We start from the raw sequence: 102,044 nt of genomic DNA, 5'->3' as shown, positions 1-102,044 counted from the left end.
CACCCATCGAGCGGGACTGCTAGCGAGGGTACTGAACTTAAATTTAGGCATGCAACTGTGACGTTCAATCCTGTCAGAGCACATGAGGTAGTTTCTTTGTTGATGAGAGAATGGCAGTGATAGCAGTCGACCGGCTTGTTCATCACGGATATATGCTCGAGCTAGCAGGATAAAGTTACCAGAACCATACAGTGAAGGCAGCGCCCAACGTGGTTTAAAGCAACTTAATCTGTATTAAAATCAGTAACCCTCAACCATTTGAAAAATTTGATTCATTCCTTTTTTGGAATAATTATATCTCAATATATTGTTTTTATTTATACTCTAAAATGTTTAAGCTTTTCATACTTGATAAAGTATTAAGTCAGGAATTTTTTATGCATGTGAAAAAATTGCAGGCAATGTATGCAATGAAGTATGTAAACCTAAATTGCATAATTTATTTTGTTGCTATGATGGACTATAAGACAATTTATAGTACTAGCCGCGCTCTTAACTGTTCAACAGCAACAGTAAGTTTAATGCTTAAACGGTTTTGCTCTTATTTCTCAGAGCCGTTATTCGTTCGTGAAGGAGGCCACCTTGAACCTACATCTTATGCATTTACCATCTATTTTCAATTGGATAGTTTTATAAAAAATATTTCCAGCCTGATGTCTAAGGGAGGGGACCATGGAGAAAATAATGATAACAATAACTAAAATAAGTAGCACAAGAACCTTCCAATAAAGCCCCCTATGATCATTGCACACAAGTTAGAGGAAAAATAAAGTCAGACTACTTATTGATTAATACATTACGAGAATCGGTAATGAAATATTTTCTCTGAATTTCACAGTGAACATAACTCAGAGAAACCTCTTGCTCTGTAAGCAAGAAACTGGGCAGATGCGAAAGTTCTTTCACAAGAAAAGAAAACAATTCGTCTGAAACAAGAAGTTGAATCTGTGGCTATGCAAGTAGAAAGTTGGTGTGACGTACACACTGTTCCTTTAGAAGCCCCTGTCAGCATCGCATGCAATGGGTGAGCATAATGAAAAAAGTGAAGTGAATTTTATCTACCGTCAGGAAGTTCACTGGTTAAGACAAATCAGCCCGGATGCAGTGGAACTGTTACAAAACCTTGGGTGCAACTGGTATGATTTTGTTGCCCGTAACTTGGAACTGTACCGCAAGTAGACGCTGATGCAAATTAGTCTTGCTATAAGAAAAGCGTACAAGCGCCGCAACGCTTGCTGTACACCTGAAGGCATTAAAGGTCAAGAGCGGTCAAAAAGTCATCAATTAAGTCAACTAAACTGTTTACCTGATGCTTCCGGTAAACAGTGATTGGTACAACGTGGTGTGTTCCACCCAGATTAAGGTGATGCACCCGCATTACATATTCAATAACAATAGCAGCACAGGAATACAAAATTAGTGCGATGTTGACAGACTCACACGGTAATGAATCGAACACGGCAGCGCTGAATACGCTCAACGCCGACAAAGAAGAAGAATCCATTGCCGTCAGGCGGACCAGGTACCTAAACAACCTTGTGAAACAAGTATTACGGTGAACAGAACCCAATGTTAGGATTCAAATCGATTTGTCGGGCACAGACGATATTAGCGAACATTGAGTCAGAGCACATAATACGCAAAAGGAAACTTCAGCATAGCCGGAGAGTGTTTATCAACGCCGGATAAACTTTATTCCGTGGCCACCTAAAATATCGGGAACGGCACGTCTGCTGACTTGCCTATGTTAATGCGACTGAGTCAATCTTAGCTATTATAGGAGTTAATATGTTAGTTGAGCAAGCTGTAAATATAGATGAATTACGTAAAATAGCAAAATCAAAGGTGCCTTCTGTCTTTTACGATTATTTGATTGGAGGGGCTAATAGCGAAAAAACGCTGACAAATAATAAAAAAAACTTCAATGCATGGGAACTGAAACAGAAAGTACTTATAGGTTCAACCAATGTAGATCTGTCAACGAATTTTCTCGGTAGCTCGCATAAACTTCCGATCATGCTAGGACCTATAGGCTTCGCTGGTATGTACTATAAGGATGGAGAGATAGAAGCAAGCTATGCCGCTGATGAAGCAGGGATCGCCCAATGTATCTCGACATTTAGTATCTGCTCAATTGAAAATGTATCTTTAGTCCGTAAGGGTCCACTTTATTTTCAGTTATACATCTTTAAAAATAGGGATATCACTCTGGATATGCTAGAGCGGTGTCGTAAAATAGGCATTGATACCATATTTTTGACCGTTGATACCCCTTGTACACCTATTCGTGAACGTGATGAACGCAATGGGTTTCGCACATGTTCTTCTTTATCGCTTAAACAGATAACCTCAATGCTTTGTCATCCGGTTTGGCTAATACACATCCTCGCTCATGGCATGCCGGCCGTGCATCAACTTGATCAATACCCGCAGCTGGGAAGTGGAATTATGGATCAGGTAGCCAAAATAGGCAAAGAAATTGATCATACGTTGACATGGGAAGACATGAGGTGGCTTCGCGAGCAATGGGAAGGCCGTCTGGTGGTGAAGGGTATTCTTTCGGCGGAAGATGCGGGCCAGGCGGTGGATGCTGGGGCAGATGCCATTGTTATTTCAAATCATGGTGGGAGGCAGCTTGATCCCGTGTCTTCCACTATCCGGCGCTTGCCGGAGATTTCTCGAGCCGTGAACGAACAGGTAGAAATCATTTTTGACGGCGGAATTCGGCGCGGTGCTGACATTATCAAAGCGTTAGCTCTTGGCGCGAATGCAGTGTCTTTAGGTAGAGCCTATATCTTTGGGTTGGCTGCAGGTGGGCGACATGGTGTATTCCATGCGCTGGAGTTGCTGCATCACGAAATGGAACCGACGATGAAAATGATGGGTATTTCAACCGTGAATGAATTACGCGCTGTAGGGATAGATGCCCTAAGATATGTACCAAATGATCACCCATGAAAAGGGTTTGTTGATCAATTTTTTAGGCAGCCACCAGATACAATTTTCAACCGTTGATAAGCTGAATACTGAAGTTCCCCTTACGTATCAAACCACACTAGCCACGAAATGGAAGTATATTCTTTAGGATGTTATACTTGTTGTCTTTTAAATGTATTTCATATGTAATTTTTTAAAAAAAAGGAAACTGTATGAACTATGCTTATGAAGCCTTTATTAAAATCGTTAGCAAATGTAGAAGTTTAAGTGATATTGAACTAGCACACAATCTTATTTGCAGAGATGTTCCCTCGAAAGAAAGGGAAATACTTATTGAGTTAATCAATAAACGACACATGGATTTAATAAAAGATTCAGATGACAATATGGAATATTTAGATAAACCCTAGGATTGAAATTATTATACTTTAACGGATTTCTCTATTAATTCACGAAATGATAGATTTCATTGGTAGTCATCCTGTGCACATTTTTATTGCATTTTTTTACCGATGTATGCTTAGATGCTTGAACTCAATTAGAACCGCATAAACGAGTAGAAATATGTTTGACATAAAAAACAATGATTTACATCTTCTGGTCTGTGTTATTCGTTTTGGCAGTTTTACGAAAGCAGCGTATGAGATGGGTATGTCTCAGGCAAAATTAAGCAAAAAAATAATTTCTCTTGAACATAAGATTGGTGGAACAATCATTGAGCGAGATAAACGTCCAGTTGCACTAACGAAGTTTGGCAACGAGGTTTTTCCTTATATTGAAAACTGCATTCGTGAAAACAAACAATTGATTGATTTTGTCGAAAAAACCCAGAAGTCAATAACTCATAACGTCAATATATATTCACCTTCAGGGATTCAGGCTATTTTGGCACGTTATGTCTTGCCATCATTAAAATTGAGTTGTAATGATATCAACATCACTATGACAACCTGGAATCAGGAAGCAGCGGATTATTTTTCTGGCATCGAATTTGAAGAAAATTGTGATATCCTGATAACATATGCCCCTCCGAGAAACGAGAATTTAATTTCTCGTTTCTTACGAACGGTGGAATTAAATGTTTATTGCACTGATAGTTTCTATGCTAAATACCCTTTTACCACTATATACGAACTATCACAAAAACCATTTATACTTCAAAAAACAAGAATGACAGGACAAAATGAAAATCAGTTTAAGCTCACCAACACTAAGAATAAGCAGACAGAGAACATTAAAGTATCTGGAAACTTTCTTTTCGATAACACACTGACCGCTATTGAAGCCTGTAGAGGCGGATTAGGATATTTATTAACGTCGGGATTTTTGCTAGATGCGTCTGACATTATTAAACCCAGGTTACCTTCACACTTTAGTGTGGTAATGCCCTGCTATATAATTTATCGTAAACGCGTTAACCAACCGTACAGGATCCAGTTTATGGTTGATTATCTTTTAAAAAACTTTACGCTCCCTTCATCGTTCCTTTAAATAAAGGGTTTTATCATCTAGCATCAAAAAAGCCTTGTAGTTTTTAAATAATTGGTATCCTAGCCCGATAATATTCTCATTACCTACCGAAAAATCTAAGTATCTTAAAGGTTTTAATACTGTTTTAGAATCCAATGAAACGTAATTGAGGTTAGCAACTAAATATTCTCCTGGCTCACCATACATATAAGGTGTGCTTGATATGTTTAACACACCTAACTTTACAAGTTTTGTTTTCATTTCTTCTTTTAAAACCAGAGTCCCGGGACATCCGGTATCAATGTAGGCTGCTATCCTTTCTCCACCGACATATATTTCAAACATTGGTTTGCTAATATCACCTTGCATTTTAATTTTAATGTACTCATCTAACCCTAAATCTATAGACTCCTGGTATATTGTTATTGTTTGGTAATCGAAATCCATAAGCACACCGAATTCTTGAATGAATTCGGCACCTATAAAGCCAATGAAATCAGGTGTTATCGATTCCCCTATAAACTGAAGGTCTGCATGTTTTATTCCTTTTAATTCATTACCTATGTTATTATTATAAATACGTAGATTGGATATTGAATCTGCAGAGTATATTGTGATTTTTTGACCTGAAGTGGTTAATCCAGATGAATAGAAATCATTTTTCGGTAGTTTTATGAAATTATTATTCAGAAGGAAATTAAACGGAGTTCCTGTGTCGAGAATAAATTTACCTTGAGTGCCATTCACCTCTCCATCAATAAAAATAAAACCATCGAAAAGATGAAAAGGAAATATCGTTATGACTTTTAATTTTTTTCTTCCTGCTTCAGACATATACGCCCCTGATTTAAATGTATTTTACATTAATAGACTAATACGAATACAATCAATTCATTGTACATGAATTGCTTGAAATAACAATGAAATATATTTGTCATTAAATATGTATTTAATATTTATTTCAGATAAGTATGCAATCAGATTAAGCTCCTGTTTAATAACATAATTGTAAAAATTTAAATGCAGCCGCAATTAATGAATGTAATACATATTGAAACAATTAAATACATCTATATGTGTTCTTCTAAATGACAGATGTCAACATTTAATGAACTACATTTCATATCGAAATGATTTTTAAACATACAATTTTACACTGACATCCAGATAAGAAATGTATTGATTTTCTTTTTTTCTTGATTCTATTTATTAAAATGTATCTTTGAAAAAGTAGACTTTCTGCGATACACTTTGGCGTATACTTACGCAGCGCGCCGGACGGTTTCCGGCCCGGATGGAGCCCGACATGATCCTGATGCCCGACGACGAACCGGAGATGAGTCTGCCCGAAGCCATAATGCCACCCGGTGAGGAATTCCTGCCGGCGCTGACCGGGGAGAATGCCCCGGTCAGCCCGGCCCGGGCCTACCTGCTTTCCCTCAATTCGCCCCGCAGCCGGCAGACCATGGCCTCATTCCTGAACATCGTCGCCGGCATGCTCGGCGCCGCATCCTTCGATGCCTGCAGCTGGGGCAGCCTGCGGCGCCATCACGTGATGGCCGTGACCGAGCTGCTTCGCGACTCCGGACGGGCCACGGCCACCGTCAACACCTATCTTTCGGCACTCAAGGGCGTGGCGAAGGAAGCGTGGATGCTGAATCTGATGGACGTGGAGAGCTTCCAGCACATCCGGGCGGTGCGTAACCTGAGGGGCAGCCGCCTGCCGCGCGGCCGGGCCCTGCCGCCGGAGGAGATACGGGCGCTGTTTGGTGCCTGCGAGGCCGATGATTCCAGCATCGGCATCCGCGATGCGGCGATGCTGGGCGTCATTCTTGGCTGCGGCCTGCGCAGGTCGGAGGCCGTAGGGCTGGATTTGAGTGACGTTGTCACAGATGAGCGGGCACTACGTGTGCTGGGCAAGGGCAACAAGGAGCGCCTGGCCTACATGCCGGCCGGCACCTGGCAGCGGCTGCAGAAGTGGGTTGATGAAGTTCGCGGGGAGAAGGAAGGACCGCTGTTCACCCGTATCCGCCGCTTTGACACCCTGACGAACGACCGCCTGACCGACCAGGCGGTGTACCATGTCCTGCAGGTGCGCCAGCGCCAGGCCGGGATTGCGAAATGCGCGCCTCACGATTTAAGGCGAACCTTTGCCACGGCCATGCTGGATAATGGTGAAGATCTCATCACGGTGAAGGATGCGATGGGCCATGCCAGCGTCACCACCACCCAGCAGTACGATCGCCGCGGTGAAGCGCGCCTGCGTACGGCGCGCGACCGTCTGGATCTGATATGAACTTAACAACATGTTAAGAGATTAAGTTTACAGGACCTAAGATGAGGATGTCCGCAGACTGCGTGATTTTCTGGAATGGTATCACTGTGGAACTTCCGTTAAAGTAGGTCTGCCGGCTATCCTGCTTCCCCTTCTGAACCGGGGTGGTTTGGATATGCGGGATGGCCGGTCTTTTTCGTTCTTTCGCCGGGTACCATATGTGATTTTGAGGGTTATGAAGCGTGAAAATCTTCTGCAACTTCAGAAAAGTAGCTGAGTAACCGGGTATCTCTCGCTGGCATACGTTCATGAGCCGGTGTTATCAGCCCCATCAGCAGAAACCGGCCGCTATCCCACATGTGTTCTGTGTAAATGAGATAGTGATCTGAGGTACGGTTGTAATTCTCTTGTCTGGCACTCCAGGTGAGCTGGAAATGCAGATTAACGTGAATATGCTGGACGTTAGCATCGACAGCGAATGGCGGGAAATCAAAAGGGGCGTCTCTTCCAAGAAGATTTGACGGTGCTCCAGTTGATTTATACGTAATGAACTCTGCTTGTAACTGGCTCTCCAGCTCAGGGTAAACGGCAAACGTGGGCTGGAAAAACGTATCCCACGTAAAATGACTGTACTCAGCCGTTAACGCCATTTAGCCGCAGCCCTGTTGCCTGAGCCCAGCAGGTGATTCATGGCCGAGAGGTTGATTCCAGATTCACGCACTTCTGTCGTTCGTGTGATTTGATCAATCAGACTAAGGTAGTTTTTGGTCGCAAGACTGACCATTTTAATGGCCTTAAAGAATGCAAACTCAACAGAATTCCTGTCATACGACTGAATGATGTTTTTTTCCGGCAGCATCAGAACAAAGGACTCTGCAATACCTGCGACATGGATAGTATGATTTCTGATGTCGCTGGCGACTTTGATAGCGCCGGAGAAATCGCTGTCTGCATACCGGGCCAGTTCGATGCGACTTGAGCGTAATTCTTCAGCTACGTCATTGAGAGCAACAGTGAGCTCGCTGATATCGGTTTTGTTGACTCTGGAGCCCATTTCGTAAACCCGTTCAACAATCGTAGGCTGACACGCAACCACTTTCGGTTGCGGCTGGAAACTGGCAAGAACCAGTGCCACTGCGGCCTGCAAGTGCTGGATTTTAAATTTCACGACGGGCTCCATAATCATCATCTCTCGACGAGGCGCTGCATTTTACTACTGAACTTAACTATATGCTAAAAAAAGTTGGTTGCATATGTGGCTGGCACAGCAAACAGGAAATTGAAATCCTCTATCTGGCCGTGGCTTTCTGGATTGCTGCCTGGAGTCTTTCAGCGGTAACGGCTTCCGGAAAGACCGTGATGGTGTCAGGAGTGGCTCCGCTAACGGGCATGACGATGATCCCCGGCGTTCCGGTGAGTCCCAGCGCCTCTGCCAGGTTACTGTTTTTCTCAAGGGTCGCGGTATGGTCGCCAGGAGCTGGAGTGGCCAGCCCCGCCTTTGACGCTGCCCCGTGAATATCCTCCGCCGTCAGTTTGCCTTCATTATGACCGGTGGCGTAGATGGCATTGTGATAGGTGACATAGGCCTGCGGCCCTTTTTTTTGCCAGACCGCCAGCCCTGCTGTGCAGCCTGAAGTGAAGCTTCCCTGCGACCACCAAAAATTGGCCACTCCTTAAAGAGGTAGCGGACGTCCGGCTGCGCTTTCATGACCTTCTCCAGCTCCGGCGCGAAGCGGCTGCAGAACACGCACTGGTAATCAAAGAATTCAATCACCGCGACCTTTGCATTATCAGGTCCGTAAGCCGGTGTGTCCGGATCATGCAGAAGGTTCGCCTGATTCTCCATCACGCTGAGTGCGAACATCTTCTGCTTGCGTGCCTCCTGTTGTTCCTGCAGCTTATGACTGACCGTCACCAGAATCTCCGGGTGGGACACCAGATAGTTGGCAGCAATTTCGACGATACGAGCCTCCTGCTCCGGGCTGAATACTGACTGAGGGGTCGAAGCGTGTGCTGTTGAAATAAAGCCAATGTATGTTGTAACTATTAATGCTGCTAATTTGTTTGCTTTCATAGCCTGATTCTCATGGTTAAAAGGGGGATTAACGTTCTTTCTGAATGGTTCGGGTGAGGGTCTGTTCTTCACGCTCCTGAGTGCGGCCGCGCTCAGTATTTTCTGCCGCCCTGAGCATGTCGCGTTCAGCGTTTGCCAGTTCTGCAATCACACGCGATGCCCGCGACTGTTCACCGGCGGTCTTGTCAGCACCTTCCAGCTCGCTTCTGACGCCTGCAGCGGCTTTTAATTCCCGTCCATCGGTGTTTGCCTCACCTCTCACCCTGGCGATCACATCCGCATCCGGGTTAAGTGGTTCCGGTTTACGCGGGTTAATGTCTTCCGGTTTCAGTCTGATCACCTCTTCCTGTGGAACTTCCGCCAGCAACGACTCCGGCTGCCTGCTCCGACCGGCTTCTTCATTGCGAACCTGGTCTGCCAGCATTTGCTCGCGCAGCTGCTGTACGTTCTGTTCGTCCGTCAGCGTGGAGACAATACCTGGTGACACATCCTGTTTTGTCCCACCGCTTACCTTAAGCAGCCATGCTGAAGGCGGTTCATCACCGGTCTGCCAGACCACACCGTCCTTTGGATGATTTCGTACTGCATCGAGTGCAGCCGTCAGGTCGCTGGCCACAATCGTGTTTCCGGACTGACTCCGCTGCAGCACGGCGCCACGGGCACGCTCTGTCATGACCATCCGGGTCTCACCCTGCGTCATCCGTCCTTCCGGACTGGCGACCAGGGAAACCAGGGCCAGGCCCGCACTCCTGCCATTGTTGTCATACACCGGCAGCGCCAGCGCCGGTTCAGGAAAGCGCCGGGTGGCAGGGATGATTTTTGCCGTCAGTGACGCATCCTGCATACCCTGATGGCGCACCCAGGCGCGACCGATGGCCGTTTTATTCACCGGCTGCCCCATTGCCCAGATGGCTTTCGCCTGTTTGCGCTGCGTTTCTGGCGCCAGCGCATCGTGCGCCGTTTTGATATCCCGCTCCGGCGTTTTTACCGCCTTAACCCAGTCCGCTTTCCCGTCGGTGTATATCTGGACGTGCTCTTTCACGCGTGAGGCTGAAATGTAGAAGGCACGACGGGAAGCCAGTGCCTTACGTCCGTCTTTCGTGCCCTCAAGCGCAATGACATAATCGCTGCTGGCCCCCTGTGCACCGTAGCCGGTGACGGCCCAGCCGTAGTCGAGATGCTGCTGCGCCCGGACCTTCTCCGGATTGATGGTGACGCGACCGTTCTCCCCCTTCAGACGGATATTCCCCTCCTCGCTGACCGACTCCACCGTATAGCGCTGGTTGGCCATCTGCCCCTGTTCGCGATCGGTCGCCGTGAACTTAAGCAGATCGCCGGAACGGACTTCCATCTCGCTGCGGCGAAACAGCTGCACGTCACCGGTGATCAGCTCCTTCGGTGAAACCAGAGCAATCTTCCCTTCCTCATCACGTACCGTCACCGTTCTGCCGTTACGGTCAACGGCCACCACATCCTGGTAGCGGTCACCGCGTTTAACCACCATCCCGGCTTCCCAGGCCTCTGTTTTGTTGAACTCATGGCGCGTATGGGTGATTTTATCGAGCACAGGCACCTTAATGGCCTTCTCCCCCAGTTCTCCCCGCGCGGCCAGCGCGGCATGAATGCCGGCATTTATCGCCTTACGGTCGGCGTTCAGCTGCGCAATGATGAGCGTACGGGACCGCGCCTCCGGTGTCCGGTCCTTCCAGTCAGCCACGATGTCGCTAACAGGCGTCTCCGTTTCCTGAATCGCACTTTCCGGGAGCTCGGCTGAAGCGCTACGCGCCACGCGGTCATTCGACTGGGTTTCAATGCGCTGCAGGGCCGCATCGATCCGGTTATCAATGATGTCGTGGACGGCGCCGCGCAGCTGCAGGTCTTTCTGACGGACGATTTGCTTCATGATGGCCACATCCATCGGGCTTCGCTCCTGCATCAGCTTAAACGGCGCGCCCACGTCAACCGCTTCAAACTGGTCGATATCCCCCATCGAGACCGCGCGACCGCCGCCGCTGGCAATGGCCTGGAACAGTGCTGCCGTATCCTGGTTGCCTGCCATTGATGACTCATCGATAAGAAACACCTGTCCTTTATAGTCAGGTTTCCCGCCTGCGGCCGTCACCTGATCATGCTCAACGATAAAGGATTTAATGGTCTGCGCCCGGACACCGACGTCGCTCATCTCTTTCACCGCCTGGTGAGTTGGAGCAAGCCCCGTCATCACCGGACGAACGTCCGCCGGTATAGTCTCCAGTGCAGATATCACCGCCTTCAACTGCGTGGTTTTCCCCACGCCGGCATAGCCCTGAATCCCGATAAACTGGTCCGTGGTACCCAGCACCAGGGTGGTCGACTTTTTCTGTCCATCGGTCAGGCCGTTCAGCACGGCCTCCGGTACCTGTTCCAGCAACGGCTGCTGCGTGCCCTTGCCTTCCTCCACCACGCGCAAGATGGCTTTCTCCATCTCCCAGGTGGCCCGGGAAACCAGTACCGGCTCGCCCCCTGCGGATACGGACAACAGCTCGCCATTTTTGATCATCGCGCCAATTTCATTCCCGATGGCCTCAAGGTCGGGATGATATTTCTGCGCTTCCGTCGCGAGCTTCAGCTCGCTGATTACCACGGTGCGCTGGTCGTTAATGGCACGCCAGACGGCCAGTCCGGCGTCCGTCCGGACGCTGTCATGCAGTGAACCCACTGCCTGACTGACGTCATCGTGGCCACTCAGGTTTCTGACCAGCTGCACGGGAGAGGCATTGGTCTTCATACGCTGCAGCCTGGCTTCAGCCCGGTCCTGCACTTCGGCAGTGAATACTTCCGCCCGGTGGCCACTCTGCGCCAGCGAGTTCATGGTCTGGGTCGAGATGTCGCGGCTGTTCAGCGCGGCCAGCACCACGCCGGTGTCGTTATCCCGGCCGCCCGGGGCGGTCACGTAAGCATGTGACAGATAGAGCGGCTGGTCTTTTGGCAGCGTCAGGGTGTCTTCCCCCCGTTTCACCTCAATCCCCTTTTCACTTATCCCGGTCACCTCAAGACGATCTTTGGCCTTCAGGCTGTGCTCGCGGTCGCCCGCCACGGACAGCAGTTTTTCGCCGGTGGCCACGCTGAGGGTTTCACGGCTGAAGAGACGCCAGTCAGCGCTGATATCCCCGATTTTCATCCGGGTCAGCACGCCGTCACCGTCGATGAGCGAGAGGACTCGCGTGTCGTCATGCACCCGGTCAATCACATACGACTTACGCTCTTTTGCGTCCGTGCGATCCTCAAGCACCATGCCGGAACGGTATGAACCGGGCATGCGCCGCGTTTTGCTGTCGAGCCAGACCGGCTGCCGGGCCTCTATCTCCACGCCGTCACGCCCCAGTTGTCCTGCGTTCTGCAGCGCCTCTCGTACCAGGCCTGTCAGCTGTGCCTGTTCACGCCTGCCGACCACGACGGCGGTGACGTTTTCACTGCCTCCGCTCAGCTCTGCAAACCGGTTGGCCAGCGCCTCGTAACGGTCGCGTTTGTTCGGAATACTGACCACTTCAGCCTCAAGCCCGGGCGCAGGCTCCGTGCGGCGGGAGCGGGCAACTCCCGCGGACTCCAGCACGGACATGGCGTTACCGTTCGCCTGCCGTCCGGCACTGTCGAGAAAGACCAGCTGTGCATCCTGCGCACGCGCTTCGCCCAGCAGAACCAGCGTCTCCTTGAGCCCCAGACGTTCTGCCCCTTCGATTATCAGCGTGCTCTGGGGTTTCATGTGGAAATCACCGCTCAGAATATGCTGCCGGCTGATAATCCGCTCCCGTAAATCGTCGGATTTCGCCAGCGAAATGGCGCGCTCGGCAGAGCTGGCCAGCACCTGCACATCACGACCGTTCGCCCCGGAAATACCGGCCAGCTGGGCGGTCAGGTCACGGATGCCCGCCACGCCTGACGGGGCATTCATCAGAACCAGGGCGTCTTTCTCCACAACTTCCAGCGCCGCCGGCGCGTACTGTGCCGGGCGGGTGAAACTGACGACTTTTGTGGATTTGAGATGCTCCTGACTCAGCGCCTGGATCGAGAGTTCATCCAGCAGGTGAATACGGGAGGTGAAAACCCCTTTCTCACTGTCCAGCGGCACAATCATGCCGTCCTTCAGCGCCGCATCGATGGCCACACGAATATCCTTAATCTCCGGCAGCCGTTCGCTCAGCTCAGCGGTGGTCATCATCAGCTCGCCAAAGGTGAAGCGCGTTTTACTGTCGCTAAGCTGCGAGATGGCCAGCCGGACAGCCTCAGTCAGTTCCGGGCGGGGTATTTCAGTGTCCAGCTGCGCTGCAGGAAAGCTCCTGGTCGCCGGCGTCTTTTCGGGAACAATCTGTGCCGGCTGACTCAGCGTGTCAGTCTGTTGTGGTACTGGCTGACGGGACAGGCTTTCCCGTTCTGCGGATTGAGCAGGTGTGTCGACGCTCTTTTCTGCCGTGGACGACGTCTGCGGAGAAGCCTGTTCAGGCCCGGCAGGAACCGGCTTAGTCTGGTGATCTCGCTCCGGCTGAGGCGCGGTCTCACGAAGACCTGCATCACGCGGCACCACGCTCTCCTGATACGCCTTCAGGTCAAATCCCTTCTCCTTCATCTGGCCCAGCCAGCGCTCCATCAGGCGCATCCGCGAAGGGTCAACTTTCGCCCTGCGGGTGTCTTTGGCGGCCACATCCCGGCTGCGCAGCGTGGCTTCAGCCCCCACGGCCCCCTGTATTTCCCTGCCCCGTGAGGAATATTCGTCCCTGACTTCTTCCGGAACGCCCTTGATCTCCCACATGCCATGCTTGCCTACTTCTTCCACTTCATGGCCGAGCGCTTCAACCCGCTCGCGCAGCGCGCTGCGATAGATTTTCCCGAGCGTGACCTGGTGCTTCATGACGGTCTCGATAAAACCGGCGTTATGGATATAGTCCGTGGCCAGGGCTTTCCATTTGCCCGCATACTCCGTCATGTTGGCAATCAGGAGATGGGTGTGCAGCTGCGGGTCGAGATTGCGCGAGGTATCATGCGTATAGGCGGCCGCCACCATCTTGCCGGTGTGTACAATGGACGTAACGCCGTCTTTCGTGTCGCGGGCCGAGATGAGCTTCTCCACATAGCCGGCCGCCACGCGGACGGCATGATTATGTGCTTCCACCATTTCTTTATCGTTGCCGATGAGTGCCAGAATGGACACGCTCTTGGGGGCGGAAAAGGTCAGGTCATGACCGGGGCGGTGGACGTGCTGTCCGTTAACCTCCTTGCCAAGCCGTGAGCCGTCCGGCAGACGTCCCTCGAGCACGGCCGTCAGGTCATCGCCACGGACATTGCCCTCAAGGCCCAGCTCTTTTGCACCTTCCCCCATCCAGAGGCTCTGCAGGCTGCCCAGAAAATAGTAGTTATCGGAATTGCTGTAGTAGCCTGCAGCCTCGCCGGCTGACGCTACTGGGGCGACTGACATCATAGTTCAGGCTCTCTGTCGTAATAGTGATGGTCGTTTTCGTCGTAACCCGGATCGTCCGCGTGACGGTGAATTAAAATGTTCTCTTCTTCCTTCGCCAGCTGCCGGCTCGTCCGGTGTGCTTCATCCGGGGTCTGCGGTGTCACTGACTTCCCAGCCGTCGTCAGACTCAGGCCGCCGTCTGGCAGTGCTGTCACCTTCATATCCAGGTTCATTGATTCGCCCGCATTCTCGCTGGCCTGACCTTCTTCTCCGCCTGATGTGGCTCCGGTATTGAGCCGCCGTTTCAGCATCCCCAGCGCGCCGGCCGCAGCAGGCTCGGAGGAAGTATCCAGCTGGGTTCTGCTGCGGATTTTTTGCAGTGCTGCAGGTATTTCCGGTTTAAGGGGCGCAGTCTCTTTTTGACGAGTTACTGAAGGAGGAGAAGACCGAAGAGAAACGACGTTGTCTTTTTTGTCTCCGGTGACAGGGTCTGTCACCGTGCTGTGATTTTCTGTTACTACTTCCGGGACCACTGGCTCTGTCCGCGATGTGACGTGCTCCCTGGCAGGTACCGGCTTCTGTTCAGGTGCAGCTCTGCGCGAAGGTTTCGGTTCTTCCATGCGAGTAGGAGCCACTTTTTCGACGGTCGACGTTACCGGCGAGCCGGAAGATCCTGAAGAAGAAACCGGTGCAGGAACGTCAGCTGCAGATGATGTCTCGCTACCCTTCTCCAGCACTTCGTCACCGGTCGGGAACGTCAGACCTGCTGCTGTCGCTGCGCGCTCATTCTCCTTAATAACTTTCTCCAGTTCCGGACTCAGTGCATCGCGGATATTGCGCTCGAGAAGGCCAGCGTGACGTTTTTTCAATGGACGGTATTTCAGCTTCAGGCGAACGACCGGATACTCGCCCGGAAGACGCACATAAAAGTTGAGGTTTGGCAGACGCATTATCTGCTCGTAGTCGACAATCGGGTTTCCGGTGACAGTTGCATGGTGTTCTCCTTTTGTTCTGTTTCCGGAGGCAACGCCTCCGGCTTCTTTGTCAGTCATCGAGCGCAGCGCGCAGGCTCAACATGACGTCATTTTCTTCTTTCAGGGTTTCTTCAGCTGATCCGCCGCCATCCTCCGCGCATACGGCGATACGTTGCATCTCCCGTCCTGCAAGCTGCATGACTAAGGCCAGCGATTTCGCGGGAATAGTCACGGTTCGCTTCTCGCGTCGCTCATCGAGCATGGTTTCGACTATCGCCCGTATCTGGCCGATATCCGCGCCGCTTTCAAGGCAGGAACTTAGCCGACGCAAGACTTCATCCAGTTCCTCATCGGTTAAATCCCAGTCAAGACAGACGCAACGAATGTCATTTCGATTCCAGCAGGCGAAAACGTATTTCTCGCCATCGAGGTCGGAATGTCTGAACATTTCAAGGGCAATTTCTCTTGCTGTACCAATCATGTTTTTCTCCTTTTATCGGGCGGCATCGCCGCCCGTGGTCAGTCAGTCAAGGGCACGCCAGATGGTGGCGCTTTCCGGATGGGTGTCAGCAAATGCCATAAGCTGCTCATAGCGACGGCAGAAGTGGCGGCACAGTTCTTCATGGTCATGGTTGCTGTGGTGCCAGCTACGGCGATTCAGTACCAGTGCCGTGAGGATGATCCCCGCCACTTCCCCGCTGACAGTCTGCTCAAACCAGTTATCCGGATTGCACAGGGTCAGGCTCTCCACGTCCGGAGCCATAAATCCGCCCCCGTCCGGCAGCCGGTAAAACTGCCAGAATCCTCCCTGATACTCGGGGCAGTAGCGCTGGGCGTAGGCATACACGGACGCCTCGGACGTCATAAAATCGCCGCCAAACAAATCAGGCAGGAAAGTCAGGCGCTGCGCACCCTCAAGACGAACAGCATCACAGGTCACGGTCTGGTTCATAGATCCTCCACGGTTAACATATTCTCGGTTCCGGCATCGCCGTGACGACACGACAGACCGGCGAAAAGCGGAGGACACAGGGGCGACGCCGCAAGCCGCAGCGCAAAGCCTTCACGGGCTGAATGCACCGTGAAGGGTGCGAACGGGTGAGGACGGAGGCGTCAGCGAACCCTTGTGGCCGATGCGGCCGGGCTACAGTGAAGTCACGGCGCATGCCGTCACCGCACGGAGCTTCTGGGGAGTTTCATTGTCCCGACGTGGCCCGGAGGGCGGCGGCGGATAAAAGCGGAAGGCACTGACATCCTTTTCGCAGTGGATGGCCACCGGTTGCCGGGGGCGTTACCCCGGCGTTAACTCAGGCGGCCAGCACCTCCTGTAAGGCGCGAACGTTATTCAGCTCATCCCTGACGGATTCAGGCTCCAGCCGCCCGGCTTCCCAGGCCATTCCGATCCGGTTTTCCAGGTCGCATTCATAGTTACGCAGGACGCGGGACAGGAGTACCGCGGGTACACTCACCTGACGGTTTGCCGCTTCGCGCTGACGGGTCAGAAGATCGCTGACAGTCAGATTATTTACCCCCTCCTGACGGTATTGCGTCATTTTCATTTGGCCGAGCGCCTTCATCACCTCCCGGATTTCTGCACCGTCCGGTTCTGGCTGGGCTTCACGGCAGGCCACGCTAATCCCCTCTTCCGTCCAGACCAGCAGGACCAGGAGTTCGTCAGGCGTGAACATATTTTCTAGATCTTCACAAAGTTCTTCGCGGGTTCCGTACATTGTTTTTTCTCTCTTGTAAGGGGTTACAGGCCGGGCCTCAGCCCGGCAGGGTCAGTCAGTCCTGAAAGGTATCGTCCAGCACCAGGGCTTCGCGGTAGGCTTCCAGAAGCAGGGTGTTGATCCGGCGCAGAGTCTGCGCTGCCATACGTTCAGTAAGCGTTGCCGCGTCGTGCCGGTGCTGCGATTCGAGGCGGTTCAGCAGCATCCGCACATCACACATGGCATTGCTGAGCGCTGCCACGTCCGCGCGCAGGTGTTCAAGGCCCGGGTAATTCATGCTGCCTCCGGATAGTCAGGGTAAAACGCGCCGTCATTAGCCGCCGGCATCCTTCTCGCCCGTTCAACCTGTGCCAGACGGCGGACGCCGGCGGCGTGGTACTCCTCAAGCATCTCGATCCCGATATAGCGGCGGCTGACTTCGGCGGCGGCCACGCAGGTGGAGCCGCTGCCGGCGAACGGGTCAAGGACAATGGCCCCCGGACGCGTGAGCGATTCGATCAGCGGTCGCAGGCTCTGCACCGGCTTCTCCGTCGGGTGGTGTCTGTTGCCCGTGTATTTCCAGGGGATAACGTCCGGGATGGGACGGTCCGGGGTTTGCGGCCTCCCCTTCGCCAGCAGGTAGGCGCTCTCATGGGTGTAACCCACGAACGTCGATTTTGAAGCGTAGCTCTTGGCAAAGACGATATGGCCAACCACCCGGAAGCCGGCCGCTTTCCACGCATTCAGAAACAGATCCGCGCGGTTCCAGGCATAGAAGCTCACCATAAGACTGTCGTTTTTCAGCACGCGGTACATTTCATTACAGGCGGGCTGGAGCCATTCGGCAGAGTTGTCCCCGGCCAGGGTGCGGCCGGTACGGTCTTTATAGCCAACCAGATACGGCGGATCGGTAAGAATAAAATCAACGGCACGCGCCGGAAAACGGGACATCACCTGCACGCAGTCACCCAGAATAAAACGGGACATAGACACACTCCTCTCTGATATGCGGCACCCTGTTGCGCCGTGCCGCCACAAAAACCCGGCTGAAAGCGGAGGGCGCAGGGGCGACGCCGCAAGCCGCAGCGCAAGCCTTTCACGGGCTGAATGCACCGTGAAAGGTGCGAACGGGTGAGGACGGAGACAACGTGAACCCTTGCGACCGCAGCGGCCGGGTTAGCGTGAAGGCACGGCGTTGAACACGCCGCCAGCTGGCGGCAATAAGGCGGAGGGAACCGACATCCTTAATGAATTTCATGGCTTCAGGACACCCCCTCCCCGGATGGTGTCCTTTTTTTCAGCGCCCCTTCACGTGGTCGATAGCGAACTGCAGCGTGTCCCAGTTAAAACCGATGCCTGCATCGTGGCTGTGGTCGCAGATACGCATGGCTTCTGCAATTTCCTCCTCTGACAGACTGCCATCGAGCGACAGGAAATCATCTTCCAGCCAGAACTTCCCGAGACACAGTGCATCCGGTGGGTACTGCTTCAGCCTGGCGATGAGCCCTGCCACCGTCACATCATCACGACATGCTGGACGCGACGGCAGGACGCGATCGGCGATATCGTTCCAGCACCAGTCTTCCTCTTCCGGTACGGGTTCATGCAGGGTCTGTAATTCCACACCCGGCAGCAGGGAGAGCTGCTCCAGAATATCCCCCAGAGAAAGCCGCTCTCCGCTGGCATCTTCACTCCCCAGGTAATGGTGGTTGATGTACACGGCAAACTCGCCGTTATCGAGTTCAATACAGGTCAGTCTGAACATGGTTGTGTCCTCAGCATCCGGCACCCTCTTGCGCCGTGCCGCCACAAAAACCCGGCTGAAAGCGGAGGGCGCAGGGGCGACGCCGCAAGCCGCAGCGCAAGCCTTTCACGGGCTGAATGCACCGTGAAAGGTGCGAACGGGTGAGGACGGAGACAACGTGAACCCTTGCGACCATAGCGGCCGGGTTAGCGTGAAGGCACGGCGTTGAACACGCCGCCGGCTGGCGGCAATAAGGCGAAGGGAACCGAGTTCCTTTTTATTCAGGAGGAGGCAGAGGTTAAAACGAGGTAATGTCTGACGGCAGGTACAAGATATCAGCCTGCCGTTTTTTAGTTCTGAAGTGTACGGGGCCGGATTTAACGCGCAGGGGCAGCACCAATACGTCTCAACGCATCCTGAACTTCACGCAGCCCAAAAATATCTTCCGGCGGCTGCTCTTTTCCGGCCAGACTACAGACCGTAAAGACGGCATTTGATGCGTTTAATCTCTCACGGTGCAGCGCCTGCAGCGCCACAACGACCAGCGTGCGTTCATCTCCAGTCAGTTCTTCAAGCTGCATACTGTTTCCTTCAGGTTAATGTTCATATTCATCCCCACCCCTTTGGTTTTTTCTCGTCAAACGCCAGGAGAACCCCTAGACCAATCAGCGAGGCGTAGCAGACCTGCATCACGATTGTCACCGGCAGGGATATGTTATCAGCCAGTACGCCGGGAATCACAACGGCGACACCCGCCAGTATCATTCCCCTGCCGGTCTTTTTGACCCGTTCCGGCCACTGAGATTCAGGCACGTTCCGGGCGCGCAGAAAGTTATGAATGCACTGCTCTGCCTTCTGTTTAATCACTGACATGTTTTAGTCTCCAAATGCCCGTCGCATATTTTTCTTTATCCTGGTCGCGTCACCGGTTACCGGTGCGGCAGGCTCTGCTGGTTTCTTCGGCACTGCAGCCTTACTCGCGCCAGCTGTACCGGCCATCTGCTGAACCAGAACCTGCAGCTCGCTGACCGTGCCGGGCGGTACCGGCATACTGGCCAGCAGACGCGGCAGCTCCGGTACGGTCGTGTGCAGGGCCAGACCGGTGATAATCAGGTTTCTCAGCAGCTCGCCACGCAGGCGGGATGACACGCCCGTCAGCACACGCTCAACCCGTTCACTGCTCCGGTCATCCTGAAGCGTCAGGGTGTAACGTCGGCGCTGGTATTCCATCTCCGGAGACATGGCCAGAGCCGCCACGCCATCATCAGGCTCATCAGGAAGTTCTGAGAGTGAAGACCAGGTGCCGGAGACCAGAGCCATCACGGCGCAAAGCCGGATGGCGCTCAGATGCCCGTCAAAGAACACCGGGATCAGCGCCGGTAAACGTGCATCAGTCTGGTGCATCACCGCCCCGGCGGTGGCGGCGGTCCGGATGAAGTCACCGCGCAGGGGCTGTGAGATGGTGCTGATGGTCGCCATCGCCGCGATGTCGGTGCGATCGTCGCTGTGCAGATAGAAAGAATACTGGCCGTCCGGCACGTTTAGTCCTCTTTATTGTAAAGGGCAATCTCTCTGGCCAGCGCCAGCTGCGGATCGCCTATAACCTCGATACGGTCGGGAGCCAGAGGCCAGGTCTGGCGGATAGCCTCTTCAATGAGGGATGCCCCACCCCCGACCAAGAATACCCGGTTAACGTTCCTGAAGGCCGTCAGCTCACTGGTGACGCGCGCGCCCAGGGAAGTGATTGCCTCAGTAATTTTGTTCAGAACATCGTCGATTTTTCCGGCATCGTTGATCACTCGTTGCAGATACTGACGATCATTGCGGTTGCGGATGACCGTGTCAGCAATTAGCGCGCTGGTTTCGCTGTCTGCAGCCCGCAGCGCGCCTGCAGCTGCGCGGGTGACCTGTGACACGCCGACAGACGGATTGCCGTGTACAGCACTGATATCGTCAAACTGTCCGACAATCACGCCGGCATCGAGCGTGGTACCGCCGAGATCGATAATCAGGGTGGTCTCAGCGGGTCCGGGCTTCAGCTCAGCGAGACGGGAGAACGCCGCCGGCAGTGATTCCGGCATCACCTTAACGTCCGTTACGGTAAATGCCCTGCCCTTATTCAGGACCAGCTCACGCATCAGGTTTTCACGTTTGCGTCGGATGTTCTCCTCGTTCCGCTGGCAGTCCCCGTCATAATACTCGCTCAGTGGCAGCGTCACGGTCAGGCTCACCGGCTGCGGCTCAAGTCCGCTGTTCAGCAGCGCATGATGCACGGCCAGCAGGTTGAGATCACCGTACTGATATTCCACGTTTGTTGTCGGGATGGCATCCCGGCTGACGCTGTCCCAGGTGTATTTCAGCGTGCCCACCTGATAGTTGAACGTTGCGGCACTGAATTCCGCCACTTTCCAGCCATGCCGGAAGGAGTTAGCAGTAACCCGGGTCTGCAGCTCGTTTCCCTCAAACCAAGCCAGCTTAACATTAGTTGAACCATCATCGCAGTAAATATTCATCATTATGCTCCGTCAATTAAACTCAATTTGATACACATTATAAGAGCAAAATGGAAAAACAAAAGTCTTATTTCTCATTATGAGCAATACAAAATAATCAAAATGATATTTAAGAACATTTTGAGTAGCTTAGGTTACTCACAAAGCACATTGAGCAGGTGATCTGGATTATCCTCACGCTGTTAAATATACTGTATGCATAACCAGTATATTTAGACGTCAGGAGGAAAGATGAAACTGCAGCTTTTCAGCACCGGGAAAGAACTCCCGCCACAGGCCCATCCGTTGTTTGCTGACCTGGCCAGCTGCGGTTTTCCCAGCCCTGCAGCTGACTATGTCGAGTCCGACCTGGATCTCCATGATTACTGCATACGTCATCCGAGCGCGACTTACTACCTGCGTGCCAGCGGAGACAGCATGGCCGACGGTAGCCTTTACAACGGCGATCTGCTGGTTGTGGATAGTGCAGAGAAGCCTCAGCACGGTGATATTGTTGTGGCCAGCGTGCAGGGGGAATTTACGGTTAAACGGCTTCTGCTGACGCCACGACTGACGCTGCAGCCCATGAACGCCTCGTGGTCGCCGATTTATCCCGACCCGGACGATCTGGATATCTTTGGCGTCGTCACGCACATCATCCACCGCCCAAGGGAGATGTACTGATGTTTGCACTGGCCGATGTGAACAGCTTTTATGCCAGCTGTGAACGTGTTTTCCGCCCGGACTTGAAAGGAAAGCCGGTTGTGGTGCTCAGTAATAACGATGGCTGCGTAATAGCAAGAAGTGCCGAGGCAAAGCCCTGGATCAGAATGGGCACGCCGTGGTTTCAGATGAAAAACGAGAGATATCCGGAAAAAATATACGCATTTTCAAGCAATTATGAACTTTAGTAAGTTAAGTGGAATGCAACATTTTCTGTGTAAACTTTGAACAGGGTTCCTGATTACAAAGGAGAACACAATGCTCACCACTTTATTCTGTACTCCTGCCAGTTCACAGGCAGAACGATGGTTGGGGTTATTATCCGATCTCGGCAGGTCACCGGCGACAATTCATGCCTACCGCGGCGCACTTACTCACTTCTTTCACTTCTGCTGCCAGCAGGAATTGCCCCCCGAGCAGGCAAGCTTTGAAGATATCGCTGCGTACATTCGCCCCCAGTTACCCGGCATGCCTCAGCCTGCAGCCAGTGCAACGCTTCAGCTTCGCCTTTCTGCTATACGTCTGTGGTTTGACTATCTGATTTACATGGGGGTAATTATCCGGAACCCTTTACCGCGAGCAGGCACACCCCACATGCCTTCAGCAGGACGCGGTATGGTCCAGCGAATAACACGACTGCCACAAATTCCGGATGACGGCCAGTGGTATCATCTCTTGGGTTATATATCAGACTGTTCATTGCGCGATCGTCTGATGCTAGCTCTGGCGTATCATGGTGCGCTAAGACGCTCTGAGGTGACAACAATAACCATAGAGGATATCGATCCTGCCCACAGGCTTATACGGATTCGCGCCGAAAACACTAAAGGCAAACGCGAACGGGTGGTCTGCTACGGCCCGGCGATTACGCCGGTACTGGCAGCACATCTCAGGAACCTGAGGCAAACGGGTATTACTGGTGGAGCACTGTTCCGTTCGTTTTCTGACAGAAATTATGGCTCACCGCTTTCATACTGGAGCTGGACTAAAACGGTTCGCGAGTGGTCAGACAGGACCAGCATGCCATTTCTGACCACGCACACCTTTCGTCACCTGCGACTGACACATCTTGCCCGGGCGGGATGGAAGCTGCATGAGATAGCAACCTATGCTGGTCATCGTGATCTACGCACCACGCAGATATATATCCATCTTTCAGGCACTGATCTTGCGGCCAGAATGGCGATGACTGTTGCGGAGACTGACCGGAAAATCGCAGCTATCATGTTTGGCCCGGAGAGAGAGAATGACAGGCAAGCGTGATAAAGGTTTCATATACCCGCATTTTTGCCGTGCAGATTATGACCTGCACGCTGGCTTTAGTTCTGAGCAGAAAGAAGCGCTAAGTACAAGCCATAAACGCTCCCGTAACTATGGCAGGTCCGGTTCCCTCTCTTCCCTGATCACCCCCCTGCTGGATATCGCCAACAACAGTGGCACCGGCTGTAGACTTACCCGCACTGTAATTATGGCGATGCTGACTGAAATGCAAAATGTAGGGCAACCCTGCTGGAACTGGCGGAAAGACCAGTGGATCTCCCTGTTTGATAAATATCGTCGCGGTAAACCACTTATGATGGCATTTGCATATCATCTCGGTCCATTCACGTCGCCGCTTCAGATCCCTCATGAAAACACTCTGTCGCTTTACGCCAGTGCCATCTACGGCAACGCGATTTTCCGGGACCAGCTGAACCGGCTGTCGGAAGCACTGATATCACTGGGCTATTCCCCTCAGCACCTGCGGCATGCCGTTTCCTCCCCCCTGGGTCTGCTGATGCTACTCAATGATAATCCCAGGCTTGAAGAGATGACCACAGAGCTTCTCTGGCAAGCTCAGCAGTACCACGATAAGCGCGTATCAAGACACGTAGGGAAAATTTCTCATGGGCTTGCCGCACTTGGCATTATTGCAAAGCCGGTACGAATGCGTAACTACACCGAATGGCATGAGAAGCCGGTCGAAAATATCAGCCCTGAATGGGTCGCATGGTGCAGACGCTGGCGTGAGACATCTGTGCTTCGTCCCAGAACCCGTGAAAACCAGTACAGCTTTATTCTTCGCTGCGGCCTCTGGCTGGCAAAGGAGCATCCCGAGGTGAAGGTCCCGACAGACTGGTCTATTGAGACATGTGCCAGTTTTATCGCTGCTGTGGGGCGAATGAAAGTGGATGAGCTGTCTCTGGGGACTGAACATGGACTGCGGAAGTCCAAACGCTCCGGAGAGCCCATGATGCCACATTCACGTGCACATTTTATCTATTCGCTGCGACGATTTATGAGCGATTTCGAACTCTGGGGCTGGGGACGCCTTAATTTCAGCCCCGCCCGTCACCTTTTCACGCCGGATACCCCACTTTTTCGCCGTGGTGTAAATCCGAGAGTGATAGATGATCCCGTCTGGCTCAAACTCATCTGGGCCAGTCTGAACCTGCGCCACGAAGACCTGCTCAGTGAAATTCACTATCCCCTTTCCATGCTTCAGGCAATGGCTGTTATCTGGACCCATGCAGGTTTACGACAGAATGAACTCCTGCGCCTGACTACGGAATGCGTCACGCCTCAGTCAGAAGACATTATCAGGGAGGATGGTAGTGTCGTTCCTGCCGGAACACTATGTTATCTAAACGTCCCGGCAGGAAAGACATCGAAAGCATTTGTTAAACCCGTCTCTGTCATTGTAAAAAAATATGTAGACATATGGTTGAACGTCCGTCCCGTGGATCAGGCAAAACTGAATGATGATCGCACCGGAGAAAAAGTCCGTTATCTCTTCCAGTATCGCGGCAAGCCGGCAGGCAGCGATGTGATTAACCGGACGGTCATCCCTGTCCTCTGCGCTAGAGCGGGGCTACCGGTTGAAGACAGCGGAGGCGCCATAACCAGCCACCGTGGACGGGCTTCAGCCCTGACTGCGCTTGCCAGCGTACCACAGGGCATGTCGCTGTATGAACTGATGCAGTGGTCAGGTCATTCATCACCACAGTCAACCCTGCATTACATTCGCATCCGCCCTACACAGCTGGCAGCGTCATTTGTGAAGGCCGATCGGATAGCCCATATGATAAGCGTACTGGTCGATCACGATCCGGAAGCGGTCTCGCCCACAGGTCCGGCAACCTATTATGACCTTGGTGAGTCCTTCTGCATGAATCCATTCTGGAGCAGTTGCCCGCACAGAATGGCCTGCATTGGTTGCGATTTTAATCTGCTGAAAGACAGTGCGCGCGGACTGATGCTGGAGAGTAAAACATCTATCAGGCGTTATCTCGAAGAGGTCCCGCTCACGCCTGATGAGAAAACCATTGTAGAGCAGGATATTAAAAAAGTAGAACAGGCTCTTGCAAAATTAACCGGTAAGTCCGGAGGATAAAATGAACCAATATGAGCAAAAAGCGAAGATTGCGCACATCAGAGCATATTAACCAATAGGTTGCAGATCAAATCGCCTGTAACAGCCTTTCTGGCTGTTTGTATATAATTATGAAAAAATGGTGAGTAGAGTTTCAGGGTAACAGGGGATGCTTATGTCGGTTTTCCACAACTGGCTACTTGAGATCGCATGTGAGAATTACTTCGTCTACATCAAACGCCTTTCCGCCAACGATACCGGCGCAACAGGTGGTCACCAGGTAGGGCTTTATATCCCTTCAGGTATCGTTGAAAAACTGTTTCCGTCTATCAACCATACCCGTGAACTGAACCCTTCGGTTTTTCTCACCGCACATGTGTCATCGCATGATTGCCCTGACAGCGAAGCCCGGGCAATTTATTATAACAGCCGTCATTTTGGTAAAACCCGGAATGAAAAAAGGATTACCCGCTGGGGTAGAGGCAGCCCACTTCAGGATCCTGAAAATACAGGGGCTCTGACGCTCCTGGCTTTCAAGCTTGATGAGCAAGGGGGGGACTGTAAGGAAGTAAATATTTGGGTATGCGCCAGCACTGATGAAGAGGACGTCATTGAGACCGCTATTGGTGAAGTTATACCCGGAGCGCTTATATCCGGCCCCGCAGGACAGATTCTTGGCGGACTATCTCTACAGCAAGCGCCAGTAAATCATAAATATATTCTACCTGAAGACTGGCACCTGCGCTTTCCGTCGGGAAGTGAAATTATTCAGTATGCAGCCAGCCATTATGTGAAAAATTCCCTTGATCCGGATGAGCAACTTCTTGACCGCCGGCGCGTGGAGTACGACATATTTCTGTTGGTTGAGGAACTGCATGTTCTGGATATCATCCGGAAAGGATTTGGCTCTGTGGATGAATTTATTGCGCTGGCCAATTCTGTCAGCAATCGCCGTAAATCCAGAGCCGGGAAGTCGCTGGAACTGCACCTGGAGCATCTATTCATTGAGCACGGCCTGCGACACTTTGCGACGCAGGCCGTCACAGAAGGTAATAAAAAACCCGATTTCCTTTTCCCTTCCGCAGGGGCTTACCACGATACTGAGTTTCCCGTAGAAAATCTGCGCATGCTGGCAGTCAAGACTACCTGTAAGGATCGCTGGCGTCAGATACTGAATGAGGCCGATAAAATTCATCAGGTGCATCTGTTTACACTCCAGGAGGGAGTTTCTCTGGCTCAATATCGGGAGATGCGGGAGTCGGGTGTCAGACTAGTCGTGCCATCATCTCTGCACAAAAAATACCCGGAGGCGGTGAGAGCTGAGCTAATGACGCTAGGTGCGTTTATTGCTGAGCTGACAGGGCGTTACGCAGATATTCCATAGATTATCTCCCGGCATAAATACCGGGAGGAGCGATCAGATTCGTTCAACCTTGCACAAATCGGCATAAACCGCTTTCAGGATATAAGGTTCAAGCAGTTTGGCTACGGCTTCAAACACGGGCACCACTACGGAGTTACCGAACTGCCTGTACGACTGAGTGTCTGACACAGGAATGCGAAAAGGCCTGCCATCTACTTTTTCAAAACCCATAAGGCGCGCGCACTCTCGTGGAGTCAGCCTGCGGGGCCGATGCGCCTGATTTTCTTCGTTCGCGAAGTCTGTTTCACCTGTGGCCATATCCCAGCCACGGTCTATCAGAATTTCAGACCCGTCTTTGTGATAGCGAGCAGAAAGCGTACGGGCAATGCTTTCTTTATTTTCAGGATTAACGAGGCCAAAACCGAATCCGTTACCCTTAGCTGCGTGCTTTTTGGCGTAGTTATAGAGATACTCCCAGAGTTTCGGCGTCAGTATATATTTGCTGTCAACCACGGGTTCCAGCAGTTCGCCAAATGACGGACGCTGTTCCGGATAAAAACGACTAATATCGCGCAGGGTAAAGCCCTGATGAATATTCAGATCACGACGGAAACCGACCAAAACGATACGTTCTCGGTGCTGAGGTAAAAAGTGCTTTCCGTCGATAACTTTAGGATCGCTTTTGCCCATCTCAGCTGCATCCGCAACTTCATAGCCCAGTTCGTCGAGGGTATCCATGATGACTTTAAAGGTTTTACCTTTGTCATGGCTCTTCAGGTTTTTAACGTTTTCAAGAACAAAGATGGCAGGTTTTTTTGCGCGGATAATACGCGCCACATCGAAGAAAAGCGTTCCCTGAGCCTCACATTCGAAACCATGCGCGCGCCCGAGCGAGTTTTTCTTGCTTACGCCCGCAAGGCTGAACGGTTGACAGGGGAAACCTGCCAGAAGTACATCATGATCCGGCACATGCTCATTAATGTAAGCATAGGCATCGTTTTCAGGTACTTCAGGTTTATCACTGAGCGTGACTTCCCGAATATCGAGATTGAAAGTGTGTTCCTGAGCATCGTTAAACCAGTTAGCTTTATATGTGCGCACAGCCTCTTTATTCCATTCACTGGTAAAAACGCACTGGCCACCGATGGTTTCGAAGCCCTTCCGTATACCTCCAATGCCAGCAAACAGGTCAATAAACCGGAAGGCATAGTCAGGGTGATGTGCAGGCGCTTCCGGAAGCATTTTTCGTAGAAGTTCCTCTTCGGCTAACGTCAGCGACTTAGGTGAGCACTTACCATTAATCCAGCGATTAAGAGTCTCGCGACTCCACTCATTTTTACCAACTTTTCTAAGCAGTTCAGCCACGTACTTCTGGTCATAGATTTCCAGCACCTGCCCGAGCAGCTTTTTATCATTTTCCTGTCGCAGTTGTTCTTCCGCCTCTGCTTTCTCAAGCAGATCCTGCGCCAGTAATTCAAATTCAGACATATTGCCTCCATTGGGTCTTATGGGTGAAACTGTATCACTCATTTGACCCAGAGGAAATGTTTTTATCTGGATATTTAAACAGGGTTATTGTTAACGGAAATCAGCTTTTTGTCATTACAGGGCCAGAAAGATACTATCTGGCGGCATAAAAAGCGCCATGTCTCGCATGTCCCAACTTTAGAGGCTTCTGTGTCTCGCCAAAAAGGCCTGCTTATCAGCAGGCTCAATTGAATTGGAGATCCAGGTAGGTGAGTATTACTACTCACCTTCACTGCTAAGAAGAGCTACATCTAGACCATACGTTCAGGCCGTTTCCAGTTCAGCATCATCGTTCGACGCCCCGATATTAAGGAGCAGCCTGTCACATTCAACAATAACGTATTCCGGGATAAGATCGAATCGTGTGGGGTCTAGTTGGCAGATAAACTCGTTTTCAATATGATAGGTTTCATTCACAAACTTGCGAATGACACGGTTATCGGCCTCAGGTTCCAGTAGTCGGAACACCTGAAGTTTTTCATAGCCATTCGTGCAGCTTCGATATAACGACAGAATTTTGTCAGGATCATTCAGCAAGCTCAGCATATGGGGGTAATCAAAACCAAAAATATTTTTAGTGATTAAACTGCATCCATTAAGGAAGCTCTCCGGGTCCATCATCGGGTACCCTGTTCCTTCAATCAGAGGTAGGCGTGTGTCGATTGGTTCCTCTCGGCGGTGAAACAAGTTAGAAAGTACCTGATAAACATCACCTCGATTGTCCATGATTTCATAATGCCTGCGAAGATAAATGAGCTTGATCAGGTCATCACAGTCGGATTCGAGAACCACTTTGCAGATTTGGGCAAACGTCAGAATATCGCTTTCGCGGATAGGTAATTCAGTTATCGTGCCAGTGCTATAACGTAAATAGGATGCAGTAACCTGGTTATTAAACAACTTCTTCACCGACTTCAGAGTATCGATGATTGGCTCAACGTCATGTGTAAGCATCAGTACCGTCTGGTTTTTCAAACACTCAGATGAGTCACGGCGGAACAACATTTCTAGGATGGCAAATTTTTTGTTTTTATCAAACGAAGAGATAGGATCATCGAGAATAATCAGGTTGGGCTTACGAGCCAGGCATTCGTACATAAAAAGAACGATCGAAAAGGCATTACGCTCGCCGTAGCTCAAATGTTGGCTACCTCCACTGAGATAGTCGGTATAGTCGACATGGCGAAGCTTAAGACGGCACTGTTCTCCATCGCCAGATATATCTACCTGATAGCGGTAACCCGCATATGCCAGAAAAGTGTTGATATCCTTCTTGTGTTTCTGAATGAGCCGCTGCATGCCAGCGCGTTGCTTGTTGATTTGCCCCTGCAGCAAACCAGCCTGGGAAATGAGGCTATCTAACGAGGCGTTCAGTCGCCCAATTGTTGCAAGAGTTTTATCAGATTGCAGCTCGGAAAAATACTTCACATCCAAACGAAAAGAGGCTAAAGAGGCACGAATATTTCCGGCGTCGTTAAAAGTAAAACTGTTCAGGGTTTTTAATGTTAAGAGCATGGCCAGAAGATTTTCTGTCTGCTGCTTTACGGTAACAAGATAGTCTTCATGCTTCTTCTCCAATCCTCCCTGTAACGTCGTTATTTCCCTCAGACGGGAGCGTGCGGCTTCGGAAAAATACTCGCCTAATTTATCAAGTACTGTGATGATACCAACCAGATTTTTGATCACTGCTTTGTCATATTCAGCGCTTACTTTGCTAATTTGTTCTGCTTTTTCGTGAGAATCACCTGTGCAGAAAGGACAGCATCCCTCAGAGAGTGAGCAGAAATTTTCATACCCTTTGGTCTGCCACTCGATCCACTCTACATTACGAGGACTCTGAATAAATGGCTGATAAGGCTCTAGCCCGGAGGGAATATGCTGAAGCTTGTTACCCCCTGCCAACCCCTTCATCCCCGTAGAGGCTTTAGATAAGCCCTTGCTTGTCAGCTTGAACGCACCACTAAGCTCCTGAAGATGTGTAATAAATAGCTCAAGCTCATCATTACCACTGAATTCCTGCCGGATTGCCATTACCATCGAGTCGATCTCTCGCTCCGTTTGGTTGTAGGTTTCTGTTTTGATAAAGATGTCAAAGCTGTTACTAATCAGTTCATCAGGCTGAAATGTGAACTGAGATACGTACTTTTCATCAAAGCACATTACATCCTGAATTTGCTCTGTACCCGTTACACTGGGCTGAAATTCGTCGGGATTCGCTGCTCGAAACTTAAAAGGTAGCAGACTGTTAAGACCAGCGGCATCACGAGAAACACTGTGCAAAATGGCACGTGATATGGTGCTTTTACCCGTGCCATTTGGAGCGAACTTAATGTTAAGTTTATTTTCAGAGAGTGTAATGCAAGCGTTATCTATGTTATTGCAGTAGTTGATTTCAACATCCATTGAAAAATCCTTCTAACATGCTGAGCTGGAGAAGACTGCATCTTTTTATTAAACCCATAACGGTGGTCTTTTCATTTTACCATCGCATCAGGGAAGCCAAACAGATAGCTGACTACCTGCACTGGAGGATTAATATACGAAATTATTAGTTGTGAATCTTGAGATATGGTAACAATTTCGGACGTATGCTTTTAGTTCATAGTAATCTTTTAAAGCATGCATTATTTATATAGATTTTCTATTCCACATAAATGCATCGATGTCGGCGCGCGTGATGAACTGCCTGGAGGAACTGGCTCCGAGGGTGGAACAGTATTCGATTGACGAGATGTTCCTCGATCTGACCGGTGTGGAGCACTGCATGGACCTGGAGGACTTCGCTCGGCAGCTGCGACAGCACGTGTATGACTGTACCCGTCTGACCATTGGCGTGGGTGCCGGACCGACGAAAACCCTGGCAAAATCAGCCCAGTGGGCCTCAAAGGAGTGGAAACAGTTTCGTGGTGTGCTCGCACTGACCCGGGGGAATCCTCAGCGAACGCGGAAACTGCTTTCACTGCAGCCGGTCGAAGAGATCTGGGGCGTGGGAAACCGTATTGCACGAAAGCTCAATGTTCTGGGCATCAAAACCGCGCTCGATCTGGCCCTGACGAACCCGGCCTTTATCCGCAAAAATTTCTCCGTCGTTCTCGAGCGAACAGTACGCGAACTGAACGGGGAAAGCTGCATGTCGCTTGAAGAAGCCCCGCCAACAAAGCAGCAGATCGTCTGCAGCCGTAGTTTCGGCGAGAAGGTCACTGAATACGACTCGTTCCGCCAGGCTGTCTGTCAGTACGCAGAGCGGGCCTCAGAAAAGCTGCGTAAAGAGCGCCAGTACTGCCGGCATATTTCCGTTTTCATCAAAACGTCTCCGTTCGCGGTTAAAGAGCCTTACTACGGCAACGTGGCCACGGAGAAACTGCTTACACCCACTCAGGACACCCGGGACATTATTGCGGCCGCCACAACGGCTCTGGAGCGTATCTGGAAGGATGGGCATCGGTATGCCAAAGCCGGGGTGATGCTGAATGACTTCACCGGCTCCGGCGTTTCGCAGCTGCAGCTGTTCGACGAACGTCCGCCACGTCCTCACAGCGCCGAGCTGATGAAGGTTCTCGATGGCATTAATCATTCTGGTCTGGGACAGGTCTGGTTTGCCGGACGAGGGATTGCGCCATCCTGGCAAATGAAACGTGACATGCTCTCCCCTGCGTACACGACTCGCTGGAAAGATATCCCCATTGCAAGGATCAGTTAAATTTCGCCTTTCAGAGAGAGCCAGTAGTGCTCGCCGCAGCCGAACGACAGGGCGAAGCCCGCGAGTGAGCGAGGAAGCACCAGGGAACTGAAAGGACATATTCCGCTTACGCTCGGTGTTTAATGGATACCCCACTCTGCTTGATCCACTTATCCACTTATCCACGGGCATATTTTTATAAGATCTTTTTAAAGGGTTGTTAGGTTTACCTTTTTAGAATGCCTCTCAGCCCTTTATTCATGCGGGTTTGAGAAGGATCTGTGTGACAATCTGCCCTTTCAGTGTGACAAATTACCCTCAACCACCCTCTTAAAGTGTGACAGATTGCCCTTAACCCTGTGACAAATTGCCCTCATGATTTGCTGTATTCCACAAAGTTATCCCAACCTGTTGACTCTTTTTCAATTAGTGTGACAATCTAAATTCCTGTCACACTTTACACGGACCTGTCATGACGGAAGTTGCGGTTATCAACCATAAAAAACGTAAGAATAGCCCGCGAATTGTCCAGTCAAACGAACTGACTGAGGCGGCATACAGTCTTTCTCGCGATCAAAAGCGTATGCTTTATCTCTTTGTGGACCAGATCAGAAAATCTGACGGTACGCTGCAGGAGCATGACGGGATATGTGAAATTCAGGTCGCCAAGTATGCTGAAACCTTCGGGTTGACCTCCGCCGAGGCCAGCAAAGATATCCGTCAGGCTCTCAAGGGATTCGCGGGTAAAGAAGTGGTCTTTTATCGGCCTGAAGAGGATGCCGGGGAAGAAAAAGGTTATGAGTCCTTTCCCTGGTTCATCAAACGTGCCCATAGTCCCTCCAGAGGGCTCTACAGCGTTCATATTAACCCGTACCTCATTCCTTTTTTTATTGGCCTTCAGAACCGTTTCACACAGTTCCGACTAAGTGAAACGAAAGAGATCACCAATCCCTATGCCATGCGCCTGTACGAGTCACTATGCCAGTACCGTAAGCCGGATGGCTCTGGCGTAGTATCCCTGAAAATAGACTGGATCATGGAGCGCTATCAGCTTCCGCAAAGTTATCAGCGTATGCCGGACTTTCGCCGTCGGTTCCTGCAGGCGAGTGTAGATGAGATTAACAGCAGAACGCCAATGCGCCTGTCTTATATAGAGAAAAAGAAAGGCCGCCAGACGACTCATATAGTCTTTTCTTTCAGCGACATAATGTCGATCACGCCTGAGTGAGCTTTGAGGGCGATTTGTCACAATTAGCAGGGTGGTTTGTCACACTAGAGTTAAAGCTCTCAGGGTGATTTGTCACGGAACAGTTTGCCTTCCTTTGCCCTGACTGGTTTTAAGGAACTAAATGGTGCCAATTTTGTGCTTTAAAAACACTTAATGAGGGCAATTTGTCACATTTAGTTCAGTGCAGCTTGTCACATCTCCCCTCAGCCCTGAGTGTCGTTTGTCACACTTAAGAGCGTCCTTTCCACTTCTGGCTGAGGGTGCATTGTCACTATTTAAATTCAAAACCGCTGCCTGTAACTATTGGTGCATTTTACCTGCACTAAAAATGTGTTTGAGCAGGAAGCTGTTAAATGTCCTGTCTGAAGGTTCTGGCCAGCCCGGAGGATCAGTTAAGAGCACACCTTCCTGCTCCATCCAGCTATGTGTTTGTAGTTTACGCTCGACATACTCCTCGGATTCAGAGCCCATTGTTTCAATGATGAAAGTGGTAACTGTGTTTTCTTTGCTCGGAACCACATTCAGTATGAAGTCAGGATGAATGACCTCCTCCACCCCATTCTTAGTGCTTTTAGACGTGAAAAGTGGCTTGCTGAGGCTGATCGCATCCGGATGATTTTCCTGACGGCCAGCATAGCTGCTGGCGTTTATAATTACCTTCAGGGTATCGCGCTCTTTGTTGCTATCCACAGGCACTGGATTATCAAGCGTATACGCGGCATGCGCATAGCCCTCATGGCAGTAAACCTTCCCATCCCTACCTCTGCGGTATTCCAGAATTGCCCAGTATGGGGCCCGACTGCCAGTGTTGTAGGTGCTTTCTCCATTGATACTGACTCGGGCTTCAGGCCTATGGATAAAAGTATTACTCCGAACGCGAAAGGTTACTTCTTCCCGATTGGCATCGGTCGCAATACCAATGATATACACGCATGCCTCCTTATCACTGCTATCAGTCTGCAGTGAAACTTCTAGCTGAGTCAGCATGTCGTTAATCCGTTCGAGGGACAACCAGGGCGCACAACTGAACAGCATATTAAGCTGTGTTCCATTGCCCATTGTATGTTCATCCAGAACTTCTTTTATTCTATTGACCGAACCGACTAACCCCGGACTTTTATATTCAGGTACTAGTTCAAGTTGGTTCAGGCCAGCTGCCTGAATGAGAGTCAGCAATTTTCGGCCCAGAGCCGGAATGGGTTTAAGAGTTTTGCGTCGACGCTTACGGGGCACTACCGGCCCTTCCACAGCGTTGATTTTGATGTCTTTCTTCTTGTCGGGTAACCAGTCATTCCCGCCAACCGGATTTAGTGGGCTGGTTTTTCCTTCAGGGATAGTGTTATCAGCATCCTTACTTTTCTTTAGCCTGAACAAAGGGCACTGTTCATCATGCTGTCTTGTCGTCTTGACGTGGCGTAACCTGGCAACGTTAACCTCGCAGTTAAAAGGACCTTCAATGTTCGGGTCATGTTCGACGCAATCACATTTTAACCACAACTTACGGCGGTCCATTTCTTCAAGCACAGAATTTGCTATACGTAAATCAGCCTGAGCGGGTTTTCGACCGTTGCTGAAAACATGCAGCAATGCCTCTCTCTCTGCCAGATTCAGTTTCCTTTCAAGCCTTCCCCTTGGATTTTTTTTCCAAACCAGGTCCATTGATCTACTCCTTCACTCAAAAGCGTGATTAAGATAACAAGATCGCATCTTGATATCATCATATCTTATTAAGATATTAAGTATATTGAATTTATTAATAACATATTGAATTTAAAACAATTATTAACATAACAAGTTAACATGATAGCAAGATGTTAATGCTGAGGGATATTGAAAATTAATTTTTAATATCCTATTATCTTAACAAGATAACAAACAAGGTGTGCGAAATATGATCATTGTTCTTGGTAGTCAAAAAGGTGGAGTAGGTAAAAGTACGCTCGCAGTTTCCATCGCTGCATATCTTATGGCACTAGGAAAGCGAGTTCTCATTGTAGATGCCGACGATCAAAAATCAGTGCTGACCTGGTATAACAATCGACCAGAGAACTTGCCTCATATGCCTGTGACTGGAGCGTCCGGCAACATCAAAGCCATGCTAAAAGAGCATGAAAAATCTTATGACTTTGTTATCGCCGATTGTGCTGGCCGTGACAGTGCAGAGATGCGAAGCGGATTAATGGCTGCAGATGTGTTTATTTCCCCTTTACGACCGTCCCAAATGGATTTGGATGTCGTTCCTCACACATGCTCTGTCTTCACTGCAGCTAAAGATTTCAACGAGTCGGTACGTGGGTATTTAGTGTTGAATATGACACCAACTAACATGTTCGTTAATGAAGCTAATCAGGCAGCGGATGTTCTCAAAGACTTTCCGGAAATGAATCTGTCTAATGCTCGCGTATGTGACAGAAAAGCTCACAGGGATGCCTGGGCCGAATCAATGACTATTTTTGAAACACAGAACATCAAAGCCCAAGAAGAAATTGAAGCTCTGGTTAAGGAGATCATTCTGTGAGGAATAGAGCACAAACACCGCCAAGGGACGAAGCTTCGTTTATAAACGGAGGCACTGCTGGTCTCACCGCAAAAAATCCAGATGAACCAAGTAATAAATCTGCGACTAGTAAAGCAAAACCAGTCAGTATCTCTCTTGCTGAAGAGAATCTTAACTCAATTGATAATGTCATAAAGGAAGAGATGTTATCAGGGAACAGGAGAGTAAATAGATCCGATGTAGTTAGAGCTGCAGTGATGGCATTAGAAAATTTATCACGAGAGGAAATATCTCAACTGATTGAAAAGTCTAGATTAAAATAATATAAACTTAACAAGTTACTAACTTATTAAGATGGCAATTAAAAGTGGCGGTATTGATAAGTTAACAAGATGGTAAGATGGTAAGATGGTAAGATGGTAACTTACTATCTTGTTAGATTGCTATCTTAGCCACCTATTTTTTTAAGCAACGCCACCGCCTCATCGCCCGGCATCTGGAACTGCACCCGGTGCCGTGCTGCCACATCGAGCGCAAACACTTTGGTATATACCTCCGTCGAGCTGATCGACTTGTGCCCCATTAAACTCTGCAGCACCTTCAGCGGTATGCCGGCATACAGCATGTGCATCGCGTAGGAATGGCGGAATGTATGGGGCGTCACCTGGACCGAGAACGTCACCCCGTCGGCCGCTGCGGCTTCCACCGCTTCGCTGATCCAGGTGCGAACCGTGCGATCGGTGATCTCCCAGATACGTGCTTTCTCGGTTCTGCCGCTTCGCTTGTTACGCCGCTCCAGCGGAATTTTCAGGGTGGCCACCATCATTTCCAGCTGGCGGGCATACTGCGGATCGGAAAGTGGAACGATACGATGAGGCTGGCTACCGGCCGGAGCGCGGCCGGCCGTTCTGGCGGCTTTTTCAGACCGCTGTTTGAGCGTGGCCAGCTGCACGAACGGGTAGGGCGGTGCCAGCGAAAAATCACTCCGGGTCAGGGCCAGCGCTTCGTTAATACGGGCGCCGGTGTTCCACAGGGTGGCCAGCAGCATCTTACGGTTCAGATCGGGCACATAGTGGAGCAGAGCGCTCACTTCCGGCGCCAGCAGGTATTTCGGCAGCTCGTCCTGAACGAGCGCCAGCTGGCGCAGTGCCAGCGCGGCCGGGTAGTCGATGGCCACCGGCAGCTGAGTAGCAGAAAAGGCCCCGATCTGGCCTGGCAGTGCTGGCATCATGTTATGTCACCATTGTCAGACAAATACTTCGTGAGCAGATACTCCAGTTCGGTGCCGATAGCACCCGGCACATGCCGGGTCTGCGGGCACAGCCCGGTATCCTGTTTTGCCGTGGTGGTGACAAACGTCTCCGTATCTAACTCAACCGAATTTTCCATTCCTGATGTTCCTGTGTTGCCGGAAAAATGTACCGTGCTGCGCTACTGCCATACCGGATGCTTTGCACAGGTCATCACATCCCGGATAGACTGTGGTCCTGTCACAGGTGTGACCGCCCCGTTCTGCTGATCCACTTTCCAGGTGCGCACATAGCATTGTCTGCCGTCGGGAGTGAGCTGGCTTCGGACCTCGTAGAGCACGCCTTTTTCCGGTTTAAACCACGGCGTCATCACGGAGCAAATCTGATGATCTGTGGTGAAAATGGCCGGACGGAGCTGAATATAAGGGCCGGCCGGGAGGGTGACCTCCATGTAATCCAGGGGCGCGTTATCTTCCGGCACGTCGGCCTTTTTGTAACCCCGGTCTGACGCCCTGGACGGGTTCCGTTCCGGATGGTCAGGATCGCGGAGGCTGCCCAGGAAAAAAGCCTGCTCGCAGCTGTCGACGCGATACACCGTCGTGCTGTCGGTAAATCCACGCACCCTGAGCTTTGCGGTGTTTTCACCTGCAGGCGGCTCCTGATAAAGATGAGCAGGCTGCGGTTTCGGCAGACAACCACTTAACAGTACGGCGACGAAAACCATCCCGGTACGTTTAATCATAATCTTTTCCCTTAATTAAAATTTTAATTCCTGCGAAATTATCCCCGCGCTGAATATCTCCCGCCGAACAGCTTACCGGTCTGACCGTTTTCCTGTAATGGAAAATCCCGTCAGACCGGGTCCGGCATAAAACGGCCTGGCTCAAACGGCCAGCGGTCTCCCCCGGAACAGCCTTCGATCCATTCCAGCTGCCCCTGGTTAAAGTACAGGTGATAGCACTGACGGGCACACACGGTGATGCAGCCGTCAAATCCGGTACCGGTAAGTTCATCGCCGTCATCCGGCCAGCGGAGCAGACGGCCGTCAGCGGAGATCTCGTAAAATGCACATTCACAGTCCAGGTCTTTAGTCTGGTATTCCGATTCTGTTTCGCCGTCCGGCATCCGGTAGCGGAACGTGACCGTGTCAAACATTCCCATACTTTTGCTTCCTTAAATTGTTGAGAAATCCCGCCAACGTCTTCAGATGAAACAGACCGGCTCAGTAATTAAAAAAATTGCAAAGGGCGATGAATTCATCGTCGAGACGGCATGCTCCCCACGGAGGGCTGCAGGGATTGTTATCAGGAGTTTTATAATCCCCCATGAATTCCCAATCTTTGCCTTTTCCTGTGTACTCAGCGACAGCCCGTCCGTTGCGCTTTAGAATTTTTGGCCATTTCCAGTTCGCGATATTATTGGCAATCAAGTCAGGCTCTGTTTCGCCCGTACCTGAGTAAAACCAAAGCTCAGTATGACCATGTTGTTTTTCGAGCAGATCTATCACTTCATAAAATGTCATTCCCGCCCTCAATATTCATTTCAAAATAGTCACTCAGAGTAATTATGACGGGCAGCAGATCTGCCTGGGCACAACCCTGCGTCTGTCACCCGGATGATTTTCCCCTGACGTCATCATTTTCAGGCTGATAATAAGCAGCCATATAGCCACGTTGATAAATTACCGGATGGCCGTTCCGGTTGGATCCGACTTTCTGGCGTATACCAACTTTCCGGAAGTGTACCACGCACACGGAATAACCACACCGCCCTTTTATGGGGGTGAGCGGCCGGTCGCGGGGCAGGGGATGAACACAACATATAGCGTCATCAGCAGCTGATAACACCGCTACATCTTGTGTCATGGGGCCGCAGCGCCCCAGAAGAGTGAAAGAAGATCCGGAACCACCAGAAATCGGATCTCAGCGGAAAAAGTAAGAAGTTAGTATAGGTGTGGCATATCCATATGTCTGACATCAGCATAGGTCATACATACGCATATACTCACCATCTGCATATGCTTTACCTATACAAGCCAGTTCCAAAGGCATATACTTCACCTATGTGGGAATACTCCCTGGCACACTCAGCATATGAGGAAAAACCATGCGCACAGTTTCTATTTTCAAAAACGGCAACAACCGCGCCATCCGCCTACCCCGCGATCTGGATTTTGAGGGGGTGAGCGAGCTGGAGATCGTCCGGGAAGGGGACAGCATCATCCTGCGTCCCGTCCGGCCGACCTGGGGTTCGTTCGCGCAGCTCGAAAAAGCTGACCCGGACTTTATGGCGGAGCGCGAGGATGTTGTCAGCGACGAAGGACGATTTAACCTATGAACAAGACCTATATGCTGGACACCAACATCTGCTCGTTCATCATGCGCGAGCAGCCGGAAGCAGTCCTGAAGCGCCTGGAGCAGGCGGTGCTGCGTAACCAGCGCATCGTTGTCTCGGCCATCACCTACTCCGAGATGCGCTTCGGTGCCACTGGTCCGAAGGCCTCCCCGCGCCACGTCCAGCTGGTTGACGCGTTCTGCGCCCGCCTCGATGCCATCATGCCCTGGGACCGCGCCGCGGTGGATGCGACCACGGAGATTAAAGTGGCGCTGCGCCTCGCCGGGACGCCGATCGGCCCGAACGACACGGCGATCGCCGGGCACGCCATTGCCGCCGGCGCGGTACTGGTCACAAATAATACGCGGGAGTTTGAGCGGGTGCCGGGCCTGGTGCTGGAAGACTGGGTGAAGTAAAGTAGTCAGGCCGCCATCCGGCGACCTGGCAGTTATTCAGCGATGTAAGTCGTATTCCTTTTCACCGTTACTGAACGGCTCTATACGAATACGCGTATTTGCATGCGTGGGTTTTGGCGGCCTGATGAATTCACATCTTCCCAGCTGGACGGCCAGCGCCCACATCGCGTCTGAATACACAATACTGCGGTGACTTCTTTCAGTGAGGAAAGCTGAGTAGTCCGGATGTTCAAATGTCATCAGCACTGACCTGATGGGGGCCTGCGATGATCTGCCATCTTTGAGGTACTGGAGTAGCAGCGCCTGCTTCTGCCGGTCATTCGTCAGCCTGGCGGAGAACCTTACCAGGGCTTCCTGGCTGAGAAGTGTTCCCTCAGAGAGCAGGGCTTCATCTTTTTCCCAGAGCCAGTTCAGTATACTGATACAGATATCGTCGGCAAACTGGCCACCATTTAAAATTAAACGGGTAATTTCCCGATCAAACTCGTCATCAGCAAATAAAACAAGCTCGTAATTCTCACTCAATAATTCAGGACGGGCGCAGATCAGGGCGTAAAGCAGTGGCGTCAGTCTGTCACCTTCTTCGTGCAGAGCCTTGTAAAGTTGTTCAAATACGGTGCTGGTTGGTGCCAGCCATTTCTGCTCGATCAGTACCGTCGCATTATTCAGCGGTAAGTGTTCAGGAACATGAGTGAGAGATAATCTGAATGTCCTGACTAAAACGACAAGCGCTTCTTTGCTGAGCTGTGACGATGTTACTACCTTAATAAGTAACTGCGAGAAAAGTTCTTCGGTTAAAGGGAGGGTTTCAGCTGGTAACAAGTCATAATTACTATTCAGCCATTCGCAGAGAACATTGCTATCCACATCTGCGTTTTCATCAAGCAAGGACATAAAATTCAACCATAAAGGCGAGACATGATTATGCTGAGCCAGCAGTGAATATAAACTGGGGTGCTGATGAGTAACATCATCAATATTGTTATTTTTATTTGCCTTTCTGTTTAGAACAACAGATACATCCTCCAGTACAAATTTCATCTGTACTGTCAGATACTCGGCATCTTCCCAGTTAGTGAATGATGAATTGAGAAGTTCGGGAATAAACTCATGTTCTTCGGAATGAACAAAAGTATCACGAATAAACTGTGACAGGTTCTCATAAACAAATGCTTCAAGAGCAGATATACGAAGCGATTTTATCATTCCCATCGGTTTCCTGCGGAAAATTTCAATGCCGTTTTCTGCGTCATGCGTAAGTGACAAACAGAGATTTTGCAGGTTGAATCTTGAGTAGAACCACACATTTTCCTGTGCCACCGACTGCAGGATTTTCTTTCCGGAGGTACTCTGGACCAGTGGAATATGAGTCAGATGACAGCCGGAAATCCGCAGATTTTCGCAGAAATTATGAACACAATCGTCAGGAATGGCTGTTACGAGGTTGAAGTCCACGTCGATAAGTCGCTGTAGATCTTCACGTCTCTCGTGCGGGACGGAATGCCAATACAATGCCGGTAACGCCAGTAATAACGGGAGAAGGACATGTTCAGCTTCAGTATCATTCAGGCCTGCAATCTGGTGGATGATAGTGGCTAAGTGGGTATCACCTTCGACCATAAGCCTGATATATCTCAGCTGCAGCGTGGGATTCCATCGGGGAAAGATATCTTTCGCCAGTCTTACCAGTCGCTGTTCAGAGCCAGCCTCCATCTGCATGCCCATGATAATCTTGAGTGAATCCTTATCATTGTACATAAGGTGCCAGAGAATCTGAGGATGCCAGGAATTATCATGCATCAGCATGCCCAGCCTGCGTAACTTCGCCACGGTGTTATCGAAATTACTCAGAGGCATTTTTGCCGTTTCCTCTGGAACTCTACCGGCCGTCACAGCTCTGATGAAGTTATTGTCTTCAGTGCTCAGGCTCCCTGGCATGAATACAGAACGGTATGCCATATAGTCAGTTGACAGATAACCATTAGATAAAAGAAAAAACAGAAAATCGATTTGTCCGCCATTATCTGAAAAGGCAACCCCGTCGTTTTCATCGGATAATACGCATTCTGCGGCCCAGTCTCTGAAACCAGTATTTCCCAAATTATCTATAAAAAAAGTAAGTTCATACGAGAAGGAATTATGAATCTCACTTTTGCAAGTGTTAATATCTTCCTCTAAGCGAGTGATGTGTCCATCTGATTTTTTCTGGAGTCTCTGAATTCTTTCTTCATAAGTATCCTTGATACACTGCATGGTTGAATTATCAATTACTGCAATGTGCACATTATATCCTTTCGGTCTGATGTTGACCGAATTATGATTCAGCAGTGTAAGAAAAGAAGTCTCATTTTCGATCACATCTTCAAAGTTATAACTAACACCGTTATTCACCAAAAAATGTAATGTGGAAGCCGTTATCTCACTGATATACGGCTGTAGTAATTCTTTTCTTAAATCCTGTTCTGAGACAGTCTTCTCATTCTGTATCATGGCAAGTTCAGCCTGATACTTTTTCATCATTTCGTTAAGTGTATAACAGTATTTCTCTCTCAGATTACCTGATGTATACTCATTAACAATGCTGTAAAGCAGCCCTTTCTTTTTATCTATTGCATGATAATCTTCCGCACAAAGATTTTTATAGGAAATAAGTGCAATCAGTCGCTTGATATCTTCTCCGTTATTCACAATATTCCGGTAAAGTCGAAACTCATTCGCAATATTATGCATGACACGCATATCTGGTATGAACAGAGCCAGCCTGGTAAGGCAGTCTCTGAAACCATGATGCTTGAGTTCATCAGGTGTAAATTTTCCAAAAAAATGTTCAGAAGCATTCTCACTGTCCATCACCGGGATCACCGGCATGACAAAATCAAAGAATTTAGTCCGTGACTCTGGCGTGCTGAAAAGATTATCCCTGACAGCGTAGATGAATCTGACCGGTTTGTCTGCCGGAAGACAGTTATTGATGAGCTGATTTATCTCACGGAGTTTGATGAAAATCGCGCCGTCGTTAAGGCGGTCCAGGTCCTCAAATATGACCACATTGTATTGCGTCTGTTCAAAAAAATAGACGATTTCATCGATGTACACATTGAGAAGAGAGGGGGCTGCGGGACGTGTAGATATTGCTCCTTTCAGGACATCAATTTTATCAATACTGACACGGCGGTCAAACACCCCGGTACGGTGCAGTTTTTTCAGTGCTAGGAATAAGCCAGAAAAAAGAAACAGCCCGGCGCCAGCAACCCTGAGGACGACAGGCAAAGCCAGGAGAAACTGACTCAGGGCCTTCGGGAAAGACAGCTTCGCACGGATGTAATCAGGAAAAAGAAAAAGCAGGCCCGTGGCCGTCAAAGCCAGAATGAGCAACAGGCTGGCGGCCATCATGGCTATCTGATTCGCGCTGACGTCGGAAATACGCTCCAGACGGGAATAGGGCAACACGCTTTTTTTCTCTTTGTAGAGCAGCTGCTGCAGAATGCTGTACTCGATTGTTTTTTCTTCTGCTTTAGCCGCTTTTTTTTCAGCTGTATTCCCGTCGTCCCTGCCATCCCCCGTACCAGTATCTGCGGATGAAGCTTGCTGCATTTCAAAATCAGCCAGCGATACGGTCATCACCCGGAAGTCATTATTTTCTGCTTTTTCCCACGTCAGTAATACCGAGCTTTTACCTGCCCCATACGGGCCAGTGACGGCAATATTTCTGATATCAGGGCGGGAACAGGCAAAATTAAGAGCTTCAATATAACTTTGCGCCTTTTCATCCTCAATAACTGAGGGGGTCAGTGGTTCATAGGCGATTTGTATTTGTTCTTCCTGATCATCATCAGCACCGAGTACAGGCATCAGTACTTCCGCCCGGGATGGTCCTCTCATGTAGTTCACCCAACATTGTTTGTTTAACAGGCATTATATCGCCTCAAAACATAAAAGATAACAAAGGCAAAGTTCTGCAGGCGTTGGTTTCAAGGCACATGGAATGGCGAGATCCGACTTTGAGGGTTTTCGGATCTGTGCGGAAATGAGAAGGGGCAGGAGTTACTGTAGCATTACAACCATCACGTTCAGTAATACCAGAAGCATCACAACTTTCAGAATCAAAAAAAATGATTAATAAGCAGCTTGACTACAGGGCATTTCTGCAATTGATGCTGAATTTAAGAACGGCAGTGGACAGTAGTAACCTCGGTTACTACCAGCGTCTGGATCTTAAGACTTTACACAATGAGTGGGGACTGACCGGGAGCGGTAGGGGTCATCGCGCAGACTCTGGCCCGGTAGCGAGTTTATCCCGATGCAGTCCACCTGATTCGCGCGATTAGGAACAGCCCGCATGCGCGCTGTGTCCATGCCGGACAGAATCCGTTTTTACCGACAGCAAACTCAGGCAAGGGTTCCTTTGATGCAGGACAGCCCCTGCCGGGACTGAACGCCTGCCTCCCCAGCGCCAGATATACATTCACAAACAAAATCCATCTGACCGACGGTCCTGTGCTCAGGTAATCAATTCTTGCCTGTGCCGTTCTGGTGATATGATCTTTCAGTTCATACACCTCATTCATGAGCTTTGTCCCGCACACCCCATGCATGCTCAGGAAAAGAACCGCAACACGGCTCATTTCCGGAAACCGGAGCCCGCTAGCATCCAACCCACCTCAGCTCCGCCCCCGGACAGAAGCCTGGTGCTGGCAAAAAGGTTCATGTCTGTACGCAGCCGAGCGCAGGGAAACCTGATGCCACCAGTAACAAAGATTCTTTGTGAGCATATTTCATTATGCAAAAAGCGAATTCTAAAGATACTACAGAAATACAACCGTAACTTATCCCTCCTGGAATTAGTAGTAGTCATAATTAGTTATAATTAATTATTACATAATAACCTATTGAAATCATAATGACATATGATTCCTAATTTTATTTAACATGTATAGATAATACATTTTATATTTCCAGTTTACACCAGCCTGTGTCTTATATGGCTGTTTCCTAAGAAATAATAAAATATATTCTTCAGCTTTCCTGAGGAAAATCCCAATATAAAAAATGTGATTTTTATCTCATTACCAAAAACTTCAAGGTTGCTTTGTTGACAAAATTTTAACATTCGTCCTTTATTGTTTAACACGGATGTTTTTTCGTATTGATGGAATATTTATCTAATGTTCATTAAGGAATGTATAATGCAAGATAATGTAAATATGCTGAATCTCGCTATTTCAGAAGACATTTCAGCAGAACTTAAAGAGTTCTTCGAACAACAAGCTTCCGTTGGTATTGGTGGTCCGTCGACGGGTCATAATGCTAATAATGACCTTATTACTTACGACGATTAACATTGCTGTCAGTTTGATTCAACTGCTCTGCGAATTATCGCAGAGCAGCTCTTTAAACGGGAGGGGCAATGTACAGGTTAAGCTCAAGTATAAGAACAAGATCGGCGGAAGAATCGTTAATTCTTGCAAGTGCGATTGCAGAGGATTTAGGGGTTACCCGGGTAACTGACATTACCTGGCTGGATAAAATAGGTATGCCTGTGTATGCAGGTATTCGCCCCTTTGCCGCAAAGGGTTCACTGAATGTTCATAACGGTAAAGGAATGAAGCCTAATGAGGCCAAGATTGGTGCCTTTATGGAGTCCATTGAGTTCTCTTTAGCCGAAGGTAAGAAGCATCAACAAGAAATAAAAAAATATAGCCTTCAGGACATTCAGGATTCACTGCCGCCAGGCCTTGCTTTTGCCTCCTTTGGTGCAAAACTGGGGGTTACCTTTACCCCAGATGAAGAAATATATTGTGTACTCGCCACAGATATTATCAGTGGTCAGAAAGGACTTATTCCGGCTGAACTGATTTTTCATCCGGTGGATCTTGCAGGACAGCGCTCACTTTATGGAGGCACGACAACAAACGGGCTTTGCTCCGGTAATACCAGACTGGAGGCTGCTATCCATGGCGTGTGTGAAGTGCTGGAAAGGGATGTTAAATCATTCGATATCATTAATGATGGCTCTTGCCCTGTTGATATTAATACTGAACCTGAAGCTATCAAGGCATTAAGAAAAAAAATTGAAAATGCAGGGCTTGTTTTATCCTTACGTAAAACACCGAACGAATTCAATCTGCCTTATTTTTCTGCTTTTGTTCTTGAACCCGATAATCAGAGTCCTATCTCAGTGGCGGACGGCTATGGGCTTCATCCCGTAGCGGAAATTGCTGCTACGCGAGCGATAACAGAAGCGGCCCAAAGTCGTCTCACCCATATTCATGGTGGCCGGGATGATATTGTTAAGCGCATTCTTTTCTACCAGCAAAACCCGCATCTTGATGAAGAAACCATCATGAATAATATCCGGAGGAAAATACTTAATCGCTCAGGAATGGTTCCCTTCAGCGCGCCTGATGAAGAGGGATATGTTCCGGAATCTGTCGAAAAGCTATGGCAATACATCAAACAGAAAATGGCATGTGCTGGCTTTCATCATTGTTTTGTTTATGAACTTAGCCCTGAAGATTTCCCTTTCAGTGTATTGCGTGTTGTTATTCCAAAAGCTGAATTCATCGAAAGTGAGATGAAACGGATCGGTCCTCGTTTCCTGAATGCTTTCCAGCACAGGGAAAAATACAGGAAGGGATAAATTATGCTTTCACAAAATATATTTCTGTTTATCGGCCCCACCTCCTATGGCCTTTCATTGGATGAGGTCATAACAGAGGAAACAATGGTTTTGCCACCAGTGCGCCGAGGTGATATTCAGACGCTTATTGAGCGTGAAAATCCGGCGACCATCGTCATCGTCGACGGAACTTATCATGCCTACCCGGCTGTTTCGCATGTTGAGATAAAAAATGCGCTTAAACTGGGATGGAATGTCTGGGGGATGAGTTCAATGGGCGCCTTACGCGCGGCCGAAATGCATACGTTAGGGATGCGTGGTTATGGCTCCGTTTTCCAGCGTTTTGTACAGGACAGAGATTTACCCGATGATTATGTCGCACTGGTACATGGAACAGAATCTCCATGGCTTCCTGTCAGCGAACCCCTTGTGCATATCGAGTATCTTTTGCAGGAGGCTGTACGTTCGTCAGTTATCCCGTCTGAAATGAATGAGCAGCTCATGCATGAGATGAGAAATATGTGGTTTGGCTATCGGACGCTAAAGTTCCTGCGTGACAAAACCTGCACCTTGCCCGCGCAGCAAAGAGAGTCATTTAACACCATGCTCGACAGGATGAATGATTATCGTCTGAAAAGTATGGATGTTATGGACTTTTTTCAGCAAAAACCATTCTTATATGACAACGAGGTCGGGCAAGGAAATGAAGTATATTGATATTATAGCTAAGTCCAACGGTATTCCGATGGTTTCTGATAATTTTGATGCGCAAACGCTTATTACATTTGTCGCACATTATCGGCATGTGCTCCTGCAACGCTTTGATAATTTATCAGATTATCTGAAACCTGAAAAAATAGATGTGTTTTATCGCGAACGTAATCAGCCTATGGGGCTGGATTATCCGGAATTCACGGAGCTAAATGACAAAGAACTCATAGCAGTTGAGAAAGCTGTTACACATATTTTACAGGTTATTCCAGAGTGGAGTGTGTATTTTTCCATTCCGGTTGACTTTAAACGACTTTCTGCCAGTAAACATATGGTAAGTCTTACAAACCATAATATACCACAAATGATATTCCTGGGTGATAAAGCCTTCAAATCTGACGAATGGCTTGTAGAGGTCATTATCCATGAAATGGCCCATATCTGGCTGGGATTGATTTGTGAAATTGATAGCTTCCACGAACATGAGGTTCAAAGTCGTTATACGCTGCCGTCGGGAACCAAAGATAAAGATGCACGCGGAGTTATTTTTGCATCGCACTTTGCTGCTTGTGTGCTGAAGTACATGGCCAGGAAACGGAGCTATAACGGTTTTACCCAGCAGGATAATGAACGCTTTATCTGGCTGCAGAACTATTTTACTGGTTGTATGAGTCAGCTGGTATGTATGAATGAACTGAAACCATCAGGTAAAAATATCGTTCGTATCATGGGGGATGAGGTGTCCTATGCTTAAGATAATGCTTCCGCGACAATTAATGAATTATACCGATATCAAGGGTGAGTATGAAAGCAACGCAACGAATGTACAGTCTGCCCTGGATGAGCTAACAGATGCTTACCCCTTTCTTAAACTCCAGATTTTTAACAGCGACAGAACGCTGAGGAATTTCGTAAATGTTTTTGTTAATGAACAGATGACGGAAAATCTGAGTGAACCGGTGCCCCCGCATTCTCGAGTCCAAATCATTGTTGCAGTGGCGGGAGGCTAATCATGAGCCTGTTATCTGAAAACGAAAAAGAATTCTACCTCCGGCATTTTTCTTTACCAGGTTTTGATGTCAGTACGCAGTTAAAAATAAAAAATGCCCGGGTTCTGGTTATCGGTAGCGGTGGGCTGGGGGCACCCTGTTTGCTCTATCTTGCAGGTGCCGGAGTGGGTCATATCGGCATTGTCGATTCGGATGTTATAAGCGCGAGTAATCTTCCAAGACAAGTGTTGTTTGATTATCAGAGCATTGGAGAAAGTAAAGTAGAAAATGCCGCAAGGCGTATTACCTCACTTAATCCATTTATCGACGTTAAGACCTATAACGTCTTCATGAATGTAAAAAATGCTGACGATATAATCAGTCATTATGATATCGTTGTTGATTGTACTGACAATTTTGATGCGAAATATCTCATCAATGATGTTTGTGAGAAGAAACGAACGCCGCTTGTGTACGCTTCTATTTTTCAGTACGAAGGGCAATTAGCTGTATTCCATCATGGCAAGACCGCAGAAACAACGTTGAGCTATCGCGATTTATTCCCGCGCCCGCCTCAATCCGGGTTGCGCGAAAATTGCAGTGACGCGGGCGTGCTGGGCATGTTACCAGGCATCCTGGGGACAATGCAGGCCGGGGAAGTGATAAAGATAATCACGGGGATCGGGGATGTACTTAATGACTCTGTCATGATTTATGACTCACTGAGTAACCGTTCTTCATTATTAAGGCTCAAAAAACGCGGTCATGCAGTCATCAATACGTCCTGTAACGAGTCAGATGAGATTGAAAGCGTCGATTTCAGTCAGCTGATGTCGCTGAAAACCCGGCATGATGATCTGTTCTTATTGGATGTCAGGGAACCAGCGGAAAGGAATGTGATTTCCATTGGGGGAATGCACATCCCATTGCGGGACTTGCCGACAAGAATTGCTGAACTCCCTCAGGATCAGCTCATAGTGTGTTACTGCAAATCAGGAAGCCGGAGCAAACGCGCTATCCTGTTTCTGCAGGATCAGGGATTTACCCGGATCGTTAACCTTAGCGGTGGGATTATGGGGCTGACTCATACCGAAAAACAAGATTTGCGCGAATGGGGTGATCAGCATGAAAGTTGATGCGTTAATGCGTCTTGGTCCCCGTTTCTTCTTGTTGCAAACGGGCACATCGTTGGCCATGGTTTCCGGTCATATTTTCCGCCTGGCCATGGCGTGGTGGTGCCTGCAGGTAACGCACTCGGCGGTCGCCTTTTCTTCACTCATTGCGATTTCAGTTGCCGCTGAAATATACCTAAAACCATTCCTGGCTTCGTTTGGCGATCATTTTAATCGAATAAAATTTATTATAGCCTGCCAGTTCGCAGTTTTAGGGATCATCATGTTATTCTGTCTGGCCAGTTATCTCGATTATTTCAACCTGGCAGCTATTACTTCAGGACTGGTGGTGTTGAGCGCTATATCATCTGTGCGCGAACCGACAATTATGGGGTTAATTCCTGACCTAGTAGCAGAAGGCGATGTGACGCAGGCAATATCGCGCCGGTCGACTATCAACTCCATTATTATGCTGGTAGGCCCCGTGATTGCGGCTTCACTCATTTCATTTTTCTCAGCAGGAATGGCACTGTATTTTTCTGCGATCATTTACATTTTTTCCTGTATTGCTTTTCTCGTTCTATTATCCAAATATAATATTGACGAGAATATTACTGACGTAAAGGAAACCTGGTTCCATAAAACAAAAGGAGGATTTAAAGCGATTTATCATGTTAAATCTGAATTTCATATTGCTTTGGTTTCCACAGTAATTAATTTCACAATGTTTCCTTTCTTTTCCGTGACGATCCCATACTGGATTAATTCTGAATTAAAGCTTCCCGCAACCTATCTTGGTGCATTCGAATTCTCATTTGCTCTGGGGCTTATTGTCAGCAGCCTTTACATTAACAATATTGTAATGGAATGGGCTGGACGTCTTAATAACGTGCTAATTGGATTTATCCTCTTAGGCAGCAGCGTCATGACGATTGTATTGGTGGGTAACATTTATATTTCTATTGCGCTCGCATTCTTTTGCGGAACGGCGTTTATTTTTATCAATGTCAATCTCAGTACACTGCGGGCGACGGCAACTCCACGTGACTACCGGACGAGAATGAGCGCCATGGCTGCTTTTTTATCCAGCCTGGCTAATCCTTTTGGTGTGGGTATTGCTGGTTGGTATATAAGTATGTTGGGTGTGGTTCCGTTTACCGTTATTTCTGGTGCCGTTGTGGTATTGATTGCTCCAGTCATATTATGTTCTTTTCATTTGCGGCGTGCATTGTCACTTAATGAAGCTGAAATGAGAGGGTATTACGAAAAAACCTATCCGCAAGCATTTTATAAACGAGAGGAGCACAACTATGAAGTCTGAAAACTATGCCATTGACGTGCTTCTTGGGCCCGAACGTTTTCAACAATTCATGCATTGTTTTGAAGAAAATAAAGTTTATAAATGTCCGTTTGATGTCCCTGCAAAAGACATTTTGTCTCTTACGGAACTTGAAGAGATTATCAACACTCGACGTCTGTCATTTCCTCGCTGTCGATTAGTGCGTTCTGGAAAGCCGTTAGTGCCTGCGGAATATAATGAACGAAACCACTCGGCAATGGGCGAAGGGATTACCAAACTGATTCCTGAACGGGTAATGAAGGAAATAGAGAACGGTGCCACACTGGCGCTGGATTTTGCTGAGGATCTGTCAACGTCAGTGCGCGCGGTAGCTGACTCATTATCCCTTTTTTTCCAGGAAAGAACAGGGGCAACCGTTTTTTTCAGTGTAGGTAATACAAAAGGATTCACCACGCACTGGGATAACAGCGACACGTTAGTTTTTCAACTGAGTGGCAAGAAAAAATGGCATCTATATGAGTCTGATTTTGCCTTCCCGGTTGCAGAAAATAAACCAGCAATGCCAGTCCCGGATGAGAGGCCAAGTGAAAGTTTTATTCTCAATGCGAACGAATTTCTTTATCTGCCGCGCGGACAGTGGCATGCACCTGAGCCATGTAATTCACATTCTCTCCATATATCATTTGCATTTCGCAGGCGAAATGGTATCGATTTTGTTAAATATTTGCTGCCGCAACTGGCATCATATCTGCCGCTCAGAAAAGACATAAATAAACAGGCTGATGAAGCTGAGCAGAAGATCTATATCGAGACGGTGCGTTCAGTATTTGACAATATTATCACTGCGGACAATCTAAAAGCCTTTCTGGCTTCCTGCCAGTCCAGACAATTTGTCACACCCTTCGTTCTGCTGCAAGAATTGACAGGTAAGCATAATGGAGAGACTGAATAGCTATTTATTGTGATATCGTACTGCATATCAGCAGTAAACAAACTTAAAAAAATGCCTGCTGAATCAGCAGGCCAGGAAGCAAGGAAATGTCAGTTCTGTAACAAAGCGTCCTTCCCGTCTGTCCGAGCTACTGGTTCGCCAGGAAAGCAGCGATGCTTTATCATCAGTTTATTTATAGCAGCTCCTTCAGAAACCGGAAACTCGCCGATTATGAGCGGGTTTAATGCCAGGACACGTTGATCCAGTCAGTAAAGCCCCACGGATACCATTGCGGTTCTCGAGCCATGCAACCGGCTGATGCGTGTTCGTCTGGCTGGCATCGATGCGCCGGAAATGAGCCAGCCTTTGGTCAATGCTCCCGGCAAGCCCCCCTCACAGGTGGTCGCACAGCGTACTTCACCTTCGCAGTACGTTTACGGTTGGTTGCCTGGTATGCTGTGGCGGGACGCGACGGATGCGAATACCACCCGAGCCGCAACGGACTGGTCGTTGCATAACGGTACCGGGGAAAACCAATCCGGACAGACCATGTTGTCCTTGAAGCCGAAGCCCGTCGGCACACGACCGATCTCTTGTCAGCCCCCTGTAGCTGGCTGTTCTGTGAAATCAGCCTATATTGAACTGGTTGACACGTTCTGTGCCCGACTTGATGCTATCCTGTCCTGTGACCGCGTAGCTGTCGATGTCACCACAGACATCCGGGGCGCGCTGCGCCTCGCCGGGACACCGATCGGCCCGAACGACATGGCGATCACCGGTCACGCCATTGCCGCCAGTGCCGTACTGGTGACAAACAATGTGAGAGAGTTTGAGCGGGTGCCGGGTCTGGCGCTGTAAGACTGGGCGAGGTAAGTTGCGTGCTCAGTGTATATATCCGGATACTTCCGGCACGTTACATCAGCGTGCCGGATATGTGTTCTTAAGTGTGTAAATCCTGTCAAACTCCACATAAGGCTCGCCCGTTTCGGCTTCGTGCCGGAATTCTGATTCCTGAAGATCTGGCAATGCAATTCCATTGCTCAGAGAATGATAAAGGTCATAACCACTGACACAAATAACCCGTTTCCCTTTGCCGAGGCAGTAAACCCCATCCAGTTGAGAAACTCGCTCCGCGCCTATGAAGCTTTGGTACTGAGCCTACTCATCGTTGTAAACCTGCTCTAAACATATCCTGCAGACACCGTTCCACAGACTCTCATGAAAAGTGCAAATCTAGGATTCTCACTACAGGAAACGCCAGTAAAGATTGGACTCTAAACAAACGAGTACCTGTTTTTCACTCTGTGCTGTTTAATGCCATTTACATTGACAAATATCTGCCTGGTCAGTAGTTTTGTCGCGAAATCACTGACCAGGCAGATATTATGAACAAAAGCGTCTCTATTCCCCTTATTTCATTGAACTTAGGTTTGCTGATTCATCTTGCTAATCAGTTTAAGGATCAGCTCATCACTCAGTATTTCTCTCCCTTAGGAATTACGAGTGCGCAATTTAACGTATTAATCAGCATATATAAGGGATTTAACAGCCCGGTTGAAGTCAGTAAAAACCTGTTTATGGATACCGGAGCTATGAGTCGTATGGTTGAGCGCATGGTCAGACGAGAACTCATCATAAAGAGCGTAAACCCTGGTGATAAGCGTCAGGTTATCCTGACGCTTACCCTCAAAGGGCAACAGATATGTGAAATGTTCCAAAGCGAAGCGCTTCAGTCCATCCTTGGTGCCCTGAGCGAGCGCCTGACAGCGGAAGAGTCAGCACAACTTATTAAGTTACTTATCAAAATGCTTCCTGATGAGATAACTGCACGCCATCCTGAATTTTCTGAATTAGGTTCAAAATGACTACTCCTAATGACCAGGTTAAAAAAGAACCGGGTACACGCAAGCGGAACTTCGCAATTGTTTTTATTCTTCTTCTGGTGACTGCAGCAGGGTGCCTGGCATGGTACATGCTTTATGCCCGCTATTACGAAACCACCGATGACGCTTACGTTAACGGAAACCAGGTTACGCTAACGCCACAAATTAACGGAACAGTAACACAGGTCAGCGCTGATGAAGGCGACTACGTGGAGAAAGGACAACCTCTGGTTCAGCTTGACCCCAGCGATACTCAAATCGCTCTCCAACAGGCGGAAGCCAGCCTTGCGAACACTGTACGTCAGGTCCGGGGACTTTATAGCACTGCGGATAATTATCGTGCACAGGTTGTCGCTAAGCAGGTCGCGCTGCAAACAGCCCAAAGCGATTATGCTCGTCGACAAAAAATTTTTTCGACCGGCGCCATTGCCGCAGAGGATTTGTCCCACTATCGCGATGCAGTAACCAGCGCACGGAGTGACCTGGTCGCCGCACAGCAGGCGCTGCGTACTAACCTTGCAATGGTGGATGACACAGTGATTGATAGTCATCCTGAGATAAAAAGTGCGGTAGCAACGCTGCGCCAGCGTTACCTGGATCACGCCCGCAGCACTATCGTCGCACCGGTGAGCGGTTTTATCGCCAGACGTGCCGTTCAGCTGGGTATGCGGGTCGAATCCGGGGCCACTATGATGTCCATTGTTCCGTTAGATCAGGTCTGGGTGGATGCCAACTTTAAAGAGAGCCAGATGAAGAGCATGCGTCTGGGGCAACAAGTGACGCTGTCCTCCGATCTTTACGGCGAGAACGTAGAGTATCACGGTGTGATTGAAAGCCTTGGTATTGGTACCGGCAGCGCTTTCTCGCTCTTGCCCGCACAAAATGCCAGTGGTAACTGGATCAAAATCGTCCAGCGCCTTCCTGTGCGCATCAGGCTCAGCCCGCATGATATGCAGAAATACCCGTTGCGTATCGGTCTGTCAATGGTTGCTCGCGTGGACATTCGAGATAACGAAGGTCAGCTGCTGCCACAAAAAACGGTGGCCACCCCGCGGTTTACCACTGATGTGTATCAGAATGCGTTAGAAAATGCTGATCGCCTGGTGTCAAAGATCCTTCATGACAATGGGCCGGTGTTATCGTCAGACTCCCGCCAGGAGGGGAGTGATGCAAGATAAGTCGGCGTTTACGCCACCCAATCTGCTGCTGGCGACGATTGCGCTTTCACTGGCTACTTTTATGCAAGTGCTTGATACGACTATTGCCAATGTTGCATTGCCCACTATCGCCGGTAACCTGGGTGTCAGTGCGGATCAGGGCACCTGGGTGATCACTTCGTTTGCGGTATGTAACGCCATTGCGCTGCCCCTGACTGGCTGGTTCACCCGCCGCTTTGGCCAGTTGAAGCTGTTCATTGGTTCGGTAGCGTTGTTTACCCTGACCTCGTTCCTTTGCGGCTTTGCGCACAGCATGTCCGAACTGATTTTTTTCCGCGCTCTGCAGGGGTTTTTCGCCGGACCGATGTTCCCGATGTGTCAGACACTGCTACTGGTGATCTTCCCGACCAGCAGGCGCAGCATGGCCCTGGCATTGCTAGCTATGGTCACTGTGGTGGCGCCAATTGTCGGCCCCATTACCGGGGGATGGATAACCGATAACTACTCATGGCCGTGGATCTTTTATATTAATGTGCCAATTGGGATATTCGCTGTAATTGTGGTCTGGATACAGTTACATAAACGCGAAGAAACTACGGTTCGTTCACCCATCGATTATATTGGGATTGGATTACTGGTGCTTGGTGTCGGCCTGCTGCAGGTGGTGCTGGATAAAGGAAACGATCTCGACTGGTTCAATGCGACGGAAATAAGCGTGATGTCAGTGGTTTCGGCTGTCGCACTGGTTTCATTTGTAATATGGGAACTGGGAGAACGACATCCGATCGTCAACCTGCGGTTATTCAAAGATCGCAATTTCGCTATCGGCACTGCAACGCTGACGCTGGGTTATGCCGCGTTCTTCGCCATCAATATCATCCTGCCACAGTGGCTGCAAACTCAGATGGGGTATACCGCTATCTGGGCCGGACTGGCCGCCGCTCCCATGGGATTTCTTCCCCTGTTGCTAACGCCCTTTATTGGTCGCTATGCACACAAGGTGGATTTACGTATCCTCGCCACGCTTTCGTTCCTGACAATGGGAGCCTCTTGCCTCATTCGCGCGCAATTCAACACAAGCGTGGACTTTCGTACTATTGCTGAAGTGCAGATGTTTATGGGCATTGGTGTGGCATTTTTCTTTATGCCAATCACGACTATTATTTTGTCGAACCTTCAGGGGGCTCTGGTCGCTGAAGGCTCTGGTCTGGCTACATTTTTCCGCGTACTTGGCGGTTCTTTTGCCTCTTCCCTGACCACCTGGATTTGGTTCCGCCGCGAGATTTATCACCATGCCAACCTCTCCGAAAGCGTTACGGTATACAACCCGGCGGCAATAGACTATCTCCATAAAATGGGCGGCATAACGCAGCAGAATCTGGCTTCAGTTGATAAAACCGTAGAACAGCAGGCCTATATGATGTCAACCATTGACTACTTCTGGTTGCTCGGTTGGGGTTTTATGATCCTGATGGTGTTGATTTGGTTTGCACGTCCCCCTTTTGTCCGATCCGCCGCCTCATCGGCCGCCGGGCATTAATAACAAGACGGGATAAGCATTACACGCCAGTGATGAACTTTTATACTGTCGCTTTATGGCTGATGTATATCTGTTCCATCTTCAGTTCGCAGGAGTTGCTCAAGTACGATAGCTGGCAGGCGCGGTTCCGGATGAAGAGGCTTCCACCAATTCATCCGGGCAGCCAAGGCATCTGGTGTTATTTTTTAAAGGATTTATAGATGAAGGGGGGACAAGTCCCCGCCTTTTAAACCCGGTCAGTTTTTCTTTATCTCCATTGATACGCCCGAAATCGTAACACTCTCTTTTTCCCACCGGTTAATAACAAGCGGTGCAACCACATTTCCCAACACGTTGAGTGTCGTGGTTCCACTGTCGATGATGCGAAATATACCGGCTATCAGCGCTACAGCATCCAGCGGAAGGCCAGCTGAGGCAAGCGTCGCGGACAGGATAAGGATGGCAAATCCCGGTACGCCGGCAGCCCCTTTGGAAGTCAGCACCATGGTGACGACCAGAATGACCTGCTGCATCAGCGTAAGATCAATACCATAGAGCTGTGCAACAAATATGGTAGCCACACCGAGAAAGATTGAGGCTCCATCAAGGTTAAACGCATAGCCAACCGGCACGACAAAGCTGACAATACGTCCCGGGATACCGTAACGCTCGAGTTTATACATCAGCTGCGGCATAACGGCTGCGGATGCGGCACTGGAAAAGGCCAGCACCAGTTCCTGGCGAAAATGCTTTATCAGTCTGAAGATGTTTTCCCCAATCATCAAACAGATACCACCCAGGACTATCAGGGCAAACAAAATCAGGCCGAGATAGACGGTGCCGACGAGCTTGAGAAGAGGCAATAGCGAGGCAAAACCAAACGTCGATACGGTAGCACCTATCATGCCAAATACCCCTACTGGTGCATATGCCATAACAATCGACACCACCCGAAACATACCGTCTGACACGCTCTGAAGGACGTTAAGTATTGGCGCTGTTTTTTCACGGGGCAGGCCGTTGAGTGCCAGACCAAACAGAACGGCAAAGAACAGTACCGACAGCAGTTTACCTTCCGAGAGCGCAACGAACAGGTTATCGGGCACAATATTCTGCAGGATCACCAGTGCCCCCCGGGCCGGTTCCAGTTTCATGTGTCCGTCGCCATGCGTCATACCCTGTATACTGGTTCCCTCGCCCGGTGCAATCAGATTGGCCAGGATCAGCCCGAAAACGATTGCCAGCCCGGTGACAGCAAAGAAATATCCCAGTGATTTGATGCCCATCCTGCCAAAAGATTTATTGTCTCCACTGCCGGTGATCCCCAGGATCATGCAGCAGAATACAATCGGCACCACCACCATTTTCATCATTCTGATGAAAATATCGCCCAGCGGCCTGAGAATTTCGTGACTGACCCACTGCTGGTATTGCGGATGTGTGTTGAAATACCATCCGACAATAATGCCCAGTATCAGCCCAATAACTATCTGCCATACCAGTGTTATTTTTTTCATGTCCAGCCCTCAAATTAAACAAGGCAACCTTTGCCGGAAGTCAGCAAAAGTCACTCGAGATACATGCGGGTGAAAAAGATGCGGCACGGCACGTAGCCGTGCGCGGAGGGTTATTTTGCGAAAAGCTGGCTGATATCTTTGAACGCCTTGAATTCCAGCGCATTACCGCAGGGATCGAAAAGAAACATGGTGGCCTGTTCCCCGATCTGGCCTTTAAAACGGATGTAAGGCTCAATCACAAATTTTGTACCGAAGGACCTGAGACGTTCCGCCAGTGCTTCCCATTCATCCCACTTCAGAACGATACCAAAATGTGGCACCGGCACGTCGTGGCCATCAACGGGATTGGAATGAACACTTTCCTGAGACGCAGTTTTGGGATGTTCATGGATCACCAGCTGATGTCCATAAAAGTCAAAATCCACCCATTGCTCGCTGGAGCGTCCTTCACGCAGTCCAAACACTTCACCGTAGAAACGGCGGGTTTCCTTCAAATCATAAACCGGGATTGCCAGATGAAAGGGAGAAAGGCTCATATTTACATCCTCACAATGTTGTCGTTGTTGTTAATGTTAATTTTCTGATTTCAATAGCGTAATTCCATTTCCTGGACCGTGGTCTTTATGGTCATCCATTAACACAATTGTCACAACCGAGCTTATAAATAATTTAAATTGATTTAAATCAATATTTATCTTTATATAGTACAAATTATTTTTGTGATTTGGCGGAACCATGATACGTGAACTGAAAACGTTTCTGACGGTGGCTAAAGAAGGTACATTTGCCGCTGCGGGTAATAAAATTGGGCTGACTCAAGCCGCCGTCAGTGCCCAGATGCAGCGACTTGAGGCTGATTTAAACTTTCCGCTGTTTGATCGTTCAGGAAGAACTGCCCGTCTGAATCACAAAGGAATGCTGCTTGTGTCCCAGGCACAGGAACTGCTTGCCTTGTATGACGGGCTGGGCAAGCGATTGAATGGGACGACTGTCGGTAAAACTGTGACAATTGGCGCTATAGCCTCCGTACAGCGCACTTTACTTCCCGATGCGCTGACATTGTTCTGTAAACAAAGCTCAGGGTGTCGTATCCGCGTTGTACCGGGCCTGTCGATGGAGTTAATTAATCTCGTCGATGCTGGCGAAATTGATATGGCAGCCGTATTAAAGCCACCTTTCCCTCTGCCGCAGGCTCTGCAGTGGACTCCCCTGGCGCATGAGCCCTTTCATCTCATCGTGCCAAAAGCCGTCACAGGGGATGATATTGGCGAGTTACTGACCGGGCAGCCGTTCATTCGTTACGATCGTTCTTCTTTCGGCGGGCGCCTTGTCGATCGTTTTTTGCGGGAGAGGAATTTTAACGTGACGGAAATATGTGAAGTCGACGAGCTGGAGGCGATCCTCAAGCTCGTCAGTAACGGTGTGGGTGTCGCACTGTTACCTCAGACCGCAGCCTGGCATCGCTGGCCATCAACGGTAAGAGTGCTCAGTCTGGGTTCCCACGTTTTTTATCGGGATGTCGGATTGATTCATCGTCCACTGGAGAGTGTGGATGACGAGGTACGGCGTATTTCAGAGCAGATTATCCAGTTAGCGCAAAAAAAGAGCCGCAAGCCAAAGGAATGAATCCTCGATCTCAGCCCTGCGGGGCACCTGGCGTCAGTGCTGGCGCATCCGGGATATCCAGCGCGTCACCGGTCGTATAAAAATGTCCGCCGGCAATATAGTGCAGACTTTTCCAGTCTGCCGGCAGGTGCTCAAATTGCCAGTGTCCGTCCCGGAAGACGCGACTGTCTGCCCACGCTGCTTTTATCTCTCCGATGAACAAATCATATGTCTTCTGATTATGTTCTTCAGGGATCAGTTCGCAGTACAGCCATGCAGCACATCCTGATACCAGCGGCACATTGAGGCCGGGAAGCGTAAACAATGAAATACCCGCTTTGACGAGCTTGTCCTGCTCACTGTGTCGGGTATGCGTCCCCAGACGGTAAACGAGCGCGGCCTGAGAAGCCACGGGCACCTGAATCACAAAGGCACGGCTGTGTTCAATAAGCTTGCGGGTATAGGCGGCTTTATCCAGCACCACGGTAAGCCTGGCGGGCTGATAGTCAAGAGCACATACCCATGACGCAGCCATGACGTTCTCCGTACCCTCATGCTGTGCTGATACAAGGGTTGCCGGACCATGATTAATCAGACGATATGCCCTGCTCAGATCGACTGCTTTTATATACTCATTCATCTTAGGCACTCCGCTGAGCATTCACTGGTTTTCCAGAAATTTCGCCAGGCTTTTGTGACCCGAGGCAATCAGCGCCATCACAGTGGCCTCCATTTTCGGTGCATCATCAGAAGAACGGGCCTCAAAACTTGCCTGCCAGGCAATGACCGTTTCACTTCGCCCTGACAACGGTATCAGGCTCACGGTGGCCACATAGTTATCTACGGGAAGGGGAGATTCGATGAAGCGGTAGGAAAAAGTCTGCCGGCCCTCATCCACCATCAGCAGCTGTTCCCGAAGGACGGCGCCATCGTCAAGGACCAGACGACGCTTACAGCCTGGCAGTCCATCCGGCTGGTTTTCTTCAATTCCGCTGCTGCGAATGGACGGATGCCATTCACTGATCCGGCCAAACTGACGAAGCGTCTGCCAGACGCGGTCAGCGTTAGCCTGTACGGTGGCATTAAATTTCACTACTGGCATAACAAATACCTTCAATATGTTTTGTGTTGTCCAGCCATTTCTTCAGCCGGGACAACGATGATCCCGGGCTGTGGCTGCAGGACCGACTGAATAAGTCGTGCGGCAATTTCCGGGGCCGGGTTAAGATGCCAGCGACGCGGTAAAAGCGGGGCAAATGCTGTCAGGGCGAATTTCAGCACCGTTTCACCTGGCCGGGAATCCTGTCTGGCACCGCCTATGACCCCTGGCCGTACAAACGTGAGCGACTCGAAATCTTCCTGCCCCAGCGCCTGCTCAAGTTCTCCTTTAACGCGATGATAAAAAAAGCATGCGTTCGGGCTGGCCCCTGCTGCTGATGTCAGCGCAAAGGCTGACGCTCCGCGGGCGCGGGCCAGGCGGGCAAACGTCAGCGGATATTCGTAATCGACCTGGCGAAAGGCGTCCCGGCTCCCGGCTTTTTTGATGGTCGTGCCAAGAGCACAGATAACCGCATCCACCTCCCATTCCCGGGCATCTGCATCAATATTTGCAAAGTCGGGTTGCGGATTGATGAGTTTTCTCAGGCCAGCATAGCCTTGTGTAAGCGGCTTTCGCGTCGGGGCTATAAGGGTTGAGACAGCGGTGCAGGCCAGCGCCTGCCTGAGGACATGACTGCCAACCAGACCGGTGGCACCGAGCAGGAGCAGACGAATTCCGGGCTCCTGCGTTAAGGGTGGGGTCACGTCAGTATCCCGCCATTTTCTGTACAGCTTCCCTCACCGGAACGTCTCCGGCGGTAAGCTCAATGATGACGCGGCTTACCGCAGGCTGCTCAATGATTTCTGCCAGCGTGGCCGCTACGTCGTCACGGGAAACATCTCCATAAGGAATGGCGAGTCCTGCCCGGATGCGACCAGTTCCTGCCTCGTCCCGAAGCGTACCAGGCCGTAAAATCACCCAGTCCAGTTCGCTTTGTACCAGCGCCACGTCGGCCATTTTTTTAACACGCATATAATTTTCAAAGGTGTCAGAAACAGTCTCTCCCCGCAACGCTTCCGGGAAGGCCGAGACCAGGAGAAAACGTGATACGCCTGCCTGAAGGGCAGCAGCAACGGCAGTTTTTAGCCCTTCGCCGTCTACAGCATTAGTCATTTCCGCGCCCCCCTTACCGCCAGCCCCTGCGGTGAAGACCACGACGTCACTGCCTTTAAGATGCGCAGCGAGGGAGGTGGCATCAAGTTCCGTGAGACTTCCCGATACGGGTTCAGCGCCCAGTTCGCGTAATAAGGCGTCCTGCCCGGGATTACGGTTCAGGGCCCGGACGGTATGTCCTTTGCCGGACAGGATTTTACTCAGACGCCGGCCCACCTGGCCTGCGCCACCGATAATGAAAATATGGGTCATAAACGACTCCTCCTCATATTCAGAGGTTTACACATACTCCGACAGCGTCAGTATGCCCTGGTGCTCAGCCTTCACGCTGATGACAGGCTTTTGCAGTCACCTGCAGGTTATATCCTGATCAAGATCAGGTAGTCACTGTCACCGGAGCCAGCCGGATCCCGATTTCAGATGCACGGTCGCCCAAAGCACCGGGATGCCGTATCGGTAACCGGCTGGTTATCTTCAACAGGTTCCGCTTTGATGTTTTTTTGTTCATCTACGGGGCCTCTGCGAAGCAGCCCGCAGGGAATGCAGGCTGCATCATTCAACTGACAGGCATACCTGCTTAGGGTGCGACGTGGGTGTGATAGATTTTACTTACCACCGTCCACTGACCATTTACTTTCAACAGGTTAAAAAAGTCGGTGAAGCGGAACCCAGAAATGTCATCTGTATCGATACGAGCGCTGGCAGCCGTGCCCACAATATCGACGCGGACAATGGCCGCTTTTGCTTCCGGAGAAGGGCGGAAGGCGGTGTCAATAATATCAAACAGTCCCTGAATCGGACCGCCGGTGAGTTTACCGTCGCCGTCCACACCGAAAATAGTGGCCTGATCGCTGAAGGCAGGTTTCATCAACTCACTCTTCGCCTGTTTTCCACCTTCGTTGTACTGATTCAGTACTGCAATGATCGCATTGTAATCCTGCACGTAGGTTGTATCTGTCATGTCTATATCTCCGTTTTAGTAAGCAGGGGATTCGTTCAGAACCCCGTTTTTTTTCGTATGCTTCGTTGAAGCAAATACATGAGCAACAGGCCCGTCAGTACGCCTGCGCATCCGGTTAACACACTGGTGTTGTGCATAAATTCCACGGGCGAAAAGCCACCCTGAATCACCGTGTTCACATCTGACACAGCAGCCCCCGCACCGGCATAAATAAACGTGCCTGGGATCAGACCCGGCACCGTTGCAGCCAGGTACCTTCTGAACGACATACCGCTCGCCCCAAGGCTGTAGTTAAGCAGGGCAAACGGCACTACCGAACTCAGACGCAGCAGCAGAACCATCGCAGTGCCGTTTTGCTGCGTCAGCAAAAGGCCCTTATTCAGGTAGCGATTCCTGACAGCAAGCCGGGCAGCAAGCGGAAAAAGGCGGCTCTTTCCCAGCGCGAAAGCCAGCACTGAAGACATCATCCCTCCCAGCAGTGCAATCAGCGTTCCGCCCGTCACGCCAAAAAGCCAGCCTGCCAGGGCAGTCAGTATTGAAGCGGGAAAAAACAACAGCGTTCCCGCGATAAAAACCGTGATAAACAGCGCTGCGCCTGCCATGCCTGCAGACTGCACATACAGCATCAGAGAGGAGAGGAGTACTGTCATTGGCTTCTCAATATTCTGTAGCGTTCACTATGGAATGTTTTTATTGTATAGTGATCGCTATATAAAGTGTCAAGAGAATGTTTGAGTGACAGAGATGAAAGACTGCGAACTGCATGCCGGAGTGGAAAAGCCAAAAGGCAGGCCAAGAAGCTTCGACCGGGACCAGGCACTACTGAGAGCGCTGGATCTTTTCTGGCGTAAAGGCTATGAGCCATCTTCGGTGGCTGAACTTTGCGCTGCGATGGAAATCAATCCCCCGAGCCTCTATGCCGCTTTTGGCAACAAGGCAAAACTGTTCATTGAAGCCGTGAACTACTATGAGCGTACGTACTGGAAAGCCACCTGGGAACAGCTGGAAGAGGGACAGGATGTATACGTGGCCATTGAAACATTTTTTCGCGACGCGGCAGATATCCTGATTTCACCGTCAGCCCCGTGTGGCTGTATGGTGGTTCTTGCGGCCATTAATGTGTCAGCGGACTCATCCGATGTTGTCAGGGCAGTGAGTGAACTCAGGCAGGAAGGAAAAGACCTGTTTGAAAGGAGGCTGATCAGGGCTGTACAGGAAAAGCAGCTGCCGGAAGATACAAATACTGCCGGCCTGGCGACGGTTCTGAACACGCTGCTGGAGGGTATGTCCATCGAAGCGAAGGATGGTGCCACGGCGGGTACCCTGCATATGATCGGTCAGCACGCTGTCAGGTTGCTGCCCCGATGAGGGGGCGATCGCACAAATTAAATATTAAATAACTAGACGACCGGTCAGTTTTTTAGTTACAGTATCCGTACTATGAAAAAACACACACCCGATATGCGTCAGCACATCATCGATGTGGCGAGAGCATTAATCACCCACAAAGGCTACAGTGCCGTGGGGATTGCCGAAATTGTTAACGCAGCCGGCATCCCTAAGGGGTCCTTTTATTATTACTTCAAGTCCAAGGAAGAGTTCGCGGAATCCCTGCTTGAACACTATTTCGTTCATTACCTTCAGCAGGTGGACACGGCCCTTGCGGGTAACGGGGACGCCAGGGAACGACTGATTCACTACTTCAGATTCTGGAGAGTCACGCAGGGGGCTGATCTGCCGGAAAGTAAATGTCTTGTCGTCAAGCTGGGCGCAGAAGTCTGCGATCAGTACGACAGCATGCGAAACGTTCTGGCAGCTGGCACAAAAAAAATCGTGCACAAAATTGCAGAGTGCATACGTGAAGGACAGCACGACGGCTCTCTCACGGCGGCGCCTGATGCCGAAGAACTGGCAGAAGAACTCTACCAGCTCTGGCTGGGTGCTTCTCTCATGGCAAAAATCCATTCGCCTGAAAAGGCATTTGATAAAGCGATGAATGCGACCATGCGGCTGCTTGCGTAGCCGTATTTTTTTAATCAAATACTAGACGACCGGTCAACTACCAGGAGTAATTATGACTGACAACAGTACCCGTACCGATTTATTTTCCCCTGTCACTATGGGACACCTTCAGCTGGCTAACCGTATCGTAATGGCCCCGGTCACCCGCAGCCGCTACGGTGAGGATGGTGTGCCTGATGAACTTCATGCGACCTATTATGCTCAGCGAGCCAGTGCTGGCCTGATTATCTCTGAAGCTACCAACATTTCAGCTCAGGGCCGTGGCTATGCGGCTACGCCGGGGATCTGGAGCGAAGAGCAGGTTGCCGGCTGGAAGAAAGTTACCGACGCCGTCCACGCTGAAGGCGGCAAAATTGTCTGCCAGCTCTGGCACGTGGGCCGTTTTTCAAGCGTGGAGTTGCAGCCGAATGGAGAACGTCCGGTAGCACCTTCTGCTATCAAAGCTGAAGGGCAGACTTACACGGTGAATGGTTTTGTCCCGGTTTCCACCCCGCGCGCGCTCGGGACAGACGAAATCCCCGGCATTATTGAGCAATACAAACGTGCGGCAGAAAACGCCCTGCGCGCAGGCTTTGACGGCGTGGAGGTTCACTCAGCCAACAGCTATCTTCTCGATCAGTTCTTGCGGGATTCCACAAACCATCGCACCGATGCTTACGGCGGCTCAGTAGAGAACCGTGCCCGCCTGACACTGGAGGTTACGGAAGCCATCGTCAATATCTGGGGTAGCGACAGAGTCGGCATTCGTCTCTCTCCGGTAACGCCGGATGCGGGAAATACTCCGCCGGACAGTAATGTTATGGCCATGTATGGCTATCTCATTAAACAACTGAACCGCTTTAACCTGGCATACCTGCACTTCGTCGAAGGGGCAACTGCCACCTCCCGGGAGGTGCCGGCAGACGTGGATATGGACGCGCTGAGCGCCCTCTTTACTGGTCCGTTCATTGGAAATAACAACTATGACCTTGAAATGGCCATCAGCCGCCGGAATGCAGGGATCATTGACGCTGTTGCCTTTGGTCGCCTGTTTATCTCCAACCCGGATCTGGTGAAGCGCCTGCGCTACGGGGCCGAACTAACCATCGCGCCGAAAGAGGCCTACTACGGCGGCGGTGCCAAAGGCTATACGGACTGGCCGGAAGGGAACTACTGATAAACGTGTCGGCGGGCTTTTTCCCGCCGTCTGTACCTGTACATAAAGGAGTAAAGAATGAACCACCTGCAAAATAAAACGGCCATCATTACCGGTGCATCATCGGGTATCGGCGCTGCTACTGCCCTGGAACTGGCACGTCACGGCGTGAACATCGTTGCTGCCGCATTAGATCAGGACGGCCTCGACGTGGTAGTAGAGAAGATTCAGTCTGAAGGCGGAAAGGCTGCAAGCCTGGTCACAGACGTGACAAGCATGGAAGATACCCGCGCGCTGGCTCATTACGCCGCAGACACCTTCGGATCCGTTGATATTCTTATTAACAACGCAGGCCTGATGCTGTTCTCAAGCTGGAGCGACGTGGTATGGGAAGACTGGAATAAAATGGTAGACGTCAATATCAAAGGCTACCTCAACGCCATTGCGGCGGTGCTTCCCGGCATGCTGGAACAAAAGGACGGGCAAATCCTCAACATGGCGTCCGTGGCGGGACATCAGGTAGACGCCGGAGCTGGCGTCTACAGCGCCACAAAATTCTTTGTCCATGCCATGACGGAATCGATGCGTAAGGATTTGGGCGTTAACAAAGGAATTCGCGTCAACACAATCAGTCCCGGCGTTATCAATACTGGCTGGGCAGATAAGGTGAGTGATCCGGAAGGACGCAAAGTGGCCCAGGAGCTAACAAAAATCGCCATCAGTCCTCAGGATGTGGCCAGCGCGGTAGTTTACTCCCTTAACCAGCCAAAAAACGTGACGGTGAATGATTTGATTATTTCTCCGACCCGACAGAACTGGTAATTATCGTTAGGGCAGCATGATGGCTGCCCTGTGAACTTTGTTCCTGATAGGCATTTTCATACATTACTGAATGTTTCAGAATCGTATGTTGTACTGAAGTCAGTTGCCTTACACTCTGAAGCATCAGGGAATAAAAACAATTCTTTCCTCATCTGTTTCGTCATCCCATCGCTGTGCGACTCCGGAAAGGGCACAGGTTTTAACAGGTGTAGCAAATCCGGCTTCAGGCAATGCTGCCAGCAACTCACCAGCGCCGGCTATTAGCCCCTGAACAGGCAGGCTGCCGATACCGGCACCCAGCATTTCAAGGCCAGAGCTGCGGAATGAATCGGCATGCAGAGTAACTTTCTCTCCCGCTATGGATCCAATCTGAACAAAACGTAGCCGGGGTTCTCCCAGTTTTGAGCCGCGGTTTGCTGTAGCCTGTGTAATTATCCGCTTTGCCGGCTCCCCCCAGAGGTAATCCAGAACAACGTCAACCTGACTGGAGAAAACCTTGCGAAGCGCTTCATCAGCGGAGTCATCAAGCACAATTTTCTCTACGTTAGCTGGCAACTGCTCGAGTTTTCTTCTGTTGCGTCCGGTAGCAATAATTCGGCTTGCACCAAGCCATGCAGCTATCTGAACAGCCATCTTCCCCGCTGAACCAGTGGCACCGTTAATGAGAACCGCTTCACCGCGTCTGAATTTTGCTTTGAGAGTCAGAGCAACCCAGGAGGAAAGTCCTGCTGTGACCACTGCTGCCACCTGTGCGTCATCCACGCCCTCAGGTACCGGTACTGCCGAATCCGCTGAGACCAGAACCTTTCCGGCCATAGAGCCAAACGGAGGCTTAGGAAACAGGAAATAGACTCGCCGGCCGTCAGGAGCGATACCCACGCCATCGATGCCTGGTACAAAATTAGCTTCACCGCTGCCAGAGTAATGCTTCCCGGCAGCCAGATATTTAACTATGGGGCTCAGTGGGGCAGCCAGAACTCGCACCACGATTTCGCCTTCACCCGCAACGGGATCCGGGAACTCATCATATGATGGCGGTGCATCAAAACGTGAAACGACAGCAGCACGCATAGGTCCTCCTTTAAGGTCACTTCTTTGATCATGAATGCTCTTGGCGGGCACGATGCTGACGGCTTAGCTTAAAGCCATCCCGGATGTTCAACCCAATCAGTATCAGATTCAGGAAACCTGCAATAAGCTCAATCGCCTGGATACTGTAGAAAAGACCGTCAAACAGACCAGCCTGAGCGCGAACAGACAGGAACAAGGCTGAAGGTACCAGGATAAACAGACCGTTGAGACCAATAAACGGCATCCGGCGCCGTTTCAGGTTAAGAAGCGGATGATTAACCCTGCCCCCCATCGAAAACCCGGTGCCGGCCGTCAGCAACATAAGCGGCACAAAGCCCATCAGAGCATAAGCTATGAACTGCTTCACTTCTGCAACTGTAGAGGCTGACAAGAAAAGTTCGGCGACTAAAGTTGAGGTCCAGAACGTTGCCAGAAAAAGCGCTGACAACAGCGAGGCGGCAGCATGGATCCGGCGTTTCACTGGGGATGCCCCGACAACGACTTTTCGTGAATATCGACCAGTGCCTTTAGCACATGCAGTGTCGCTTCCAGTTCGGCCGGGCTGAATTGATCTGCCATTTCTGCTGCCTGATGCTGCCAGCGCTCGTTAATACGGTTATAGGTCGACTTACCCTGCGCCGTCAGGCTATACAGGGGGGATCTCTTGTGCAGGGGATTGACGTGTGTCTCCATCAGACCTGACTCAGTCAGCAAATTAAGCTGTTTCTGGGCACCCTGCCGGGTAACCCCCATAGTAAGAGCAATCTGGGGGGCTGTTAACGGGGTTTGAGCCAGAGCTACGGCACCCAGCATTCGCCAGCGTGTACTGGACAGTTCTTCATGCCGTACAAATCTGTCTCCCCATTCTGTCAGAGCACCGTTAAGCCGGAAAACGCTGAGAACGACCTGAGTCAGCTGATCTGTTTTTATATGAGTCATAGCCCCTCCTGATATGGAATCAGGTTGTCATCATGGTAACAGCTTGTCAAGTCAAGCTTCCTGTCATTAGAGCTAATGGGTTTGCGCTTAAAATTTTTTTGAATTGTTAAGGTTGAAAGAAGAGGTATCTTTTTTTATTTGGACGATGAAATGCCATTTTCAGCAAGCCTTGCCTCCGTAGTTCGTTCGTCGTTGGCCTTCATACCGTCCCCATCCCCAAAAAAATGCAGAACAGTTCGCCCTATCTTTCAGAGTGTCGGCAAAGATCCGACTTCGGGAGTTTTCGGATCTGACTGGCGGAAAAACAGCAAAGGATATGATAATAAAGCAATACATATAAAATCATACCAAATGTGATATTTATCATTAATCACATAATCATACCTGATATGATGTTTATACATTTAGTAATAAATCATACTTAGTATGATTTTACACCTAACCGGACATTATCAGACGGAGCGTGCAGGATGGATCAGGAAGTGACGTTTTCACTCAGCTATGAGCAGCTTTTGCAGGAAACGGAAGCGCAGATAAAAAAACGGAATCTCAGCAGGACCGGTGAGTTTTATGTCCATGAGAAAATTATGGCCAACGACATACTGATGTTCTGGCACAGTCTCGCCCTGCGTGGTTATCAGGGCATTCCTGATACGGAGCGCATCGATGCTGACTGGCAGCGTCTGAATGCCTACATTGAGAACGAGGGCGAAGTATCGTGACAACGGCTAACGCCCGTCGCCCGTCACCGCTTCAGCGTCGGGTGCTGATTGTGCTGGCCGCCCTGGAGGAGAAACGTCCCGGGCCGGTGGCAACTAAGGATATAGAGCGGGTGCTGGCGCAGGGCGGGGACGCCCCGGTGTACGGACCGAACCTCCGCGCCTCCTGTCAGCGGATGGAAGCCGCGGGCTGGCTGCGCCGCCTTCGCGCCCCGACCCTGCGGCTGGCCGTTGAACTGACGGGTGCCGGCCGTGCGCTGGCCGCCCCGCTTCTGGCTGACGAACAGGCGCGCGTCCTGGCGGAGCATCGCGCGACGGCGGTCCGGGTTCTGCCCCTGGTCCCGTGCAGCCCGGCAGATGAGGCTGACGACCGGCCGGTGGCGCTGGATGATCGCTGGCACCTGGCGTGCCGGGGCGACTACGTCATCCGTCTTGACGGCACCACCTGCCTGCAGCTGTGGAGCGCGGCCGGGCAGGTGACGCGCCAGGAAGGCGATCCCCTGCAGGTCGCCACCTGGCTGCAGGCCTGCCACAATGCGGGGATTGCGGTCCGGGTGCAGATCAATGAGAGTGCCGTACCGGAGGAGGGTACACCGGACGGTACCGCGCCGGCGGACCTGACCGGCACCTGGTACCGCCAGCTGGACACCGCGCTGCAGGCTCTGGGGATCACCGGGCTGACTGAGGATATTCGCCTGGCCGTGGTCAGGCCTGAAGCGTCCCTGCGGGCGCTGCCGGCACCGGCGCGCCTGCTGCACGTTCTGCGCGACAGTCCGGAGGCGTTCCCGCTCGCGGCTGCCGGCTGTGAAGATGACACGGAGGCCGCGCTGACCGACCTGCTGGCCCGCGCGGGGTTCACGGGCGACCAGGCGCAGGAGCTGCAGTGGCACCGCATCCGCTGGCCGCAGATGAGTCAGGAAGACGCTGACCGGCGCGAACTGAACAGCCTGCTGGATGAACTGGAGCAGCGCCAGCTGTACTGCAACCGCGAGCAGCTGACGGAGATTGTGTTTTCGCCGGTCCGCAAACCCGGCGAGCGCTGGACGGAACGTCTGCAGTGGCTCCTGATGACGGACGGATTCGGGTTCTGCAGTCCGCTGTCCCGTGAAGCGGGCACCCGGGCGCTGGCGATCCTGGCCAGCTACACGGGGCAGGAGGTGGCGGAGCTTCTGGCCAGGGTGATTGTGTGGAACGACGCCGGAGCGGGAGAGAGAACATCACAGTGAGCCTGATATCCGGGTTCAGGAGATGAAAGGAATAACGCGGTCTCCGTCGATAACCCGCCGGGGAATATCTTAACGATATAGCGCTGAGGATTAACAGTCCGCAAGCTCAGGGATCCAGAATATGACAAAAGAACATTTCTTCCGGGGTCATTACAGCAAACTGGGGTATGACCTTTTCCCGGTTCATCCGGACAACTCATACTATGAAACAGAAGCCCGACAATATGTTTCCGAGCTACTCCATAATCAGGCAGGGAATATCAGTTCTGCCAGGGAGTTTCTGGTGTTGCTGGAGACATTTGTACCGGAAAGCGTGCAAAACAGCATTGATAATCCGTCGTGGTCAACAGAGAAGCAAATTGAGCGACTGAATATCGCTAAATCTCTCATTGAGAGTCGGGTACGTGAGCGATTTCATTCAGAACTAACTGAGCAACCCCTTGATTCGTGAGGACAGTCTGCTGCCTGCGTCAGGGCAGGGCGCCTGGCGTCATGCCTCTGCTGGTCTCCACGAAGATCCTGCCTCAGTTCCGCGCCGGAACAGTGGCAGGTGCGTCTTTATTCCCTCGCCCGCATGAAGAACAGAAAATGCCTGAAAATACATCAGGTTACATATCAATTATTGCCATGATAATTGCATTAACCGCTGTGCTGGCCAGTATTCATACATGGAGAAGAGCGAAGAGATACAAAATGATATTTAATAAGCTGAAGCATGGGGATGAACTGGATGATAAGGAAATTTTGCTCCTTCAAAAGCTTCGTATACCGGCTCGAAAATAATGCCTGTCTGTTATAAAACGCGACCTGACGTCCATCTCATCGTCACCTGCACGCGCCGCAAAACTATGGCTGCAGGTGATGCGGTCTTTCCGGATGAACGTGACGAGGAGAGAGCTTACGGGCTCTGGATGGAAAGACTGGCGCAGGCCCGTCGCGGATCGCGCCCCATGACCGCCGGCGAGCTGTATACAGGCCAGCACTGGAGCAGGGCAGCTGCAGTTGCGGCGCGTAGTGGTGCTGAGATGTGGATTTTATCCGCTGGCCTGGGGCTACTTCATGTCTCTGATCCCGTGGTCCCGTATGAAGCGACGTTCTCCACGATGCCGTTCTGCCATCGCACTCACTGGGAACGGCTGACAACGCGTCCACCTTCGGAACGACGGTGTACCTCCCTGAAGATGCTGATGCAGGCAAGACCTGACGATCGGTTTGTGGTCGCGGCCTCCCCGCTTTATCTGCGTGCCGTTGAGTCAGACCTGCTCGCCGGCAGGAAAGCCCTCTGCAATCCGGAACAACTGGCAGTGGTCACGTCAAAAGGCTATCAGGGAAGCCTGAAGGACAATGTCAGGTATTCGAGTGCAGACATGATGAAGGCCCTCAATACCAATATGACAGGCCTCAATATCAGTTATGCCCTGCAGCTCATTGGCTGAGTGGATCTGCACACCAGAAAAGCAGTTCAGGGAAGTTTCTTCAAAAACCCCTTTCGCGGCTCTGCCTGTTACTGGGTTTTACGCCGAAACTCCAGATACCCGTCATGGGTGATCTGTATAAAACGGAATTATTTCCCCGCGTTTGCCAACAATTTGTCCATGTTCGTTGAGTTTTACATCATCAACCAAACCGCGCCTGATGTAGTCAAGCGATCGGGCGTGCCCGTATCTGGCCATTGTTAAAGTGCAATATTCGCGCCCGCGATACGCCAGCGCTCTATTGATTTTAACCAGGGCAGCCTGCGCTTCCTTTCCCTGCGCCGCTCCTCGGTTACATTCACCCTCATAAACTTTTACCGCTTCTGCAATTTCCCTCTCTGATACGTGATCAGCCATTTTAAACTCCGTTTCGGTTGGATAATGACTATATCGAAGGCGAGAAAATAACGCTTTTTCCGTTATTTTCCCAGGCTATTAGTGCTTCAAATCCTCTCCATAGCCCCTGGGCCGCAGCCAGGTTGAAGCCCCATCGGAGATTTTGGATTTTTTGCTTAATGCCGGTAAGCAAAGCCGCTCTCACGGCTCTGCCTGTAACTGAAGAGTTCTACGGCGCGTTAATCGCCAGACGGTACATTTCGTGCATCGCAGCCGGACACCTGAGCGCCAGCTTTTGCTGGTCAAAAGCTTTCTTTCCCAGCAGTACATACCAGAATTCATAGAGCATTCTGGATGTCCGAGTACCATGCCGGCGGTAGTTCGCTCTGGCCTGTTCTGTAGTGGTAACGAGTTCGTTCAGCGTCATATGATAGTACCTCTTGTGGCCCAGGAGCATCCTGAGTCTTGCATACCCGATGCTTGTGTCACGACGCCAGTCAGGCAACAAAAAATATGAATTTTCTCAGTACCGGCATACACCCACCCTGACACTCTGGCATGTCTCTTGAGATAAATTAAAGTCCCGTAATGGGACAAAAAACTTGAGATAGTCCTAAAACGGGACTATCATCATGACATGAAGATAATAGCTATCAAGACACTGAGGGATTTCTGGACAGCGAATCCCGATGCAGAGCAGCCGCTAAAAGCCTGGGTAGATGAAGCCAGTAAAGCTGAATGGAAAACCCCGGCAGAAATCAAAGAACAATACCCCAGTGCCAGTATCCTTAAAAACAGGCGTGTGGTTTTTAATATTAAGGGAAATGACTACCGGTTAATTGTTGCGATTGCATACCAGCGAGGATGGATGTTTATCAAATTCATTGGTACGCATAAAGAACATGACAAAATAGATGCTGAAACTGTCAGCCTGGAGTAAACCCTATGCAGATTAAACCTATTAAAACTGAACAGGACTATGAAGCAGCGTTACGCGCCGTGGAGCCTATGTTTGATAATGAACCTCCTGCCGATACCCCGGAGGGAGACTTTTTTGAAATCATGTGCGTGTTGATTAATGAATACGAAAACAAACACTTTCCTATCGAAGCCCCAGACCCGATTGAAGCTATTAAGTTCAGGATGGAACAGCAGGGGCTGACTGTAAAAGATCTTGAGCCGGCAATTGGAAAATCTAACCGGGTCTATGAAGTGCTTAACCGCAAACGTAATCTAACGCTGCCCATGATCCGGAAATTACATTCAATGTTTGGCATTCCTTTAAAAAGCCTCGTTGGAGGATAAGCCGAGTTGAAATTTACATGCTTAATAACCGCAATGTATACTACCTGGGATAACAAATAATGAAACGGAAGTTCTGCTCACTGGTCCTGTTCGTTGTGGCGTTTTCGGCCAGTGCAGATATCAGCGGCCGGATTGTGCGCGTGCTGGACGGGGATACCGTTGAGATACTTGATCCAGGAAACCGACTGACGCGCGTTCGCCTGGCTGGCATCGATGCGCCGGAAAAGAGCCAGCCCTTTGGCCAGCGTTCGCGTCAGGAACTCTCATCGATGGTGGCTCAGCGGCCCGTAACCGTCACGGGAAGTGAAACGGATCGCTATGGACGTCTGCTGGGTACCATATGGCTTGGTATGACGGATGTAAATGCCGAACAGGTACGCAAAGGCCTGGCCTGGGCATACCGGTACCACGAAAACCCCGTCCGGCCAGACTACGCTGTTCTGGAGGCCGAAGCCCGCCGTCAGTCAGTCGGACTCTGGTCAGAACCGGGTCAGACAGAGCCGTGGCGCTGGCGTAGTCTGCATCAGGATGAGCAAAAAACGAATAAAAATTAAGGTGGATTATTGTATGACTTTCAAATTAACCGAAAGCAAACTGGAAATTCTTATCGATACGTTAAATGCCATTATATGCGGTGAAGTAAATATTACGCGTGAGCAGCGCGAAAATATGGTCAGGACGGTTGCAACCCTGGGTGGGTTAACAGAACGACAGCGCCTCATCACAGCTGAAAAAGAAGCCAGAAAGCAGGTAAAAGAAGAAAAGGAAAAAAACCACGCCTTCCGGATGAAGTGTTTCCGCGTTCCGGAAAACCGTGGACACCGGAGGACCTGGACCTTATCCATTCGATTATTTCGGATATTCCGGATGACAGAATCGATGATCATATACTCTGGCTGTCGAAGAAACTGCAGCGCACCCCTTATGCCATCACCCTGAAAATCGTCAGTGAAGGCCGTATGAACGAGGAATGGGCTAAAGGGTGGAAGCCAGCCGCAAAATCTATTCGTGAAGATTTCGCTCTGGTCAGGGAAAAGGCATCAGCAAGCAATGTAAATAATTAATAAACTATCGTCAGCCATTTAGATCCAGAATGATAATTTTAAAATATTATTAGGAATTTTCCTACCGCACTAAATGTAATATTCATACAGCCGATAATAAGAGTGTAAGAAAGGGGGCAGTGTGAACGATTTTCATATTTTAAGTATTTGTATTCAGAATAAGGATGCGGCGGGCGCAATGCGTGTGCTGCGTGATAAATCAGAATTTGCGGCACGCAAGATTCTGGAGAAACTTAAGGTCAGGGTCACAGCGCAAACAGGCAGGGCATTCTGGCATTATGTTCAGGGCTGGCTGTTAACCGCGTGTCGCCAGGGGAATATACAGCATGAATCATTCAGTACCCGACGTACTTCCCAGTATCCGGAATGCCAGCCAGCTCAGTCCCGCTGCTCTGGATATGGTCAAGCTTCTCGCACTTCTGGCCATGATTATCGACCACACCAATACGGTGTTTCTGTCGCCAGCCTGGCCGGTGATGTATGCGCTTGGCCGGATGGCCTTCCCCCTGTTCACGCTTATATGGGCGATGAACGTACAGCGCACCCCGGAACGACTTCAGAAGAGAGCCAATCGTCTGTGGATCTGGGCAGTCATCACGCAGCCGGTGTTCAGCCTGGCCTTCTCGCATCACCAGCCCTGGTGGGCCCTGAACATTCTGTTCGTGTTCGCCGGCGTCACACAGCTGCTTGCCCTGCAGTACCGGTACGGCCGGAAAGGAATGCTTGCCGGGTATCTTCTCCTGGCCCTCATGATTTGGCCACTGCAGCCAGCAAGCTACGGGCTGGCAGGAATAACGCTGGCCATCAGTATGGCAACCGTTTCTGGCAACGAAACACCCGGAGTGCAGCGGCTGGCGGCCATTACTGCCGTGCTGTCACTGATTTGTTTAAACGGGTTATCGCATCTCCTGGATCTACCCGCAGAAACATTATTACTGGCCACGCTGCCTACTCTGGCATTCCCCCTGGCAGTGGTTTCCTTCTGCAGGAGAATCTGTCCGGATGGCCGCAGGCGTTTCATGCCGCGTAATTTCTTTTATTATGCTTACGCCGGCCACCTAGGGATTATTTGTCTGGTACAGACAACTTTTGGCTGACTTAGGATGACGTGATGGCTATCAGTGAGAAAGATCTGCTTGAGGCAGGTTTCAGTAACCGTGATGTGGATACTTTACTGGGGCGGCTTTCAGCAACCGATGGCACTATGCAGGGCCTTATTGCAGCACTTTCACGACGCTTCCGGGTATCGGTATGGATCACGGTCGCGCTCGTTCTGATTATGCTGGTCATCCTCATCGCCGGCAGCCGGACACATATTCTGTCTGGCGGCATGAGTTCCCTCGTTGTCCTGGCCATTGCCTGGTTGACCTTTCCACCGGCTCTTGGCTGGAAAGCATTCCGCCTGCAGAAGAATGCCCGGGGCAGGTTTCAGCAAAAGTGATAGCCCGTAACCACCTGACAGGTTATCGGTCGGGCTTAACTGGTTATTAGCGCAGGGCATGTTAAACTTCCCGCAGGGAAAAGGAGAGAAGCATGAACAATGAAAGTGATCTGATGAACCACGGCTTCAGTGAAGAGGACATTGTCCGACTCCGGGCCAGTTCAGCTAAAACGGGTACGGAGATGGATACCCTGCTGAACGATCTGGCAAACCGTTTTAAGGCCCTGATATGGGTGCTGTCAGTCATGTTACTGATTTTTGTGGTCACACTTTTGGCTGGCTCGAGGATGCATACCATTTCCTTCGGCGTGGCTATTCTTGTTCTTGGCACTCTGTTTACGATTACCATGCCTTTGAAGCTGGCCTATAAATCATGGCATTACCGCCGGGAAAATCTCATTTCCCAGCGTCATCAGAAGTGATCAGATCGAAAACAACCTTAGCCTTTACCCCCCATCCCACAATTTTCATTGTCAGTTTACCCCGGGACATGGTGTCGATTTTCCGGTAAAAATCGGTGCTGATATAGTTAAAAAGACGCCATGTCCCAGGTCTGGCCATTAATCCATAGACACTGTAGATATTGCCTGCGAGCGCGATCCCGTTGTATATCCCTAACCCTGTTGATCGTTCAAATCCCATGAATTTAGCGATGTTCATGGCACCATCACCAAACATACCCTGCGTGTCAGGTTCATTCAGGAACTGACGACCAACTTCACGGGTTATCGTGTTAGCCGAGTCGACAATCAGAATAGCCCCGGCAAGAACGCCTACGGGGGTCATTGAGGAAGTCAGCACGAAGCCAAATGCGCCCTGCATACCTGCCAGCACCACTTTAATTCCTGAGATGACATAACCGACCATCCGGTCTTCATCCCTGACGTATTTGATCTGGGCATATAGTTTCGCAAAACCGGTCTGGAGCTGACGGCTCTGCTCAAGCAGACTGCTGTTTTCGGCCTGCAGGTTACGCAGGCAGGTCATGCACTCTTCGTCAGACTTTGCCCGCCGGGCACGCTCAAATTCGCCATTAATGACAGATTTAATTTCATCGATGAATTTGAGACGCGTCAATCCATCCCCCAGATGTCGGGCGCCAACAATGTTAGCGGTATTGACGAGTTTGCGGGCCTCCAGATTAATCATGGTTTCTGCCCAGTGTCGTGCCTGGCTTTTGTTTCCCGGAAGAATTATATCCATTTTACTCATCCTGATTGAAAATCACCCGTTTAAGCTTATCGTGCTCCCGGATTTAGGCAACCCTGCTTTAAAGGGTAAATGTATGCCGCGAAGCGGCATGGAGACGCCAGCCTGAGCTGAACTGGGTGATTCTGGTGAGGGGCGTCGTAACCGGCATCAGCCGTTACGGATTGATAGGTTCTGCCAATCCCATCCCTTTCCCTGCAAAGCCATACCCGCTTGAAGCTTTCCCATTACTAATGTGCGCGGTCGGAGTGAGTCCGTCAAGGCCTCTGGCCGTTGACGGGCTGTATCTCCGCGTTAGCGCCGTCAGGCGCTTACGAGCGTGTATGAAGGGATTACCGCGACTTATCTGCAGCTACTCTTAATATTAGTTACAACATCCCTCTTAAAGCGAGGGTGTTCCGGCCCTACGGGCCGGGGCGGCGTCGGTTTAGCAGGGGTCAGGTAAGTATGCAGTGTTGGGTTCTGGCCAGAACGGGGCCCGGCGCCCGCGACGGGAGGTACTTTTGATTTTCTTCTGAGCGCGCGGCCGTGAGGCCGCTGCATGCGAAGGCATTTTACGTTATCCACAGAGTAGCCGAAGACAAAGATCTACTCTGGAATGTAATGGACAGAGAGATAAAAACGGTGAAGTAAGACTGTTTTGCGGAATGTCTTTTATTCATTTCCGGGTTACTTCGCTTATTCATTTGCGGATTTCTGTGTAAAAAAAAGAGACAGTGGCCATTGCGGACCATAACGACCGGCCGAACGTCATGGTGACCGGAAGGAGAAAGGAGTAAAGGATGAAAAATGAGCAGAATGGCCTAAAAAAACCAGCACGAAAAGCCCCGGTTAGGGGCCTGTAAACAGAAAGACTGTTGTTTCGTCTGTGACTAGTCAGGTGGAGAAAGCGCCAGATCCAGCTGGTAAAGTTGCTGGATGGCCAGAGCCTTCAGGCGCTCAGATGTGCACCAGTACGCTTCGTCAGGCGGCAGGGTGCGGTAAATCCATTCAGACATTGCATGGAGTCGTTCATCTGCCGGCAGCTTAATCAGATTGTTGGCACGTTTACGCTCCGCGCCATTTTTGCGGCGGTAAACGAGTGCCTCCCGGCGCTTACGGCCGGACCAGCATTTCCGCGCGGAATGGGGCTGAACATCATCATGTTCGCTCATCACCCCTTCCCGGATCAGCTGCTCACGCTCGGCGCTCTGACGGAGCTTCTTCTCCTGCTCTTTAAACAGCTTGTCCATATCGACGCCCAGCATCTGGAATCCCACGGGGGTGATATAGACATATGTTGGCAGCCAGGTGCGGGATTCACGATCCCAGGCGCGTTCTTCTGCGAGGCCCAGAACGCCAAACCGTACCTGTTCCTCAATAAGCCGCGAAAGGCGTGACACCGTCACTTCTGTTTCCGGAATGACATTGCCTTTTGCGTCCTTTGCACTGAGTTCTTTTGCAAGACGGGAGATACACATGCCGACGGTATGCTTGCCGGCATCACAGAAGCTGATGAGCACTGGCCAGAGGGCATCGAGCAGGCGCTGACGTTCCGGACGGAAGCCATATTTACGTCGCGCCTTACGGCGGCCGGCGACATAGAGAGGGTGACGAGAAACATGCATGCGCAGGCTGACCTGCCCGGTTTCCTTGTCTTTTTTCACCAGGCGATTGTAGGCATGACCGAGTTGTCCGGAGAGCTTTTTATAATGCTCCGGGCGATACCAGGCCGGGTTCTCACATTTGGCTTTTGTGGAATGCTCACCGCGTTTGCGGCGAGTCAGTTTTTTGACCGGTGCAATGAGGAAATTACCCTGAGTGCCGGCATCAACATCCTGCCAGAAACGGGTTAGCTCATCTTTCGGTAGATCTGACCAGTGAACAGAAATCTGATTGTCATTCACGGCGGCCTGTTCTTATGGCGGCCGGGTGTTGTTTTCTATGGTGCATGCGTTATAATCCTTCACAGGCAACGCGCCTGCTTTTGGACCCCCTGATATCTGACTCTTCCGCCAAGTTGATGACAGATTTCGGGGGGGTTGTGCATTCAGGCTCCGGGAAATCCCGTCACCTGCTCCTGAACGTTTTACTGGACACGTCCTGTCCCTGTTTGTTTCCGGAAGTCCGCATTTCTTCCGTAAAACCATCTTCTGCCACCCGTCTGCCTCACCACAAAGCAGTCAAACCGTCAGTTTGAGTTAGGTCACAAAAGTAATCTGAATCAACAATCTGTCCCACCACAAGACGATCGCTGACGATCCGAATACTACCTTCTCGTCAGTAATTTTTCCAGATGTTAGACCAGATAACCGTCCATAGTTTGCATGCTAATTGCCCTTAAGGGACTATAACCGGCAGCGCTCGCCGCAGTATCAGGCCGGCAGGCCTGATCGAGGAAGCGCAGGAGAAAGGAACTGGAAGATGGCATTTACGCGCGGAACATAAAAAACAGTCTCTGGCGGGAGACGTTCTTCGGACTGAGGATCATTTCACCCTGTTGGCTTTCCGGATTGCAGCCTGGAGTTTTTCAGCGGTAACGGCTTCCGGAAAGACCGTGATGGTGTCAGGAGTGGCTCCGCTAACGGGCATGACGATGATCCCCGGCGTTCCGGTGAGTCCCAGCGCCTCTGCCAGGTTACTGTTTTTCTCAAGGGTCGCGGTATGGTCGCCAGGAGCTGGAGTGGCCAGCCCCGCCTTTGACGCTGCCCCGTGAATATCCTCCGCCGTCAGTTTGCCTTCATTATGACCGGTGGCGTAGATGGCATTGTGATAGGTGACATAGGCCTGCGGCCCTTTTTTTTGCCAGACCGTCAGCCCTGCTGTGCAGCCTGAAGTGAAGCTTCCCTGCGACCACCAAAAATTGGCCACTCCTTAAAAATTTGCTTCATGATGGCCACATCCATCGGGCTTCGCTCCTGCATCAGCTTAAACGGCGCGCCCACGTCGACCGCTTCAAACTGGTCGATATCCCCCATCGAGACTGCACGTTCGCCGCCGGTGTCATTATCCCGTCCGCCCGGCGCGGTCACGTAAGCATGTGACAGATAGAGCGGCTGGTCTTTTGGCAGCGTCAGGGGCGTTACGAAACGAGACTCAATCGCGGTGTCATGACCCAAAAACTGCTCATCATCGACGAAATAGGCTATCTGCCGTTCAGTCAGGAGGAAGCCAAGCTGTTCTTCTTGGTCATCGCCAAACGTTACGAAAAGAGCGCGATGATCCTGACCTCTAACCTGCCGTTCGGGCAGTGGGACCAGACCTTCGCCGGGATACAGCCCTAACAACGGCGATGCTGGGCCGGATCTTACATCACTCACACGTAGTCCAAATAAAAGGAGAGAGCTATCGACTGAAGCAGAAACGAAAGGCCGTGGTTATAGCGGAAGCTGCTCCTGAGTAAACAAGTTGGATCACTTTTTACCCGTTGTTGACAGCCCATTGTATGTTCATCCAGAACTTCTTTTATTCTATTTTATGCCCTATTAAACTCTGCAGCACCTTAAGCGGTATACCGGCATAAAGCATATGCATCGCGTAACTATGCCGGAACGTGTGAGGGGTTATTGGCACGGAGAAGGTCACTCCGTGGACCACTGCGGCCTCCATGGCTTCGCTGAGCCAGGTACGCACGGTTCGATCGGTAATATTCCAGGTACGAGCCTTTTTCATTCTGCCTTTCTTCTTGTTTTTCGTTCCTGGGGGATCTTCAGCGTGGCCACCATCATCTCCAGCTGGCTGACATAATGCGGAGCAGAGAGTGATACCAGACGGTGAACCTGACTGCCGGCAGGGGCACTGCCTGCTGTTCTGGCGGCTTTTTCTGTCCGCTGTTTGAGCGTGGCTAGCTTCATGAACGGGTAGGGCGGATGCAGCAAAAAATCCGTCAGGCCCAATGCCACGGCTTCGTTGACACGTGCGACGGAATTCCATAGGGTGGCGACCAGTTTCTTGTGGTACAGATCGGGAATATAGTGGAGCAAGGCGCTCACCTCCGGCGCCAGCAGGTATTTTGGCAGTTCATCATACGCAAGGGCCAGCTGGCGAAGTGCCAGCGCGGCTGGGTAGTCGATGGCCACCGGCAGCTGCGTGGCCGAAAAGGAAACGCCCCGGTCTGGTACTGCCGGCATCATTGTTTGTTCTCCTTAGTAGGCAGGTATTGTTCCTCGTTATTATGAGTATTCAGAATCTCGGGCAGATCATTTTCAAGGGTTGTCTGACGGCTTCGTTTCAGCTTGCTGTATATCCAGCAGGTAATAAAAAAACAATGCAGGCTGGATAACACAGCCTGCATTCTCGTCGCGTACCGTGAGATACTGATTTTCAGGGCAGCAATATATCCTGCCTGATTGTTATAATCAGCTGGTTAGTTTCAGCCAGTGACGCAAGTTTTGGCAACGGCAGATCTCTTATGGTCGCCAGCAGTTCACAGTTAACGCCGGTAAGCACTGAAACCTCCTGAGTGCAGGAAATACGCTGAAGGAGAAGAAGATATGACAGATTAAGATAATGAATATCTGTAAGGCAAGCAGAAACTGAATACATTCATACAACCTTTAAAAATGGTCGCATGGTTCCTTCCATATGCAACGCAGACTATGCTACATGGTAAAACACTTAATTTTCTATTATAATAAAAAACTCATGAATAATATACCGGCACCCTGAAAAATTACATATTTTCACAAAAATTTACACTAAGTCGGGTAGTGTAATTGTCTGACGAGCTTCTTCAACTCTGTATCAGTAATCATCCTTTCTGAAGCAGTGATGATTGTGGAAACATTTTTATCTTCCTTTTCAAGGAAGTGCATATTCACGTCCAGCACCTGTACATTTCCCTTACCATCCTGATACAGAAACACACTTTCATACTTCGGCATCGTAAAAATAAAAGGGCTTTCATTTTTGTAAACGACTATCACTTGCATTACGCTCACCATTAATCTTTTTTTTACTGTGTAACCCTACAATAATAAGAAGATAAATCAAACTTTCCACATGGTTCAATATCTAATTCATTGTGGCCACTAAAATCTAACCAATTTGGGTAGTGACCGGGTAGCTGCGATAACAACCAACTTTTCTCCTTCCTCCATCACGCACAAACGTTCGTTTATGCAATCTAGCCTTCGCAAGCGTAACTATGCGGGCTTGCGCGTTCCAAAAATGTATTGCCATATAAAAAATGGCAACAAGAAATCGCAATTATGCTCATCGGTTATGTCCGTGTTTCGACACAGGAACAGGATACTCAAGCTCAGATATCAGCATAAAAGACAGCAGGGTGTGAACTGATATTTAAAGAAAAAGCATCGGGCAGGCGATGGGCTCGCCACGAGTTACAACGGCTTTTGCAGCAGTAACGTGAAGCTGCTCAGGTTATTGTATTGAAACTGGACCGTCTTTCCCTGTCTCTGAAGGGTTTATTGCTAATCCTGGAGAAGATAGAAAACACCGGAGCTGATATCTATAGCATTATCGAAAATATTGACACATCTACTCCAGCTGGGAGGATGATGCAGATAGTTGGTTCCTTTGCTGAATTTGAACGCAGCATGCTTCGTGGAAGTACAAATAGTGGGCTTGCAGCGGCATGCCTGGACGGTGGGTTGATGGGCGGCGCCCAAAATTTACACCCCAACAACAAAAAAGTGATTGTCTCGTTCGTTACATAGAGGCAGAAAATAGGTGCTGATGCTGACCGTCTGTTCCGGGTTGGCCCTTCTACCGTGGTACGGCTCCTTGCCAGACATTCGGATTAATGAAATCAGGAAGATATAAGTGGGCTATTGCAGCAGAATAGTATTTCTAGATTCGGTCATACAAAGAACAACGAAAGGTCATATCTTTCTGTTAAATAAAAGTATCTCTATATTGGTTGCACTGTCTTTAACATATGTGAACTAACTAACAGAAGCTGTGTCATTCCTGAGTCAGAATTTCAGGAGTGTTTGATTTTTCCACAGTTCATTAATGAATGAACTTTATTTCCTTGCTTTTACTTATGGGTTCCCATGTAAATAGCATTACTTAAAAGATTTTTTTTTATAGTAATCATGCTCTCCACCTCGCCAGCAAGTGCCATACTGTTGCAACAGGGTGAAGTGAAATTCAATATTGACCCAGCCACACTGCAAATCAGCGCAAGCTCGGTTGTGGTGAATAATCCTCAGCGGACGCAGCAAGTCAGTGAACTCTACCATTCCTCCACCCAAGCAAACTGGCAATGGCCGGAACGCAGCATACAGATTACGGCAAAAGCCAACGGCAGTGACCTTCGCCTTACCATCAGCAGTGAACGCCCCCAGCTCCTCAACTGGTTCAGTATGCCATCCCATTTTAACAAGCTGCAGCTGCCAATAGGTGAAGGTAGCAGGATACCACTTGATAATGCCCAGTGGTTATCCTGTCTGACCAGCGAACTTTCCAGCATGGATACCAATTTTGATTTGAAACTGCCCTTATGGGGACTGGAGCAGAAAGGCAACACCTACAGCTGGTTGTTACTGTCCCCCTTCAGCAACCAGATTTCTTTTACGAAGACAGGTAAGAAACTCATGATGCAGGGTTCACATGAGTTCAACCGATTTAATCAGCATCAACCTCTTGACGTTTTGTTGCATGCAGGAACAACACCTCTGTCGGGTGCAATCCGCTACCGTGAGTATTTGCAAGAAACAGGCCAGTTCATTTCACTTCGAGATAAAATTGCAACAGCCCAGGAAGGAAAAAAGCTGATTGGCGCAACGCATATCTATTTGTGGGGCAACACACTATTGGCTCAGGAAGATGTAAAAGACTGGCCGGGACTTATCAGTTTGTTGCAGTCTGCTGTGGGAGCGAGTATCTGGCGGAATGTTGCCCCCGAAGCCAGAAAAACGATGCTACAATTGCAGGAGAGGGAACCTGAAGGCTGGCAAAAGCAGTTCCTGACGGAAGCGATTAATAGCGCACTGATGGCACTTGCACCTCTGGATTCTTCCCCTGACAGTCCGTCATTTCTGGCGGCACAGCAACAGCAAGCAATCAAGGTACATCAGTTGACTCAGCAGTTGCTGGGGAATTTTCTTACGCCACAGGAACAATGGGGACCGGGTCTGTCTGAAACGGTGATCAAATCATTACGCCACGCTGGTTTATCGCATCTTTGGCTGGGGACTGATAACTGGACCACAGCTTTCCTGCACCCCAGGCGGTAAAGCTGGCAAAAGAGACCGGCTATCTGATTGCCAGCTATGACTCCTATGATACCGGCATCCCTCGTGGACTTAATGACAGCTGGCTCACCGCTCAGTTACCCGTCGAGTTAACGGAAAAATGTGCGATTGTACGTTCCGACGGAACTAAAAAACCAGGGTTCGGAGGGCTGGGGTACTATCTTAATCCTGGTTGTGTTCTGCCTTTTTCTCAGGCCAGGATGAGTGAGTTGATGCGGCTGGCTGGTATAAACAGCCTTTTCCTTGATGTTGACGGAACAGGTATGGTCAGTGACGATTATCAGCCAGAACATCCAACAAGCTCCATACAGATGGCCGAATACCGTAACGCGCGTATGGCATGGTTCAGTAATACCCTTAGATTCCCGCTGGGCTCTGAAGACGGGAACGCAGTTACGGCGAGCCACATCATGTTTGCACACGGTATGGAGACCTGGGGATTTGGCTGGGGGGACAGGGATATGCGGCATAACAAAAAGTCGCCATATTATCTTGGAGCCTGGTGGCCCAGCTCGGAACCGGCCACATTTTTCACCCCGGCGAAGGTAAAACCACTTTATCGTTATGTCGTATTCGATCCTCGCTATCGCCTGCCACTGTACCAGGCCGTTTTTCATGATTCAGTAATAGCCACACATCACTGGACGTTTGATAATCTCAAATTCAGCGATGTCAAAACAACACGCGCGCTGCTTAGCCAGTTGTATAATACCCCCCCCCACTTTTCAATCTCAGTCGGAGCACCTTGAATGTGAGGTTACCAGAAATTGTCAAAGCAGATGCCAGTTTTCGCGATTTACATCAGGCATTGTGGGATAAAGCACTGACGGGGTTTCGCTGGCTGGATCGGGCTGGCTGGGTGCAGCAAACGACATTCAGTGATGGCTCTGTGCTCACTGCAAATTTTAGCGATCGTGCATTAAACGGTATCGCTGCAAAAACACTGAAAGCCCGTCTGGCAGATGGTCGTACTCAGGATTTCAAGCAAGAGTAATGGCTTGCTACAAGCCATTCGACCATATGAATTAAGGCTGAATTATAATCATCCTGGCGTTATGGAAACACTGATAATGGGAAGTCTATTAGACGTCAACTAGTTTTGCCGACTGGCGCCAACTATGCTGGCCGCATCCTTTAGTGCGGCGTTAAGCCGCGCTGGTTACTCCCTTTGCCGTCTTTTTCCTGTAACTTTCTCCCTTCAGTTCGAACATATATCCGTGATGGATCAATCGGTCTGCAGCGGCTACCGCCATCGTCTCATCCACGAAGATGCCGCCCCACGTGCTGTTTAGCGTCTCAGCCAGAATACTGTCGATAAACGCCCGGTTTTTGACATCCTGGCCAGCGGTATGACCAGACCGTCGGCAATTGCCAGTTTTACCGTAATAATGGTGGGAAGTGGTATTCAAATTTTCGGGCATCAAATGGCTGATGTGGTAACTCATAAATGCGCTGCTGAGTGTCATCACTGACCACGTGGAGATCGCTGCCGGGCAGCGCGCTGATGGGGATGTTCAGCTGTCTGGTCATGATCGCGGCGGTGAGCTGTGCGTGGTCTCATGACCAGACGAAGAGCGCGATAAACCGTCGTGGCTGAAATGCCATATAACTGAGCGGCTGCAGTAATCTGGGGGGCACGTTCAGAGCTTTTTGGCGGCAGGCGATCGAGCCGTTGCCGCAGTTGCAACAGGGAATCAGCCGGGATAGCACTACGCCAGCTGCTCATAATTTTCCAGCGCCCGGTACACTGACGCTCTCCCGGTCCCGAGCTGACGGGCGATGGCCGTAGCCCCCCATTTTCTCCGTGGTGTACAGGCGCGAGACCTCTGCAGGGTCTATTGATGGCTTTCTTCCGCGGTACACGCCCCGCGCTTTCGCCGCGGCAATCTCTTCCATCTGGCGTTCACGTCGCAAACAGCGAAAACACCCAGCATATCAAGGAAGGCTTTACCTGCGACCGAACGCGTGTCTACAGGCTGTTCCGTTGCCCTGAGCGTTACACCCTGCTGATTCAGGGCATACACGATATCCTGCAGATCCTTAATGCTGCGGGTCAGGCGATCAACACGGTCACCATCAACGTATCACCGGGGAGCAGGAACTACCGGGATGAGACAAAAAACAATGCAAATGAGACAGAAAAACTGTCTCAGAGGATTCTTTTTTTGGGGTTTACCTGTGTGAGACTGCCTGGATGACAGTTACATCTGATACCTGGATGATTTTTTCAGAGCGTTCCACAGTGCGGCCGAAAATGCAGATGCACTGATGACCTTCAGACACTGTTTCTCATTTTTGTTTATCTGATACATGGCATTCATCACGGGGTAAAGAATGTCGCTAGGTTGAATGAGGTATTTGGAAGTGACCTCTGCCATCATCTTCAATGCACTGGCACGAAGAATGAGCCTGTAGTGCCCAGTCGATATCAGATAAATAACATCAATCACCAGCCATTCCATAGTGTCACCGCCAACATCCCCAATAGTCAGGGGAAATATTAGCATAAAGTGCCCAACGGCTAAGGGGCGTATGCCGAAGGTGTGCGTCAGGAAGGTTAAAAAAACATCAATCTGGATAAAGTTTACTCACTATTTTTTGATTTGCAGTTATTGTGAGCCCGGTGGAATGGATTGCGAGCCGGGTGAATTTTTCATTTGCAGTTAATGTGAGCCGAAATTTGCGCTGATTGTGAGTCGGAGGGATTTCGATTGCGAGCCGCTACACCTATGCCCTAGATTTGCGCTGATTGTGAGTCGGAGGGATTTCGATTGCGAGCCGCTACACCTATGCCCTAGACTGAGACCCGACCTATGCAACGCTTTGTTTTTTCCGTGCCTGCCATGCAGGTACTGAGTCCTTTTCAGCTCTGTGTCGCCTCTTTGGGATCAGCCGCAAAACCGGCTATAAATGGCTTGAACGATTCGACCCTTCTGACCTTTCTTTTCTCGCCGATCGCTCACGGGCGCCCCGTTCTCATTCCCGGACTGTCCCGGATGTTATCGCCAGTCATCTGATCGCCCTGCGACATAAGCATCCTGACTGGGGCCCTAAAAAACTGAGGATGTGGTGCCTTAATCACGGTGTTGATTTTGCCGTACCGGCCGCCAGCACTATCGGCGATATCCTCAAGCGTGAAGGCCTGGTTCCGGATAAAAAGCGCAGGCGCAGAACGCCGGGCAACCGCCAGCCGCTGACCACCATCAGTGAAAACAACCAGGTCTGGAGCGCGGATTTTAAAGGTAAGTTCAGGATGCTGAGCCGGGAATACTGCCATCCCTTCACGCTGACGGATAATAACAGCAGGTAATTATGTAATGCCATTGGTCAGGTTGCCCGAGCGATTTTTGCTGTTCGTAATCCTGCCGTCTGGTGTGAAGCGACAACATTCTGCGCTTCTGACGCCAAAAAGTTTGGCTCCTGCGAGCAAAATCTGATGGCAGAATGGCATATCCAGTACGGCGGACGCAGTATCATGATTTACTGGCATGTGGAAAAGAAATCCACCTGCATTTACTCCCAGCTTAAGCGTTGTTCCTTTTCTGAAGTCGAAGCAATGATCGAGGGTATTCTGCGCCACTGTACGGATATTGATATTGAGAAACAGTACGTTGACAGCCACAGCCACAGTCAGAGTGAAGTTGCCTTTGCCTTCTCTTATCTGCTGGGGGTTTGACCTGCTACCACGTCTTAAGGCCGTTGCCATTCAGAAACTTTATCGTACCGGTGATGATAAGCCCGGCGACTATCCAAATCTGGACACGCGCCATTAATTGGGAACTCATCATTCAGCAGTACAATGCTATGATTAAATATGCAAAGGCCTTTAAGACAACTCAGCGAGTTTTATACTCCCTGATCCTTTTACAGCCAGGAATTGGTCCGGACTGTAAAGATTCAGCTCAGTTGAGTTTATTTTGTACTTTGTCGGATGGTAAGTTCAGCCGCTTCTTCCAGTGAGAGTTCTCTGGAGTAATACCATCCCTGAGCACTGCTCTGAGGCCAGAACTCCTTCAGATAGTTTACCTGCATCTGTGTTTCCACACCTTCGAATACAATTTTTTCTGAAATGCTTCGAAACATCTCCTTCAGGCCCGGAAGAAGATCATAACTCAAAGACTCGGTGCCAATAGCATCAGTCAGTGATTTATCTATCTTGATTTCATCAACATCGAGTGCTGCAATCAAATTCAGATTGGAATATCCTGCCCCAAAATCATCTATAGCAAATCTGATACCATATTTTTTATAGTTATTCATGTGAATTTTCATATCTTCAAAGTCCCCCTCATGACGCTCAGTTATTTCAAGAAGGATTGTTCCGGATGGTATGTTGTATTCAGAAATTAATGCGGTTAGTGTTTTCCTGATTTTTTTAGAATCAAGATCGTTCGCATTAATATTCACGCTCAGATATATTTCGTTCTGTATAGCGATATAGATGAACTCCCGAATTGCATGGTTTATAACGTATAAAGTCACTTCTTCCTGCAAGCCTTCTTTTTCAGAAAGCGGGATAAACACATCAGGGCCAATATTTCCGAGTCTTTCATCCTTCCATCTTAGCAGGACCTCAAATCCGCAGATACTTCCGTCATTAATTTTGTAAATAGGTTGATATACTAAGGTTAGTCCTTCACTTCTCAACACTTTTGCAAATCTTACAGAAAGGGGATCATTGAGCTCTGCTCGAGTCATAATGATAATATAAATCATTAAACCTGATATCAACGATGCGGATGCCACAAGCATTAGTATACTCCAGTGCTCTGAAAGCATCCCTGTGAAGTATCCTCCCCCTCTTACACAGAGATCATAATGGAGACTGCACTCTCTGAACAGTCTAAACTTTAGCGGAAAGGCATCATGCTGATCAAAAAACACAGCATCATGCCCAATTTTAAAATAGTATCTGTCATTCTTACCATTACCGATGACTGCGCTGAAAGTTTTTGTATGCGGATCAGTTTCAAATCGCTTTAAGACAAATGGTGAAACAATAACCATTACTTTTTCAGAAATATAGACATCGGCTGATATGCCGTCTTGAAATTTAACACCGAAGATCCATAATCCCTCACGGGAATATATTTTTTTTTCATAACGATCCATAGTTAATGGTACACTCAGGCCTACCCACTGCGCACTGCAGGTTAACCTAGTTTTCGTGATGTAGCCTACATTTTTAATCAGCGAGTAGGGCCAGACTACTATCCGAAGGTGCAGGAGATTATCAAAGGAGCAGGGACAGTTACTCCTCTCCGAAATTTCCTTTGCTGCAGACCTTACAGACTCGGTCTGAACAAGGAGAGATTCTGCACGAACAAGAACATCAGAAGTATAGACTTTTATGTTATCCTGGAAAATCAAGTAAGTAACTCCATCAGAGGATAGGAAAAAGAACAACCCGGTTAAAAATAATAACATACTGAGAACTAACAGGTTATTTTTCCATTTTCTCTGTCTAATCCATCTTTCTATCTTTCGGCTAACCATCCAGCCCCCTGAAACCATTATCATGGAAATCAGTATATCTTTTCCCGCCTGCTTCGCTTATCGATAAGATGTCTCTAATGATATGATATCAGTATTTTTACTCTGCAGTGGCAATGTATGAAAATCTGTGACAAAGCGCAGAAAGATACCGTAACGACAGGCAGATCCTTTACACACTAAAAATGCATTCTACATTATACAGGGAATTGTATTCAGTTTTATCATGAAAAATATATCTAATCATGCGGATGTGGGCTGGATAATACGACATATACCCCACTAACGTACAGTGAGAGATCTGAATCGCCACGGGTTTAATACATACCTCAGAGTCATTTAAGATGACTGTACCCATGAGCGGTAAGTGTGATCCAGAAAATTTTAAAATCGAATCGGTAAAAAAATTGTTGATCGTGGTCACTCTGTTTCCAGTGTGGCAACACGTCTCGGTATTACCACCCACAATCTTTATGCCTGGATAAAAACTTATGGCCCGGATTCCTCCACCAGTACAGTCAGAGGCTCAGGCTGAGCTCCGACGGCTTCAGAAAGAGCTGAAAGTGGGTTACGAACGAACGGGACATATTAGCGTACTCCGCAAAGATGTCTGACTAAGGTACGTCTTTATCCGTGAGAAAAACCTTTGTTGCCCTGTCCGCCTGCTCTGTCTGGTGCTGGATGTTCATCCCAGTGGCTTTTACTCCTGGCTTCAGCTGCCGCATTCACAACGCCATCAGGCAGACCTGAGACTGACAGGACAGATTAAACAGTTCTGGCTTGAGTCGGGCTGCGTTTATGGATATCGCAAGCTCTATATCGATCTGCGGGATACCGGACAACAGTGCGGAGTGAACAAAGTCTGGTGGTTAATGAAACGTCTCAGGTCGGCTAACGAAGCCCACGGCCTCGTAAAGGTGAAGCAAGTATCGTGGCGACCAACAGGATCCAGTTCAATCCGGAAGCACCTGATAAACGCTGGGTAACATACATAACTTATATGTTTGCCCCGAGTTCAGTGTGGGTATGTGTAACGGCTCGCAATCGAAAACAGTCGGACTCGCAATCAGCGCAAATATTGGCTCACATTAACTGCAAATCAAAAACACCCCCGGCTCACATTAAATGATAATGGACTCGCATTTATCCTGCCCGACTCGCAATCCAGTCCGCCGGGCTCACAATAACTGCAAATCAACATCGTCATATCGGCAAACCGACCGCCAGCATTCTGTCACGCAACTCGGCTGTGCGGGCAGGGTCTAACTGATTGTTAAATAATGCCCTGATTTCAGCAGGTTTTGCATCGAACTGCTCCACCATGTCCTTCAGGCGGTAACCATGCCGCGTGAGCGTTGGTTCCAGGTCATCCAGTTGACGTGACAGCACGGATTCAACCAACGTGGCTGTAATCGGTTTTTCACCTGTCTGGTATCCTGCTTCCATCGCCAGCGTCAGGTGTAACTGGACCTGCAACGGTGTTCGCAGTTTCATCGCCAGCAGATCAACTGCTTCGGTCGTCAGAATATCTTCCGGCTTACCCTTGCTGGTGCTGGTCTTCAGCAACCACTGGATGTATTCGCGCTGGCTGCCGGTGATCCCGTCCAGCGTAAAAATATCAGTACGATACCCGATCTCCTCCATCGTCGGACGACGCAGGTCATTACGCAGTTTTGGGTGTCCGGCCAGAACGACAGACAGCCGACCGCCACCGTCTTCAACCACTTCCATCAACCGTTTGAGCCCCGTCAGTGTATGACCGTTCAGGTCATGAGCCTCATCAACAAACAGTGCAACCGGGCGCTTACCTTTTTTGACCAGTTCCTGCAGCTCACGCTCGCGGCGTTCACCCTGTTTAGGGATCTGCACCTGCTTATCCTGCGCCAGGTCGTAAAACAGGGCGTTAATCAGCGTGGCAAGACGGACGCTTTGTTTGTCCACCGACAGTGAACGGGCGACAATGATTTTGTTTTCATCCATCAGTTGCTGCTGCAGGCGTCGCAGGGTGACGGTTTTACCGCTGCCCACCACGCCACAGACGGCAATCAGCCGCCCTTCGCGTATCGCGCCCTTGATGTCCTTAATCAGCTGCTTATGGTGGGTAGTTTCATAATAGCCAGCCTGTTCAATTGACTGAACCAGCCCATAATGCTCCATCACTTCAACCCGCATGGTCTTCTCCTGATTGTCTGTTACGAAAATAGTCTCTGATGCGGGCGAGTACTTCACTACGGTTTAGCGTCTCAGTCAGAATATTGTCGATAAACGCCCGGTCTTCATCCGACATTCTGGCCAGTGGTGTGGCCAGATCGTCGGCAATAGCCAGTTTTGCCGCAATAACGGTGGGAAAGTGGTATTCAAATGTTCGGGTATCAAAAGGTTGATGCGGCAGCTCATCAATACGCTGAGTGTTATCATTGATTACGCGAAGATCGCTGCCGGACAGGGCGCTGACAGGGATATTCAGTTGTCGGGCCAGTGCATGGATACGATCGGCCCGCTCCGCAGCTTTACCGCGCCTGAACGTCCGGTAACGGTGTAACGGGACAGGACCAGACACCGGATAATAAGGTCCCCACGTTTCACCGGAAAACTCCACATACATCTCTTCATCAAACAGCCCCCACAGCAGGATGACCGTTTCCCCCGCCATATCCGGTTCAACTTCCCATGCGGTGCCGTCTATCGTTACCCGCGCATCAACACCCACTTTGCGGGACTCAGGTTCCCGGGCGAACCGGCAGTATTGTTCCCAGTCGCACATATCTCTCACGCCGTCCTCGGGGATATGTAACAACCAGTCCTCCAGACGCGAGTGCTTCTCGCTGCGGTGACGCTGCGCATTGTAACGGCTCAGATAGTTCCAGAGCCATTCATTGGCCTGCAGCTCTGTCTCCGGTTTATGGAAATGGTACAGGGTTTCATGCGCCTCTTTGACGGTCCTGAAAGGACGCTCGACTTTACCTTTTGACCGCGCCGTCGTCCGGTTGCCATCCTTACCTGCCGGTGCATGCGTCAGCCAGTCAACCTGCAGGGACTGCATCACATTCTGGAAGACATGGCTTTTGGCCACCGGTCCGTTATCGAGGTACAGCATTTTCGGGCGGCCCTGGAAAGGAAAATCAGACCTGGCCTTTGGTGCCATGGCGTTAAAGAGAAAACGCAGCGCTGACTCCGCATCCTCACCATACACACACCGGTATTCCTGGTAAGTAACCCCGCTCCGGTCATCCACCACGCTGAACAGCATCAGTGTGGGTTCGCCACGGGTGGGGTCAACCCAGTCAGGCCGCTCGATATGTTTGAGGTCGGATGGTGACATATCAAACTGCCAGCAGTCATTGCTGTTTTCAGCCTGGAACCTCACCGCAGGAGGCTCCCGTAGCAGGCGGGGCTGGTCGAGACGCCAGCGGGAAAGCCAGCGATTGACGGTCTGCTTACGCAGCAAGCCCCTGGGACTTTTTATCAGTCCCTGAGCGGTCTCCACACCGTGCTCTTCCAGCAACTGTATTGCCCGCCCGGTTGACAGATGGCGACCGGATTTATTCGTTGTTCGCAGTTTTAGCGCGGCAATCAGTTCACAGTAATGTTCCAGTTCAGACGGGGGGAGTATCCGTGGCTGGCCATGATCACGGCGGTGAGCTGTGCGTGGTCTGAGAACCAGACGAAGGGCGCGATAGACCGTCGTGACTGAAATACCATACAACTGAGCGGCAGCGGCAATCTGGGTGGCCCGTTCAGGGCTTTTTGGCGGCAGGCGATCGAGCCGTTGCCGCAGTTGCAACAGAGAATCAGCCGGAATAGCGCTACGCCGGCTGCTCATAATTTTCCAGCGCCCGGTACACTGACGCTCTCCCGATCCCGAGCTGACGGGCGATGGCCGTAGCCCCCATCTTCTCCGTGGTATACAGACGATATACCTCAGCAGGATCTATGGAAGGTTTCCTTCCCCGGTACACGCCCCGCGCTTTCGCCGCGGCAATACCTTCCATCTGGCGTTCACGTCGCAGGTTGGTTTCAAACTCAGCGAAAACACCCAGCATATCGAGGAAGGCTTTACCTGCTGCCGAGCGCGTGTCTACGGGCTGTTCCGTTGCCCTGAGCGTTACGCCCTGCTGATTCAGGGCATACACGATATCCTGCAGGTCCTTAATGCTGCGGGCCAGGCGATCCACGCGGGTCACCATCAACGTATCTCCGGGGCGCAGGAACTCCAGTAATAGCTGCAACTCGCTCCTTCCGGTCCGGCTGTTTCCGCTGGCTTTTTCTGCACGAATGATTTCACAACCGGCAGCGCGGAGAATTTGTGTCTGCAGGGTAAGATCCTGATCGCTGGTTGAAACGCGGGCATAGCCGTAAATTGCCATAAAGATGAGATCTGTCTCGTTTAACTCTAGATGAGCAAAACGTACCACCGGGATGGAATAAAAACAACCCAAATGAGACAGAAAAACTGTCTCACCGGACTGCCTGCTTTGGGTCTACCCTAACTGAACTGTCATTTTCAGAAGACAACTGCACGAAAGGTCAGAAGCGGAGTGCGCGGGTTACCCCGTAATAATACCCGGGGCTGACTGAATGGTTTCGTTCGGTCCTTCCGGTTGTCAGGCGGCATGCCCTGACCAGATGATGCTCACAAAAATCAGCAAAACTGACTCCTGTCTGGCATTCCGTTTCTCTTTTGTTTACTCATGCAGGATGTTAATGAATGGACTCCTCCTGAAGAAGGTAATCTTATGCAAAGCAGGAAGATGTGGGCCACCTGGGTATCCAGCGTCATCAATCTGGACTGGCCTTCCACCTCCTCACTCACTATCCGGGATGACGCTGCGCGCGTTAAACGCCAGAAAGAAGAGCTGATTAGCATTCTTGACGATATCGTGGCCATGAACATAAACGCCGTGATACTCCAGGTGGTTCCCTGCGCCGATGCGCTTTATGCATCAGACTTACTGCCCTGGTCGAAGTACCTGACCGGCACGCTGGGCAACAATCCCGGCTTCGACCCCCTTGCCTGGGCGGTTGAACAGGCTCACGCAAGAAATATTGAGCTTCACGCCTGGGTCAATCCGTACCGCATCTCAATGAACACCCGCAATGCCACCGTCGATGAACTGAATCACTCATCTCCCGATTCCGCGCCCAGCGTTTACAGAACGCATCCTGAGTGGACCGGCATCGCGTATAAGCGCTTCGTTCTTGACCCCGGCATTCCGGAAGTTCAGGCGTGGGTCACCGGTATCGTTGAGGAAATCGTCACCCGGTACGACGTCGACGGTATTCAGTTCGATGATTATTTCTATTACGAATCCGCGGACTCCCCGCTGGACGACGACGCAACGTGGCAGACGTACGGCCAGGGTTTTACCACCAAAGGCGACTGGCGAAGACACAATACGTATTCCCTGGTGGACGCCTGTCACCGGCGAATTAAGGCCATTAAACCCGATATCAGTTTCGGCGTCAGCCCGGCCGGAGTGTGGCGCAACAGGGCGGATGACCCGCTGGGGTCAGACACGCAGGCCGGGGCGCCAAACTATGATTCGGCGTATGCGGACACGCGGAAGTGGGTGCTTGAAGGCATCATTGATTATATCGCACCCCAGGTTTACTGGCCCTTTGCCCGCAAAGTCGCCCGGTATGATGTGATAACCCGGTGGTGGGCCGATACCGTCAGGGACACCGGTACTGCGTTGTATATCGGCATGGCGCTTTACAAGGTCGGTACCCCTTCAGCCGCTGAACCTGACTGGACGGCTGAAGGCGGCGTGCCCGAAATCACCCGACAGCTTGACCTTACTGACTGACGTGGGCGGCTGCATGCTGTTCCGCCATATGTTCCTGAGAGAGCCGCAGACGCAGCAGGTTGTTGAGTATCTGAAAGCGCGCTGGGCAGCAGCCGGATGTCTGGCAAAAAAAGAAGAGGAGATATAAATGTACCCCATCGATTATAACAGCTACCGCTCTGTGAAGGGTTTTAACCGGCGCGTGCGTTTTCTTGTCATGCACTACACCGCCGTTGATTTCGCCGCATCTGTGCGGGCACTTGCCGGTGACGGCACCGTGAGCGCACATTACCTGGTTCCGGACCCGGACGACAAAACATACATTGCAGCCGGTTTTAACGCCATGCGTGTCTTTAATCTGGTTGATGAAAACGAACGCGCCTGGCATGCCGGGGTCAGCGCCTGGGCCGGACGAAGCAATCTTAACGATACAGCCATCGGAATTGAGGTGGTTAATCTGGCCAGTGATAATGACGGCGTGTTTGTCTTCCCTCCCTATAAACCGGTTCAGATTGACGCAATCAAAGCGCTGGCAGTCAATATCCTCCAGCGGTACCCGGACATCAGCCCTGTGAATGTCGTGGGGCATTCCGATATTGCGCCAGGCAGGAAAAGCGACCCCGGGGCCGCGTTCCCGTGGAAATCCCTGTATGAGGCCGGAGTCGGGGCGTGGTATGACGATCACACCCGGTCAGCTTATCTGGCGCAGTTTACCGCCGGTGGGATCCCGTCTGATGAGGATATCATTGCCAGGCTGAAGACATACGGCTATGACGTGTCCGGTGCAACTACTGCTTCGGGGCTTCAGCTGCTTGTCCGGGCCTTCCAGCTCCATTTTCGTCAGGAAAACTATGACGGCGTCATTGATGCAGATACGGCGGCCGTTCTTTATGCCCTCGTTGATAAGTATTTTCCACAAACAAGGGAGTCAAAATGATGTTTACACCCGTTGATTATGATTTTGCGCCAGGCAAAAACCTCAGTGACTACGGCCTGGAGGCCAGCACGGCGTTCCCTTTTGCATCCGCCGGCTTTGATGGCAATGTGCTCAGGCTTGTTGCCAGCGATGTGGCCGGAGGGGAGCTTATCATTCACACTGACGCGGGGACCCCGGGTACCGGACTGAAGCTGAAGGTAAAAAACGCGAGAGGAAATGCCACTACCGGATGGAATGCGAACACACTGATTAGTAATGAATATGTCGATACCGCAACGGTCGGTAACGGGGCCGTCATTATATCCGTCCGGTATGGCGAGACATTTGAGTTCACGGGATATAGCCTGGTTGACGGCTAGACTCATATCCGGTTTCCGGCACAGACATCCTGAGTACCGGGGCTGTGCCGAAAACAGCGGCGAACATATTGTTAAGGAAGATGAATATGATTCAGATAAAAAGCACGGCATTTAAAGAAACCGCGCTCCTCGTTCTTGTGCTTTTCCTGTCCGGGTGTGCGACCACCTTACCACCGACCATTGTGAAGAAAACAGCTCCCCCGGCTGAGGTGCCTGAAAGAAAAGTCTGTTCCGGTCAAAAAGGGACGGTATTCCTGATTGCAAGCTCATCGCAATATGACGAGCACGTCATCCCGGAGATTGAGACGGCGTTTTCCCGCCAGTGCTACGCGGTTGACAAGCGATATCTCGACCAGAAGCCTACCCCGCTGGGTTACGTCAATACGGATGAAAAGCGGGCCCGGACGCTCATTAATGCTCTCAGTGACCGAAATGTGCACTACCTCTGGTTTGTCAAGGGCGGCTCGGGAGCGCTCAACCTTTACCCTGCCCTGCATGCAAGCCGGCAGCGTATTTCAGCCTCAACGCCGAAAATCCTCATCGGCTTCAGTGACGTAACGGCCATTCACAGCTTTGTCAGTCATGAGCTGAACTGGCCAGGCGTGCATGGCGTGGTGGCGTCTTATAATAAAGAAATGCATGAGATTGATAACAGTAAAAAACTCAGCATGAACAACAGTCTGAATGAAGTCTTTGCGGCCCTGTCTCACGGGGTTAATTACACCGGCATCGAGCCGATGAACCGTCAGGCAGCAAAAACAGTGAGTGGTAAACTGGATGGCGGGAACCTGACCCTGGTTCAGTCTCTGTTTTCCACAGTCTATGAGGGCAGCTATTCAGATAAAATTATGATGCTGGAAGATACGGGGATAACGCCTAAACAGCTTGACCGCACCCTGCATCAGATAGAGTACAGCCGGAAATTTCACCCACGCGGTGTTATTTTTGGTCAGTTTTACGGCCTGAATGCCAGCGACGAAGAAAAATCGCTTTACCGGTATGTGATAAAACAGTTCGCCGGGCGCGTTAACTATCCGGTTTATTATTACCCGGAATTCGGGCATGGTGAAACTAATCAGCCATTTATTCTGGATCATCACGCCAGTATTTTATGCAGCAGCCTGTCCCGGTTGTGCAGCCTGACACAGACTCCTGTAAATGAATAACCTGAATGCGATATGGCAGTGCGATAACGGGCACTGTTGCAAAGAACAAAGAACCGGGGATCACGCGAAAAACATTATACCGGCATATTTCACCAGCAGGGGAACTGCGGACTGACGGAAAGAAACTGCTCAATCAGCTCTGAGTTATGGGTGCGGATAGCCAGTGCACCCCACTTCTGACCTTTCGTGCAGTTGTCTTCTGAAAATGACATGGACGCTCATCATGCGCACAGGCAAAAATTTCATCTTCACTTAGCGTGAGCCGACAAAATTTGATTGCGAGCCAGCGGCGATAAATGCGAGTCCATTTGCAGTTATTGTGAGTCTGCACCAGATTTCAGTTGCAGTTAATGTGAGCCAAAATTTGCGCTGATTGCGAGTCCGACTGTTTTCGATTGCGAGCCGTTACATGTAAGTGGTATTGCCATCTGGCTTTATTTACCACAACTTGACTAAATAAGTTCACGGAAAATCAGAGCCCTTTCATGGAATTATGCACGAATTGTGCGATCGTTGAAGATCTCAAATCACCAACCGGACTGAGCGATACCGATCATAGCGCCAATTCCCTGTACCGAAGCCTGATATAAAAAGTAATTTAAAAACGAGCCATAAAAATCATGCCCACAGACTTACCTCAATGTTGATGTTGAAACAGCGTGAGCGTGTTAACAATGTTGCCAGAATAGCTGTGCTGTACCCATTTATCCATCGGACGTTTCACTGTCGGATGTTGAAGGCCTGGAGTATTTGCCAGCAGGACATCCCTATCTATGATTATTTGCGCACTGTTACGTTAATTGGCAAGTATTCTCTCGTAAATTTCGGTTATCAACGTTCATGCTGGTGTACAGAACTACTGTTAACATAAATCAAGTACATAACAGGGTACTCGTTACATGTCGGAACTGTACGATGCTGGTTGTCGTTAGCCGATATAGTCTAGTCTGGAGCAGGGGCTCATCAACCATGCGTGTCCGTGACCCGCATAAGGATGAAAAAGTACTGGATAGATGCAATATAAAACATCAGAACTTTTATGATGATGAAGTTGATATTCACCTCAATCACAAAATTGGCGCTGCTCGCCAACTTCGTAGGCAGTACAAGCGAGTCGTCGCACCGGGACAGAATGAAAGTTTGATGGTAATCCATCGTGATATTCATGCAGCCTGAGTGCATTGTAGTGTCTAACGATATAATCTGTTTTTATATGTGTATCTTTGTTGAAGAATGTATAACCAACCGGTACCCACTCGTTCTTTAATCTCCTGAAGAAGCGCTGACAGTTATCAATACCGTACAGGGGAGTTGAATGGAGCATTTCTCCCTAGAAGACTAGAAGGCGTACCTGTAGCGACCTGCGTTTATAAGTGGTCAAACCTGCATTTATAGCTCATTTTCCGCCCCGTATTAGCTATAATCAGCACAGCTCCACAACACACATTCACTGAAAACTAAAACAGACGAGTCAATGAGGTATACCCATGTTTTAAAAGTTCGTTACTTTTTCAAAGAGATATTTCTCAACGAATTCCACAGGCGTTCTTTATCACTACTTTTTAAGTGCTCTTGATCAAGCTCTTTCATAAAAGAAGATTTGTCGTTAAACTGGATTCCAATTGTTAATTTTTTGCTGATTCTGGTAAGAATGATGGTGTTTAAGACGCTAATTTCTGATCTTACCTGCTCCAGTGGCTCTGGTTGCCAGTCTTTTTCCGGGGCCAATAGCCAGTCAGCACGGTATCGATACTGAACTGCCTTGGCAGCATCCATTTGCGCCTGTATGAAGGGTTTTACCGACTCTCCATCTAAGCCTAGTTTTTCTGCTTGTACCAAGGAGCTAGCCAAGACTTTGGCTTCTTGAGGAAGATCCTCAATAGGAAGGTGATTGTTCGCTTTGTATCCTGCAACATCCTTCATGTAAAACAAACGCTGATTAATCAATGAGGCTACTTCGTCATCTTGTGTTGCCATCGCCATTGCCGGAAAAAATAATCCTGCCATCAGTAGCAGTCCTCGATATACTTTGCTCCACATTTAGCACCACCTGTTTTCAATTAGTCGGTTAACACATGATATAAAAAATCAATCTCATCACTATTGGCAGGATAATGCACAAACTATGAGAAGACAATACGATGGCAAAACTAGTTGACGTTTAATAGCGAAAGATTGTCAGTCGACTAAATTGTAATTATTCCGCATAATCAATCTAACAACGAAGGAGAACGCTATGCGTAAAGCTCGTTTTCCGTGATAAGCCAGCTACACGCAATGCAGGATTTCTCATTCCATCAATATTCAAATCTGGTTACTTATTGTAATACAAACCATGTTGATTCGATACGCCCGGGTTTCCACATTTCGACCTGCAACGTGACACTCTGAACTTGGCTGGTTGTTTACGCATTTTTAAAGACCGTATCAGTGGTGCAAAGGGGCTTTGTTGAATAATAGGGAATCATGCTGTTTTGACATGTCTGTTTTAGTCAAAGATGCTTGTCATTCTTGCGGTCCATCCCAACTATAACTTTAACCTACTGATTTTACGTTAGTGGAGCCCTCCATCTTTGTAGGTTCGCAGCATAATATTTATTTATCCAACAAAGCCGTGCAAAGGTTGAAAGATGAAGGGCTGGCTCGGTTAATCAGTTCGCTCTGTCAGAGATATACTGCGGTTATCTGCCGGCTGGGCAGGTTTGGACGCCCAATGAAGAATCTGCTTCAGTTACGGGTTACGCGTTGAGCTGCATAGCCTTTAGGAAAGCATTGTGACCACCGACGACTGAGTTTGAGCTTAAGACGACTGAGTTTGAGCTTAAAAGTACGCAGGCCGAACTCTCTGCTGGGCGCTCACGGGGTCGTCAGGTCGGGTGATGGCCTTCACAGGCTTCACCCTTCGGTTTCAGATTTTTAAACCGATAAACAACAGATTGCGTTTTTTTGTATCTATGACAATCCTCTCCATGAAAGATAGAACTGGGATTCTTACCTTTCGGAGAGGATTATGAAAGTAAAAACATGGACAGTTTTACTGATGTCGATGTATCTGACTGCCTGTGGCGTATCCGGTACAGAAAAATATCAGACTATTATGGACAGCGTTACGGCGGAAAAAGTCAGCCGGATTATCCGGTTGGATGTCATCCCGTCTTCAGGTGAAAAGCACGGAGAAGTTATCAGCCGCGTGTCATCAGCTTTTATCGGTACGCCTTACCAGGCTGATACGCTCATCGGTGAGCCCGACACTCCCGAAGCGCTTGTAGCGAATTTAAACGGAGTCGACTGCTTTACCCTGGCAGATTATGTCGAGGCCCTGACCCGCAGCCATGACAAGGAATCATTTCTGCATAATCTGGCGGAAGTTCGTTACACCAGAGGGAACGTTGACTACCTCAGCCGCCGACACTTCTTCTCCGACTGGTTCGCCACACTACCGCACAATACCCGGGACGTCACGCCGGATATCAGCCCTAACTATGCCGTAGCTGACAAGCAGCTTAACCGTAAACCAGATGGAGGGGAGTACATTCCGGGTCTGGGCATTCATCGCCGCAATATAAATTATATTCCAGGAAAAGCCATTAACCAGCAGGTGCTGAACCGTCTTAATGACGGGGATTATGTCGGCGTTTATTCTCCTGCTGAAGGACTGGACGTCTCGCATGTGGGTATCGTGGTTCGCCACGACGGGCAAGTATGGTTCAGACATGCCTCCTCGCTGCCAGCAAACAGAAAAGTGGTGGATTCACCATTCCAAGAATACATGCGCACGAAACCGGGCATCGTCGTACAGCGTGCTAAGTGACTAGCTCATTACTGGAGCTGTTGGATGAAAAAAGCCCGATATCAGAAGGGTTAATCCCACTTTTCCTGATTTTTTCGTGCTGTTATCGGCATTCCACACCGCTCCGTTCAGGTTGGGGTTAAATGACGTGACGGCCTCCATCCATGTCCGGCAGACTACATTGACCCTACCAAACCGCTGCTCGCCTAGGGCACTTACCCGCAGTCGGTTGATAAATGGCTCCCTCCCGACTCAGATATGCACGTTCATGTTATGGATACCGCTACACAGCAGCGCCATTTTTCTGACCTGAAATTCTGCAATTTTGGTATGGGGGCGGACAAAAAGTCACCGCGAAACTCTTCTTATATCGCATTAGCCCTCAGTAAAGAAACAGATGCTGGCTGTGATGTAGGCATCAGGCAGTATCTGTAAGAGCGAAATTTTTCCTGGAGAGTGGATTTCGGGGACCACCCTGAAATGCTGTAAGTGCACAGCGTGAACCGTCTAGTCATAATCTGATGCAACTGAAAAAGTGGTGTCCACCAAATAAGTAGTG

The 102,044-nt window shown here is 50.1% G+C and carries 99 protein-coding genes and 18 pseudogenes; 60 read left to right on the top strand and 57 right to left on the bottom strand.

Features of this window, described 5'->3' with window-relative positions:
* Window positions 1–377 precede the first annotated feature (377 nt).
* The 4 genes and pseudogenes from ACWKXN_RS19995 to ACWKXN_RS19980 all read left to right on the top strand — a co-directional run bounded on the left by ACWKXN_RS19995 (window position 378) and on the right by ACWKXN_RS19980 (window position 4,428).
* The gene (locus ACWKXN_RS19995) at window positions 378–701 is read left to right on the top strand and encodes a helix-turn-helix domain-containing protein (RefSeq protein ID WP_454544245.1); all 324 of its coding nucleotides are present in this window, start codon (window positions 378–380) and stop codon (window positions 699–701) included.
* Window positions 702–1,451: 750 nt separating this feature from the next.
* Window positions 1,452–1,689: pseudogene (locus tag ACWKXN_RS19990) on the top strand (hypothetical protein); the annotation flags it as partial.
* Window positions 1,690–1,788: 99 nt separating this feature from the next.
* Window positions 1,789–2,958, top strand: a complete 1,170-nt coding sequence (locus ACWKXN_RS19985; protein WP_454544244.1) for an alpha-hydroxy acid oxidase — start codon at window positions 1,789–1,791, stop codon at window positions 2,956–2,958.
* A gap of 543 nt (window positions 2,959–3,501) precedes the next feature.
* A complete protein-coding gene (locus ACWKXN_RS19980) occupies window positions 3,502–4,428 on the top strand; it encodes a LysR family transcriptional regulator (RefSeq protein ID WP_454544243.1) in 927 nt (308 codons plus the stop codon).
* Here ACWKXN_RS19980 and ACWKXN_RS19975 read toward each other — a convergent pair.
* Window positions 4,414–5,241: a hypothetical protein gene (locus tag ACWKXN_RS19975; RefSeq protein ID WP_454544242.1), complete on the bottom strand. Its 828-nt coding sequence runs from the start codon at window positions 5,239–5,241 to the stop codon at window positions 4,414–4,416. The genes ACWKXN_RS19980 and ACWKXN_RS19975 overlap by 15 nt on opposite strands.
* A gap of 472 nt (window positions 5,242–5,713) precedes the next feature.
* Here ACWKXN_RS19975 and ACWKXN_RS19970 point away from each other — a divergent pair, with 472 nt between their 5' ends.
* The gene (locus ACWKXN_RS19970; RefSeq protein ID WP_454544241.1) at window positions 5,714–6,703 is read left to right on the top strand and encodes a tyrosine-type recombinase/integrase; all 990 of its coding nucleotides are present in this window, start codon (window positions 5,714–5,716) and stop codon (window positions 6,701–6,703) included.
* A gap of 212 nt (window positions 6,704–6,915) precedes the next feature.
* On the opposite strand, the gene ACWKXN_RS19965 is transcribed toward ACWKXN_RS19970, so the two are convergent.
* The 15 genes and pseudogenes from ACWKXN_RS19965 to parM all read right to left on the bottom strand — a co-directional run bounded on the left by ACWKXN_RS19965 (window position 6,916) and on the right by parM (window position 21,127).
* On the bottom strand, window positions 6,916–7,332 hold the full coding sequence (locus ACWKXN_RS19965) for a type II toxin-antitoxin system YafO family toxin (protein WP_454544240.1): 417 nt from the start codon (window positions 7,330–7,332) through the stop codon (window positions 6,916–6,918).
* Entirely contained in the window at window positions 7,323–7,850 is a 528-nt protein-coding gene (locus ACWKXN_RS19960) for a hypothetical protein (RefSeq protein WP_454544239.1), read from the bottom strand. The genes ACWKXN_RS19965 and ACWKXN_RS19960 overlap by 10 nt, the downstream gene beginning before the upstream one ends.
* A 121-nt stretch (window positions 7,851–7,971) precedes the next feature.
* Window positions 7,972–8,756, bottom strand: a pseudogene (locus ACWKXN_RS19955) (DsbA family protein).
* A 28-nt stretch (window positions 8,757–8,784) separates the two neighbouring features.
* The gene (gene traI / locus ACWKXN_RS19950) at window positions 8,785–14,208 is read right to left on the bottom strand and encodes a conjugative transfer relaxase/helicase TraI (protein ID WP_454544238.1); all 5,424 of its coding nucleotides are present in this window, start codon (window positions 14,206–14,208) and stop codon (window positions 8,785–8,787) included.
* Entirely contained in the window at window positions 14,205–15,239 is a 1,035-nt protein-coding gene (locus tag ACWKXN_RS19945; protein ID WP_454544237.1) for a hypothetical protein, read from the bottom strand. Before ACWKXN_RS19945 ends, traI begins: the two co-directional genes overlap by 4 nt.
* Entirely contained in the window at window positions 15,232–15,642 is a 411-nt protein-coding gene (locus tag ACWKXN_RS19940; protein WP_454544236.1) for a hypothetical protein, read from the bottom strand. The genes ACWKXN_RS19945 and ACWKXN_RS19940 overlap by 8 nt, the downstream gene beginning before the upstream one ends.
* A 42-nt stretch (window positions 15,643–15,684) precedes the next feature.
* Window positions 15,685–16,113, bottom strand: a complete 429-nt coding sequence (locus ACWKXN_RS19935) for an antirestriction protein (protein WP_454544235.1) — start codon at window positions 16,111–16,113, stop codon at window positions 15,685–15,687.
* 355 nt (window positions 16,114–16,468) lie between these two features.
* Complete coding sequence (locus tag ACWKXN_RS19930) at window positions 16,469–16,891, bottom strand: DUF1380 family protein (RefSeq protein WP_454544234.1); 423 nt, start codon at window positions 16,889–16,891, stop codon at window positions 16,469–16,471.
* A gap of 55 nt (window positions 16,892–16,946) precedes the next feature.
* Window positions 16,947–17,168: a hypothetical protein gene (locus tag ACWKXN_RS19925; protein WP_454544233.1), complete on the bottom strand. Its 222-nt coding sequence runs from the start codon at window positions 17,166–17,168 to the stop codon at window positions 16,947–16,949.
* Window positions 17,165–17,857, bottom strand: coding sequence for a DNA methylase (locus tag ACWKXN_RS19920; RefSeq protein WP_454544232.1), 693 nt, complete (start codon window positions 17,855–17,857; stop codon window positions 17,165–17,167). The genes ACWKXN_RS19925 and ACWKXN_RS19920 overlap by 4 nt, the downstream gene beginning before the upstream one ends.
* Before the next feature lie 310 nt (window positions 17,858–18,167).
* Entirely contained in the window at window positions 18,168–18,635 is a 468-nt protein-coding gene (locus ACWKXN_RS19915) for a hypothetical protein (RefSeq protein ID WP_454544231.1), read from the bottom strand.
* Window positions 18,636–18,991: 356 nt separating this feature from the next.
* On the bottom strand, window positions 18,992–19,195 hold the full coding sequence (locus ACWKXN_RS19910) for a hypothetical protein (protein WP_454544230.1): 204 nt from the start codon (window positions 19,193–19,195) through the stop codon (window positions 18,992–18,994).
* A 28-nt stretch (window positions 19,196–19,223) separates the two neighbouring features.
* The gene (locus ACWKXN_RS19905; protein ID WP_454544229.1) at window positions 19,224–19,487 is read right to left on the bottom strand and encodes a hypothetical protein; all 264 of its coding nucleotides are present in this window, start codon (window positions 19,485–19,487) and stop codon (window positions 19,224–19,226) included.
* Between the two features lie 3 nt (window positions 19,488–19,490).
* Window positions 19,491–20,153, bottom strand: coding sequence for a plasmid partitioning/stability family protein (locus tag ACWKXN_RS19900; RefSeq protein WP_454544228.1), 663 nt, complete (start codon window positions 20,151–20,153; stop codon window positions 19,491–19,493).
* 2 nt (window positions 20,154–20,155) lie between these two features.
* Complete coding sequence (gene parM / locus ACWKXN_RS19895) at window positions 20,156–21,127, bottom strand: plasmid segregation protein ParM domain-containing protein (RefSeq protein ID WP_454544250.1); 972 nt, start codon at window positions 21,125–21,127, stop codon at window positions 20,156–20,158.
* 231 nt (window positions 21,128–21,358) lie between these two features.
* On the opposite strand from parM, the gene umuD reads away from it, so the two are divergent.
* The 5 genes and pseudogenes from umuD (at window position 21,359) to ACWKXN_RS19870 (ending at window position 26,565) form a co-directional block, all read left to right on the top strand.
* Window positions 21,359–21,790, top strand: coding sequence for a translesion error-prone DNA polymerase V autoproteolytic subunit (gene umuD / locus ACWKXN_RS19890; protein ID WP_454544227.1), 432 nt, complete (start codon window positions 21,359–21,361; stop codon window positions 21,788–21,790).
* Window positions 21,790–22,014, top strand: a pseudogene (locus tag ACWKXN_RS19885) (Y-family DNA polymerase); the annotation flags it as partial. The gene umuD and the pseudogene ACWKXN_RS19885, both read left to right, overlap by 1 nt.
* Before the next feature lie 73 nt (window positions 22,015–22,087).
* Window positions 22,088–23,092 (top strand): tyrosine-type recombinase/integrase, encoded by a 1,005-nt coding sequence (locus tag ACWKXN_RS19880; RefSeq protein ID WP_102751523.1) that lies wholly within the window; start codon window positions 22,088–22,090, stop codon window positions 23,090–23,092.
* Complete coding sequence (locus ACWKXN_RS19875; protein ID WP_454544226.1) at window positions 23,076–25,202, top strand: tyrosine-type recombinase/integrase; 2,127 nt, start codon at window positions 23,076–23,078, stop codon at window positions 25,200–25,202. Before ACWKXN_RS19880 ends, ACWKXN_RS19875 begins: the two co-directional genes overlap by 17 nt.
* A 154-nt stretch (window positions 25,203–25,356) precedes the next feature.
* Window positions 25,357–26,565 carry a type II site-specific deoxyribonuclease gene (locus ACWKXN_RS19870; RefSeq protein ID WP_454544225.1) on the top strand — a complete coding sequence of 403 codons (1,209 nt, stop codon included), beginning with the start codon at window positions 25,357–25,359 and terminating at the stop codon, window positions 26,563–26,565.
* 33 nt (window positions 26,566–26,598) lie between these two features.
* Here the strand turns inward: ACWKXN_RS19870 and ACWKXN_RS19865 are convergent, their stop codons facing one another.
* Both ACWKXN_RS19865 and ACWKXN_RS19860 read right to left on the bottom strand, forming a co-directional pair.
* Complete coding sequence (locus ACWKXN_RS19865; RefSeq protein WP_454544224.1) at window positions 26,599–28,032, bottom strand: DNA cytosine methyltransferase; 1,434 nt, start codon at window positions 28,030–28,032, stop codon at window positions 26,599–26,601.
* A gap of 303 nt (window positions 28,033–28,335) precedes the next feature.
* Entirely contained in the window at window positions 28,336–30,474 is a 2,139-nt protein-coding gene (locus ACWKXN_RS19860) for an AAA family ATPase (RefSeq protein ID WP_454544223.1), read from the bottom strand.
* 241 nt (window positions 30,475–30,715) lie between these two features.
* On the opposite strand from ACWKXN_RS19860, the pseudogene umuC reads away from it, so the two are divergent.
* Both umuC and repE read left to right on the top strand, forming a co-directional pair.
* Window positions 30,716–31,771: pseudogene (umuC, locus tag ACWKXN_RS19855) on the top strand (translesion error-prone DNA polymerase V subunit UmuC); the annotation flags it as partial.
* Between the two features lie 451 nt (window positions 31,772–32,222).
* The gene (repE, locus tag ACWKXN_RS19850; protein WP_008502210.1) at window positions 32,223–32,978 is read left to right on the top strand and encodes a replication initiation protein RepE; all 756 of its coding nucleotides are present in this window, start codon (window positions 32,223–32,225) and stop codon (window positions 32,976–32,978) included.
* A gap of 300 nt (window positions 32,979–33,278) precedes the next feature.
* Here repE and ACWKXN_RS19845 read toward each other — a convergent pair whose 3' ends face one another.
* Complete coding sequence (locus tag ACWKXN_RS19845; RefSeq protein WP_454544222.1) at window positions 33,279–34,637, bottom strand: hypothetical protein; 1,359 nt, start codon at window positions 34,635–34,637, stop codon at window positions 33,279–33,281.
* 232 nt (window positions 34,638–34,869) lie between these two features.
* Here ACWKXN_RS19845 and ACWKXN_RS19840 point away from each other — a divergent pair, with 232 nt between their 5' ends.
* Window positions 34,870–35,496: a ParA family plasmid-partitioning AAA ATPase gene (locus ACWKXN_RS19840; protein ID WP_008502208.1), complete on the top strand. Its 627-nt coding sequence runs from the start codon at window positions 34,870–34,872 to the stop codon at window positions 35,494–35,496.
* Window positions 35,493–35,798 carry a ribbon-helix-helix domain-containing protein gene (locus ACWKXN_RS19835; RefSeq protein WP_071995340.1) on the top strand — a complete coding sequence of 102 codons (306 nt, stop codon included), beginning with the start codon at window positions 35,493–35,495 and terminating at the stop codon, window positions 35,796–35,798. Before ACWKXN_RS19840 ends, ACWKXN_RS19835 begins: the two co-directional genes overlap by 4 nt.
* A gap of 125 nt (window positions 35,799–35,923) precedes the next feature.
* Here ACWKXN_RS19835 and ACWKXN_RS19830 read toward each other — a convergent pair whose 3' ends face one another.
* The 5 genes from ACWKXN_RS19830 to ACWKXN_RS19810 form a co-directional block, all read right to left on the bottom strand.
* The gene (locus tag ACWKXN_RS19830; RefSeq protein ID WP_454544221.1) at window positions 35,924–36,706 is read right to left on the bottom strand and encodes a site-specific integrase; all 783 of its coding nucleotides are present in this window, start codon (window positions 36,704–36,706) and stop codon (window positions 35,924–35,926) included.
* A complete protein-coding gene (locus tag ACWKXN_RS19825; RefSeq protein WP_454544220.1) occupies window positions 36,703–36,864 on the bottom strand; it encodes a hypothetical protein in 162 nt (53 codons plus the stop codon). Before ACWKXN_RS19825 ends, ACWKXN_RS19830 begins: the two co-directional genes overlap by 4 nt.
* A 42-nt stretch (window positions 36,865–36,906) precedes the next feature.
* Entirely contained in the window at window positions 36,907–37,467 is a 561-nt protein-coding gene (locus ACWKXN_RS19820; RefSeq protein WP_454544219.1) for a hypothetical protein, read from the bottom strand.
* A 110-nt stretch (window positions 37,468–37,577) separates the two neighbouring features.
* Window positions 37,578–37,886 (bottom strand): hypothetical protein, encoded by a 309-nt coding sequence (locus tag ACWKXN_RS19815; protein ID WP_454544218.1) that lies wholly within the window; start codon window positions 37,884–37,886, stop codon window positions 37,578–37,580.
* Between the two features lie 61 nt (window positions 37,887–37,947).
* Window positions 37,948–38,247 (bottom strand): hypothetical protein, encoded by a 300-nt coding sequence (locus tag ACWKXN_RS19810; protein WP_454544217.1) that lies wholly within the window; start codon window positions 38,245–38,247, stop codon window positions 37,948–37,950.
* 584 nt (window positions 38,248–38,831) lie between these two features.
* Here ACWKXN_RS19810 and vapB point away from each other — a divergent pair.
* A complete protein-coding gene (vapB, locus tag ACWKXN_RS19805) occupies window positions 38,832–39,062 on the top strand; it encodes a type II toxin-antitoxin system VapB family antitoxin (RefSeq protein WP_021312767.1) in 231 nt (76 codons plus the stop codon).
* A complete protein-coding gene (locus ACWKXN_RS19800) occupies window positions 39,059–39,475 on the top strand; it encodes a type II toxin-antitoxin system VapC family toxin (protein ID WP_454544216.1) in 417 nt (138 codons plus the stop codon). Before vapB ends, ACWKXN_RS19800 begins: the two co-directional genes overlap by 4 nt.
* Window positions 39,476–39,511: 36 nt before the next feature.
* Here the strand turns inward: ACWKXN_RS19800 and ACWKXN_RS19795 are convergent, their stop codons facing one another.
* Window positions 39,512–43,327 (bottom strand): YobI family P-loop NTPase, encoded by a 3,816-nt coding sequence (locus ACWKXN_RS19795; protein ID WP_454544215.1) that lies wholly within the window; start codon window positions 43,325–43,327, stop codon window positions 39,512–39,514.
* A gap of 1,334 nt (window positions 43,328–44,661) precedes the next feature.
* On the opposite strand from ACWKXN_RS19795, the gene ACWKXN_RS19790 reads away from it, so the two are divergent.
* The 9 genes and pseudogenes from ACWKXN_RS19790 to ACWKXN_RS19750 all read left to right on the top strand — a co-directional run.
* Entirely contained in the window at window positions 44,662–44,814 is a 153-nt protein-coding gene (locus tag ACWKXN_RS19790; protein WP_454544214.1) for a hypothetical protein, read from the top strand.
* A gap of 68 nt (window positions 44,815–44,882) precedes the next feature.
* Entirely contained in the window at window positions 44,883–46,115 is a 1,233-nt protein-coding gene (locus ACWKXN_RS19785; RefSeq protein ID WP_454544213.1) for a YcaO-like family protein, read from the top strand.
* A 3-nt stretch (window positions 46,116–46,118) separates the two neighbouring features.
* Window positions 46,119–46,811: a TfuA-like protein gene (locus ACWKXN_RS19780; RefSeq protein ID WP_454544212.1), complete on the top strand. Its 693-nt coding sequence runs from the start codon at window positions 46,119–46,121 to the stop codon at window positions 46,809–46,811.
* A complete protein-coding gene (locus ACWKXN_RS19775; RefSeq protein ID WP_454544211.1) occupies window positions 46,798–47,559 on the top strand; it encodes a hypothetical protein in 762 nt (253 codons plus the stop codon). Before ACWKXN_RS19780 ends, ACWKXN_RS19775 begins: the two co-directional genes overlap by 14 nt.
* Entirely contained in the window at window positions 47,552–47,815 is a 264-nt protein-coding gene (locus ACWKXN_RS19770; RefSeq protein WP_454544210.1) for a MoaD/ThiS family protein, read from the top strand. The genes ACWKXN_RS19775 and ACWKXN_RS19770 overlap by 8 nt, the downstream gene beginning before the upstream one ends.
* 2 nt (window positions 47,816–47,817) lie before the next feature.
* Complete coding sequence (locus ACWKXN_RS19765; RefSeq protein ID WP_454544209.1) at window positions 47,818–48,930, top strand: ThiF family adenylyltransferase; 1,113 nt, start codon at window positions 47,818–47,820, stop codon at window positions 48,928–48,930.
* A complete protein-coding gene (locus tag ACWKXN_RS19760; RefSeq protein ID WP_454544208.1) occupies window positions 48,920–50,227 on the top strand; it encodes an MFS transporter in 1,308 nt (435 codons plus the stop codon). Before ACWKXN_RS19765 ends, ACWKXN_RS19760 begins: the two co-directional genes overlap by 11 nt.
* The gene (locus ACWKXN_RS19755; RefSeq protein ID WP_454544207.1) at window positions 50,217–51,158 is read left to right on the top strand and encodes a JmjC domain-containing protein; all 942 of its coding nucleotides are present in this window, start codon (window positions 50,217–50,219) and stop codon (window positions 51,156–51,158) included. The genes ACWKXN_RS19760 and ACWKXN_RS19755 overlap by 11 nt, the downstream gene beginning before the upstream one ends.
* Window positions 51,159–51,773: 615 nt before the next feature.
* A pseudogene (locus tag ACWKXN_RS19750) lies at window positions 51,774–51,995 on the top strand (type II toxin-antitoxin system VapC family toxin); the annotation flags it as partial.
* A 60-nt stretch (window positions 51,996–52,055) separates the two neighbouring features.
* Here the strand turns inward: ACWKXN_RS19750 and ACWKXN_RS19745 are convergent.
* Window positions 52,056–52,297: pseudogene (locus tag ACWKXN_RS19745) on the bottom strand (restriction endonuclease); the annotation flags it as partial.
* A 225-nt stretch (window positions 52,298–52,522) separates the two neighbouring features.
* On the opposite strand from ACWKXN_RS19745, the gene ACWKXN_RS19740 reads away from it, so the two are divergent.
* From ACWKXN_RS19740 to ACWKXN_RS19730, 3 genes are read left to right on the top strand one after another with little or no spacing between them, the layout of a single operon-like run.
* Window positions 52,523–53,002 carry a MarR family transcriptional regulator gene (locus tag ACWKXN_RS19740; RefSeq protein ID WP_454544206.1) on the top strand — a complete coding sequence of 160 codons (480 nt, stop codon included), beginning with the start codon at window positions 52,523–52,525 and terminating at the stop codon, window positions 53,000–53,002.
* Window positions 52,999–54,198 (top strand): efflux RND transporter periplasmic adaptor subunit, encoded by a 1,200-nt coding sequence (locus ACWKXN_RS19735; RefSeq protein ID WP_454544205.1) that lies wholly within the window; start codon window positions 52,999–53,001, stop codon window positions 54,196–54,198. The genes ACWKXN_RS19740 and ACWKXN_RS19735 overlap by 4 nt, the downstream gene beginning before the upstream one ends.
* Window positions 54,188–55,717 (top strand): DHA2 family efflux MFS transporter permease subunit, encoded by a 1,530-nt coding sequence (locus tag ACWKXN_RS19730; protein ID WP_454544204.1) that lies wholly within the window; start codon window positions 54,188–54,190, stop codon window positions 55,715–55,717. Before ACWKXN_RS19735 ends, ACWKXN_RS19730 begins: the two co-directional genes overlap by 11 nt.
* A 236-nt stretch (window positions 55,718–55,953) precedes the next feature.
* On the opposite strand, the gene ACWKXN_RS19725 is transcribed toward ACWKXN_RS19730, so the two are convergent.
* Together ACWKXN_RS19725 and ACWKXN_RS19720 are read right to left on the bottom strand one after the other, a co-directional pair.
* On the bottom strand, window positions 55,954–57,213 hold the full coding sequence (locus tag ACWKXN_RS19725; RefSeq protein ID WP_454544203.1) for a cation:dicarboxylate symporter family transporter: 1,260 nt from the start codon (window positions 57,211–57,213) through the stop codon (window positions 55,954–55,956).
* Between the two features lie 110 nt (window positions 57,214–57,323).
* Window positions 57,324–57,749 (bottom strand): VOC family protein, encoded by a 426-nt coding sequence (locus ACWKXN_RS19720; protein ID WP_454544202.1) that lies wholly within the window; start codon window positions 57,747–57,749, stop codon window positions 57,324–57,326.
* A gap of 199 nt (window positions 57,750–57,948) precedes the next feature.
* Here ACWKXN_RS19720 and ACWKXN_RS19715 point away from each other — a divergent pair, with 199 nt between their 5' ends.
* Window positions 57,949–58,839 (top strand): LysR family transcriptional regulator, encoded by an 891-nt coding sequence (locus ACWKXN_RS19715; protein WP_454544201.1) that lies wholly within the window; start codon window positions 57,949–57,951, stop codon window positions 58,837–58,839.
* A gap of 10 nt (window positions 58,840–58,849) precedes the next feature.
* Here ACWKXN_RS19715 and ACWKXN_RS19710 read toward each other — a convergent pair whose 3' ends face one another.
* The 6 genes from ACWKXN_RS19710 to ACWKXN_RS19685 all read right to left on the bottom strand — a co-directional run bounded on the left by ACWKXN_RS19710 (window position 58,850) and on the right by ACWKXN_RS19685 (window position 62,593).
* A complete protein-coding gene (locus tag ACWKXN_RS19710) occupies window positions 58,850–59,458 on the bottom strand; it encodes a flavin reductase family protein (RefSeq protein WP_454544200.1) in 609 nt (202 codons plus the stop codon).
* A gap of 21 nt (window positions 59,459–59,479) precedes the next feature.
* Window positions 59,480–59,920 (bottom strand): SRPBCC family protein, encoded by a 441-nt coding sequence (locus tag ACWKXN_RS19705; RefSeq protein WP_454544199.1) that lies wholly within the window; start codon window positions 59,918–59,920, stop codon window positions 59,480–59,482.
* A gap of 11 nt (window positions 59,921–59,931) precedes the next feature.
* Entirely contained in the window at window positions 59,932–60,621 is a 690-nt protein-coding gene (locus ACWKXN_RS19700; protein ID WP_454544198.1) for an NAD-dependent dehydratase, read from the bottom strand.
* A gap of 1 nt (window position 60,622) precedes the next feature.
* On the bottom strand, window positions 60,623–61,282 hold the full coding sequence (locus ACWKXN_RS19695; protein WP_454544197.1) for an NAD(P)-binding oxidoreductase: 660 nt from the start codon (window positions 61,280–61,282) through the stop codon (window positions 60,623–60,625).
* Window positions 61,283–61,607: 325 nt separating this feature from the next.
* On the bottom strand, window positions 61,608–61,991 hold the full coding sequence (locus tag ACWKXN_RS19690) for a nuclear transport factor 2 family protein (RefSeq protein ID WP_454544196.1): 384 nt from the start codon (window positions 61,989–61,991) through the stop codon (window positions 61,608–61,610).
* Between the two features lie 35 nt (window positions 61,992–62,026).
* On the bottom strand, window positions 62,027–62,593 hold the full coding sequence (locus ACWKXN_RS19685; protein ID WP_454544195.1) for a TVP38/TMEM64 family protein: 567 nt from the start codon (window positions 62,591–62,593) through the stop codon (window positions 62,027–62,029).
* 142 nt (window positions 62,594–62,735) lie between these two features.
* Here ACWKXN_RS19685 and ACWKXN_RS19680 point away from each other — a divergent pair, with 142 nt between their 5' ends.
* The 4 genes from ACWKXN_RS19680 (at window position 62,736) to ACWKXN_RS19665 (ending at window position 65,970) form a co-directional block, all read left to right on the top strand.
* A complete protein-coding gene (locus ACWKXN_RS19680) occupies window positions 62,736–63,359 on the top strand; it encodes a TetR/AcrR family transcriptional regulator (RefSeq protein WP_454544249.1) in 624 nt (207 codons plus the stop codon).
* A gap of 72 nt (window positions 63,360–63,431) precedes the next feature.
* On the top strand, window positions 63,432–64,013 hold the full coding sequence (locus ACWKXN_RS19675; protein ID WP_454544194.1) for a TetR/AcrR family transcriptional regulator: 582 nt from the start codon (window positions 63,432–63,434) through the stop codon (window positions 64,011–64,013).
* 52 nt (window positions 64,014–64,065) lie between these two features.
* On the top strand, window positions 64,066–65,169 hold the full coding sequence (locus ACWKXN_RS19670) for an alkene reductase (protein ID WP_454544193.1): 1,104 nt from the start codon (window positions 64,066–64,068) through the stop codon (window positions 65,167–65,169).
* Between the two features lie 57 nt (window positions 65,170–65,226).
* Window positions 65,227–65,970 (top strand): SDR family oxidoreductase, encoded by a 744-nt coding sequence (locus tag ACWKXN_RS19665; RefSeq protein ID WP_454544192.1) that lies wholly within the window; start codon window positions 65,227–65,229, stop codon window positions 65,968–65,970.
* A 123-nt stretch (window positions 65,971–66,093) separates the two neighbouring features.
* Here ACWKXN_RS19665 and ACWKXN_RS19660 read toward each other — a convergent pair whose 3' ends face one another.
* The 3 genes from ACWKXN_RS19660 to ACWKXN_RS19650 are packed head-to-tail and all read right to left on the bottom strand — an operon-like array spanning window position 66,094 to window position 67,980.
* The gene (locus tag ACWKXN_RS19660; protein WP_454544191.1) at window positions 66,094–67,041 is read right to left on the bottom strand and encodes a quinone oxidoreductase family protein; all 948 of its coding nucleotides are present in this window, start codon (window positions 67,039–67,041) and stop codon (window positions 66,094–66,096) included.
* A 28-nt stretch (window positions 67,042–67,069) separates the two neighbouring features.
* Window positions 67,070–67,522 (bottom strand): hypothetical protein, encoded by a 453-nt coding sequence (locus tag ACWKXN_RS19655; RefSeq protein ID WP_454544190.1) that lies wholly within the window; start codon window positions 67,520–67,522, stop codon window positions 67,070–67,072.
* Complete coding sequence (locus tag ACWKXN_RS19650; RefSeq protein ID WP_454544189.1) at window positions 67,519–67,980, bottom strand: MarR family winged helix-turn-helix transcriptional regulator; 462 nt, start codon at window positions 67,978–67,980, stop codon at window positions 67,519–67,521. Before ACWKXN_RS19650 ends, ACWKXN_RS19655 begins: the two co-directional genes overlap by 4 nt.
* A 470-nt stretch (window positions 67,981–68,450) precedes the next feature.
* On the opposite strand from ACWKXN_RS19650, the gene ACWKXN_RS19645 reads away from it, so the two are divergent.
* On the top strand, window positions 68,451–68,702 hold the full coding sequence (locus ACWKXN_RS19645; protein WP_454544188.1) for a hypothetical protein: 252 nt from the start codon (window positions 68,451–68,453) through the stop codon (window positions 68,700–68,702).
* Between the two features lie 23 nt (window positions 68,703–68,725).
* On the opposite strand, the gene ACWKXN_RS19640 is transcribed toward ACWKXN_RS19645, so the two are convergent.
* Entirely contained in the window at window positions 68,726–69,232 is a 507-nt protein-coding gene (locus ACWKXN_RS19640) for a hypothetical protein (RefSeq protein WP_454544187.1), read from the bottom strand.
* A gap of 21 nt (window positions 69,233–69,253) precedes the next feature.
* On the opposite strand from ACWKXN_RS19640, the gene ACWKXN_RS19635 reads away from it, so the two are divergent.
* The 4 genes from ACWKXN_RS19635 to ACWKXN_RS19620 all read left to right on the top strand — a co-directional run bounded on the left by ACWKXN_RS19635 (window position 69,254) and on the right by ACWKXN_RS19620 (window position 71,361).
* Window positions 69,254–69,925: a hypothetical protein gene (locus ACWKXN_RS19635; protein WP_454544186.1), complete on the top strand. Its 672-nt coding sequence runs from the start codon at window positions 69,254–69,256 to the stop codon at window positions 69,923–69,925.
* A gap of 121 nt (window positions 69,926–70,046) precedes the next feature.
* Window positions 70,047–70,376 carry a hypothetical protein gene (locus tag ACWKXN_RS19630; protein ID WP_454544185.1) on the top strand — a complete coding sequence of 110 codons (330 nt, stop codon included), beginning with the start codon at window positions 70,047–70,049 and terminating at the stop codon, window positions 70,374–70,376.
* Between the two features lie 41 nt (window positions 70,377–70,417).
* Complete coding sequence (locus ACWKXN_RS19625; protein ID WP_454544184.1) at window positions 70,418–70,708, top strand: hypothetical protein; 291 nt, start codon at window positions 70,418–70,420, stop codon at window positions 70,706–70,708.
* Between the two features lie 65 nt (window positions 70,709–70,773).
* A complete protein-coding gene (locus ACWKXN_RS19620; protein ID WP_454544183.1) occupies window positions 70,774–71,361 on the top strand; it encodes a DUF6884 domain-containing protein in 588 nt (195 codons plus the stop codon).
* A 102-nt stretch (window positions 71,362–71,463) separates the two neighbouring features.
* Here ACWKXN_RS19620 and ACWKXN_RS19615 read toward each other — a convergent pair whose 3' ends face one another.
* Window positions 71,464–71,757 carry a hypothetical protein gene (locus ACWKXN_RS19615; protein WP_454533201.1) on the bottom strand — a complete coding sequence of 98 codons (294 nt, stop codon included), beginning with the start codon at window positions 71,755–71,757 and terminating at the stop codon, window positions 71,464–71,466.
* A 616-nt stretch (window positions 71,758–72,373) separates the two neighbouring features.
* Between ACWKXN_RS19615 and ACWKXN_RS19610 the strand changes: the two genes are divergently transcribed.
* The 7 genes from ACWKXN_RS19610 (at window position 72,374) to ACWKXN_RS19580 (ending at window position 75,968) form a co-directional block, all read left to right on the top strand.
* Window positions 72,374–72,676: a type II toxin-antitoxin system HigB family toxin gene (locus tag ACWKXN_RS19610; RefSeq protein WP_454544182.1), complete on the top strand. Its 303-nt coding sequence runs from the start codon at window positions 72,374–72,376 to the stop codon at window positions 72,674–72,676.
* Between the two features lie 5 nt (window positions 72,677–72,681).
* The gene (locus tag ACWKXN_RS19605; RefSeq protein WP_029403836.1) at window positions 72,682–73,041 is read left to right on the top strand and encodes a helix-turn-helix domain-containing protein; all 360 of its coding nucleotides are present in this window, start codon (window positions 72,682–72,684) and stop codon (window positions 73,039–73,041) included.
* A 59-nt stretch (window positions 73,042–73,100) separates the two neighbouring features.
* Window positions 73,101–73,595 carry a thermonuclease family protein gene (locus tag ACWKXN_RS19600; RefSeq protein WP_454544181.1) on the top strand — a complete coding sequence of 165 codons (495 nt, stop codon included), beginning with the start codon at window positions 73,101–73,103 and terminating at the stop codon, window positions 73,593–73,595.
* 237 nt (window positions 73,596–73,832) lie between these two features.
* Entirely contained in the window at window positions 73,833–74,105 is a 273-nt protein-coding gene (locus tag ACWKXN_RS19595) for a hypothetical protein (protein ID WP_454544180.1), read from the top strand.
* A 326-nt stretch (window positions 74,106–74,431) separates the two neighbouring features.
* Window positions 74,432–75,202, top strand: coding sequence for a TraX family protein (locus ACWKXN_RS19590; RefSeq protein WP_454544179.1), 771 nt, complete (start codon window positions 74,432–74,434; stop codon window positions 75,200–75,202).
* 14 nt (window positions 75,203–75,216) lie between these two features.
* A complete protein-coding gene (locus tag ACWKXN_RS19585; RefSeq protein ID WP_454544178.1) occupies window positions 75,217–75,546 on the top strand; it encodes a hypothetical protein in 330 nt (109 codons plus the stop codon).
* 92 nt (window positions 75,547–75,638) lie between these two features.
* Window positions 75,639–75,968 carry a hypothetical protein gene (locus ACWKXN_RS19580; RefSeq protein WP_454544177.1) on the top strand — a complete coding sequence of 110 codons (330 nt, stop codon included), beginning with the start codon at window positions 75,639–75,641 and terminating at the stop codon, window positions 75,966–75,968.
* Here the strand turns inward: ACWKXN_RS19580 and ACWKXN_RS19575 are convergent.
* From ACWKXN_RS19575 to ACWKXN_RS19565, 3 genes and pseudogenes are all read right to left on the bottom strand, one after another.
* Window positions 75,943–76,749, bottom strand: coding sequence for a DUF4225 domain-containing protein (locus ACWKXN_RS19575; protein ID WP_454544176.1), 807 nt, complete (start codon window positions 76,747–76,749; stop codon window positions 75,943–75,945). The two genes, ACWKXN_RS19580 and ACWKXN_RS19575, sit on opposite strands and share 26 nt — an antisense overlap.
* A gap of 878 nt (window positions 76,750–77,627) precedes the next feature.
* The gene (repA, locus tag ACWKXN_RS19570; RefSeq protein WP_454544175.1) at window positions 77,628–78,641 is read right to left on the bottom strand and encodes a plasmid replication initiator RepA; all 1,014 of its coding nucleotides are present in this window, start codon (window positions 78,639–78,641) and stop codon (window positions 77,628–77,630) included.
* A gap of 580 nt (window positions 78,642–79,221) precedes the next feature.
* Window positions 79,222–79,625 (bottom strand): annotated as a pseudogene (locus ACWKXN_RS19565) (DsbA family protein); the annotation flags it as partial.
* Window positions 79,626–79,802: 177 nt separating this feature from the next.
* On the opposite strand from ACWKXN_RS19565, the pseudogene ACWKXN_RS19560 reads away from it, so the two are divergent.
* A pseudogene (locus ACWKXN_RS19560) lies at window positions 79,803–80,137 on the top strand (ATP-binding protein); the annotation flags it as partial.
* Between the two features lie 71 nt (window positions 80,138–80,208).
* Here the strand turns inward: ACWKXN_RS19560 and ACWKXN_RS19555 are convergent.
* The 3 genes and pseudogenes from ACWKXN_RS19555 to ACWKXN_RS19545 form a co-directional block, all read right to left on the bottom strand.
* Window positions 80,209–80,867, bottom strand: a pseudogene (locus tag ACWKXN_RS19555) (tyrosine-type recombinase/integrase); the annotation flags it as partial.
* A gap of 190 nt (window positions 80,868–81,057) precedes the next feature.
* Window positions 81,058–81,279 (bottom strand): flagellar transcriptional regulator FlhD, encoded by a 222-nt coding sequence (locus ACWKXN_RS19550; RefSeq protein WP_454544174.1) that lies wholly within the window; start codon window positions 81,277–81,279, stop codon window positions 81,058–81,060.
* 152 nt (window positions 81,280–81,431) lie between these two features.
* The gene (locus tag ACWKXN_RS19545) at window positions 81,432–81,665 is read right to left on the bottom strand and encodes a hypothetical protein (protein ID WP_454544173.1); all 234 of its coding nucleotides are present in this window, start codon (window positions 81,663–81,665) and stop codon (window positions 81,432–81,434) included.
* 453 nt (window positions 81,666–82,118) lie between these two features.
* Between ACWKXN_RS19545 and ACWKXN_RS19540 the strand changes: the two genes are divergently transcribed.
* The 4 genes from ACWKXN_RS19540 to ACWKXN_RS19525 all read left to right on the top strand — a co-directional run bounded on the left by ACWKXN_RS19540 (window position 82,119) and on the right by ACWKXN_RS19525 (window position 84,948).
* Window positions 82,119–82,412 carry a recombinase family protein gene (locus tag ACWKXN_RS19540; protein WP_454544248.1) on the top strand — a complete coding sequence of 98 codons (294 nt, stop codon included), beginning with the start codon at window positions 82,119–82,121 and terminating at the stop codon, window positions 82,410–82,412.
* A gap of 429 nt (window positions 82,413–82,841) precedes the next feature.
* Window positions 82,842–83,936 (top strand): hypothetical protein, encoded by a 1,095-nt coding sequence (locus ACWKXN_RS19535; RefSeq protein WP_454544172.1) that lies wholly within the window; start codon window positions 82,842–82,844, stop codon window positions 83,934–83,936.
* Entirely contained in the window at window positions 83,903–84,703 is an 801-nt protein-coding gene (locus ACWKXN_RS19530; RefSeq protein WP_454544247.1) for a glycoside hydrolase, read from the top strand. Before ACWKXN_RS19535 ends, ACWKXN_RS19530 begins: the two co-directional genes overlap by 34 nt.
* 2 nt (window positions 84,704–84,705) lie before the next feature.
* Entirely contained in the window at window positions 84,706–84,948 is a 243-nt protein-coding gene (locus ACWKXN_RS19525) for a glycoside hydrolase (RefSeq protein ID WP_454544171.1), read from the top strand.
* Between the two features lie 151 nt (window positions 84,949–85,099).
* Here the strand turns inward: ACWKXN_RS19525 and ACWKXN_RS19520 are convergent.
* The 4 genes and pseudogenes from ACWKXN_RS19520 to ACWKXN_RS19505 form a co-directional block, all read right to left on the bottom strand.
* Window positions 85,100–85,240 (bottom strand): annotated as a pseudogene (locus ACWKXN_RS19520) (ATP-binding protein); the annotation flags it as partial.
* Window positions 85,241–85,484 (bottom strand): annotated as a pseudogene (locus tag ACWKXN_RS19515) (IS481 family transposase); the annotation flags it as partial.
* Between the two features lie 179 nt (window positions 85,485–85,663).
* A pseudogene (locus tag ACWKXN_RS19510) lies at window positions 85,664–86,055 on the bottom strand (recombinase family protein); the annotation flags it as partial.
* Between the two features lie 100 nt (window positions 86,056–86,155).
* A complete protein-coding gene (locus tag ACWKXN_RS19505; protein WP_454544170.1) occupies window positions 86,156–86,416 on the bottom strand; it encodes a polymyxin B resistance protein pmrD in 261 nt (86 codons plus the stop codon).
* A 383-nt stretch (window positions 86,417–86,799) separates the two neighbouring features.
* Here ACWKXN_RS19505 and ACWKXN_RS19500 point away from each other — a divergent pair.
* Both ACWKXN_RS19500 and ACWKXN_RS19495 read left to right on the top strand, forming a co-directional pair.
* A pseudogene (locus ACWKXN_RS19500) lies at window positions 86,800–87,264 on the top strand (helix-turn-helix domain-containing protein); the annotation flags it as partial.
* Window positions 87,265–87,785: pseudogene (locus ACWKXN_RS19495) on the top strand (Tn3 family transposase); the annotation flags it as partial. It abuts the pseudogene before it with no gap.
* An 81-nt stretch (window positions 87,786–87,866) separates the two neighbouring features.
* On the opposite strand, the gene ACWKXN_RS19490 reads toward ACWKXN_RS19495, so the two are convergent.
* Together ACWKXN_RS19490 and ACWKXN_RS19485 are read right to left on the bottom strand one after the other, a co-directional pair.
* Entirely contained in the window at window positions 87,867–88,706 is an 840-nt protein-coding gene (locus ACWKXN_RS19490; protein ID WP_454544246.1) for an EAL domain-containing protein, read from the bottom strand.
* Window positions 88,707–88,721: 15 nt separating this feature from the next.
* A pseudogene (locus ACWKXN_RS19485) lies at window positions 88,722–89,381 on the bottom strand (CSS-motif domain-containing protein); the annotation flags it as partial.
* A gap of 410 nt (window positions 89,382–89,791) precedes the next feature.
* On the opposite strand from ACWKXN_RS19485, the pseudogene ACWKXN_RS19480 reads away from it, so the two are divergent.
* Window positions 89,792–90,450, top strand: a pseudogene (locus tag ACWKXN_RS19480) (transposase); the annotation flags it as partial.
* A 200-nt stretch (window positions 90,451–90,650) separates the two neighbouring features.
* Here the strand turns inward: ACWKXN_RS19480 and ACWKXN_RS19475 are convergent.
* The 3 genes from ACWKXN_RS19475 to ACWKXN_RS19465 are packed head-to-tail and all read right to left on the bottom strand — an operon-like array spanning window position 90,651 to window position 93,814.
* A complete protein-coding gene (locus tag ACWKXN_RS19475) occupies window positions 90,651–91,676 on the bottom strand; it encodes an ExeA family protein (protein WP_454544169.1) in 1,026 nt (341 codons plus the stop codon).
* Window positions 91,609–93,270 carry an IS481 family transposase gene (locus ACWKXN_RS19470; protein WP_454544168.1) on the bottom strand — a complete coding sequence of 554 codons (1,662 nt, stop codon included), beginning with the start codon at window positions 93,268–93,270 and terminating at the stop codon, window positions 91,609–91,611. Before ACWKXN_RS19470 ends, ACWKXN_RS19475 begins: the two co-directional genes overlap by 68 nt.
* Window positions 93,254–93,814 (bottom strand): recombinase family protein, encoded by a 561-nt coding sequence (locus tag ACWKXN_RS19465; protein ID WP_421512449.1) that lies wholly within the window; start codon window positions 93,812–93,814, stop codon window positions 93,254–93,256. Before ACWKXN_RS19465 ends, ACWKXN_RS19470 begins: the two co-directional genes overlap by 17 nt.
* Before the next feature lie 369 nt (window positions 93,815–94,183).
* On the opposite strand from ACWKXN_RS19465, the gene ACWKXN_RS19460 reads away from it, so the two are divergent.
* The 5 genes from ACWKXN_RS19460 (at window position 94,184) to ACWKXN_RS19440 (ending at window position 97,695) form a co-directional block, all read left to right on the top strand.
* Window positions 94,184–95,254 (top strand): glycoside hydrolase family 10 protein, encoded by a 1,071-nt coding sequence (locus tag ACWKXN_RS19460; protein WP_454544167.1) that lies wholly within the window; start codon window positions 94,184–94,186, stop codon window positions 95,252–95,254.
* Window positions 95,238–95,381 carry a hypothetical protein gene (locus ACWKXN_RS19455; protein WP_454544166.1) on the top strand — a complete coding sequence of 48 codons (144 nt, stop codon included), beginning with the start codon at window positions 95,238–95,240 and terminating at the stop codon, window positions 95,379–95,381. The genes ACWKXN_RS19460 and ACWKXN_RS19455 overlap by 17 nt, the downstream gene beginning before the upstream one ends.
* Window positions 95,382–96,170, top strand: coding sequence for an N-acetylmuramoyl-L-alanine amidase (locus ACWKXN_RS19450; protein ID WP_454544165.1), 789 nt, complete (start codon window positions 95,382–95,384; stop codon window positions 96,168–96,170).
* Window positions 96,167–96,529, top strand: a complete 363-nt coding sequence (locus tag ACWKXN_RS19445; RefSeq protein ID WP_454544164.1) for a hypothetical protein — start codon at window positions 96,167–96,169, stop codon at window positions 96,527–96,529. Before ACWKXN_RS19450 ends, ACWKXN_RS19445 begins: the two co-directional genes overlap by 4 nt.
* 86 nt (window positions 96,530–96,615) lie before the next feature.
* The gene (locus tag ACWKXN_RS19440) at window positions 96,616–97,695 is read left to right on the top strand and encodes an LD-carboxypeptidase (protein ID WP_454544163.1); all 1,080 of its coding nucleotides are present in this window, start codon (window positions 96,616–96,618) and stop codon (window positions 97,693–97,695) included.
* An 89-nt stretch (window positions 97,696–97,784) separates the two neighbouring features.
* Here ACWKXN_RS19440 and ACWKXN_RS19435 read toward each other — a convergent pair whose 3' ends face one another.
* On the bottom strand, window positions 97,785–97,907 hold the full coding sequence (locus tag ACWKXN_RS19435; RefSeq protein ID WP_454544162.1) for a hypothetical protein: 123 nt from the start codon (window positions 97,905–97,907) through the stop codon (window positions 97,785–97,787).
* Between the two features lie 334 nt (window positions 97,908–98,241).
* On the opposite strand from ACWKXN_RS19435, the pseudogene ACWKXN_RS19430 reads away from it, so the two are divergent.
* Window positions 98,242–98,832, top strand: a pseudogene (locus tag ACWKXN_RS19430) (IS630 family transposase); the annotation flags it as partial.
* Here the strand turns inward: ACWKXN_RS19430 and ACWKXN_RS19425 are convergent.
* Window positions 98,759–98,980: pseudogene (locus tag ACWKXN_RS19425) on the bottom strand (hypothetical protein); the annotation flags it as partial. The pseudogenes ACWKXN_RS19430 and ACWKXN_RS19425 overlap by 74 nt on opposite strands.
* Window positions 98,981–99,198: 218 nt before the next feature.
* A complete protein-coding gene (locus tag ACWKXN_RS19420) occupies window positions 99,199–99,735 on the bottom strand; it encodes a chorismate mutase (protein ID WP_454544161.1) in 537 nt (178 codons plus the stop codon).
* 970 nt (window positions 99,736–100,705) lie between these two features.
* Between ACWKXN_RS19420 and ACWKXN_RS19415 the strand changes: the two genes are divergently transcribed.
* Window positions 100,706–101,506, top strand: coding sequence for a DUF1460 domain-containing protein (locus ACWKXN_RS19415; RefSeq protein ID WP_454544160.1), 801 nt, complete (start codon window positions 100,706–100,708; stop codon window positions 101,504–101,506).
* Window positions 101,507–102,044 lie beyond the last annotated feature (538 nt).

The organism is Enterobacter sp. UPMP2060, from assembly GCF_053709655.1.
Note: the sequence above shows the minus strand (reverse complement) of the source record. Positions and strands in the feature narration are given on the sequence as shown.

Bases quoted from the DNA above. Each gene is read 5' to 3' on its own strand.
- ACWKXN_RS19995 (WP_454544245.1), top strand. From the start codon at position 378: ATGCATGTGAAAAAATTGCAGGCAATGTATGCAATGAAGTATGTAAAC.
- ACWKXN_RS19985 (WP_454544244.1), top strand. From the start codon at position 1,789: ATGTTAGTTGAGCAAGCTGTAAATATAGATGAATTACGTAAAATAGCA.
- ACWKXN_RS19980 (WP_454544243.1), top strand. From the start codon at position 3,502: ATGTTTGACATAAAAAACAATGATTTACATCTTCTGGTCTGTGTTATT.
- ACWKXN_RS19975 (WP_454544242.1), bottom strand. From the start codon at position 5,241: ATGTCTGAAGCAGGAAGAAAAAAATTAAAAGTCATAACGATATTTCCT.
- ACWKXN_RS19970 (WP_454544241.1), top strand. From the start codon at position 5,714: ATGATCCTGATGCCCGACGACGAACCGGAGATGAGTCTGCCCGAAGCC.
- ACWKXN_RS19965 (WP_454544240.1), bottom strand. From the start codon at position 7,332: ATGGCGTTAACGGCTGAGTACAGTCATTTTACGTGGGATACGTTTTTC.
- traI (WP_454544238.1), bottom strand. From the start codon at position 14,208: ATGATGTCAGTCGCCCCAGTAGCGTCAGCCGGCGAGGCTGCAGGCTAC.
- ACWKXN_RS19945 (WP_454544237.1), bottom strand. From the start codon at position 15,239: ATGACTGACAAAGAAGCCGGAGGCGTTGCCTCCGGAAACAGAACAAAA.
- ACWKXN_RS19940 (WP_454544236.1), bottom strand. From the start codon at position 15,642: ATGATTGGTACAGCAAGAGAAATTGCCCTTGAAATGTTCAGACATTCC.
- ACWKXN_RS19935 (WP_454544235.1), bottom strand. From the start codon at position 16,113: ATGAACCAGACCGTGACCTGTGATGCTGTTCGTCTTGAGGGTGCGCAG.
- ACWKXN_RS19930 (WP_454544234.1), bottom strand. From the start codon at position 16,891: ATGTACGGAACCCGCGAAGAACTTTGTGAAGATCTAGAAAATATGTTC.
- ACWKXN_RS19925 (WP_454544233.1), bottom strand. From the start codon at position 17,168: ATGAATTACCCGGGCCTTGAACACCTGCGCGCGGACGTGGCAGCGCTC.
- ACWKXN_RS19920 (WP_454544232.1), bottom strand. From the start codon at position 17,857: ATGTCCCGTTTTATTCTGGGTGACTGCGTGCAGGTGATGTCCCGTTTT.
- ACWKXN_RS19915 (WP_454544231.1), bottom strand. From the start codon at position 18,635: ATGTTCAGACTGACCTGTATTGAACTCGATAACGGCGAGTTTGCCGTG.
- ACWKXN_RS19910 (WP_454544230.1), bottom strand. From the start codon at position 19,195: ATGCAGCTTGAAGAACTGACTGGAGATGAACGCACGCTGGTCGTTGTG.
- ACWKXN_RS19905 (WP_454544229.1), bottom strand. From the start codon at position 19,487: ATGTCAGTGATTAAACAGAAGGCAGAGCAGTGCATTCATAACTTTCTG.
- parM (WP_454544250.1), bottom strand. From the start codon at position 21,127: ATGAATATTTACTGCGATGATGGTTCAACTAATGTTAAGCTGGCTTGG.
- umuD (WP_454544227.1), top strand. From the start codon at position 21,359: ATGAAACTGCAGCTTTTCAGCACCGGGAAAGAACTCCCGCCACAGGCC.
- ACWKXN_RS19880 (WP_102751523.1), top strand. From the start codon at position 22,088: ATGCTCACCACTTTATTCTGTACTCCTGCCAGTTCACAGGCAGAACGA.
- ACWKXN_RS19875 (WP_454544226.1), top strand. From the start codon at position 23,076: ATGACAGGCAAGCGTGATAAAGGTTTCATATACCCGCATTTTTGCCGT.
- ACWKXN_RS19870 (WP_454544225.1), top strand. From the start codon at position 25,357: ATGTCGGTTTTCCACAACTGGCTACTTGAGATCGCATGTGAGAATTAC.
- ACWKXN_RS19865 (WP_454544224.1), bottom strand. From the start codon at position 28,032: ATGTCTGAATTTGAATTACTGGCGCAGGATCTGCTTGAGAAAGCAGAG.
- ACWKXN_RS19860 (WP_454544223.1), bottom strand. From the start codon at position 30,474: ATGGATGTTGAAATCAACTACTGCAATAACATAGATAACGCTTGCATT.
- repE (WP_008502210.1), top strand. From the start codon at position 32,223: ATGACGGAAGTTGCGGTTATCAACCATAAAAAACGTAAGAATAGCCCG.
- ACWKXN_RS19845 (WP_454544222.1), bottom strand. From the start codon at position 34,637: ATGGACCTGGTTTGGAAAAAAAATCCAAGGGGAAGGCTTGAAAGGAAA.
- ACWKXN_RS19840 (WP_008502208.1), top strand. From the start codon at position 34,870: ATGATCATTGTTCTTGGTAGTCAAAAAGGTGGAGTAGGTAAAAGTACG.
- ACWKXN_RS19830 (WP_454544221.1), bottom strand. From the start codon at position 36,706: ATGATGCCAGCACTGCCAGGCCAGATCGGGGCCTTTTCTGCTACTCAG.
- ACWKXN_RS19825 (WP_454544220.1), bottom strand. From the start codon at position 36,864: ATGGAAAATTCGGTTGAGTTAGATACGGAGACGTTTGTCACCACCACG.
- ACWKXN_RS19820 (WP_454544219.1), bottom strand. From the start codon at position 37,467: ATGATTAAACGTACCGGGATGGTTTTCGTCGCCGTACTGTTAAGTGGT.
- ACWKXN_RS19815 (WP_454544218.1), bottom strand. From the start codon at position 37,886: ATGGGAATGTTTGACACGGTCACGTTCCGCTACCGGATGCCGGACGGC.
- ACWKXN_RS19810 (WP_454544217.1), bottom strand. From the start codon at position 38,247: ATGACATTTTATGAAGTGATAGATCTGCTCGAAAAACAACATGGTCAT.
- vapB (WP_021312767.1), top strand. From the start codon at position 38,832: ATGCGCACAGTTTCTATTTTCAAAAACGGCAACAACCGCGCCATCCGC.
- ACWKXN_RS19800 (WP_454544216.1), top strand. From the start codon at position 39,059: ATGAACAAGACCTATATGCTGGACACCAACATCTGCTCGTTCATCATG.
- ACWKXN_RS19795 (WP_454544215.1), bottom strand. From the start codon at position 43,327: ATGCCTGTACTCGGTGCTGATGATGATCAGGAAGAACAAATACAAATC.
- ACWKXN_RS19790 (WP_454544214.1), top strand. From the start codon at position 44,662: ATGCAAGATAATGTAAATATGCTGAATCTCGCTATTTCAGAAGACATT.
- ACWKXN_RS19785 (WP_454544213.1), top strand. From the start codon at position 44,883: ATGTACAGGTTAAGCTCAAGTATAAGAACAAGATCGGCGGAAGAATCG.
- ACWKXN_RS19780 (WP_454544212.1), top strand. From the start codon at position 46,119: ATGCTTTCACAAAATATATTTCTGTTTATCGGCCCCACCTCCTATGGC.
- ACWKXN_RS19775 (WP_454544211.1), top strand. From the start codon at position 46,798: ATGAAGTATATTGATATTATAGCTAAGTCCAACGGTATTCCGATGGTT.
- ACWKXN_RS19770 (WP_454544210.1), top strand. From the start codon at position 47,552: ATGCTTAAGATAATGCTTCCGCGACAATTAATGAATTATACCGATATC.
- ACWKXN_RS19765 (WP_454544209.1), top strand. From the start codon at position 47,818: ATGAGCCTGTTATCTGAAAACGAAAAAGAATTCTACCTCCGGCATTTT.
- ACWKXN_RS19760 (WP_454544208.1), top strand. From the start codon at position 48,920: ATGAAAGTTGATGCGTTAATGCGTCTTGGTCCCCGTTTCTTCTTGTTG.
- ACWKXN_RS19755 (WP_454544207.1), top strand. From the start codon at position 50,217: ATGAAGTCTGAAAACTATGCCATTGACGTGCTTCTTGGGCCCGAACGT.
- ACWKXN_RS19740 (WP_454544206.1), top strand. From the start codon at position 52,523: ATGAACAAAAGCGTCTCTATTCCCCTTATTTCATTGAACTTAGGTTTG.
- ACWKXN_RS19735 (WP_454544205.1), top strand. From the start codon at position 52,999: ATGACTACTCCTAATGACCAGGTTAAAAAAGAACCGGGTACACGCAAG.
- ACWKXN_RS19730 (WP_454544204.1), top strand. From the start codon at position 54,188: ATGCAAGATAAGTCGGCGTTTACGCCACCCAATCTGCTGCTGGCGACG.
- ACWKXN_RS19725 (WP_454544203.1), bottom strand. From the start codon at position 57,213: ATGAAAAAAATAACACTGGTATGGCAGATAGTTATTGGGCTGATACTG.
- ACWKXN_RS19720 (WP_454544202.1), bottom strand. From the start codon at position 57,749: ATGAGCCTTTCTCCCTTTCATCTGGCAATCCCGGTTTATGATTTGAAG.
- ACWKXN_RS19715 (WP_454544201.1), top strand. From the start codon at position 57,949: ATGATACGTGAACTGAAAACGTTTCTGACGGTGGCTAAAGAAGGTACA.
- ACWKXN_RS19710 (WP_454544200.1), bottom strand. From the start codon at position 59,458: ATGAATGAGTATATAAAAGCAGTCGATCTGAGCAGGGCATATCGTCTG.
- ACWKXN_RS19705 (WP_454544199.1), bottom strand. From the start codon at position 59,920: ATGCCAGTAGTGAAATTTAATGCCACCGTACAGGCTAACGCTGACCGC.
- ACWKXN_RS19695 (WP_454544197.1), bottom strand. From the start codon at position 61,282: ATGACCCATATTTTCATTATCGGTGGCGCAGGCCAGGTGGGCCGGCGT.
- ACWKXN_RS19690 (WP_454544196.1), bottom strand. From the start codon at position 61,991: ATGACAGATACAACCTACGTGCAGGATTACAATGCGATCATTGCAGTA.
- ACWKXN_RS19685 (WP_454544195.1), bottom strand. From the start codon at position 62,593: ATGGCAGGCGCAGCGCTGTTTATCACGGTTTTTATCGCGGGAACGCTG.
- ACWKXN_RS19680 (WP_454544249.1), top strand. From the start codon at position 62,736: ATGAAAGACTGCGAACTGCATGCCGGAGTGGAAAAGCCAAAAGGCAGG.
- ACWKXN_RS19675 (WP_454544194.1), top strand. From the start codon at position 63,432: ATGAAAAAACACACACCCGATATGCGTCAGCACATCATCGATGTGGCG.
- ACWKXN_RS19670 (WP_454544193.1), top strand. From the start codon at position 64,066: ATGACTGACAACAGTACCCGTACCGATTTATTTTCCCCTGTCACTATG.
- ACWKXN_RS19665 (WP_454544192.1), top strand. From the start codon at position 65,227: ATGAACCACCTGCAAAATAAAACGGCCATCATTACCGGTGCATCATCG.
- ACWKXN_RS19660 (WP_454544191.1), bottom strand. From the start codon at position 67,041: ATGCGTGCTGCTGTCGTTTCACGTTTTGATGCACCGCCATCATATGAT.
- ACWKXN_RS19650 (WP_454544189.1), bottom strand. From the start codon at position 67,980: ATGACTCATATAAAAACAGATCAGCTGACTCAGGTCGTTCTCAGCGTT.
- ACWKXN_RS19645 (WP_454544188.1), top strand. From the start codon at position 68,451: ATGGATCAGGAAGTGACGTTTTCACTCAGCTATGAGCAGCTTTTGCAG.
- ACWKXN_RS19630 (WP_454544185.1), top strand. From the start codon at position 70,047: ATGACAAAAGAACATTTCTTCCGGGGTCATTACAGCAAACTGGGGTAT.
- ACWKXN_RS19625 (WP_454544184.1), top strand. From the start codon at position 70,418: ATGCCTCTGCTGGTCTCCACGAAGATCCTGCCTCAGTTCCGCGCCGGA.
- ACWKXN_RS19620 (WP_454544183.1), top strand. From the start codon at position 70,774: ATGGCTGCAGGTGATGCGGTCTTTCCGGATGAACGTGACGAGGAGAGA.
- ACWKXN_RS19615 (WP_454533201.1), bottom strand. From the start codon at position 71,757: ATGGCTGATCACGTATCAGAGAGGGAAATTGCAGAAGCGGTAAAAGTT.
- ACWKXN_RS19610 (WP_454544182.1), top strand. From the start codon at position 72,374: ATGAAGATAATAGCTATCAAGACACTGAGGGATTTCTGGACAGCGAAT.
- ACWKXN_RS19605 (WP_029403836.1), top strand. From the start codon at position 72,682: ATGCAGATTAAACCTATTAAAACTGAACAGGACTATGAAGCAGCGTTA.
- ACWKXN_RS19600 (WP_454544181.1), top strand. From the start codon at position 73,101: ATGAAACGGAAGTTCTGCTCACTGGTCCTGTTCGTTGTGGCGTTTTCG.
- ACWKXN_RS19590 (WP_454544179.1), top strand. From the start codon at position 74,432: ATGAATCATTCAGTACCCGACGTACTTCCCAGTATCCGGAATGCCAGC.
- ACWKXN_RS19585 (WP_454544178.1), top strand. From the start codon at position 75,217: ATGGCTATCAGTGAGAAAGATCTGCTTGAGGCAGGTTTCAGTAACCGT.
- ACWKXN_RS19580 (WP_454544177.1), top strand. From the start codon at position 75,639: ATGAACAATGAAAGTGATCTGATGAACCACGGCTTCAGTGAAGAGGAC.
- ACWKXN_RS19575 (WP_454544176.1), bottom strand. From the start codon at position 76,749: ATGGATATAATTCTTCCGGGAAACAAAAGCCAGGCACGACACTGGGCA.
- ACWKXN_RS19550 (WP_454544174.1), bottom strand. From the start codon at position 81,279: ATGTATTCAGTTTCTGCTTGCCTTACAGATATTCATTATCTTAATCTG.
- ACWKXN_RS19545 (WP_454544173.1), bottom strand. From the start codon at position 81,665: ATGCAAGTGATAGTCGTTTACAAAAATGAAAGCCCTTTTATTTTTACG.
- ACWKXN_RS19505 (WP_454544170.1), bottom strand. From the start codon at position 86,416: ATGGAATGGCTGGTGATTGATGTTATTTATCTGATATCGACTGGGCAC.
- ACWKXN_RS19490 (WP_454544246.1), bottom strand. From the start codon at position 88,706: ATGCTTGTGGCATCCGCATCGTTGATATCAGGTTTAATGATTTATATT.
- ACWKXN_RS19470 (WP_454544168.1), bottom strand. From the start codon at position 93,270: ATGAGCAGCCGGCGTAGCGCTATTCCGGCTGATTCTCTGTTGCAACTG.
- ACWKXN_RS19465 (WP_421512449.1), bottom strand. From the start codon at position 93,814: ATGGCAATTTACGGCTATGCCCGCGTTTCAACCAGCGATCAGGATCTT.
- ACWKXN_RS19460 (WP_454544167.1), top strand. From the start codon at position 94,184: ATGCAAAGCAGGAAGATGTGGGCCACCTGGGTATCCAGCGTCATCAAT.
- ACWKXN_RS19450 (WP_454544165.1), top strand. From the start codon at position 95,382: ATGTACCCCATCGATTATAACAGCTACCGCTCTGTGAAGGGTTTTAAC.
- ACWKXN_RS19445 (WP_454544164.1), top strand. From the start codon at position 96,167: ATGATGTTTACACCCGTTGATTATGATTTTGCGCCAGGCAAAAACCTC.
- ACWKXN_RS19440 (WP_454544163.1), top strand. From the start codon at position 96,616: ATGATTCAGATAAAAAGCACGGCATTTAAAGAAACCGCGCTCCTCGTT.
- ACWKXN_RS19435 (WP_454544162.1), bottom strand. From the start codon at position 97,907: ATGTCATTTTCAGAAGACAACTGCACGAAAGGTCAGAAGTGGGGTGCA.
- ACWKXN_RS19420 (WP_454544161.1), bottom strand. From the start codon at position 99,735: ATGTGGAGCAAAGTATATCGAGGACTGCTACTGATGGCAGGATTATTT.
- ACWKXN_RS19415 (WP_454544160.1), top strand. From the start codon at position 100,706: ATGAAAGTAAAAACATGGACAGTTTTACTGATGTCGATGTATCTGACT.